We start from the raw sequence: 111,014 nt of genomic DNA, 5'->3' as shown, positions 1-111,014 counted from the left end.
GTGACTGTCGGGCACGTCGACCGGCGAGTAGTCGCCGTTGAGCACCTGGAAGCTCAGGTCGCGGGTGGTGCCCCGGCGGCCGGTCACCACGTATTCGGCGTCCGGGCGCAGGTAGGAGTGGAAGTACAGGGTGTCGGGGTTGTCCAGGCCCATCTTGGTGTACGGGCCCGTGGACTGGACGAAGAACGGGAAGTCCCGCTCGTAGGCCCACGCCATCTGGAGCGAGGCGCGGATGCTGCCCGCCAGGTAGTCGTAGCCCTCCACCAGATCCTGCTCGGTCTGCACGTGGGGGGCCGCGGTGATGAGCTGCTCGGCGGCGGCGATCGCGTCCGCGAACGGTGCGGTCAGCAAAGGCTTCTCCTGCTGGTCCAAATATGTACCGCTCTGGTACATTTCGATACGAGTCAGATTAGAACGTGTTCTAGGAGTTGTCCATGGTCGCGCGCCGATCCGCCCCCACGCAGCGGGTGGTCCAGCTGCTGGATTTCCTCGTCGAGCGCGGGGGCAAGCGCTACGGCCTGTCCGAGCTGGCCCGCGAGCTGGACATGGCCAAGCCCACCTGCCTGGGCATTCTCACCGAGCTCACCGCCGCCGGGTATCTGGTCCGCGACCCGCACACCCACACCTACGGCCTCGGGCCCGCGCTCATCGCCGCGGGCCGGGTGGCCCAGGAGGGGTTCGCCATCTCGGCCATCGCGCGCGGCGAACTGGCCGAACTCAGCGCGAAATACCGCACCACCTGCACCGCGTCGGCCGTGGTCGGCGACCGGATCTCGGTACTGGAGAGCACCGGGCCCGGCATGGTGAAGGTGGGCGCGTCCTACCATTTCGCGCCGCCGGTCGGATTGATGTACGTGCTGTGGGACACCGACGCCGCCCTCGACGCGTGGCTGGCGACCCCGTCGACCGTGCCGCTGCGCCAGGACGAGACGCGCCTGCGCCAGGTCGTCGCGGAATGCCGGGCGCGCGGCTACCTCATCGAGAGTATGACCGGCGCGGGCCGGCGGCTCTACTCGCTGCTGGCCGGCGTCGCCGACCGCGATCTGCCCGACGAGCTGCGCGAACTCGTCGGCGAACTGGTCAGCAGCCTGGGCGAGCGGGTCTACCTCGGCGCGGATCTGCGCCCGCGCAAGGAGCATCCGGTGAGCCTGCTCGCCGCCCCCACCTACGGCGGCGACGGCAGGCAGAACATGATCCTCACCATGTACGTCGGCGCCGCCATCACGGGAGCCGAGATCGCCCGGCGCGGCGCGGCGCTGATGGCGGCGGCCGACGCGGTGACGCGGGCCAGCGGCGGACGGGCACCCGTTGACCGATGATCGAAACGTGTTCTAGTTTTGATCCGTGAGCCAGTACGCAAAGTCGACGGCGAGCACCTACGAGCTACCCCACCTGGACGCGCTCGAGGCCGAGTCGGCACACATATTCCGTGAAGTGGCAGCGACATTCGAGCGTCCGGTGCTGCTGTTCTCCGGCGGCAAGGACTCGGTGGTGATGCTGCACCTGGCGGCCAAGGCCTTCTGGCCCGCGCCGCTGCCGTTCCCCGTGCTGCACATCGACACCGGGCACAACTTCGACGAGGTCGTCGAGTACCGCGACCGCACCGTCGAACGCCTCGGCCTGCGCCTGATCGTCGGGCGGGTGCAGGACGACATCGACGCGGGCCGCGTCGTGGAGGACACCGGGCCGCGCGCCTCGCGCAACCGCCTCCAGACCGCGACGCTGCTGCGCACGATCCGGGAGGGCGGGTTCGACGCGGTGTTCGGCGGCGCGCGCCGCGACGAGGAGAAGGCGCGCGCCAAGGAGCGGGTGTTCAGCTTCCGTGACGAGTACGGGCAGTGGGAGCCGCGCGCGCAGCGGCCCGAACTGTGGAATCTGTACAACGGCAGGCACCGGCCCGGGGAGCACATCCGGGTGTTCCCGCTGTCGAACTGGACCGAGCTCGACATCTGGGGCTACATCGCGGCCGAGGGCATCGAGCTGCCGCCGCTGTACTACGCGCACCGCCGCGAGGTGGTGCAGCGCGACGGAATGCTGTTGGCGCACACCAGGTTCCTGACGCTGCTGCCGGGCGAGCAACCCTACGAGGCCACCGTGCGGTTCCGCACGGTCGGCGACGCGACGTGCACCGGGTGCGTGGAATCCGCGGCGGCCAGCCCCGAGGAGGTGGTGGCCGAGGTCGCGGCGGCCCGCGTCACCGAACGCGGCGCCACCCGCGCCGACGACCGCATCTCCGAGGCGGGCATGGAAGATCGCAAACGAGAAGGGTACTTCTGATGACCACCCTGCTGCGCCTGGCCACCGCGGGCAGCGTCGACGACGGCAAATCGACGCTCATCGGCCGCCTGCTCTACGACTCCAAGACGATCTTCGCCGACCAGCTGGCCGCCGTGGAGCGCGCCAGCCGCGACCGCGGCGACGACTACCCCGACCTGGCGCTGCTCACCGACGGGTTGCGCGCCGAACGCGAACAGGGCATCACCATCGACGTGGCACACCGCTATTTCGCCACACCCAGGCGGAAATTCATCATCGCCGACACCCCAGGCCACATCCAGTACACGCGCAACATGGTGACCGGCGCGTCCACCGCCGACGTGGCGCTGATCCTGGTGGACGCGCGCAAGGGCGTGGTGGAGCAGACCCGCCGCCACGCGTTCCTGGCGAGCCTGCTGGGCATCGCGCACCTGGTGCTGTGCGTGAACAAGATGGATCTGGCGGGCTGGTCGCGGGCGCGGTTCGAGGAGATCCGCGAGGAGTTCGCCGGTTTCGCGACCAAACTGGACGTGTCCGACCTGACGTTCGTGCCGGTGTCGGCGCTGCACGGCGACAATGTGGTGCACCGGGGCGCGAGCATGCCGTGGTACGAGGGCACTCCCCTGCTGCACCACCTGGAGGAGGTGCACATCGCCTCGGACCGAAATCTCATCGACGCGCGGTTCCCGGTGCAGTACGTAACGCGCAGGCACGGCGGCGAATTCCGCGGTTACGCCGGGACGGTCGCGGGCGGGGTGTTCAAGCCCGGGGACGAAGTCGCCGTGCTGCCTTCGGGTTTCACCACCACGGTGTCGGCGATCTGGGGGCCGGGCGGTGCGCCGGTGGCCGAAGCGTTTCCGCCGCAGGCGGTCACGATGCAGCTGGCCGACGAGATCGACATCGCGCGCGGGGATCTGCTGTGCCGCCCCGCGAACCGGCCGCAGGTGGGGCGGGACCTGGACGCGATGGTGTGCTGGTTCGCCGAGGACGCCACGCTGACGCCCGGCAACACCTACACACTGCGCCACACCACCCGGGCCGCCACCGCCGAGGTGCGCAGCCTCGACTACCGGCTCGACGTGAACACCCTGCACCGCGACGAGCACGCGGAGTCGTTGTCGCTCAACCAGATCGGGCGCGTGCAGCTGCGCACCCGCCAGCCGCTGCTGTTCGATCCGTACCGGCGCAACCGCACAACCGGCAGCTTCATCCTGGTGGACGACGTCACCAATAACACGGTCGCGGCGGGCATGATCACCGGGCCGACGCTGCCGTCCTCACGCGTGGTGTGGCACGCGACGGCCGTCGGGCGCGAAGAGCGCGCCACGCGCGGGGCGACGGTGTGGCTGACGGGGCTGTCGGGCTCCGGGAAGTCAACGGTGGCGGTCGAATTGGAGCGCAGGCTGGTGGCATCGGGCCGCCCGGCGTTCCTCCTGGACGGCGACAACCTGCGCCACGGACTCAACGCCGACCTCGGCTTCGCGCCCGAGGACCGCGCCGAGAACATCCGCCGCGTCGCCGAGGTGGCCCGCCTGTTCGCCGAAGCCGGTGTCACGGCGGTGGTTTCGCTCATCAGCCCGTACCGCGCCGACCGCGACCGGGCCCGCGCCGCCCACGAGGCCGCGGGCCTGCCCTTCCTCGAGGTCTTCATCGACACGCCCCTGGAGCTCTGCGAGTCCCGCGACCCCAAGGGCCTGTACGCCAAGGCGCGGGCTGGCGAGATCCGGGACTTCACCGGCATCGACGCCCCCTACGAGGAACCGGCCGCCCCGGACCTGGTCCTGCGCCCGGCCGACGGCGACCCGGCCGCCATGGCCGCGCGCATCCTGCCGCTCCTGGACGACCTCGCCTGATCGGCGGGGCGGCCGGCGCGATCGGCCGCCCCCGGAGGGTGACATTCGCGACACATCGGTAGTAACGTATCAAATTGGCCGCCGGGAGAGCGGCGGCCTTGGCGGATGTGACGTCGCGAGAGGATGGCCGGTGCGCTCGAATCTGATCTCCCGCAGGGACCTCGATTTCCTGCTCTACGAGTGGTTGCGGGTGGAAGGGCTCACCGCGCTCCCCCGCTTCGGCGAACACTCCAAGGAGACCTTCGACGGATTCCTCGACCTGTGCGAGGACATCGCGACCAGGTATTTCGCGCCGCACAACAAGCGCGCGGACGCGCAGGAGCCCACCTTCGACGGCGCGCGCGTGACGCTCATCCCCGAGGTCAAGACCGCCGTCGAGGCGTTCGCCAAGGCCAACCTGGTCGGCGCGGGCATGGACGAGCGCATCGGCGGGCTGCAACTGCCCGCCACCGTCGAGGCGGCCGGGTTCAGCTGGTTCCAGGCCGCCAACGTGGGCACCGCGGGCTACCTGTTCCTCACCGTCGGCAACGCCAACCTGCTCGCCGCGCACGGCACCGAGGAGCAGGTCGACCGGTTCGTACGCCCCATGGTCGAGGGCCGGTTCACCGGCACCATGTGTCTGTCCGAACCGCAGGCCGGGTCGTCGCTGGCCGATATCGTCACCCGCGCCGAACCGCGCGAGGACGGCACCTACCGGGTGTTCGGCTCGAAGATGTGGATCTCGGGCGGCGATCACGAACTCACCGAGAACATCGTGCACCTGGTGCTGGCCAAGATCCCGGGCGGGCCGGCGGGCACCAAGGGCATCTCCCTGTTCGTCGTGCCGAAATACCTTGTCCGCGAAGACGGTTCGCTCGGTGAGCGCAACGACGTGACGCTGGCGGGCCTCAACCACAAGATGGGCTACCGCGGCACCACCAACACGGTGCTGAACTTCGGCGAGGGCACGCACACGCCGGGCGGTGCCGCGGGCGCGGTGGGCTACCTGATCGGCGAACCGCACCGTGGCCTGTCGTACATGTTCCACATGATGAACGAGGCCCGCCTCGGGGTCGGCCTCGGCGCCACGGCGCTCGGCTACACCGGCTACCTCAAGTCGCTCCAGTACGCGCGCGAGCGCACCCAGGGCCGCGCGCTCACCGCGAAAGACCCTGCGACACCGCAGATCCCGATCATCGAGCACGCCGACGTCAAACGCATGCTGCTCGCGCAGAAGGCCTACGTGGAGGGCGCGCTCGGCCTGCTGCTCTACTGCAACCGCCTCGTCGACCTGCGCCGCACGGCCACCGACGAGCAGCAGGCCCGCGACCACACGCTGCTGCTGGAAATCCTCACCGGCGTCGCGAAGAGCTGGCCCTCCCAGTGGTGTCTGGAGGCCAACAGCCTCGCCATCCAGGTGCACGGCGGCTACGGCTACACCCGCGAGTACGACGTCGAACAGCACTACCGGGACAACCGGCTCAACCCGATCCACGAGGGCACGCACGGCATCCAGGGCCTGGATCTGCTGGGGCGCAAGGTGATCCAGCACGACGGCGCGTCGCTTCGACTGCTGACCGACCGCATCGCCGAGACCACGGCGGCCGCGACCGCGCGCGGCGGGGAACTCGCCGAGCACGCCGCGCTGCTCGACGCGTCCTGGCAGCGGCTGCTGACCGTCACCGGCGGGCTGTTCGCCGGGGGCGACCCGGCCGCCGCGATGGCCAACGCGACCGTCTACCTCGAGGCGTTCGGGCACCTGGTGGTCGCGTGGATCTGGCTGGAACAGACCCTCGCCGCCGCCGACGGTGCGGGCGAGTTCTACGAGGGCAAGCGCGCCGCCGCCCGCTACTTCTTCCGCTACGAGCTGCCCAAGACGGGCCCGCAGCTCGACCTGCTCGCCTCGCTCGACCGCACCACCCTGGAGATGCGCGACTCCTGGTTCTGACGGATCCGGCGCGTATTTCGAATCGCCCTGATCGAAATCACGGTCCGCCCCGCAGGGTGGCGCAATAGCCCCCGCCATCCGCGTACCACCAGGTCAGCGCGCTGATCCACCCGGTGTAACCGGCCTGCGTTTCGACGCCCTGCCGACCGTCACCGAGATCGTCGCCGAGTTCGGTCAGCAGCTCGGCTCCGATCAGTACCTCCTCGACGTCGCCCAGTCGCTGGTGCGGATCGTCACCGGGTTCGGGCTGGCGGCCGTGGTGGGCGTGGTCGCCGGGATCGGCCTGGGCCGCTCCCGCCCTGCTGGCCGAGACGTTCGGCCCGCTCACCGAACTGGTGCGCCCGATCCCGGCGATCGCGCTGGTCCCGGTGGCGATCCTGCTGTTCCCCAGCGACGAGTCCGGCATCGTGTCCATCACCATCACCGCCTCGCTGTTCCCGGTGCTGATCAGCACCAGGCACGCGGTGCGGGCGCTGCCGACGATCTGGGAGGACGCGGTGCGCACCCTGGGCGCCTCGCGCCGGGATGTGCTGCTGCGGGTGGTGTTTCCCGGCATCCTGCCCGGCGTGCTCGGCGGCCTGTCGGTCGGTGTCGGGGTGGCGTGGATCTGCCTCATCTCCGCGGAGATGATCTCGGGGCGCCTCGGCGTCGGCTACCGCACCTGGCAGGCCTACACCATCGTGGACTATCCGGCGGTGTTCGTCGGCATGATCACCATCGGCGTACTCGGTTTCGCCACTTCGGGATTGGTCGAACTGGCCGGGCGCCGCGTCACACGCTGGCTGCCGAGAGGAGTCACGCGATGACCGTCACCACCGCGTCCACCGCCACCGGCGGGATGCGCCTCGCGCTGGACGGGATCGGCATCGCCTACGGCGGCACGACCGTGCTGGCGGGCGTGGATCTGGAGATCGCGCCCGGCGAAATCCTCGTCGTGGTGGGCAAATCCGGCTGCGGCAAGTCGACGCCTGCGCCTACGTCGCCAACCCCTTCGGCGGCTACCAGGTCAACGCCGAAGGCAACCGGTTCGTCGACTGCGACTACTGGTCGGGGCAGATGATGGCCGAGGTCAAGCGGGAGATCGAATCCGCCCGCGGCCCCATCTATCTCAAGGTCTCGCACCTGCCCGACGAGACGCTGTCGACGCTGGAGGGCATCCTCCACACCACCGAGCGCCCGACGCGCGGCACCTTCCACGACTACCGGGGCCACGATTACCGCACCCACGACATCGAGATGCACATCTCCGAAATCGGTTTGTGCAGTGGGCATTCCGCCTCGGGTGTCTGGGTGGACGAACACGCCCGCACCACGGTGCCCGGCCTCTACGCGGCCGGCGACCTGGCGTGCGTGCCGCACAACTACATGATCGGCGCGTTCGTCTACGGCGACCTGGCGGGGGCGCACGCCGCCTCGACGCTGTCCGAGCTCGACGCGCCCGCCGAATTGCCCGCCGATCAGCTGACCGCCGCGCACGAGCTGATCTACCGTCCGCTCACCCATCCCGACGGCCCGCCGCAACCGCAGGTCGAGTACAAGTTGCGCCGGTTCGTGAACGACTATGTGGCGCCGCCGAAGACGGCCACGAAGCTGTCGATCGCCGTGGAGACGTTCGAGCGGATGCGCGCGGAGGTCGACGGCATCGGCGCGCGCACCCCGCACGAGCTCATGCGCGCGGTGGAGGTGTCGTTCATCCGCGATTGCGCCGAGATGGCCGCGCGCAGTTCGCTCACCCGCACCGAATCCCGCTGGGGCCTCTACCACGATCGGGCCGATCTGCCGGAGCGCGACGACCACGAGTGGCGCTATCACCTGAACGTGCGCAAGGGCGACGACGGGGAGATGGTGTTCCTCGAGCGGCCGGTCGCGCCGTATCTCGTGCCGGTGCCCGGTTTGGACGACGTGCCGTCCACCGATCCCACGATCATCCCGGTGGAGCAGCCGCAGGTGCGGGCCGGACGTGCGCCGCAGCGCGACGACGCACCGACCGTCGCACCGACGGAGCCTGTTTCGCCGCCTCGCCCCGGCTGGTCACCCTGCTGGCGCTGGATTCGCCTACTGCCGAAGACCTTTCGACCTACCTGACCGACGACGACCCGGCGCCGCGCGCGGACTGGCGGGCGCGGGCCGCGAACTCGCGGTCGGCGTGCTGTCCGAAGCCCTGGCCGACCCCCACCTCGACGTCCGCAAGGCCGCCGTCCTCTCCCTCACCACCTGGCGCGACGACCACGACGCCCGCGCGGCCCTGGCCCGCGCCGTCGCCGACACCGACGCCGACGTCCGCGCCTACGCCAGGCGCGCGGTGCACGCATGAGAGACACCGTGCCGCCCCGTGACCTGTGCGCCTATCGCCGGGTGGTGACGTCGCGCCGCCCACCGGGCGCGCAGGACCGACCGGACCGGTTCGGCTTCCCGCCGCAGCCAGGACAGCAGCCCGGTGCGTGCCGCGACCACCTGGCCGACCCGCCCGCGCGACGGCGTGGCACCGCGCGTCCGTTCCACCGGCCGCGCACTACCTGACGGTTCCGGCCCCGGACGGCTCCCGACGACGATCCGATCACGCGGAGGCCGACCGGCGGGGCGCGGCCGACCCTCGCTCCGTGCGGGAGCCGGCTACCTGAGCAGGGGTGCGACGGGACCGTGGGACCCCGCCGCCCTGACCACCCGCGCCCGCCGGACTCAGGCGACGACCAGGTCCACGTCGATGTTCCCGCGCGTCGCGTTGGAGTACGGGCACACCTGGTGCGCCGCCTCCACCAGCTCGCGCGCCGCGTCGTGCTCGAGGCCCGGCAGGTCGACGGTGAGGGTGACGGCCAGGCCGAATCCCTGTCCGTTCGATCCGATGCCGACGGACCCGGTGACCGAGGAATCCGCGATCGCGACCTTGCGCTGACGCGCGACGAGTTGCAAGGCGCTGTGGAAGCAGGCCGCGTAGCCGGCCGCGAACAGCTGCTCGGGGTTGGTGCCCGCACCGCCCGCGCCGCCGAGCCCCTTCGGCACGCTCAGCGCGAGATCCAGTGCGGCGTCGGAGGATCGGACGTAGCCGCCGCGCCCGGCGCCCGTCGCGGTGGCCTCGGCGGTGTACAGGATGTTCATGGTTGTTCCTTCCCTCGGGATGACTCCATCAAGAACAGTAGCGAGCAACTAAATTGTGCACAACTATTATTGGGTGTGAAAGAGGCCGCACACCGCGGGTGACCCCGTGGTGCGCGGCCTCGGACCGCGCTAGATGACCGCGTTCATGATGGTGCCCGCGCTGGTGGCGACCGCACCGCCCGCCATCGCGCTGGCCACCATCTTCGGGGACTGGAGTCCACCGCCGCTCCACTTCTCCCAGGCGAAACGACCGCCGCCGTAGGTGATCGCGGTGATCCCGGACAACTGGACGAGCCAGGTGAAATACCGGCCCATCTGCATGAGCTTGTCCGCCAATGGCGGCGCTTCCGGTGACGGGTTGCTGACCTGCGCGAGGACGGTGTCGTGTAGCGCGCAGAGAATGGTGCTCACTGTCATGCTCCTTCACGGATGCCGAGGTGATGCTGGGATTCGTCTTCACACAGAGCGCGTTACTGCGAGGAACAAGAGTGCAACCCATCGATTGAATCGCACCGCCGGGAGGGGATGTACCCGACACACCGGATATTTCGGGTCTCGACCCACACTGCCGAGTGCATGTCCGAAGCGGGGCCCGAACCCGGGATTCGCGGCGTCATCGCCGCATTCGGCCCGCTCGCGGGGACGTACCGGGGTCGTCGAGTAGCCGCGGCGCCGCGCGGTGCCCGCCGCTCGTCCCGCGACGCCGGACGGACCGCGCGATGCCCGCCTCTCGGTTCGCGGAATCGCCGCGTGCCGGGTGTTCGCTGGACTAAGCTGAGCGCGCAGATCTCAGCACCGGCGGCCACCCGCGCACCCGGGCGCCGCGAAGGGGAAACGTCATGCCGGACAACGGAGCCCAGCGCGGCCCGGCCGATCAGGGCACGACCGCCCGGATCGACACCAGCGTCGCCCACGAGGCGCGCGTCTACGACTACTGGCTCGGCGGCAAGGACAACTACCCGGCCGACCGCGCGCTCGGCGACGTGATCGCCACGCACGTCCCCGCCATCCGCACCATGGCCCGCGCCAACCGGGCCTTCCTGGGCCGGGCGGTGCGCTACCTGGTCCAGGAGGCGGGCATCGATCAGTTCCTCGATGTCGGCACCGGCATCCCCACCGCGGGCAACACCCACGAGGTCGCCCAGCGGCACGATCCGGCGGCGCGCGTGGTGTACGTGGACAACGACCCGATCGTGCTGGCCCACGCCCGCGCCCTGATGAGCAGCACCGGCCAGGGGCGCACCGCGTTCATCCACGCCGACCTGCACGATCCGGGCGCCCTGCTGGGCGATCCGGCGCTGCCCGCCACCCTCGACACCGAACGGCCCGTCGCGATCATGCTGGTCGCTATCCTGATGTACTTCCGCGACGAGGACGATCCCGCCGCCAAGGTGCGCGCGCTGCTGGACGCGGTGCCCTCGGGCAGCTACCTGGTGATCACGCACCCCACCGCCGATTTCGACGCGCGCGCCATGGCCCGCGTGGTGGAGTCGGCCGAGAGCGCGGGCATTCCGTTCCGGCCGCGCAGCCGCGCCGAGACCGAAAACCTGTTCGCCGGAACCGATCTGGTGGATCCGGGCGTGGTGCCCGTGGTCACCTGGCGGCCCGATCTCGCCGAGCGGGGCGCCGACGCGCCCGCCGAGGCGACCTCGGCCTGGTACTGGGCGGGCGTCGCCCGCAAACCCTGAGCCACCGGGATCCGTAGACTCGGCGGTGGGCCGACATCCACGCGAGCGGAGGTGATCCGAATGGTCGACGATGTCGAGAAGCGCTGGTCCGAGCCCGGGACGTTCCGCCGGGCGGTCCGCTACGACCTCGGCGTGATCACGGTCGCGGCGCTGGTCGCGGCCGTCACGATGGTCTGGGCGGCCCGCCGCGACGTCTGCCTGGACGGGCCGATCCTGTGCGATACGCCCGCGCGGCTCGCCGTCGTGCTGGGACCGGGACTGGTCCTGCTGGCGGGCGGGATCGGCGCGTTCGTGCTCACCGTGCGCACCCTGCGCCGCGGCGGCGCGTGGCCGATCTGGCAGGGCGCTGGCTGGTTCCTGCTCGTGCTCATGGTGTTCTACCTGGCCATCGGCGGCGGCACCGCCGGGTCCTAGGCGCCGGACGGACTCCGAGTCAGGGCTCAGGCCGCCGCGTGCATCTCCCACACCAGCACTTCGGCGGGTTCGATGGCGGTGACCCGGTGCCCGCCGGACGCGGTGAGGCGCACGGCGTCACCCTGTGCCAGCGCGCCGTGACCCTCGAAATCGACCGCGCCCCTGGCGAGGAACACGTGGCCGTAGGGCGCGTCGGGTATCGTGACCGAGCGGCCCGCGTCCAGGCGCGCGACGTGCAGGGCCGCGTGGCGGTTGCCCAGCGTGATCGCGGTGGTGGCGCGGTCACGCGGCAGCCCGGACGCGATGGGCACCAGCGCATCGCCCCGCAGCGCGGTGTCGACGTCGGATTCCTGATATCCGGGGCGCGCACCGTATTCGGTGGGTGGCACCCACATCTGCACGACGCGCAGGTGCTCGCGTTCGGTGTAGGCCGCGCCGTTCTTCTCCGAGTGCCGGATGCCGGTGCCCGCGCTCATCCGCTGCGCCAGGCCCGGGTGGATCACGCCGGAGTTGCCCGCCGAATCCTGGTGCACCACAGAACCTTCCAGCACCCACGTGACGATCTCCATGTCACGGTGCTGGTGCGTGTCGAAACCCTCCCCCGGGCCGACGACGTCCTCGTTGTGGACGAGCAGCAGGCCGTGCGCGTTGGCGGCGAGATCGAAGTTGCCGGTGGCCGGGAACGACTGCCGCGAGTCCAGCCACTCGTTCCACCAGTGCGCGCGCTCGTCGGCGCGCACCACGCGCACCCGCGGTGTCGGCGTCATCGTCCACTCCTCCGGCTCGGCCCTCCCGCCGATAGAAGCGCCGCTACGGGTTCGCTATTCCCCGGTGGTGGGCGTCGCCACTCCAGGGCTCACTCGTCCGGCAACGGGATCAGCTCGAGGTGTTCGGCCTCGTCGGCGTCCGCGAGCGCGGCGCGACCGGTGACGATGTCCACGCCTCCCCCGTGCTGCACCAACCACGTCCCGCAGACACAACGCAGATAACGAACCGATCCATGGGAGGACACCACCATCGGCGAGGACCACGAGCACGCGGGGCACGACATAGGCGCTAAGCCTGGGTAACTATCGGCACCAAGGCAATCTTCGCGACGGCGTGGCGGCGAATTGATTCCATAGTCCCAGCGACCGCCGCGCAATCGCGCACCGGAGCGGACGCCTCGAATCGCGGGGCGGCGGGCGCGGACAGTGCCATACTCGATAGGCATGACCGCAGATGACATCGCCGCCGGAGCCGGAGCACCGGACCTCTCGACGGTCACCGCCGTCGCGCGCGCCGCGGGCCGCGCGCCGTCGCTGCACAATTCCCAGCCCTGGCGCCTGTTCTTCGACGGAACGCGCCTGCACCTGTCCAGCGATCCGGAGCGGTTGCTGCCCATGGCCGACCCGAGCGGGCGCCAGCGCGTGATCAGCTGCGGCGCGCTGCTCCACCACCTGGAAATGGCGTTCGAGGTGCGCGGCTGGCACGCCGACGTCGACCGGCTGCCCGATCCGGACCAGCCCGACCTCCTCGCCACCCTCACCTTCCAGCCGGTGCTCGCCCCGGGTGAGCGGGTGGTGGCGCTGGCGGGTGCGATCGGCGCGCGGCGATCCTTCCGCCCGCCGATGGCCGCGCCACCCGGGTGGGAGCGGGCGCTGCCCGAGCTGACCGAGGCCGCCGCGGGCACCGGCATCGCGGTGGACGAGTTGCCCGAGTCGGCGTCCGACCGGTTGGCCGCGGCCTCCGGCCAGGCCGCGGCGCTGCGCCGCTTCGACCAGCCCTACCAGAGCGAACTCCGGTGGTGGACAGGTAATTTCGATCTGCCGGAGGGCATTCCGCCCACGGCGCTGACCCCGGCCGGGCAGGCCGAGCGCGTGCCGGTCCGCCGCGACTTCCCCACCCCGCCCGGCCCGGCGCGTCCGGCGGGCGCCGAGGTGGATCACGCCCGGTTGATCGCCCTGAGTTCGACCGGCGATTCCCCGGAACAGTGGTTGCGCACCGGCGAGGCGCTCTCGGCGGTCCTGCTCGCCGCCACCGCGGCCGGGTTCGGGACCTGTCCGCTGACCCATATCACCGAGCTACCCGCCGCGCGGCGCATCCTCGCGGGCCTGCTGCCGGACGGCCGCGCGCCGCAGGTCGTGGTGCGGATCGGCGCCGCTCCACCGCCCGAACCCACACCGCCGACGCCGCGCCGCACGGTGACCGACTACCTCGCAACCCGCTGAACCGTTCGCGACCTCCGCTAACGATCGCGCGTCCGGGACCGATGGTCCCGGTGTCGAACACCTGACGACATCGGCACGCAGCTCCAGTCGAAGGGAAGCCCCGTGAGAACAGCGATGAAGCGCGTCACACTCGGCGCGGCCGCCGCAGGCCTGCTCACCCTGGGCCTGGCCCCGGGCGCCTCGGCCTATCCGGTCGGCCCGTGGGGCGTCGAGGGGCCCTGCAAGGGCGTGGCGCAGAACCAGTGTCCGTGGAGCCCGTCCGAGGACGGCCTGACCTGGTCGTACAAGGGTGTCTCGTCCCACTACGACAAGCTCGGCAACCACGTGTGCTCCACCTCCTGGGGTCCCGGCGGCGGCAACCCGCTGTGCGCGCCGATCATGGCCGCGGTGCGCGCGCTGCCGCCGATGCCCGTCGGTCAGTGGCTCAACCCGGGCGGCTGATCCGCCCGTTAGGCTGAAATCGCATGTCACGGCCGCGCCCATGCCCGCGGCCGCCCATCCACCTATCCGTCAGGGAGTTCTCTTGGCCCGGCACCGCAGCACCGTCCGCCCGTCCACGACCCGCCGCGGCGCGGTCGCGACCACCGCCCTCGCGCTGCTGCTCAGCGCGGGCGTCGGCGCGGCCGCCGCGCGCCCCATCGGCGACCACGAGGTCGGCGGCGCGATCGAGGTCGAATACGACCAGGCCGGCGGCGGCGCGGTCTTCGGCAACCCCGTCACCCCCGAACTCGACGCCGCGCGCGGCGGCCGCCACCAGGTGTTCGAGCGCAACGCCGCCATCTACTGGCATCCCGACACCGGCGCGCAGAGCGTGAACGGCTCCATCCGCGACAAGTGGAACGAATTCGGTGCGGAGGGCGGCGTCCTCGGCTATCCGGTGACCCGCGAACAGGGCACCCCCGGCAACACCGGCCGCTTCAACCACTTCCAGGGCGGATCCATCTACTGGTCCGTCGGCACCGGCGCCGCCTACATCGGCGGCCAGATCCGCGACAAGTGGGGCCAGCTCGGCTGGGAGGGCGGTCCCCTCGGCTTCCCCATCAGCAGCGAGGCCGCCAGCAAGAACAACGGCCGCTACAACCTCTTCCCCGGCGGCGCGATCTACTGGTCGCCGTCCACCGGCGCGCACGCCGTCTGGGGTTCGATCCGCGACGACTGGGCCCGCGCGGGCGCCGAGAACGGCCGCTACGGCTACCCCACCAGCGACGAGTACGACTACCAGGGCGGCAAGGCGCAGGACTTCCAGGGCGGCCGCATCACCTGGCAGCCCTGAGCGGTCCGTTCGGTGATCGCCGCCAGGTCGGTGCGCGCGGGCGTGGCGACGGGACGATACTGGGCGTCATGTCGCCCGAATTCGAGAACGGGAGGCCCCGGCCGCGCAACGGCATGGGGCTGACGGCGCTGGTCCTGGGGATCTTCGCCGCCGCGTTCTCGTTCATCCCGTTCGTCAGCGAGATCCTGGCCGCGCCCGCCGCCGTCGGCGCCGTGCTCACCGGCTCGGTCGGATGGCTGCGGGCCGACCGGGGTGAGGCCACCAACGGGAAGGACGCCGTGATCGGCGGGGTGCTCGGCGTGTTCGCGCTGTTCATGGCGCTGCTGGTGTGGACGGCGACGAACGGCGCGTGAGCGCCCGCTGTTAGCGTGACCGGCATGTACGTCAAGCTGTGCGGGTTGCGCACCGGGGAGCAGGTCGAGGTGGCCGTGACGGCGGGCGCCGACGCTGTGGGATTCGTGTTCGCCCAGAGCGTGCGCCGGATCGAACCGGCCGCCGCGCGTGCGCTGGTGCGCGAGGTGCCTTCGTCCGTGCTGACCGTCGGCGTGTTCGCGGGAATGCCTCCCGAGGAGGTGCGCCGCGTCGCGCTCGAGTCGGGCGTCGGCGCCATCCAGCTGCACGGCGCCTACGACAAACAGGCCTTCGCCGACCTGGCCGACACCGGCCTGCGGCTGCTCCGCGCCGTCGCCCTGACGCCCGACACGGACGTGACTGTCGGTGCCTTCGGCGAGGACATGCTCCTGCTCGATTCCCCCGACGCCGGTTCCGGCCGCCGCTGGGACCTCTCGACCCTCACCGCCCGCCCCGAGGGCCACTGGCTCCTCGCCGGCGGCCTCGGCCCCGACAACGTCGCCGAGGCCATCGCCGAAGCCCGCCCGTGGGGCGTCGACGTCTCCAGCGGCATCGAATCCACCCGCGGCGTCAAAGATCTCGGCCGTATGCGCGCCTTCGTAGCGGCGGCCCGCTCCGCCTGATCGGGGTGGCCGGTGCGGCGACGGACGAGCCCGCCGCCGCCCGGTCGTCACACTGCGCGAGCTCGCCGCTTCGGAGAAGATGGCGTTCTCCGCCGACCCGCGCGTGCCGCACCGGCGACTCGATCGGCTCCGTCCCGCCGGAGGTGCGCGCGCCCGGCTTTCAGTACGCCGTGCGCGCCGATAACGCCACCGGTCTCACCTCCGAACCGGTCCGGTGTGCCGACCCGCTGGGGTCCGGGTCCGGTAGCAGCCCGGCTCCGCTCAGCAGCCCAGGTGATCGGCGAGGTCGGCGAAATCGGTGACGGTCAGGTCGAATTCGGGTTCGAGGGTGAGGTCGGCGAGGGAGGGGTCGCCGTGTTCGAGGGGGCGCAGGACGAAGGCGGTGCGGAAACCCAGGGCGCGGGCGGCGTGCAGATCGTACTTGTGGCTGGCGACCATCATGATGTCGGTGGCGGGCAGGCCCAGGTAGTGGTTCGCGAGGTGGTAGGCAGCGGGGTCGGGTTTGAAGACGCCCGCCATCTCGGCGGCGAAGACGGCGTGCCAGGGCAGGTCGCCGTGCCGGGTGATGCTCACGACCGCGTCGACGTCGGCGTTGGAGAGCGTGGCGAGCAGGTAGCGGCGGCGCAGGCGGTGCAGCGCGGGCACCACGTCGGGCCAGGGGTCCAGGTGTTTCCAGGCATCGCTGAGCCGATCGCGCTGGGCCGCAGGGAGATCCACGCCCACGGCGGCCAGCGCCTCGTCCAGGGTGGCGCGATAGATCGAGGCGACGGAGATCCAGGGCGTGCCCGCCGGGCGCCCGGCGGAAGTCTCCCGGAAGTACGCCGCGCGCCAGTCGTTGACGAACGCCGACCAGTCCACGTGGGCGTGGTCGGGGCCGGCGATCTCGGCCGCCGCCGTGCGGACCGTGGTGTGGAAATCCGTGGCGGTGCCCTGCACGTCGAACAGCAACGCCTTCGGCGCGAGTTCGGTCATGTGCGCCCCCTTCTCCCGAGATCGGACGACGGAAACGCTAGCAGGAGTGCCGGTTCAGGCAGTCCTGCGACAGCTTCGGCAGGGGGCCATCCGCCAGACTTCACGCTCGCGACCATCGAGCGCGGGCTTGCGGCGGACCTGGGTCCGCGGGTGTCCGGCCGAGCTCATACGTCGCGCGCGAAACCGACTGCGGCACAACATGACCGGCCGAGCGAGAAACGGCCCCGGCGGGATGCCGGGGCCGTCGTGGCTCAGTGCTGGTGGAGCACGCCGCTGATCTCGTTGGGGCTCTCCGGCAGCGTGCCGGTCGCGGTGACCTCGCCGGTCGCGAGGTCGACGCGCTTGACGGTCTTGCTCGCCGGGTCCGACACGTAGGCGTCACCCTCGCGCACGAACAGCGCGGGCCGCGCCTCCTGCCACTTCAGCGGCTCCTGCCACGGATCGAACAGCGGCACCTTCTTGGTGACCGTGCCGGCGACCGGATCGATGATGTGCAGGGCTCCGTCGGTGCCGAGGACCAACGCCTCGCCCTGCGGGCCGCGCCCGAGGGACCGGAAGGTGTAGCTGGTGCCGAGGCCGACCAGCCGCAGCGTGCCGGTCTCGGTGTCGATGAGCGCGATCTGCTCGGGCCGTTCGAGTTCGGCGTCCTGGTCCTGCTTGTAGTCGCCGAGCACGATCGCCGACGCGTCGCTGCCGGCCTGGTTGCCGATGCGCCCGTACTCGGTGGGGCTGGCGACCTTGGTGATCACGCCGTCGCGGTAGTAGAGCACGCCGTTCTGGCAGCCCACCACGACGGTCTCGCCCTTGGCGGTGGCCTCGCCGTGCACGCCGGGGCAGTCCTCGTTGCGGGCGATCTCCTTGCGGTCCTTGTCGAGCACCACGATGCCGGTGCGGGCCTCCTCGGTGCCGAGGGTGAGCACCAGCGAGCCGTCGGCCAGTTCCACCGCGACGCCGTGGTGCGGTTGCTCCGCCTTGTAGGTGTCGGTGGGCGGCTCGCCCTCGCCGAGCGCGTCGGAGTCGAACGCGATCACTTCACCCGTGCCGTCGGAGAACAGCACGGTGCGGCCGGCGTGGCGCACCACGTGTCCCGGCTTGGGGCCGGGGAATTCGACGTCGGTGAATTCGGCCGCGGTGGCGTCGTAGGCGCGGAAGCCCTCGGTGGTGGAGACGATCAGGTGGTCGTCGTCGCCCGCCGGGTTCAGCCGGTTGAAGCCCTCGAGTTCGGTGGTTCCCTTCAGCTCCAGGGTGTTTCCGTCGAGCACGAAGATGCCGCCGTCGTAGGTGAGGGCGATCGGGTCCGCGATGGGTTCCCGCGCGTCCGGTGACGCGTCGTCCGCGCCGCAGCCCGCCAGCGCGACCGCCGCGGCGAGCAGGCCGGACAGGGCCATCGCCCGGGTCCGAATGTGCATGTGGTGCTCCTCTTTCGTTGTGACACTGCGAGTTTCATGCGAGACCGCGCACGATCGACTCGGTATTGGCGCGCATCATCGCCAGGTAGGTGGGCGCGCCGCCGTCGGGGCCGGTGAGCGATTCGGTGTAGAGCGCGACAACGCGGACGTGCAGGCCCGCCTGTTCGGCCAGCACTCGCGCCAGCCGGTCGGGCTGGGCGGAGTCGGCGAAGATCGTGGGTACCCCGGCCGCGCGCACCGCCCCGGCCAGCTCGGCCAGGTCGGACGGGCTGGGCGAGGCGAGCGCGGTGCCGCCCGGTATCACCGCGCCGATCACCTCGAACCCGAAACGCTGGGCCAGATAACCGAAGACGTGGTGGTTGGTGACGAGTTTGCGGCGCTCAGGGGGCAGCGCCGCGAACTGTTCGGTCATCCACGAGTCCAAGCCGTCGATCTCACCGAGGTACCGGGTCGCGCGGTCGCGCACGGCGTCGGCGTCGATACCGTCGACGTGGGTGAGGATCTCGTCGCGGATCACCTCGACGGCCGTGCGCACGCGGCGCGGATCGGTCCAGAAGTGCGGGTCGGGGCGTCCGCTGCCGACCTCCGGGCGGTAGCGCAGCGGATCGACGTGCTCGCCCACCGCGACGGTGGTGACGCCCGCCTCGGCCGCGGCCTCCACGTGGCGCAGCACGCCCTCCTCGAGCCCGAGCCCGTTGTGCACGATCAAGTCGGCGCGTTCCAGGGTCGCGGCCTGTCGCGCGGAGACCGCGAAGCTGTGCGGGTCGGCGTCCGGCGGCATCAGCACGGTCACCTCGGCGGCGGCGCCCACCACGGCGGCCGTGAGGTCGCCGAGAATGTTGGTGGTGACGACGATTTCGGGACGGTCGCCGCCACCGCCGTCGCATCCGGTCAGCGTCAGCGCGGCCGCCAGGAGCGCGCCGAACAGCGCCGCGGTCCTCATTCGCCCGTCTCCGCCAGGAGGCCGGGACTGATATCCAGGTCGAAGGTGCGGGCTACGCGCAGGTCGGCGTGGTCGATCTCGAAAACCTTTCGTGCGACGGGATCGTTGACATAGACGCGACTCGTGTCGATCGCGATCGTGGCGCTTGCGCCCGGTGTGACGAGCGGTGCGCTCTTCACCTCCGTGCCGTTCTCGACGTCGTAGGCGCGCAGCACTCCGTCGGGTGTGAGGGCCAGCAGCGCGGCCCCCTCCCCCGGCGTGTTCGCCGCGACCACCGCGCCCGTCGGGACGAAACTCCAGGTCTTCTTGCGGATGTCGAGCTCCCACACCCCGCGATCGCCCGCCGCGGCGGCCAGCGTCGCGCTGTTCGGCCGGTGCGTGAACGCCACCGCGCGTTCCGCGGGCGGCACCGGCGCGGGGTAGGCGATCTTCTCGCCCGCGAACGCGCCGCCGTCCGCCGAGACGACGAGAGCGCCGTCCGCGCAACCGAACACGACACCGCGCCGGGTGACGGCGGTCCCGCGCGCCTCGGCACAGGGTGCGTCGAGCGTGGACTCGACCGCGCCTTCCCGCGTGCGGACCGTCACCGCACCGGTCGCCGGATCGGCGACCAGGACGCGCTCGCCGAGAGGGACGGCCGGACCGTCGGCGCGCCAACCGATTTCGCGTACTTCGCCGTTGTCCAAGGCCGCACGATCCAGCAGTGTCGCGCCACCGTCCGGCGAACTCAGCGCCGCCACCGTCGAATCCGATGCGGCGGCGACGACGTCCCCGGACTCGTGCGCGCCCACCGCTCGGATGGGCGCCCGGTAATAGTGGACGTGATCACCGTGATCGACCAGCCAGGAACCGGAATCGACCACCGTCACGCCCCGCTCGCCCGACACGTACACGTGCCGCCGGTCGGTCGCGATCCGGTCGGCCCCCGGCACCGTGTCGAGTTCGGTGACCTCCTGCGAGAGCAGGTCGAGCACGCGGACCGCGCCGGAATCCTTGTCCACCAAGACGAGTCGCGGGTTCGGCTCGGCGGTCTCCTCCGCGCCCGCCACGTACCCGTGCGGCGTCGGCTCGGCGTCATCGTCCACCGGACCCGTCGCACCGCAGCCCGCCACCGACACCGCCGCCACGACGGCCGCCGCACCCACTCGGGTTCCCCTGCCGCCGAACCTGATTCGCGCGCGCAGCGCCGAGGCCGCAGCGGACAGGAAGAAGAATCCGACGGCCGTGGCCGCGATCGTGGCGCCCGCCGCCGTGCCGACGTGCCACGACACCAGCAGGCCCACGAACGTCGCGGCCGACCCCAGCCCCGCCGCCGTCAGCATGATCAGCGGGATGCGGTGCACCCACAGCATCGCCGCGGCGGGCGGCGCGATGAGCAACCCGAACACCAGCAGCGTGCCGACGATGTGGAACGAGGCGACGATGGCGAGGGTGATGAGCCCGACCATGGCCGCGTGCGCGAGCTTCGGCCGCAGGCCCAGCGTGTGCGCGGTGCGCTCGTCGAACGACGCCGCGAGGAAGGCCCGGTGCCCGGCCGCCGCCGTCACCGCGGCCGCGAGCAGCGCGACGACCAGCCAGAACAGGTCACGGTCGCGGATGGCGAGCACGTCGCCGAACAGGAACCCGGTGAGGTCGACCGCGAACGACTGGGCCCGCGACACGATCACCACCCCCACCGACAGCATGCCGACGAACAACAGCCCGATGCCGATATCGGCGGAGAACCGCGTGTCGCGGCTCAGCGCCGTGACGCCCAGCGCCATCGCGCCCGCGCTGAAAGCCGCGCCCACCAACAGGTTTCCGCCCAGCAGCGCGGCCACGGCGATGCCCGGCAGCATCCCGTGCGCCATCGCGTCGGCGAGGAACGCCATGCCGCGCACCACCACCCAGGTACCCGCGATCGCGCACAGGCACGACACGAGCAGCCCGCCCCACAGTGCCCGCGCCACGAAGGACACCTCGAACGGGGCGATCAACCACTCCATGGGGCGACACTCTAAGATGGAAATGGTTTTCATTCCAAAATTGGGTGACGGGAGACACACTGTGACAGCGACGCCGCTGCGCCTGACCGGGCTGTCGGCGGGCTACCGCGGGCGGGCGGCCGTCCACGACGTGACCGCCGAGATTCCGGCGGGCCGGGTGACCGCATTGCTCGGCCACAACGGGTCGGGCAAATCCACGCTGCTGTCGGCGCTGGCGGGCGTCCTGCCGCCGATGACGGGCGCGATCGAGCGACCGGAGGGGCTGCGGATCGCGTTCGTGGTCCAGCACAGCGCGGTGCCGTCCACGCTCCCGACCACGGTGCGCGAGACGGTGACCATGGGCCGCTGGGCCCACCGGGGCGCGTGGCGGCGATTGCGCCGGTCCGACCGCGAGCGCGTCGACGAATGCCTGGCCCGCATGGACATCACCGGCTTGGCCGACCGCAGGCTCGACACCCTGTCCGGCGGGCAGCGCCAGCGCGCCCTCCTCGCGCAAGCCCTCGCCCAGGAGGCCGAGCTGCTCCTCCTCGACGAGCCGACGACCGGGCTGGATATCGAGTCGCGCCACCGTATTTCGGCGTTGATCCGCGATCTCGACGCCACCGTCGTGCACGCGACACACCAGCGCGACGAGGCGCTGACCAGCGATCACTGCCTGCTGCTGGAGAACGGCGGACTGGTGGCCGAGGGCCCGCCCGCCGACCTGGTCGCCACCACCGCGCCGGTCGGCGCGAGCCCGGTCCCGCTACTTGGCGACACGCCGTCGCGATCAGCGTAGCGGCCTGGCAGGGCACGGCTGCCCCAACAAGACGCTCGCCGTTCCGCTCGACGGTCTGGAGCGCCGCCTGGCCAGGCACGGCGAGTGCGATCCTTCCCCCTGATAGTGTCGGGGCGTGGTGGAGGCTCCCGAGCGGTACCGGTCGATCCTGCCCACCGACACCGCATGGACGCCGGTGGCGAGCGGCGAATCCGGGGCCGGGGTCTTCCGGTCGGCGGACGGATCACGCTACGCGAAATGCGTTGTGGACCAGGATGTCCCGGAGCTGGATGGTGAGCGGGAACGCCTGGTCTGGGCCGCCGCGCACGACATCCCGTGTGCGCCGGTGCTGGACTGGCACGCCGGCGCCGGAATCGCCTGTCTCGTCACGGGAACCGTCCCCGGGGTGACCGCCGAGACGCTCTCCGCCGACGAGTTGGGCCGGGCGTGGGCGTCGATAGCCGACGCCGTGCGGCGGTTGCACGAAACGCCCACCGCGGACTGCCCTTTCGACCGCGGCGTGGCGCGTATGTTCGCGCTCGCCCAGGATGTCGTCGCCCGCGACGCCGTCCACCCGGAGTTCCTGCCCGAGGAGCAGGTGGGCACCCCGCCCGCCGTGCTGCTCGCCCGGCTGGCCGCGCGGATAGACGCGCGGCTGGCCCAGGAACGCGCGAATGCGGTGGTCTGCCAAGGGGATCTGTGCCTGCCGAACATCGTCGTGGATCCGGCCACGGACACCGTCACCGGATTCCTCGACCTCGGCCGCCTCGGCACCGCCGACCCTTACGCGGATATCGCCCTCCTGCTGGCCAGCTCACGCGAGACCTGGCCCGACGAGCCGTCCGCCGCGAAGGCCGACCGCGACTTCGCCCACCGCTACGGCCTCACCCTCGACTCCGAACGGCTGCGCTTCTACCTGCACCTGGACCCGCTCACCTGGGGTTAGCGAACCTCAGGCCATGGAGATGCCGGTGATCAGGGTGCGGCCGAGTTCGGTTCGGGTGGTGATGATCTGACCGAAGGTGCGGGCTTCCTCGCCCGGATACTGCTGGGTCAGGCGGACCACCCAGTGGGATTGGCCGTCACCCGCGCCGGTGGCGGTGCGGGTGATCTGCACGCAGTAGCGGGTGCCGACCGGGACCTGATCGATGCCGCGCTGGATCTGGTCGGCGGGGGGCACCGCCGCGTCCGGGGCCACGACGGCGCGCGCCGCCGCACCGGAGCGCGCCTCGTAATAGGCGCGTTCGAACGCGAGGATCGCCGACGGGCCGTCCTGGGTGCCGCCCGCGCCGGTGCCCGAGACCACGTCCCCGCCGCGCCGCTCCTGGCAGCCCGGCGTCGCCAGTGGCGACGGCGGATCGGTGGGCGGCTCCGACGTGGGCTGACCGGCGGGTCCGTCGGTCGGCACGGTGAGCGGCGTGGCCTTGCGCGGCGAGGCGTCCGGCAGCACGGCCCACAGGATGGACCCCACCGCGATGAACAGGCCCACCAGGATCAGCACGGCGAGCACCTTGTTGCCATGCTGTTGCTGCGCGCCTTCCGGACGGGGGCGGCGCAACGCGGGACCCGGATTGCCGCCCGTGCGGTCGACGATGCCTGGCACCGACGGCAGCGGGCGCTGCTCGGGCTGATCGTCGGCGACCGGATCGTCCTCCGGGACCCGCCGCCGCTGGGGTGGTGCTTTCGGCGGCTCGGCGGGGCGGGCGGGCGGGTCGAGCCATTCGGCCCATTCGGCGTCGGGCCTGCGCGACGGCCGCTTCAGGGGTTTCGGCACGGCCGGGTCGACCGGGCCCGCCTGTTCCGGGGTCCGCACTCGCGGCGCGGATCGCCCAGACTTGCGCTTGCGGCGCTTCCCGGCGGGCGGGGCGGGCAGCCGGAGCATCGGCAGGCCCGTGTCGAACGGATTCGGCTGACGCTGCCCTGGATTCGCCCCGTCCGGATCAGGGCGCGTCATCGCCGAAGTCGCCGATGACGGCGGCCGGAACGGTGGCCGTCTCGGGGATCAACGCCGACGCGGGAATGGTCACGCCCAGCTGGCCGTCGCGCGGCCTGCGGTCCTGATCGCCGCCGCCGGGCGGCGGCATCGCGACACCGCCGTGCGCGCCACCCGGCTGCCCGGACGGCGCGGGATCGGGCCGGGGCGCGGGCGCGCTCTCCTGCGGGGCCGGCGCGGGCAGCACCGACGTGGCGGGCGGGGAACTCGGCTTCGGCGGCTCCGGGCGCGCACCGCCCGCGTTCTGACCCGGCGTGGTCCCGCCGCCGCCCGGCGCGGCGCCGCCCCCGAAGTCGATGACCCGCGACGGCGACGACTGCTGACCACCGCCGGGCGTGCCCGCGCCGTTGTTCGTCGTGCTGCCGGGATTGATCAGCTCCGGGATCGCCTTGTCGATCACCTTGTCCGCCGACGCCGCGACCGTGTCCATCGCGTGCGTGCCGACCTCCACGATCTTGTCGATCAAGTGGGTGCCGATGTCCACGCCCGCCGAGATCGCCGAGGTGCCCAGCTCCACACCGGCCGAGATCAGCTCCCGCTGCAACTGCAACTGCGCCAGCTGCGCCGGATCCAGCTGCTGCCCCTGACCGTTCGTCCCGGGAATCGTCCCGTACGTGCCGGGCGAGATCGCGTACGACGGGTCGGTGCCGCCGCGCCCGTCGCCGAACGCGCCGGGCCGGGTGACCGTGAGCGGGCCCATCTCGTCCAATCGCCGCGTGTGGCCGTTCATCTCCGTGCGCGCGCCGTCGACCGTGACCAGCGCGTCGCGCAGCGCCATCGCCGCCAGATCGATCACCGCGTCGGTGTCGGGCGCGGTCGTCGCTTCCGCGAGCACCCGGCGGGCGTCGGCGCGGAAGTCGGCGATGATCTGATCCACCCGCCGGGCCGCGCGCGCACTCGTGGCCTGCGCGTCACCGAGCACGGACAGATACGCCGGGCCCCGATCGGAGATCTCCCCGATCTCGGTCTGCGTCGTGCGCAGGGCGGGCACGGCCGCGTCGGCACCGCGCGAGGTCCACGTCGATTCGAGGGCGTGCAACCCCTCGCGGTGCGGCCCCTCGGAATCGGCCGCGTGCGTGGCCGCGGTCGACAGCGCGGCGGTGATCGCGCGATCGGGCAGCGTGGCGCCGGTGCCCAGCGAGGCCCGCAGCTGCAACATCGGCTGCACCAGGGCCGCGATGAGCGGCGGATCGGCCGTGGGATCGTTGCTCACCACCGGCAGCGACTCGGCGGCCTGTTCGGCCGGACGCCGCCTGCGCAACCCGCTCAGCCGCCTCACGACAACTCCTCCTCGGTCCGCGACAGCGCCCGCGCGGTCGACGCGTCGCCGGCCCGCATCCGCTCGTCGTAGTCGCGCAGCACCCGGTCGTACGCCGAGACCAGCTGACTCGCCGTCGACAGCGCCTGGGTGTGTTCCTGCACCGCGCTGGTGAACCGCGCGACGAACTCGGCGCCGATCAGCCCCAGATCGGTGTCCAGCTTCTGCGGATTCACCGCACCCGACGCCGCCGAGGCCGCCGAGGCCAACTGCTCGGCGACCGTCCTGGCCATCGCGGAGTAGGCGGCCATCGCCGCCGGGTCGAGCTTCAGCGTGTCCACTGTTCCCCCTTCACGGAAAACCTAACCTTCGCTGTCGCAACGCGGCCGGCGCCGGAGAGTCACCCCTGCCCGGCGGCACCGCTAGGTCGTGGCCAATCCCCCGTGTCCCCGGTGACGCGGCGGGCGTGGTCCACGACCTCCGACCATGGTCGCACGGTTCGGGCTGAAATCGGCACGCAGTCGGCGAATCACCGGGCACGACCCCGTGTGAGCTGGGTTTTCCCGCGCACCGGAATCGATTGCTGCCATTCGGGAATAGTCCGCGCGGCCCGGCGTTCGGTGAAGATGGTTAGAGAGACGAACGAAAGGGGCCCGCGTGGCGACCGAGACCGCCCAGCCGACGGTGGGGTTGCGCTCCGAGCGCGGAGCCGTGCTCGGCGCGCTGATGCTGTCGACCGGACTGGTCGCGCTCGACACCACGATCATCGCCACCGCCGTGCTGTCCATCACCGAGAGTCTCGGCGGCTTCACCCAGTTCCCCTGGCTGTTCTCGCTCTATCTGCTGGCCCAGGCCGTGACCGTGCCCATCTACGGCAAACTCGCCGACACGTTCGGCCGCAAACCGGTCCTGATGTTCGGCATCGCGGTGTTCGCCCTGGGTTCGCTGATGTGCGGACTCGCCACCAGCATGACCGCCCTGATCGTGTTCCGCGCCGTGCAGGGCATCGGCGCGGGCGCCATCCTGCCGATGACGATGACGGTCGCGGGCGATATCTACACCCTCGCCGAACGGGCCAAGGCGCAGGGCTACCTGGCGAGCGTGTGGGCGATGTCGGCGGTGGCGGGGCCGCTGCTGGGCGGGTTGTTCGCCGACTACGTCGGCTGGCGGTGGATCTTCCTGATCAACCTGCCGCTGGCGGCGGTGGCGGCGTGGATGCTGCTGCGCGGCTTCCAGGAGCGGGCCCAGCGACGCGGTCAGCGCATCGACTATCTCGGCGCGGCGTTGCTCGCCCTCGGCGCGGGTGCGATCGTGCTGGGGTTGCTCGAGGGCGGGCAGGCGTGGGCGTGGGGTTCGCCGGTGAGCATCGCCATCTTCACCGGCGGCGTCCTCACGCTGCTACTGTTCGCGCTCGTGGAGCGGCGCGCCGCGAATCCCATTCTGCCGCTGTGGATCTTCACCCGGCGCGTGGTGGTGGTGAGCAGTACCGTGTCGCTGCTGATCGGCGCGCTGCTGCTCGGATTGACCACCTATGTCCCGACTTTCACCCAGGGCGTGCTCGGCACCGGTGCGCTGGTCGCCGGACTCACCGTCGGCACACTCACCCTGGGCTGGCCGCTGGCGGCATCGCTGGCCGGAAAGGTGTACTTGCGCATCGGCTTTCGCGGCAGCGCGCTGATCGGCAGCGGGCTCGGCGTACTCGGCGCGGTCTCGACGCTGTTCATCGACGAGCAGTCCTCGCCGTGGCGGATCGCCGCGTCCTGTTTCGTGATCGGCGCGGGGATGGGTCTGGTCGCGACGCCGACGCTCATCGCGGCGCAGACCAGCGCGGCGTGGTCCGAGCGCGGCGTGGTGACCTCGGCCAACATGTTCGCCCGCGCACTCGGCAGTGCGCTGGGCGTCGCGGTGTTCGGCGCGCTGGTCAACGCGCGGGTGGGTGCCTCCGACACGCCCGATCCCGGTCTACTGGCCGACGGGGTGCACCTGGTGTTCGTGAGCGTGACGATCGCCGTGGCGGTCATGTTCGCGGTCGCCACCCTGATGCCGGGGCAGCGTGTGGACGGCACCGCGCGCGGCGCGGAAATAGTCCGGGACGCCCCGGCGTTACCTCTCGAGTGATGCCGAGAGGAGCCGCATGATCGACATCCCCCTGTCCGTGCTCGACCTCGCCCCGGTGCAGACCGGCGCGAGCACGGGCGAGGCACTGGCCGCGACCACCGAATTGGCCAGGCGGACCGAAGCTCTCGGCTATCGGCGATTCTGGGTGGCCGAACACCACAACATGCCGGGCATCGCCAGTTCGGCGCCGAGCGTGGTGATCGCGCACCTGGCCAACGCCACCTCGCGCATCCGCGTCGGCTCCGGCGGGGTGATGCTGCCCAATCACGCGCCGCTGGTGGTGGCCGAGCAGTTCGGCACGCTCGAGGCGCTGCATCCTGGGCGCATCGACCTGGGCATCGGCCGCGCGCCCGGCACCGATCAGGCCACCGCGCTGGCGCTGCGCCGCACCGCCGAAGGGCTGGCCGCCGAATCCTTCCCGACCGAACTCGCCGCGCTGCTGCGCTACTTCCGTGGCACCTCGGCCGACGGCATCAGCGCCACGCCGGGGCGCGGCGAAGAGCCCGAGATCTGGCTGCTCGGGTCGAGCGGCTACAGCGCGCAGGTGGCGGCGGTGCTCGGCGTGCGGTTCGCGTTCGCCCACCACATCAATCCGCTCGGCACCGAGGACGCGCTCGCCCTGTACCGCAACAGCTTCCGACCGACGGCCGATCTGGAAACCCCCTACGCCATGGTGGCCCTGTCGGCGGTCTGCGCCGACACCGACGAGCGCGCCGAAGAACTCTCCGCGCCACGGGATCTCGCGTTCCTCCAGCTGGCCGCCGGGCGGCCCGGCACGCTGCCGTCCACCGAGGAGGCGGCGAAATTCCGCCCCACGGAACGGGAACGGCAGTTCATCGCGCAGCGCAGGCAGGGGCAGGCGACCGGCTCCCCGGACACGGTGCGCGCCCAGCTCACCGATCTCCTGCACCGCACCGGCGCCGACGAACTCATGCTCAACACGCTCGTCTACGACATCGAGGACCGGGCCCGCTCCTTCGAACTCATCGAGAAGATCGCCGCTTCCTGAGGACCTCAGCGCAATTCCTGACGGCCTCGGGCACACCTCCCGACGACCTCAGCGCGGCTCCTGTGACCTCAGCGCGGCACATCATCGACCCGGGGTCCGGGTCCTCCTGACAAGCTCAGCGCAGCGGGAAGCCCAGCGTGGCAAGGGATTCCCGCAGCCGGTCGCGGCCGTTGAGGCTGCGGGGCGAGGCGAGGCGGGCGAGCACGCGCTCGGTCCAAGAGTGCGCGAGGTTCTGCTCGGCGTAGAAGTCGGCGATCCTGGTCTCGTAGTCGGCGACGTGTTCGCGCTGGGCGGGCAGGTCGTAGGTCTCGTGGTGCAGCACCGCGGCCTGCGGCAGGCGAGGCTTCACCTTCGCCTCCTCCGCCGGATCGGGATGCCCGACGACGAGGCCGAACACCGCGAAAACACTGGGCGGCAGGCCGATTTCGGCGGCGACCCGCTCCGGGTGGTTGCGCAGCGCCCCGATGTAGACGGTGCCCAGGCCCAGCGATTCGGCGGCGACCACCGCGTTCTGCGCGGCCAGCGCGGCATCGATGAACCCGACGTAGCTCGACTCCAGGTAGTCCGCGCCCTCCAGGGGCGCCTCGCGGTCGGCGGCGAGCTGGCGCAGCCGCGCGAAATCGGCGGTCCAGACCAGCAGCACCGGCGCCTGCTCGATATGCGCCTGGCCGCCCGCCAGCGCCGCCAGCCGGGCCTTGCGCTCGGGATCGCGCACCGCGACCACGCTCCACACCTGCAGGTTCGAGGAGGTCGCGGCCGACTGGGCGGCCGAGACCAGCAGCCGCAGCACGTCGTCGGAGACCGGGTCGGGCAGGTACCGCCGCACCGAGCGGTGGTCGTGCAGCACCTGCAGCACCGGATTCCACAGGGCGGCGTCGACGGGCACCGGGTCGCGGTAGCGTTGCCGCACGGTGTCGGTCGGGGTGGGCGCGATCTGGGTCATGCGGTCATCTTCGCGGGGCGGGGTCGGCGCGTCTGCGGTAACCCTCACCGTGAACGCAACCGCCGTGCCCGCCGGGCGCGAACGCGAGTACCTTGGTAAGGCATGCCTAATTAATTCGAGCGTCCGGAGGTAATCTTGGCCCGCCCACGCACCACCCTCACCGTGCTCCGCACCGAGTGGCTGACGCCGCACCTGATCCGCGTGCATTTCGGCGGCCCCGGATTCGCGGCCTTCCAGCCGAGCGAGCACTCCGATTCCTACGTGAAGTTCATCTTCCCGCGCGACGGCATCGAGGTGCTGCGCACTTACACCGTCCGTGCGGTGGACCGGGAGGCGGGCACCCTGGCCGCCGATTTCGTGTTCCACGGCACCGAAGGCATCGCCGGGCCGTGGGCCGCGTCGGTGGAGCCCGGCGAGACCATCGACCTGTACGGACCGGGCGGGGCCTACTCGCCGCGCGCCGACGCCGACTGGCACCTGCTCGCCGGTGACGAATCCGCGCTGCCCGCCATCGCCGCCGCGCTCGAGGCGATGCCCGCCGACGCGGTCGGCGACGCGTTCGTCGAGGTGTCGGGCCCCGACGACGAGCTGAAGCTGGACAAGCCCGCCGGCGTGGAACTCACCTGGCTGCACCGGGGCGCGCGCCCCGCGGGCGAACTGCTCGCCGAGACGGTGCGCGCCGCCCCGTGGCGCGACGGTCAGGTGCAGGTGTTCATCCACGGCGAGGCGAGCGCCGTCATGCACGACCTGCGCCGCTACATCCGCCGCGACCGGCAGGTGCCCGCCGCGTGGGCGTCCTCGATCTCCGGGTACTGGCGGCGCGGCCGCACCGAGGAGGGCTTCCGGGAGTGGAAGGCCGACCTGGCCGCGAAGGAATCCGCGCCCGCCTGAACGAGTTCCGCGCCCGCGCTCAGTCGCCCCACTCGCTGCTCGACAGCGGCATCTCCCAGGTCGGCTGCGGGATCTCGGGGTGGTGCTCGGCCATGATCACCGAGGTCAGCGAACCGGGCGGCGCCTTGCGCGGGTCGGCGAGCGCTTGCGCCGCGATGGCGTCGGCGAGTGCCCGGCTGCCGCCTAGGCGTGGGTAGCGGGCGTGCACCAGGTCGGCGTAGCCCGGCGGCAGATCGCCGGGCGCGCCGCCGACGTCGATGCCGATGCCCTCCACCGCGATCCAGGCGGCCGCGGGACGGCGGCGCCGGTACACCGGTGATTCGAACAGGCCGGTGGTGTGGGCGGCGATCGCGTCCCACACGAGGTCGACGCGCTCGTCGATGATGCCGTGCCGCTCCAGGAATTCCGCCGCGTGGTCGGCGCCGTCTAGTTCGAATCTGTTCGCGCCGTTGGCGATAGCGCCGAGGCCGATGTCGTGGAGCGCGCAGATCACAGACAGCAGTTCGTCGTCGTAGTCGGCGATGTGTTCGGTGACGCGGGTGGCGAGCGAAGTCGCGGGGAGGGCCAGCGAGTCGGCCGGTGACCGATCGGCAGCGCGACCTCGGTCCGCACGCTGAACTGCGATTGCCCGCCGGGCCTGCGCAGGAACACCACGAGGGATTTCGCGAGCGACCGCGCCACCTCCGCGCCGAGATCCTCCTCGACGAGCGCGAGCGCCATATCGATTCCGGCCGTCACGCCCGCCGAGGTCACCACCGGCGCGTCCCGCACGAAGATCGCGTAGCCGGGCACGATCAACGTGTCGATCCGCCCCGCGAAATCCGGGATCGCGCCCCCGACCCCCATCGGCACGCCGACGTCGGTCACCACCGCCGCACCATCCGGGGACGCCAGCCGCACCCGGTAGCCCGCCCAGTGGAACACCTGCGCCGACCGGCCACATCCAGCATCATCACCCCCTCCCCCACCGCGATCACGACCTCGCGCTGCTCGTCCACGATCTCAGTCTTCGCGACGCCGTCGATGTCCTCGAGGACATCGGCCCCTTGGATCAGGACATGGTCACGGGAGCGGCAGCGCTTCGGCGGCAGCCCGGATGTCCGGCAGGCGCCCGGCGTCGGCCAGCAGTCCGGTGAGGGCGAACTCCACGATCTCCGCGGGACTCACCGCGATCTCCGGCAGCGCCAGCGCGTCGAACAGCGCCTGCACCAGCCGCGCCCCCGACACCGGATTCATCGGCCGCACCTCGCCTTCCGCCAATCCCTCCGTCACCCAGTCCACGACCACGCGGTCGAAGCGGTGCAGGAGTTCACGTTCCGCGTCGAACCGGTCCTGCTGGAGTTCCGGCGTGGTCAGGATGGAGATCAGCACGTAGGGCGAATCCCGCAGGTGTTCGAGCGAATCACGCAGCCAGCGGTGCAGTTTCACCATCGCGGGCGCGTCGGTCGCGACCAGCGCGCCGGCCAGCTCGAGCGGGCCTTGCAGACCGAGGCGCACCAGCGCGGCCAGGATGTCGTCCTTGGCGGCGAAGTGCTTGTACAGGGCGGGCTGGCGCACCCCGACGGCCGAGGCGATATCACGGGTCGAGGTCGCCGAGTAGCCGCGCGCGGCGATGAGCTCGGCGGCCGTGCGCAGGATCCGCTCGGCCGCCGGGCTCAGGGGTGCGGTCTCGGCGGTCACGCGCTTCAGGCTATAGCGTGCCCGGCCACGGTCCGTCGTCCAGCAGGGCGTGCGCGAGATCGCGGTAGAACGCGAGCACGCCCGGCCTCTCCTTGGGGCTGAGGTGACCGCGCTCGGCGTACCGGGACCCGGCCCCGCGCTGCACCGCCTCCAGCCCGCTCCGGTCCTCGTCGTTGATCATCGCGGTCACGGCTTGCTGGGTGCGCGCCAGATCCGCTGAGCCCACGGCGAGCTCGGGCAGGGTCAGCACACCGCCGAGGACCCGCACGCTGTCGATGGTCGACGGCAGGAACGTCAGCCACACCACCTGATCGGCCAGCGCGATGAACGCGCTCGCGGGGAACGCCAGCCCCACCATGGCGTGCGCCCGCTGGACGTCGTCGAGGGACAGCATCGCCGAGTCCACGGACATCGCGAGCGGGATGCGCAGGTGCAGCATCCACGGAGACGCCACCTCCACGTGGATGTCGCCACCGCCGGGCATGAAGGGCTGCAACGTCTCCCGGTGCAGTCCGAGCACGTGATAGTTCTCGTGCCCGTTCTCCATCACCAGCTTCCAGTTGGCCCGCCACTCCAGCGACCACGAGTCCACCTGCACCATCCGGTCCAGCCGGTATCCGGCGAAGTGCGGCGCGATCAGATCCAGATGTGCGGCGACGGGCTCGGCGCGCGCGTCCAGATTCAGCCACACGAAACCGTTCCACTCCGCGACCGCGAAACCGGGCAGCCGGCACTCGTCGGCGCGGAACTCCTTGTTTTCGGCCATGTACGGCGCGCCGCGCAGCCGCCCGTCCAATCCGTACTTCCACAGGTGGTACCGACAGGTGAACGCGGCGGTGTTTCCCGCGCCGGGTTCCACCAGGGGCATCAGCCGGTGCCGGCAGACCGGCGAATGCCCGCGCAGCACACCGTCGCCGTCGCGCACGACCACGGCCATCTCGCCCGCCACCGAGACCGCGACGTAGTCGCCCGGCGCGGCGAGCTGATCGGTGTGCGCGACCAGGAACCAGGAGCGATGGAAGATCCGCTCGCACTCCAGCTCCCAGAGTTCCGGGGAGGTGTAGGCGGCGGGCGGCAGGCTCAGCGCGGGGGCGTCGTCGCCCAGGTAGGCGCGCAGATCGGTGAGGATGTCGTCGATTCGGGTGAGCACGGGCATGAGTACCTCCCAAGCGATGGCGGTTATCGTTCGATAACCACTCCCAGGTTATCGAACGATAACCGATCGGTCACACCCCACTTTCAGGGGCACCGCGCGCCCTCGGCGGGTACGACACCCTCCCGCAGGTAGTCCTCGACCACCCGGTCCACACAGGGATCGACCCCTCCGTACGCGCCGTGGCCCGGCCCGTCGTAGGTGAGCAGGGTGGCGGGACGCAGGTGCTCGGCGACCTCGGTGACCCACTCGTAGCGCGCCTGCGGATCCCCCGTCGCACCGACGACGAGCACCGTCGGCGCACCGCCGCCGTCCAAGGCGACCCGTCCCACTCCGTGCACGGGCCACCGCGCGCATTCGGCCAGGCGCAGGCCGGTCAGTTCGCCGAAACGCGGTGATACCCGGGCGAATTCGGGCATCAGGTCGCGAATCTGCGCGACGGTGTAGATATCGGGGTAGTCGGCGCAGTTGATCGCCGTGTTCGCGGCGGCGAAGTTCGAGAACGTCCCGTCGGCGCGCCGGCCCGTGAAAAGTGCCGCGTACCCGGCCAATTCGCTTCCGTCACCCGCGAGCGCCCGCCCGAGCGCGAGTTCCAGGTGCGGCCAGGTCTCGGGCGCGGAGAGCGCGATGCCGAGCGCGGCGGTCGCCGTGGCGCGGTCGAGATCGCTCGACTCCGTATCCAGCGCGGACAGGAAGCGATCCGTGCCGTCCAGGGCGGCGTTCTCGTCGCGGCCCAGCGGGCACTGTCCGTCGTCGAGGCAGAACCTTACGAAGTCGCGCAGCGCCGCCTCCATGCCAGCGGCCTGGTCCAGCAGGGTGCGCCGGAATTCGCGCAGCGGCGTGCCGGGCGCGTCGAGCACCATGCGGCCCACGCGCTCCGGGGCCAGCGTGGCGTAGGCCGCGCCGAGCTGCCCGCCGTAGGAGACGCCGAGGAAGTCGAGCCGGGGCTCCCCGAGAGCGGCACGAATGAGGTCGAGGTCCCGTGCCGAGTCGGCGAGCCCGACGTGCGGCAGCAAGCGGCCCGAGCCGTTCACGCAGGAGTCGGCGAAACGCAGGCTCGCGGCGTCCAGTTCCGCCCATTCGGCGTCCGTGCGCGGCACGCGAGCGGGCAGCTCCGGCTGCTCGCAGGTGATCGGCGCGCTGCGCCCCACCCCGCGCGGATCCCAGGACACCAGGTCGTAGCGGTCCAGCAGACCGGCGAAGCGGGCGGCGACAGCGGGCGCGTGCTCGAAGCCGGAGCCACCCGGTCCGCCGGGGTTGTAGACCAGCGAGCCGAGCCGCCGGGCCGGATCGGCGGTGCGCGATCGGAGGACGGCGAGGTCGATCGCGGGGCCGTCCGGACGGGCGTGATCCAACGGGACCGGGAGTGTCGCGCACTCCCATACGCGTCCGTCGTCGGGTGCCGCGAGGTCCGCGCACGGCGACCACGCCAGGGCGGCGGGCGCGTCGGTGGCGGCGGGCGCGTCGTCGGTGGCGGAATTCGCGCACGAGACCGCTACCGCACACGTCGCGACCAGTACGGAGATCCGTTGTATCCAGGGCATATGGATACCTTCGCGCGTCGCAACGCCGCGGGAGTCGGCCGTTCGTACTACTGGGCGACCTTCCTTCGGACGATTCGAGCGGCGTCCGAGGGCATCGACATCTCGGCCTCTCGGACCGCCGCCGTCAGTCGGCCACCGGCACGGGCTCGTCGGCGCGCGCCCGCACCGGATGGAATCCGGGCAGGTACCGGTCGACGAACGGAATCATGAGCTGGATCAGCGGCCCGATGCCGAAGGCGTACGCCAGGGTGCCCACGCCGACCGTGCCGCCGAGCAGCCAGCCGGTGGCCAGCACGGCCACTTCGATGCCGGTGCGGACCACGCGCACCGACCACCCGGTGCGCCGGACCAGTCCAGTCATCAGTCCATCACGCGGTCCCGGCCCCATGCCCGCGCCGATGTACAGCACGGTCGCCGCCGCGTTGAGCACCACCGCCGCCGGCATCGCGCCCACCCGCACGGGCATCGATTCCCACTCGGGCAGCAACCACAGGCCCGCGTCCACCGAGACGCCGATCACCACGATGTTGCTGATCGTGCCCAGACCGGGCCGCTGCCGCAACGGAATCCACAGCAGCAGCACCACGGCGCCCGTGACCGCGGTGACCATGCCGAAGCTCAGCGGGACGTGGCCCGCCACGCCCTGGTGGAACACGTCCCACGGGTCGAGCCCGAGACCGGCGCGCACCATGACCGCCATGGAGAAGCCGTACAACCACAGTCCGCTGTAGAGCGCGACCAACCGACGCACAAGCATGCAGACCAGGATGGGCCACCACTGGACTGCGTGAACAGAGCCAGTCACCAAGGTCTGGCCTGATTGTCTACCGTTCCACCGGCTCCCAGCCGGGCCGGGGCGCCCGCTCCCCGAGCTGCCGGGGATCGCGCGACCGGTAGACGATGCAGGGCCGGAACAGGTACCCCACGGGCGCGCTGAACATGTGCACCAGCCGGGTGAACGGCACCAGCGCGATCAACACCATCCCGATCACCGCGTGGAGCTGATACGACAGCGGCACCCCCGCCATCAGCGACGGGTCGGGGTTCAGCGTCACGATGCCGCGCGCCCACGGCGCGATGGTCTGCCGGTAGTCGTAGCCCTCGTCGATCCGCGACTGGGAGAGTTTGGCCCACATACCCAGGACGATGGCCGACACCAGCACCAGGTACATCTGCTTGTCGTTGCGGGTGGTGGCGCGGAAGACCGCCGCCCTGGTGCGCCGCCGGTACACCAGCACCGCCAGGCCCACCACCGTGAGCACACCCGCCGCCGTCCCGCCGAACAACGACAGCAGGTGATAGGCGTGCTCGTCGAATCCGACGGCGTCGGTGCGGGATTCGGGCCCGCCTGCGCCAGCGCGCGGGCGGCGTCCCGGTCGCGCGGCGACGGCCTCGGCAGCGCCCCGCACAGCGCCGCCACGACCTGTGCGTACGGACCGTCGTTCCCCCCAGCGCGATCCGCAGCAGCTCTACCCCGGGCCGGTGCTCGAGCAGGACGTCCCGGTCCCCCGTGGCGGCCACGTACTCGTGCACCAGCGGCAGGTAGTCCGGCAGTTCCGCGCCCGCCAGCTCGAGCCCGGCCGCGCGATGCCGATGTTTCAGCGCCACCAGGGATTCCCCGCGCCTGCGGGTGTCGCCGTCCAGCCACCAGGTCAGGTGCAGGCAATGCCGGTTGTGGAAATCGACAGTGCGCACATAGGTTTCGGCGAGCGCGCCCAACGGCACCGACGCCGCGTACCCGAGGAATGGACGCAGCTCCGGCGCGCACGCGGCCGGCAGCGGCAGCCGGGACGCGAACCGCTCGTCCGGATAGTCCAGGCAGTCCGCGACCGCCTGGTAGAACGCGGGCCGAGTGCTCATCCCGCCTCCTCGTCGGCGGTCTGCCTGCGGCGCAAGGCGTGGAAGCTCTCGACGGTGGCCAGCGGTAGGAACTTGCGGCCCGACTCGTCCCCGAACGGGCCGGGCCGCCCATCCCCGGACCACCGTCGAAGTCGAGGCTGCACCCCTGCGGCAGCGCCGACTCCTCCAGCTGCCGCGCGTCACCGGCCGCCGCGGTCGGAATGACGTAGCGCTCTTCGTATTTCGCGACGGCGAGCAGGCGGTGCAGGTCGAAGAGCTGTGCGCCGGTCATGCCGACGGCGGTGGCGATCGACTCGTCGGGGCGGCTCCGCCGGATTGATGTCGCGCAGGTAGGAGCGCATCGCCGCCAGCCGCGCCAGCGCGTCGCGCACCGGCACCGGGTCACCGGCGGTGAACAGTTCGGCGAGGTATTCCAGCGGGATGCGCAGCGAGCCGATGGCGCCGAACAGGTTGTGCGCGTCCTCGCCGTCGAATCCGGTCGCCGTCAACGCGTCCACCACCGGCGACAGCGGCGGGATGTACCAGACCATCGGCAGGGTGGGGAATTCCGGATGCAGCGGCAGCGCCACCCGATACTCGCTGATGAGCGCGCGCACCGGTGAGCGGCGGGCGGCGTCGATCCAGTCCGGCGCGATCCCGGCCCGCTCGGCTTCCTGGCGCACCTCGGCATCCTCGGGGTCGAGGAACACGCCCAATTGCGCTTCATACAAATCCTTTTCGTCGGGAGTCGCAGCGGCCTCGGCGACGCGATCGGCGTCGTAGAGCACCACACCCAGGTAACACAGCCGCCCCATGCAGGTCTCCGAGCAGACGGTCGGCAACCCGACCTCCACGCGCGGATAGCAGAACGTGCACTTCTCCGCTTTCCCGGTGCGGTGGTTGAAATACACCTTCTTGTAAGGACATCCGGTCACGCACATGCGCCAGCCCCGGCAGCTGTCCTGATCCACCAGCACGATCCCGTCCTCGACGCGCTTGCTCGAGCAGCACGCCGCGCACGTACGGATACCGCACACGGGTGGGCGAATACGTGTACCAGGAGAAGGCGGCGCCGCGCGGGCAGCCGCGCGGCCCGTGCTCCGGGCGGTCCGCGCCGACGGAGGGATAGTCGGTGGCCTGGGTCTCCCAGGTGATGATGCCGTCCTCGACGTACACCTTCCACCGGCACGACCCCGTGCAGTTCACGCCGCGCGTCGAGTACACGACTTCGTCGTGGCTCCAGCGGTCGCGGAAGAACGTGTCGACGTCGGCGGATTGCCGTTGCTCGGCAGGCTGCTGCTGGTGGTGGCGGTGGGCGCGTGGCTGTTCACCCTCGCCGCGCTCATCTCCGACCGCACCGCGTTCGCCCCGGATCGGGCGCGCTCACCGCAGCCCCGCGCGGACGGGCGGTAGCGTCGGGGAGATGAGCAGCGTGGACGTGGCGATCGTCGGGTACGGGCTGGCCGGTGCGGTGTTCCACGCACCGCTGATCGCGGCGCAACCGAGAATGCGGGTGGCCGCCGTGGTGACCGGGTCACCGGAGCGGGCCGAGCAGGCGCGCCGCGCGCACCCGGGCGTGCGGGTGTTCCCGGACGTGGACGCGTTGTTCGCCGCGATCGGCGATTTCGGGCTCGTCGTGGTCGCGACGCCCAACCGGACGCACGCGCTGATCGCCCGCCGCGCCGTGGACGCCGGTGTCCCGGCGGTGGTCGACAAACCGTTCGCGGTGACGTCTGCCGAGGCCGAGGACGTCCTGCGGCGTGCCGAACACGCGGGCGTTCCGCTCTCGGTCTTCCAGAATCGCCGGTGGGACGGCGACTTCCGCACCGTGCGCGCGCTCGTCGAGGGCGGGGAACTGGGCGAGGTGCGCCGGTTCGAATCGCGCTTCGAGCGGTGGCGGCCGGTGCCCAAGGGCGGCTGGCGCGAGGTCGGCGGCGTGGCCGACGGCGCGGGCACCCTGCTCGATCTCGGCAGCCACTTGGTCGACCAGGCGTTGACGCTGTTCGGTCCGGCGCGGTCGGTGTACGCGGAGCTGGACAACCGGCGCGCGGGCGTCACCACCGACGACGACGCGTTCCTCGCGCTCACCCACACCTCGGGCGTGCGCTCGCACCTGTCGATGGGCGCGGTGACCCCGCAACTGGGGCCGCGGTTCCGGGTGCTCGGGTCGGAGTCGGGGTACGTCACCTACGGCCTCGACCCGCAGGAGGACGCGCTGCGCGCCGGGGGCGATCCCCGCGAAGAGGGTTGGGGCACGGTCGAACCCGACCGGTGGGGGCTGCTCGGCGCCGACCCCGACCTCACGCCCTACCCCACCCTGCCCGGCGACTACCCCGCCTTCTACACGGCGATGGCGGCGGCGATCCTGGACGGCGCGCACGCCCCGGTCGATCCGCACGACGCGGTCGCGGTGCTGCGCGTGCTGGAGGCGGCGCGGCGGTCGGCGGGCAGCGACGCCGTGGTGCACCTGGCCTGAGCGCCGGATCCGTCGGCGCCCCGGTGCGTTTCGCGCGCGCGGCCGGTAGGGTGCGGCGGTGAACACCGCAGAACTCGTCGATCGCGGCGCCTCCATCGCGGATCGGCTGACCACCACGCAGACCCCGCCGCCCTGGCAACTGGTGGTCGTGACCGCCGTCGCGGCCCTGGTGCTGGTGGGGTACGGACCGCTGTGGCGCGTCACCCGCAACGTGGTCACCATCGCCCACGAGGGCGGCCACGCCTTCGTCGCGCTGCTCACCGGCCGCAGGCTCAACAGCATCACCCTGCACTCCGACACCTCCGGTCTGACGGTCTCGAGCGGCAAACCGTACGGGCTCGGCATGATCCTCACCGCCATGGCGGGCTATCCCGCGCCGCCTCTGCTGGGGTTGGGTTTCGCGGCGCTGCTGGCGACCGAGCGGATCACGCTGATGTTGTGGACCACCCTGTTGTTGCTGGCGGCGGTGCTGATCAAGATCCGCAACTTCTACGGGCTGTTCAGCGTGCTCGTGGTGGGCGGCGCGGTGTTCGCGGTGTCGTGGTTCGGCGACGACACCTGGCAGGCGGCGTTCGCGTTCCTGTCCGCGTGGTTCCTGCTGTTCGCGGGACTGCGGCCGGTCATCGAGATGCAGCGCGGCCGCCGCAGGCGCTGGCGCAACCCCGCCGACGTCGACTCCGACGCCGACCAGCTGGCCCGGCTCACCCACCTCCCCGCCATCCTGTGGGTGCTGTTCTTCGCGGCGATCGCCGTGGGCGCGCTGGTCGTCGGCGGCGGGCTGTTGCTCTCCGACGCCACGGGGGCGTGCATTCCGGTGGTGTCGGGGCCGTGCCCGGCTGCTCCTTAGCGCACCGGGCGCGCCGGCACGTTCAGCGGCTACAACCCAACGCCGTCAGCGCCTCCTGCGCCAGTTCCTCCGCCGGGCGCGTGGCGTCGACGACGATCCCGCGCTCGGCCGCGGTCAGCGGTTGCAGGTCGGCGAGCTGGGAGTCCAGCAGGCTCGCGGGCATGAAGTGGCCCGGCCTGGTCCGCATCCGCCGGGACAGTTCCTCGTACGACGCGGTCAGGTGCAGGAAGAACAGGTCGGGCGCGGCGGCGCGCAGGCGGTCGCGGTAGCTCACCTTCAGCGCCGAGCAGCTCACCACCCCGCCCCGCTCGCCGCGCTCCGCCAGCCAGGCGGCGATGCGGTCCAGCCAGGGCGCGCGGTCGGCGTCGTCGAGCGGGCTGCCCGCCGCCATCTTCGCCAGATTGGCCTCGGGGTGGAAGGCGTCGCCCTCGGCGTACTCCACGCCCAGCGCGGCGGCCACCGCCGCGCCCGCCGTGGACTTGCCCGACCCGGACACCCCCATCGCCACCACCAGCGGCTTCGCGGCCTCGTCTGCGCCCACCGATCCTCCTCGTCTCACCCGTACCGCGTGCGCGGCAACCCGACGGTAACGCCCCCGCGCGCCGGACTCGGGCACGATGGAGACCATGAAACTGCGAATCTTCACCGAACCGCAGCAAGGCGCGGACTACGACACCCTGCTCACCGTCGCGAAAACCGCGGAGGACCTGGGCTACGACGCGTTCTTCCGCTCCGACCACTATCTGGCGATGGGCGACTCCGACGGGCTGCCCGGCCCCACCGACGCGTGGATCACCCTGGCCGGGCTCGCGCGCGAGACCAGCACCATCCGCCTCGGCACCCTGGTGACCGCCGCCACCTTCCGGCTACCCGGCCCGCTGGCGATCCAGGTCGCGCAGGTGGACCGGATGTCGGGCGGGCGCGTCGAGTTGGGCATCGGCAGCGGCTGGTTCGCCGAGGAGCACACCGCGTACGGCATCCCGTTCCCCAAGGACAAGTTCTCGCGGCTCGAGGAACAGCTCGCGATCATCACCGGCCTGTGGTCCACCAAGGTCGGCGACACGTTCAGCTTCGACGGCGCCCACTACACGCTCACCGACTCGCCCGCGCTGCCCAAACCGGCGCAGGATCCGGTGCCGATCCTGATCGGCGGCAACGGTCCCACCCGCACACCGCGCCTGGCGGCGCGCTACGCCACCGAGTTCAACCTGCCCTTCGCCTCCCTCGAGGACACGGCGGCGCAGTTCGAGCGGGTGCGCGCGGCGGTCCGCGAGCACGGCAGGCAGCCCGGCGACCTGGTGTACTCCAACGCGCTGGTCGCCTGCGTCGGCGGCACCGACGCCGAGGTGGCGCGGCGGGCGGCCGCGATCGGCCGGGAGGTGGACGAGCTGAAGACCAACGGCCTGGCCGGTTCCCCCGCCGAGGTGGTCGACAAGATCGGCCGCTACGCCGAGGTGGGCACCGAGCGGATCTACCTCCAGATCCTGGACCTGGCCGATCTGGACCATCTCGCCCTCATCGCCGACCAGGTCCGGCCGCAACTCTGAGCGACGGTAGCCTGTCCGGGTGCGACCGCTCGGCTTGGACGATCCCCGCTGGATCGGGGACTACCGGATCCTCGGCGTCCTCGGCGCGGGCGGAATGGGCAAGGTGTACCTCGGGCGCAACACCGGTGGCCGCACCGTCGCGGTGAAGGTGATCCGCCCGGATCTGGTGGGCGACACCGAATTCCGGGCCCGCTTCCGCCGCGAGGTGGCGGCCGCCCAGCGCGTGGGCGGCCGCTTCACCGCCCCGGTGCTCGACGCCGACGTCGACGCCGACCCGCCGTGGCTGGCGACCGGCTATGTGGCCGGGTTCGCGCTGTCGGAGGCCGTCGAGACCTTCGGGCCGTTCGGCGAGGACACGTTGCTCGCGCTGGCGCGCGGGCTGGCGGCGGCCCTGGTCGCGGTGCACGAGGCGGGCGTGGTGCACCGCGACCTCAAACCGTCGAATGTGCTGCTGGCCGTGGACGGGCCGAAGGTGATCGACTTCGGCATCGCGCGCGCCGTGGAGGACACCGCGCTCACCACGACCGGAAAGGTCGTCGGCTCACCGGGTTTCATGTGCCCCGAACAGGTGACCGGCGAGCCGGTCGGGCCGGCGAGCGACGTGTTCGCCCTCGGCGGTGTGCTCACCTTCGCCGCGACCGGGCAGGGACCGTTCGGGACCGGCGAGACCATGCACCTGCTGTGGCGCATCGTCTACGAGGATCCGCGCCTGGACGCGGTGCCGGAGCGATTGCGTCCGATCGTCGCGTCCTGCCTGGCCAAGGATCCGGCCGCCCGGCCGGCACCCGCGCGCCTGCTCGACGTCCTGGGGGCGCTCGGCGCGCCCGAGCGCACGGGCTGGTTGCCGCCCGCGGTCCTGGAGGAGGTGAGCGTCCGGGCGGTCCGGCTGCTCGATCTGGATTCCGGGCCGCTCGACCTGCCGACGCACCCGGCGACGGGGGGCACGCCCGCGCGACCGCATACCAACCCCGGGCCGCAAGGTTTTCCGAACGGCACCCAGCAGAACAGCTATTCGTCCGGCTCCCACCACACTCCACCGCCGACGACCTCCGGGTACGCACCGGGGCCCTACGCGGGTGGACCGGGGCCGCAGGCCGGGTATCAGCAGTCGAGTCACTTTGCTCCGCAGCACAACTCCGTAGATCAGCGGGCGAATCACTTTTCCCCGCAGCACAACTCCGTCGACCAGCCGGGGTATGGGCAGCGGCCGCCAGCAAAGTCGAAGCGTGGCCCCCTGCTGGCCGCGCTCGCGGTGGTCGCCGTGCTGGTGGCTGCGGGCGCGTACGTCATCGGAACGCAGTTGCGGGACAACGACTCCGGGCCGTCGGCGGCGGATACCACCACGCAGGTCACCACATCCGCCGAGAGCACGACCACGACGACCACCACCGCCGCCACCACGACCGCCGCCGCGGCGGCCTCGGCGGTGCCCAGCGCGCTGGTCGGGACGTGGCGGGGCACCGTCGCCGACCCGATCTTCACCTTCGACCTCGAGATCACCATCCGGGAGGGCGCGGTCGGCGACGAGGTCGCCACCTCCGCCAACACCGGCAGGCTCTCCGGCACGCGCTGCGGTCGCGCCGAGCGCCTGACCGCCGCGACGGAGAACTCCATCACCCTGGTCGCGCGGCTCACCGAGAATCCCGGCACCTGCGTCGACGAGGGCTCCACGTCCACGGTGACGCTCCAGCCCGACGGGACCGTCCGCTACACCACCCCGGGCCTGGCGGGCGCGATGGAAGGCACGCTCACCAAGTCCTGATCCGCGCGGCGGGTGTCGCCCGGTCTCGGCACCGGGCATGATCGAAGGGGCCAGACACCGGGCGTGGCGCCGAGCTGCGCGAACGCCGAGCGACAGGGAGCGACGGCCATGGACACCACGCGGAACCGGCGGCGAGCGGCGATCCCGGCGGTGATCCTCGCCGTGGGGCTCATCGGGTGCGGCGCGCCCGACGACACTCCACCACCCGCCGAGACGCCGATCGCCTCGACCACGGCGGCCGGCACGCCCTCGGCGGCACCCGATCTCGGCGCTCCCGAAGTGGTCGCCCAAGGGCTGGACGTGCCGTGGGGGCTGGCGTTCCTGCCCGACGGCGCCGCGCTGGTCGCCGAACGCGACACCAGCCGGATCCTGCGCCTGACGCCGGGCCGCGAGCCCGAACCCGTCTACGAGGTGCCGGGTGTCGTCGCGCGCGGCGAGGGCGGGCTGCTCGGCCTGGCGGTCTCCCCCGGCTACGCGACCGACGGATACGTCTACGCGTACTTCACCGCCGCCGACGACAACCGCATCGTCCGGTTCCGGCTCGACAGCGATCCGGAGGTGGTGTTCGACGGTATCGCCAAGGCGGGCAACCACAATGGCGGACGTATCGCCTTCGGCCCCGACGGCATGCTCTACGCGGGCACCGGTGACGCCGCCGAACCCTCGCTCTCCCAGGATCTTTCGAGTCCCAACGGCAAGATCCTGCGCCTGACTCCCGACGGCGCCCCCGCGCCGGGCAACCCGGTCGCCGATTCGCCGGTCTACAGCTACGGGCACCGCAACGTGCAGGGGCTGGCCTGGGACGCGGCGGGCAGGCTGTTCGCGGCCGAGTTCGGGCAGAACCGGCTCGACGAGGTGAATCTCGTGACGCCGGGCGGCAATTACGGCTGGCCCGAGGTGGAGGGCACCGGCGGCGCGGACCGCGGGTACGTCGATCCGCTGGTCACCTGGTCGACCGACGAGGCGTCACCGTCGGGTATCGCGATCGCGGGCGACACGCTCTACGTGGCGGCGCTGCGGGGGCAGCGGTTGTGGACGGCGCCGGTCACGGACGGCGGACTCGGCACGCCGAGCGCGCTGTTCGACGGCGAGTACGGACGCCTGCGCACCGTGGAGGTCGCCTCCGACGGCGCGCTGTGGGTCACCACGTCCAACACCGACGGGCGCGGCCGGGTGCGCGCCGGCGACGACCGCGTGCTGCGGTTCCCCGCGCGCTGAGAGGTTCAGCTCCGACGGGTCGACAGCGCTGTCGGCGCCACGACCGCGAACAGGACCAGCACACCGCGCACGAATCCGATCCTGGTGTGGCCCAGCGTGCGCAGCGCCGGACCGTGGTCGAGCGCGACGACGACGCTCGCGCCCGAGACGAGCACCCACCACCCCGCGAGCACGGCCAGCCGCACCGGGCGCGGGGTGCGCGCGAATCCGAGCCGCAGTCGCAGGCAGTGGAACGGGATGTGGCGCAACTCGTCGTCGAGGATCAACGCCGCCACCCGAGCGGTCAGCGGATCGCCCACCCCGTCGCGCAGCGCCCGGTAGTACTGCACCGCAACGACTTCCGCGACCATCAGGACCAGCACCTCGAGCCGCAGCCCGAGCGCGCGCCGCAACCACACGAACACCGTGTCGCTCCAGTGCCCCGGCACCGTCGGCGCTCCGGCCGCGCGCAACAGCAGTTCCAGCAGCCGGGCGTGATTGCTCTCCTCGGCGACGAACAACCGCACGGCCCGCGCGTACTCGGGATCACCCGCCCGCTCGGCCTTCCCGATCAACTGCGCACCGTCCCCGCTCTCCCCCACCTGGAATCGCTGGAGGCTGCGCACCACCGCAGGATCGAGCCGCGCCCCCGCACCCCAGTCCGGGTCCCCCGCGACCACCCGCGCCCGCACCTTCGCCTCGAATTCCGTGGTCCACCGCCCGAATTCGCTCACCCCACCGAGTGTCCTCACCATGGCCGCAACCCTAGAAACCCGCTGTGCGGATTCCGGGGCCACCTCGTGGAGATTTCGTGAAGATCGCCGCGGTCAGGGTTTGCGGCCGACGCCGCCCCACGCCGAGGTGGGGGTTTCGCCGGGGTCGCCGAGCCAATGGTTGATCGGGACCACGCCGGGCTCGACGAGTTCGAGACCGTCGAAGACGCCGCGGATCTCGTCGGAGGTGCGCGGGTTGTACGGCACGCCACCGGTTCTCGTGTAGTTGCGGCACATGCGGACGTAGGCGGCGTCGTCGGTGGACCCGTCGTAGAGCGCGAGGTAGCTGCCCGGCGGTACGCCGTCCATCATGGTGTCCACGACCCGGCGCACCTCGGCGTAGGTCTGCGCGTGGCCGAGCACGCCGATGAACATGACCGCGATCGGCTGCCGGAAGTTCAGCACGTTGCGGGCGTCGGCGAGAATCCGCTCCGGCTCGTGGAAGTCGGCTTCCAGGTAGGTGGTGACACCCTCGTCGGTGGTGTTCACCAGCAGCGCCCTGGCGTGCGCGAGCACCAGCGGATCGTTGTCCACGTAGACGATCCTGGCGTCCGGCGCGGCGGCCTGGGCCACCTCGTGGGTGTTCTGCATGGTGGGCAGTCCGGTGCCGATGTCGAGGAACTGGCGGATCCCGGCCTCGGCCGCCAGATAGCGCACCGCCCGGATCAGGAACTGCCGCGACTGTTTGGCCATCGCCTCGATCTGCGGATACGCCGCGACGCCCGCCTCCCCCGCCAGCCGGTCCACCTCGTAGAAGTCGCTGCCGCCCAGCCAGTAGTTCCAGATTCTCGCCGAATGCGGGATGTCCGTGCGGATCGGGCTGGGGCGCTTGTCTGCCATGCTGGCTCCTGAAAAAGACGACGCGGTGACTCTACAACCGATCCCGCCCGCGCACCCGGCTCTTGGCTCAGGTTTCCAGCACGGCCCGCGCCGCGTTGTGGCCGGGGATGCCGCTCACGCCGCCGCCGCGCACCGCCCCTGCGCCGCAGAGGAACACGTTGCGCACCGACGTCTCCACACCCCAGCGCGCGGCCGGGGTGGACGCCTCCCCCTCCAGGAACGGGAAGGCCAGATCGCGATGGAAGATGTGCCCGCCGGGCATCCCGATCTCACGCTCCAGATCGAGCGGCGTCTTCACCTCGAGGCACGGTTCGCCGTTCGCGTCCTCGGCCAGGCACGCCGAAACCGGTTCGGCCAGTACCGCATCCAGCTGGTCCAGCGCCGACCGGGTGGCCGCGGCCTTGGCGGCGGCCGGATCGTCTTCGAAAAGCCTTGCCGGGGTGTGCAATCCGAACAGGGTGAGCGTGTGCATGCCGTCGGCGGCCGCCGCCTCGGACAGGATGGAAGGGTCGGTCAGCGTGTGACAGTAGATCTCCGACGGAGTCGCCGAGGGGATGCGGCCCGCCACCGCCTCGCGATACGCGGCCTCCAATTGCGTGTAGGACTCCGCGATGTGGAATGTACCCGCGAACGCGTCGGCGGGATCGACGGCGGCATCCCGCAATCGGGGCAGCCGTCGCAGCACCATGTTCACTTTCAGCTGCGCGCCTTCGGGTTTGGCGGCGGGCTCGCGGCCGAGCAGCCGGTCCAGCACGTAGGGCGCGGCGTTCACCAGCACGTGCCGCGCGCCGACGCGGCCGCCGTCGTAGCGCACCTCGGCGGCGGTGCCGTCGCTGTCGATCGCGGTCACCGCCCGGCCGGTGACCAGTTCCGCGCCGGCCGCGCGGGCGGCCTCGGCCAGCGCGTGTGTGAGCGCGCCCATCCCGCCGATCGGGACGTCCCAGTCGCCGGTGCCGCCGCCGATGACGTGGTAGAGAAAGCACCGGTTCTGGCGCAGCGCGCGATCGTGGGCATGGGTGAGGGTGCCGATGAGCGCGTCGGTGAGGACGACGCCGCGCACGGTGTCGTCGGCGAACGTCGTCTCGATCGTCTCGCCGAGCGGGCGCTCGAACAGGGCGTCCCAGGTGGGCTCGTCGTCCACGCGGCGGCGGAGTTCGGCGCGGGTGGGCAGCGGTTCGGTGAGGGTGGGAAATACGCGCTCGGCGAGGCGCCCTGTGGTGCCGTAGAAGCGCCGCCATGCCTCGTACTCGCGATCCGATCCGGTGAGCCGGACGAAGGACTCCCGCGTCGCGGACTCCGAGCCCGTATCGACGAGGAGTCCGCCCGCGCCGACCGGCGTGTAGGACGAGACGCGCCTGCGGCGTGTACGGAAGAGCAGGCCGAGATCATCGACTATGCGCCGCGGCAGCAGGCTCACCAGATACGAATAGCGGGAGAGCCGAGCCTCGACGCCGGCGAAAGGTTGCTCGGAGACGGCGGCGCCCCCGGTGTGCGCTTGCCGTTCCAGGACCAGGACGGACCGGCCCGCGCGAGCCAGGTACGCCGCGGCGACCAAACCGTTGTGGCCGCCGCCGACCACCACTACGTCATAGGAGGAGTGCCTCGGCGTCATCCGTTCTCGATACCACGTCCGTGCGGGTCCGCCCTCGATCGCCGCGCCGGACCGGGTGGTCGAACGGATGCCGTGGCGTGCTTGCTTCGGTCGGCGCGGAGCCGCCCGGCGGGAGCGTAACAGCGCCGACCGACAGGATCGGCGCAACCGAATCCGACTGCTCCACAGGTGATTTCGTTGTTCACAAGATCATCCGTTGAGCACCGGAACTTGTCGGTGGGGTCGCGTAAGTTATCGGTCATGAGAACGAACGGGAGGGACCGCGATGGACGCGGATGATCGTGAGTGGGAGCGGGCGGCGGTGGTGCGGGTGCTGCCCGTCGTGGCCCCGCGCAAACTGGCCAAGGTGCCCTTCGTCGAGATGGCCGACGGGCGGCTGCAAGGTGTCGTGTCCAGCGGATCGGATATCGCCCGGGTCTACGTGTCGTCGGTATCGGCGACCACGCACGGGCTGAGTTGCAGCACCAATAACAACCGCCCCTGCGGCGGTCTGCGCGGCGCGTATCCGTGCAAGCACATCGGCGCCCTGCTGGACGAGGCGGTCACGCAGTACGGCCTCGCGCGGGTGGCGCGGTATCTGCGCGTCGAGGTGCCCGAGGGGTCCGGGCTGCTCTCCGCGCTGCGCTGCACGCACGAACCCGCGCCCGCCGCGGTCGTGTTCAGCCGCTTCCTGCGTCACCTCGCCTATCTGGAACTGCCCGGCGGCGCGGAGCCGCTGCCCGAGATGCAGTGGTTCCCGGCCACGGGGGTGGCGCGCTGATGCTCGCTGTGCAGATGTCCGCGCTGGCGGATTCGCCCTCGGGTGTGCCGGAGGCGCTCGAGGTGGTATCGGGATTCGACGGCGCGCTGGTGCACGGGCTCGCGCGCGTGACCGACGACCACGCGGCCGCGCTCGCGGCGCTGGCCGCCGCGGTGGCCGGTTCCCCGCTCGGCACGCCGGTCGCCGAGGCCGTGGCGAAGGTGACGGCCGGATCGATCGGCCCGGAAGAACTCGCCGCACTGGCCGCCGCGCGCGCCGCCCTGCTCGGCGCGGTGCACGACGCGCTGCTGGCCCAGTGCGACAACGCCTTCGGCCGCGAACGCGCCGACGCGCCGGACGACGCCGCTCCTCCGTCCGCACCGCACCCGCTCGCGGTGGGCGCGCGGGCGTGGTTGCAGGAGGTCGCGATCAGCGGGTGGCGCGGCGTGGACCACGACTTGGTCGCGGCGGCCGATCAGACCGTGGAGGCGCTGCTCGCCGAACCGGGTCTGCGCCGGCTCGCGGTGCTGCTCGACGGATTCACCGCCGAACTCGGCGCGTCCTGTCCGGTCGCCACGCTGGACCGCGTGCCCGCGCGGCGCTGGGCCGATCTGTGGACAAGGGCGGTGCTGCTGACTTGGCGAAGCGGCGCGACGAGTTCGGCCACCGCGGTGTCCGGCCGCCTGCTGCCGCTGGGGGTCGATCTGCACGAGCACGGCACCGCCGTGCAGGCGCAGGTCCATGCCGTGCTCGAAGCGGCGGGCGCGCCCGCCCGGCGCGTGCGCGTCAGCGTCTCGGCCGCGAAAGTGGACACGATCGTCGGACCGGCCGCCTGGCAGGTCCTCGGCGAGCATCCGCGCCTGCTGAAGGCGCTGGCCGACCATCTCGCGCTGGAGATCGACGGGATGGCGCTCACCGCGAGCGGCGACCTGATCTGGCGCGACGAGCACGCCGAATTCGGCGGGGCGGCCGACCCGTTCGCCACCGCCCGCGTCGCGCTGCCCACCGCCGTCGCGGCCGCGACACCGGCGCTGGACCGCGATCCCGTGCACCTGGCCGAGCCGGTGCTGCTGGAGGGGTACCGGGTGCGCGAGGGCGCGCTCGAACTCGACGGTCAGCGCGTGGCGCTCGATCTGGACCATCTGCCGAGCGCGGGTCCGCTCACCCGCGCGGCTGTCACGGCGTCCACCACCTGCCTCGGCCTGTTGCGCTGGGACTCCGGCGGCTGGTCGCTGCGGCCGCTGGCGGTGCGCAAGAAGGTCAAGGGCGCCGACGTCGACCTGCACGGCGGTGACTGGGCCTGCGGCCCCACCGACCCCAAAGTCGTGAAGGCGCAGGCGAAGACGGGCGACGCCGTCGCGGTGCTGCGCGAGCGGGCGGGACGGTTGCTGCGGAAATGAGCGAGAACCACGAGACCCGCCGCCAGATCCTCTACTGGCGCCTGTTGGCCGGCATCTTCGACGCCGACGCCCAGCCCACCCTCGAGACCGGCAGCCTGGCCGTCATCGAGGACCTGGGCCTGCCCGCCGCCCTGTTGGAGCCCGGCGTCGCCATCGACACCGTCATCCAGCGCTTCCCCGACCTCGAGCACGAATTCGACGCGGTCGGCGCGCGGGCGGGGGTGAACGAGGACGCCGTGCCCGGGGTGAGCGAGGCGCTGCGACCGCTCGAGGCGGTCGAAGCCCAGAAGGTTCCGGTCGATGATGTAGCGGACGACACCGATTCGACGGCAGGCACTTCGGATACCGGCCTCGCCGCGCCGGGCACCCGAGCACCGGGCGACGACACCGGGGCCGAGTCCGTCGCAGGGCCGGGTGATAGCGCGCGGCGCGGCGTCGGCACCGGCGGGCCGGTCGGTGCCGAAGTGGACGAAACCGATTCCGGCACAGTGGATATCGCGATCGGGGCCGACGAGGTCCGCAACGCCGCGCTGCTGTCCAAGCTCCTGCTCAACGTCTTCGCGACCGGGTCGGGCGCCGTCACGGCCACGCAGCTGGCGTGCTGGCAGCGCGACGCCGGGTGGTTGAAACGCATGCTCGGCACCGAAGGTGGCGGGTCGATCACCGGGGTGCTGGCCGATCTCGAGGCGGATCTCGTCTCGCGGATGCGGCTGCGCGAGGTGCTGGCCGATCCGGCGCTGGCCGCGCAGCTCACCCCCAGCATGTCGCTGGTGGAGCAGTTGCTGCGCGACAAGTCGAACCTCTCCGGCGTCGCGCTGGCCAACGCGAAGGCGCTCATCCGGCGCTACGTCGAGGAGGTGGCCCAGGTGCTGCGCACGCAGGTGCAGCAGACCAGCGCGGGCACCCTCGACCGGTCGGTGCCGCCCAAGCGGATTCTGCGCAATCTCGATGTGGACCGCACCATCTGGAAGAACCTCACCAACTGGAACCCCGAGGACGAACGGCTCTACGTCGACCGGCTCTTCTACCGCCAGACCGCGAAACGGGTCGTGCCCGCGACGATGATCGTGGTGGTGGACCAGTCCGGCTCGATGGTGGACGCGATGGTCAACTGCACCATCCTCGCCTCCATCTTCGCCGGCCTGCCCAAAGTGGACGTCCACCTCATCGCCTACGACACCCGCGCCATCGACCTCACACCGTGGGTGCACGACCCGTTCGAGGTGCTGCTGCGCACCCAGCTCGGCGGCGGCACGCACGGCCCCGTGGCGATGACCATGGCGCGCCCGAAGATCACCGATCCCGCCAACACCGTGCTGGTGTGGATCTCGGACTTCTACGACGCGCACGAACTGCTCGAGAGCATGCAGGCCGTGCACCGCAGCGGCGTGAAGCTCATTCCCGTCGGCTCGGTGAACAGCTCGGGCCACCAGAGCGTGAATCCCTGGTTCCGCGAACGCTTGAAGGCGATGGGCACGCCGGTCCTGTCCGGCCGCATCCAGAAACTCGTCACCGAACTCAAGACTTTCCTCGATTAGGAGCACCACACCCATGACCGACACCCTGCGCGCCCCCGCCGAGATCAAGTACGCCGAGGAACTCGACTGGCTGGAGTCCATCGACGACGGCCCCAAACCGTTCGCGTGGCGGCTGAGCCCGAAGATGGTGCGGCTGTTCATCCTCGGCTCCGAGCGCGCCGACGGGCTGGACCGCCGGATCGACCAGAAGTGGTTCGGCGACCGCAGTTTCGTGGAACGCAGCATCGTCACACTGGCCTCCGACCGCGGCCTGCTGCTCATCGGCGACCCCGGCACCGGCAAGAGCTGGCTGGCCGAACTGCTCGCCGCCGCCATCAGCCGCAACTCCACGCTGGTGGTGCAGGGCACCGCGGGCACCACCGAGGACCACATCAAGTACTCGTGGAACATCTCGATGGTCATCGCCAAGGGGCAGTCGCGCGAGTCGATGATCCCCTCGCCCATCATGACCGCGATGGAGAACGGCGTCATCGGGCGCTTCGAGGAGCTGACCCGCTCCACGAGCGACGTGCAGGACGCGCTCATCTCGATCCTGTCCGAGAAGTACGTCTCGATCCCCGAACTCGACGACGACAATATCGTGTTCGCCAAGCCCGGCTTCTCCATCATCGCGACGGCCAACAGCCGCGACCGCGGCGTGAACGACCTGTCCTCGGCGCTCAAGCGGCGCTTCAACTTCGTGCGCATCCCGGTCGTGACGAACAAGCGCAGCGAGGCCGAGATCGTGCGCTTCCGCACGGCGGAACTGTTGCGCAGGCACAGCATCGAACTCGACGTGCCGCCCACGCTGCTGGACATCCTGCTCGACAGCTTCGCCGATCTGCGCGCCGCCGCGGCCGCGGCCACCTCCGACGAGGAGAAGCTGGAGTCGGCGCTGTCCACCGCCGAGCAGATCGGCGTGCTCGAGGACGCCATCCTGCACAGCCAGTTCTTCGGTGAGCGCGCCCTGGGCGCCCACACCCTGGCCGGATCGCTGGTCGGGTCGCTGGCCCGACGCACGCCGGAGGATCTGGCGATCCTCAACAAGTTCTGGCACGGCGTGGTGGAGCCGCGCAGCAAGGACCGCGGCGGTGCGTGGACCGAATTCCTCGACGGCGGCAAGGACGCGATCGCGAGGCTCTCGTGACGGCCGCGACCTTCGGCGCGCTGCGCGATCAACTCGCCTCCGCCGCAACCCGTTTCGCCGACCAGCCGGGCGCGGTGGCCGACATCCTGGCCGGCATCGCCGACGACGTGGACCGCGCGATGGCGGCGGAACTGGAGATCTTTCCGGTCTGCCACCATTCGCCGTCCTCCGGGCTGGCGATGGTGCGCAGGCTGCGGGAGAAGCAGCCCAAGGTGGTGTACCTGGAGCTGTGCGAGGATATGCGCCCGATCCTGGACGAGCTGCGCAATTGCCGCTTGCCGGTGGCGGTGCAGGCGTGGGCCGGTGAATTGGACGGTTTCCCCGCCGGGTGGGCGCCGCTCTCCGTAGTCGCGCCGATCACCGAGGCGTCGGCCGAATACCAGGCCATCTCCTACGCATTGGACACCCCGGGCGTGGAGCTGGTGCTGGTGGATCGCTCCACCGATCACGTCTTCCAGTGGGCGCCCAGGGAATCCGAGGCCGCACCGGATACCGAGAAGGAACCCGAGGGCGCGCTGCACGGCGACGCCGTCGGCCTCGAGATCGGCGATCTGCGCCCGCGTTTCGCCGAACTGGAGGAGCACCTGCTCCACCACGGCAAGGTGCGGCACTGGTCGGAGTGGTGGGACCAGTACGTCGAGCAGCCGCTGGCCGGCGCGGACTACGACACCTACCGGCAGGTCATGGTGATGATCGGCAGCCTGTTCCGCAGGCTGCGCCGGGGTGGGGTGGCCGAGGACGAGAACCGCGAGCGGTACATGTGGACGCGCATCCGCGAACACCTGGCCGGCTCCGGCACCGATCCGGGCGACTGCCTCTACGTGTGCGGCGCGTTCCACGCCGTGAGCCATGTCGAACAGTTCGGGCTGGCCGACGCCGAACCGTTCGAGATCACGCCGCCCACGGCCACCACGTGGCAGTACGGGTTGATCCCGTCCAGCCATTCCGCGATCGAGGCGCAGTTCGGGCTGGCGGGCGGGTCGGTCTCGATCGCGGCGGCCACCTGGGCGAAGGAGCTGAAGCGCGGACGCGTGGACCCGTTCCGTCTCGCCGGCCAGAAGTCCGGCCGCAAGACGCGCGCGAAGAAGCTGCCCGCGCCGAGCGCATCCGCCGCCGTCACCGACCGCTTGACCGGATTCCTGTCCACCCCACCGGTATTGGACACGCTCGACGAAGCGGAGCTGCTGGAGTGGTCGGTCGACATCGTGCGGCTGGCCCGGCGCAACGGTTACCTGGCCAGCACCGCCGACGCCATCGCGGTGTTCGAGACCTCGATCCTGTTGGCGGGCATGCGCAACCGCGCGCGGCCCACGCCGTACGACTTCCAGGACGCGGCGGTCACGTGTATCGAGAAGGACCACGTCCCCGGCAAACGGGACGTGCGGCGGCTGTGCGAGATCCTGCTCGGCGGCGACCGCATCGGTCAGGTCGGGTATGAGGCGCTGCCGCCGTTGGCCCGCGACGTGCTCGACCGGTTGGCGCCGCTGCGGCTGGACATGACCAAACGCACCGTGCAGCGGACGCTGCTGGATCTGCGGGCGCAGCCGGAGTTGCGGCCGTGTTCGGACCTGCTGTGGATGCTGCGCAAGCTGCTGCCCGCCGACGCGGCGCGCCCGATCATGGGGCAGCGGGCCCTGGGTGAGAAGTCGGTGCAGGAGAGCTGGGACCTCGCGCTGGGCAAACACCAGCGCGCGCTGGTGGAGCTCGGCTACGAGGGCGTGACCATCGAGCAGGTGCTCGAACAGCGGTTGCGCCGCGCGGTGAGCGCGCCCGACGCCACGGCCGCGGGCGCGCTGGCGGCGGTCGAGGACGCGCTGCTGTTCCTCGGTTCGACGCGGCTGGCCGACGAGCTGGGCACGCGGGCCGTCGAACTGCTCGCGGCGGAACGCTCGGTGGACGACGCCCCCGAGGTGTTGCGGCGGATCAGGTTGCTGCTCAACTACTTCCGCTCCACCGAGGACGGATTGCCCGGGTGGGTGGGCCGGTTCGTCACCGAGGGGTACGCGCACTACTGCACGTTGCTGCCGACGGCGTTCACCGACGAGAACACCGGGGTGCGCCCGGTGGGGGCCATGCTCGGCTTCCTGTTCGGGATGGAGAATCTGGCACTCTCGCTCGGCTGCGACCACTCGCAGCTGGAACTGGCGGTGCTGCAATCCCATCCGGAGGCTCCGGCGAAGGTGGCGCTGCTGTGGGCGACGCGCCTGCAACTGGGCATGCTCACCCTCGCCGAGCTGCGCGAGCGCTGCGACGCGATGCTGTCCAATCCGCTGGTCGTGCCGTCCTTCCCGCACTACCTCAGCGGTTTCATCCAGGCCATGGACCCGGTGCCGTCGCTGAAACCGTTTGTGGTGGAACTGCTCTCGAAGGCGTTCGGCCGCCTCCCCGACAGCATCCTGCTGCCCTGGCTGCCGAAACTGGTCACCACCCTGCGCGGACAGGCGGCCGAGCTCATCCCGGTCCTCACCCGCGAGGCCGCGCGCACCTTCCCGCCGACCCTCCCCGCCATCGACGCGTGGACCCCACCGTGGGAGGCCTCCGCCCACCCCGCTCCCCCGCCTACGACCACGGCGGCGGGCGGGCCGGTCCCGGATCTCCTGGCCGCCCACCCGTCCACGTGCGACGCCCTGGCCACCCTCTTCGGCCATGAAATCGCCTGGACACCAACGGTATCCACCGCCCCCAACCCGGCGGGTCTGCTGCTCGACCGCCACCCTGAACCGGCGGCAGCCCTGGCAGCCCTACTCGCTACCACCGGCTGACAACCGGTGTACACGGCCGGGCCGGGCTCGCCCACTTCCTGCTCGGGCCCGCCCGCCGGCGGTGCGAGCCCTGTTGCCGGAGGCGGCATCCGGCCGAACGGCTGAATCGTGGAGTGCGAACAAGTGCGTGCAAGCGCGACACGGTGGCCTGCCCCGGCGACGATCGGGCGCGGGCGCCGTCGGTCCGGGTGCGGCGGCGCGTGAGCCGTTGCCCGAGGCGCTCGACGCCCCGCACCGGCAACCACGCCGGACAGCCGGTACGCATCGGTGGCAGGCCGGGGCGGGGCCGACCGGCGTTCCGCACGGTCGGCTCACTGAGGCTCGCTCAGCCGCCGAACACCAAGCACCCGTGCCCAACGTGGACGCCATTGCCCACGGGGACGGTGACGGAGGCGACTCGGGTGGTGTCGGGCACCTGGACGACGCTGATGGTGTGGTGCCCCGGAGTGGGCGGAACCCACTTCAACAGCGCGACACCACCCGTCGGGCGAACAGTCGCGAGGGGCACGCCGTTGTCGTAGAAGTACACCGGCTGCACGGCGTCGGTGACGAAGGCCTGAATGGTGTAACTACAGCTCGTGCCGTAGTTCGTCGCCATCCCGTACGCCAGATCGGGGAGAACACCGACCCTGGTCGCGCCGGCGGCGGCCTGCGGTGCGCCCGCAAGGCTGACAGCCAGCGCCCCCGCGCACGCGCCGGCGAACACGGCGGCACCCAACCGCCTGCGGCGACTCTGCCCCACAGCGACCATCGTGCACCCCTTCCGGGACGGTGATCCCCCGATGGTAATCCCGCCCGGTCCGAATCCGGGCCGATCCGCGCCGACTCGGAACGAAGTCCCGCCGCGGTGCACCACGCAGCCAGGCGCGGCGGGCGCCCGAACGATGCCCGCCGCGACAGGTTCACTCCACCAGGACCGACAGCGCCTCGGCGACGCAGGCGGGCTTCTCGCCACCTTCGATCTCGATGGTCACCCGGGCCGTGACCCTGGTGCCGGCCGAGCTGGGCGCGAGGGCGACCAGTTCGACCCCGGCCCGCACGCGGCTGCCCACCGGCACGACGGACGGGAAGCGCACCTTGTCGGTGCCGTAGTTGATGCCCATGCGCAGCCCGTCCACCCGGTACACCTCGCCGACCAGCATCGGCAGCAGCGAGAGGGTGAGGTAGCCGTGCGCGATGGGCGCGCCGAAGGGCCCGGCGGCGGCACGCTCCGGATCGACGTGAATCCACTGGTGGTCACCGGTGGCGTCGGCGAAGAGGTTCACCTGTTCCTGGGTGATGGTGTGCCAGTCGCTGTAGCCGAGGTGGGTGCCGAGGGCCGCCTCGAGCTCGGCGATGCCTTGGAAGATCCGCATGCTCGCGCTCCGTTCAGTCGGTCGGGCCGCCGGCCACGTAGATGACCTGGCCGGAGACGAAGCCCGCGCCCTCGCCGACGAAGAACGACACGGTGTTGGCGATGTCCTCGGGCCTGCCGGTGCGCTGCACCGGGATCTGCGCGGCCGCGGCGGCCCGGAACTGCTCGAACGGCACGCCGAGCCGGTCGGCGGTGGCGGCGGTCATGTCGGTCTCGATGAACCCGGGCGCGATCGCGTTGACGGTGACGCCGAACTTGCCGAGCTCGATGGCCAGCGTCTTGGTGAAGCCCTGCAGGCCGGCCTTGGCCGCCGAGTAGTTGGCCTGGCCGCGGTTGCCCAGCGCCGAGGTGCTGGACAGGTTGACGATCCGTCCCCACTTCGCCTCGGTCATGTACTTCTGAGCCGCCCTGCTCATCAGGAAGGAGCCGCGCAGGTGCACGTTCATCACCGCGTCCCAGTCGGCGACGCTCATCTTGAACAGCAGGTTGTCGCGGGTGATGCCCGCGTTGTTCACCAGCACGGTGGGCGCGCCCAGCTCCTCGGCCACCCGGGTGACCGCGGCCTCGACCGACGCCTCGTCGGACACGTCGACGCCGACGGCCAGCGCCCGTCCGCCCGCGGCCTCGATCTCGGCGACGACCGGCTTACCGGCCGACTCGTCCAGGTCCAGCACCGCGACCGCGAGTCCGTCGGCGGCGAGCCTGCGGGCGGTCTCCGCGCCGATGCCGCGGGCGGATCCGGTGACGATGGCCGTGCGAGTGGTGGTGGCGCTCATGGTTCTCCTGACTGTCGGGACAAACTCCGGCTGCGAACACACATAAGTTACATCTTGGCCGCCACGTCTCAAAGGGTCGCGGGCGGACGGCGGCGAAAACCCCAGGTCGTTAGATACACACTCGCACGGCTGTACGATTCTCCCGGTGACCACCGCACCTCGCCCCGCCGCCACCCGTTCCCCAGGACGTCCGGCTTCGGCCACCCGCGAGGAGGTCATCGCCCTCACCCGCCGCGCGTTCCTGGCCGGTGAGCGCGTGGACGTGCAGGCGATCGCCGCGGAACTCGGTCTCAGCCGCGCGTCCATCTACCGCTGGTTCGGCTCCCGCGACGGCCTGCTGGGCGCGATGCTGGTGCAGGAGTACAAGCAGATGATCGCGCGCGCCGACGCCAAGTGCCGCACCCGCGGCGCGCGGCGCATCCTCGAAGTGCTCGACCGGGTGGCGCGCTGGGAGGCGGTGAACGAGCCGTTCCGGCGGTACTTCGAGAACGAACCCATGTCGGGCCTGCGCATCCTCACCGCGAGCGACGGACCGGTGCAGCCGCACGCCGTGGCCGCGGTCGCCGAACTCATCGCGAAGGTGGAGGACGAGGACGGCTACGACCCCGTGCTCGAGCGCGACCTGCTGGCCTACACCCTGGTCCGCCTCGGCGAGGCTTTCCTCTACACCGACACCGCCGCGGGCATCCGCAACGACGTCGACCGGCTGCACGAGGTGCAGCGCGTGCTGCTCGGCCTCCCGTCGAGCGATTAGTCCTTCCCCGGAGACCGCACTCAGGCCCGCGCCCGTTCCCGGGCGAGCGCGCGGTCGCGCTGCTCCTCGAAACGCGGGATGCGCACCCGGGCCAGATCGTCCAGGAACGCGGCCAGCCGCTCCCGCACCACCTCGCCGCGCGGCCCGAAGTCGTTGCGCTCGAACACCTTCCACTGCCGCAGCACCGGTTCGAGCACTTCCTCGAGGTGCTGGCGCAGGTCGTAGACCCCGTGCTTGGCCATCAGCACGCCGTTGCGGCGGAAGTCGGGCATGCCCGCGCCCGGCATCCGGAAGTTCTCCACGATGGTGTCGATCGCCTCGATCGCCTGGTCGGGCACCAGGTCCAGCGCCGCCCCGCACACGGTGCGGTAGAAGATCATGTGCAGGTTCTCGTCGGCGGCGATGCGCTGCAACAAGCGGTCGGCCACCGGGTCCCGGCACACCTTGCCGGTGTTGCGGTGGGTCACCCGGGTCGCGAGTTCCTGGAAGCTGACGTAGGCGACCGAATGCAGGAATCCCGCGCCGCTGTCGACGTCGGCCTGTCCGATGCCGGAGTCGAATCCGGCCGTCATATGCGCCATGCGGGCCTGTTCGAGCGCGACCGGGTCCACGCCCCTGGTCACCACCAGGTAGTCGCGAATCACGGTGCTGTGGCGCATCTCCTCGGCCGTCCAGCGACCCACCCAGGTGCCCCACGCGCCGTCGCGGGAGAAGTTCTCGGAGATCTCGCGGTGGTAGGAGGGCAGGTTGTCCTCGGTGAGCAAGTTGGTGATCATCGCCGCCCGCGCGACATCGCTGAGCGCGGATTGTTCCGGCTCCCAATCGGTTCCGCCGAGCATGGCGAAGTTGCGTCCCTCGTCCCACGGGACGTAGTCGTGCGGATGCCAGTCGCGGGCCATGGCCAGGTGCCGGTTCACGCACGATTCGGCGACCGGTTCCAGTTCGGTGAGGATTTCGCGCTGCGTCAGATCGCGTGCCACTGTTCGCCTTTCGGAGTGTCGGCCGGGGACACGACGGCCAGATCACCGTCGTGGCGCCGGTAGAGGAGCTGCCCGCGGCCGGTGCGCGGGTCGGTGTGGAAGAGGAACGGCAAACCGTAGCGGCAGAGGTGGGCGGCGGCCTCCCGCTCGTCGAATCGACGAGTGTGCCGGGCGTCGACGGTGAGCGCCAACCGCCCGGTGCGGCAGGGCAAACCACCGCAGCACTGCCGCGCCAGCCGGACCCCGAACGGGCCTCCCCGGTAGACGACGGCGTCGCTGCCGGTGGTCGCGTCGGTGAACAGGTGCGCCTCGTAGTCCATGGCGTCGAGCACCGCTACCGCCTCGAGCACGGAACAGACCGCGAGCCGGAACCTCTTGTGCCGCACCACCGGCCGAGGAGCGGTGCCATACCCGATGGGTACGCGGTCGGGATCGGGCCACGGCCGCGTGCCCCGGACCGCGAGCACGGTCAGATGCCGATCCACCCGCCGCACCAGGCGATCCACCACGTCGGCCGGGGCATCGGCGACCTGGACGCGCGCCGGCCGCCCACGGAGTTCGAACCCGGCCTGGGCGACCGCCCCACCGGGCACACGGCGCGTTCGCAGCCGGAATCCCGAGCTGATCCCGTGCGCCCGAAGCACTTCCGACACCGCCGTCGCGGCAGCCTCGGCATGCTCCGGAGCGAATCCGGTCTCGGGCACCCACAGTTCGGAAATCTCGGCGACCACCGCACACACCCCGCTCTCCTCCGTCACGACATCGGCCGTCCCATGCCACCACCGGCCCGGCGCACCGCCACAGGGCCGAAGGTCCCGCCGCGCCGGGACCGACGGCCCCGGAAAACCCCGCGACCCCGCGGCAAGAACGTGACAGAGTGCCGACCATGACGGCACCGCAGTCGCCCGCCGGATCGGAACCACCCCCGCCGGCCGACGTCACCCCTGAGTCGCGAGCGGCAGCGGGCGCGCCGCCGGGTCCGTTCGGCGCGCTTCCCTCGGCCGCGATCGCGCTCGTGGAACTCACCGAAGCGAACCTTCCCGACCTGCTCGAGGCGGCCGTGGCCGGAGCCGACCCGCTCGAAGTCATGCCCCCGGTCAGCGACCCACCCGGCTGGACCGCCGAACGCCGTGCCGCCTTCCTCGCCTTCCACCGCGGCCGCGCCCTGCACCGGGAGCACCCGGTCGAGCGCACGTTCGTGATCACCGTCGACGGCGTCGCGGTCGGCGCGGCGCGCCTGGAACCGCACGGCGAGGACGTCGAAGCCGGAATGTGGATCGGCCGCGCGCATCGCGGGCTCGGGATCGGCCGGATCGTCGCCGCCCGACTGCGCGAACTCGCCGCCGAGAGCACCGCCCGCCGCCTGACCGCCGTCACCACGACCGACAACATCCCCGCCCGCCGTCTCCTCGAAGCCGGCACGCGCACCCGGATCGACCGCGGCGAGGTCAGCGGGTCGGCCGACCTCACCTAGCCGCGGATGTCAAGGGCCTACAGTCACCAGAGCGAGGCCGAAGTCCGGACGCCGGCGCACCCCGGGATGCCTACGCTCGAAGGTGCCACCGGTGGCACGGAAGAGAGGCGGCGCATGATCACGGTGTTCCTGGTCGACGACCATCAGATCGTGCGGCGCGGCGTCGCCGACCTCATCGGCTGCGAAGACGATCTCGAGGTCGTCGGCGAGGCGGGCTCGGTGTCGGAGGCGCTGGCGCGGGTACCAGCGGCGAACCCCGACGTGGTGGTGCTCGACGTGCGCCTGCCCGACGGCAACGGCATCGAGCTGTGCCGCGAACTGCTCTCCCGCCACCCGGAGTTGCGCTGCCTCATCCTCACCTCGTTCACCGACGAACAGGCCATGCTCGACGCCATCCTGGCGGGCGCGGGCGGCTACGTCGTCAAGGACATCGGCACCACCGAACTGGTGGACGCCCTCCGCGCGATCGGCGCGGGCAGATCGCTGCTCGACAACCGCGCCGCCGCCGCGCTCATGGCGAAGCTGCGCGCCGAGGCCGAGGCCCGCACCGGCCCGCTGGCCGCGCTCACCGAACGCGAGCGCACCCTGCTCGCGCTGCTGGGTGAGGGGCTGACCAACCGGCAGATCGCGGCGCGCATGTTCCTGGCGGAGAAGACGGTGAAGAACTACGTCTCGCGGCTACTCACGAAACTGGGCGTGGAGCGCCGCACCCAAGCGGCGGTGCTGGCCTCCAAACTCGGCGCCACCCGCGAATGAGCGGGCCCTCCGGATCGGGGCAGGTGCTCGACCCGTCCGCCCAGTTGCGCCTGCGCGAACTGCTGGGCCAGGTGCAGGACCGCATCGCCGAGATCGTCGGCGTGCGCGACCGCATGGACCGGCTGATCGAGGCGATGCTCGTCGTCACCGCCGGTCTCGACCTGGACGACACGCTGCGCTCCATCGTGCACACCGCCATCGAATTGGTCGACGCCCGCTACGGCGCGCTCGGCGTGCGCGCGCCCGACCGCGCGGGCAAACAGCTCTCGGAATTCGTCTACGAGGGCATCGACGATCGCACCCGGGTGATGATCGGCGACCTGCCGCACGGGCGCGGCGTGCTCGGCCTGCTCATCGACGAACCGAAACCCATTCGCCTGTCGGATCTTTCGACGCATCCCGCGTCGGTGGGCTTTCCGGAGCACCACCCGCCGATGCGGAGCTTTCTCGGCGTGCCGGTGCAGGTGCGCGAGGAGGTATACGGAAACCTCTATCTCACCGAGAAATCCGGCGGTCAGGAGTTCACCGAGGACGACGAGGTGGTGGTGCGCGCGCTGGCCGCTGCGGCCGGTATCGCCATCGCCAACGCCCGCCTCTACGAACAGTCGCGCCGGCGCCAGCAGTGGCTGGAGGCGACCCGCGACGTCGCGACGGAACTGCTGGCGGGCGGTGCTCCCGACGACGTGCTCGCGCTCGTCGCCGAACGCGCGCTCACCCTCACCGAGTCGACACTCGGATTCCTCGCGCTCCCGGGCGATCCCGACGCACCGCCCGGCGAAGTCGAGGAACTGGTGGTGGTAGCCGCCGCCGGGAAGGAGGCCGACACCGTTGCGGGACAGATCATTCCGGTGCCCGATCCGCCCTTCGGCGCCGCCTTCCGCTCCGGCCTCGCGGGTGAGATCGAACAGTTCGAACAGATCGGCGCACCGCTGCTGCCCGCGGAGCACGGGCCGGTGCTGATCCTGCCGCTGCGCGCCGGCGGCACGGTGACCGGTGTGCTGGTCACCGTGCGCGAGGCGGGCACGCCCCCGCTGGACGAGGCGGGCCGGACCATGATGGCGGCGTTCTCCGATCAGGCCGCGCTCGCCCTGCGACTGGCTCACCAGCAGCGCCGGATGCGCGAACTGGACGTGCTCTCCGAACGCGACCGCATCGCCCGCGATCTGCACGATCACGTCATCCAGCGCCTCTACGCGGTGGGACTCTCCTTGCAGGGCACCGCGAAACGCGCCGAGGGCGACCGGACCCGCGCCCGGCTGGGCGATGCCATCGACGACATCCAGTCCATCGTGCAGGACATCCGCCATTCCATCTTCGACCTGCACAGCAGCACCGGCGCCGACACCCCCAAGCTGCGCAAACGGCTGCACGAGGTGGCGACCAGCATGACCGCCGACACCGGCTTGCGCACCACGGTACGGCTGACGGGACCGATGTCGGTGCTGCCGCCGCACCTGGTCGAACACGTGGAAGCCGTGCTGCGCGAAGCGCTCAGCAACGTGGTGCGCCACGCGGACGCGAGCAGCGTCGCGGTGACGCTCACCGTCCGCGACGACGTCACGGTCGAGGTCACCGACGACGGCATCGGCATCCCGGCCGAGCTCACCCGCCACTCCGGCCTGGCGAACCTCGCCGCCCGCGCCGGGCAGGAGGGCGGCACGTTCGCCGTCACCGGCGCGCCGGGTCGCGGCTCGACGCTCACCTGGTCGGTCCCGCTGACCTGAGCGCGGTGAGCCCGCAGGTTCCGGCACGGGGGCGGCCCACGAGCCCCGCCGCCACCTGCTCGGCGGAATGCCTGCCCAGCCCGCACTCGGTGGAGAGGCCGAACTCCCCCGGCGCGGCGCGCAGGTCACGCTCGGCCGGCCGCCCCGGCTCGTCGGCGACTTCCGTTGGGCGGCAGACTAATTCGGTGGTCACGTCGATCCCGATGCTCGTCATGCTCCGCTGCTCGTCGGTGAGGCCGCCGTAGGGAGCCGCGCGGCCCGGTGGTCGGCCGATCAAGCGTTGGTGTAGGGGCGTGCAGAAGAGGTGAAGACGGACTCCGCACCGCTCCAGCGCGAGCCCATGCTGCGGACGAGACCGACGAACAGGCCCAGCACGCTCCCGTCAGCCGGGGGCCGCGCCCACCTCGCCGCGCCGCAGCAGCGACGCCGTCGTCCGGATCTGCGCTCACGAGTTCCAGTGCGACCGAAGGGTTCGCGGTGCGGAACCGCACCAGCGGGCCGGGTAGCAGGGTCGCCGCGACGCTCGGCGAACGTCGCCACGCGCAGCACCTCGCCCGACGCGTGCAGCCGGGTGAGTTCCGCCTCGGCGTCCGACACGGCCGAGAGAATGCGCGCGCTGTGCTCGAGCAGCACGGTGCCGGCCTGGGTGGGCTGCACGCCGAACGGCCCGCGCACCAGCAGCGGTTGCCCCAGTTCCCGTTCGAGTGCCGAGATCTGCTGGGACGCCGCCGAAGTCGTTGTAGTTCAGCACCGCCGCCGCGGCGGTCAGCGAACCGCACTGCACCCCCTGACGGAGGACGAGCAGCCTGCGGACGTCGAACATCACCTCACGCTAGGTCGCGCGCGGTCGCGCCCTCCAGCTTTGCGATCAGGGTGAACGAATGCCCTCAGTACGCCGAGGCGGCGCCGGAGGGCGCGATGCCGTGGTGACGCAACGCGACATCGGGATGCGCCCGGGTGCGCGACTTCCACGCGTTCTCGCCGTAGGTGTCGAAGATCGGGTTGTCCGGGTCGGCTTCGACGCCCCGAGACAGCGCGGCCAGTTCCGAGGGCAGCGTGATCAGCGGAATCCGCGCGTCCAGCGCCGGGTTCAGGAAGTACGGCACCGAGATCCGGTCCGTGCCGGGCGCGGGCGCGAGCACCCGGTGCCGGGTGGCGCGCAGATACCCGCCGGTCGCGACTTCGAGCAGTTCCCCGATATTGACGATGAACGCTCCGGGCAGCGGATCGGCGTCGATCCACTCCCCTGAGCGCGATTCCACTTGCAGCCCGGTCGATCCCGGCTCCACCAGCAACAGCGTGAGCACGCCGGAGTCCTTGTGCGCGCCCACGCCCTGCGTGGTATCGGCGCTGCCCGGATAGCGCACCACTTTGATCAGCGTGGCGGGCGCCTCGGCGAACGCGGCGTCGAAATGGTCCTCGGCCGCGCCCAGGGACGCCGACCAGTGCCGCAGCAGCCGCAAGCCCACCTGGGAGAGCGTCGCGTCCCACGCCTCGAACGCGGGCCGCAGTTCCGGCAGCGCCGACGGCCACAGATTCGGGCCCTGCAACCGCCAGTAACCCTCGGCGCCGGGAATCACCTCGCGCTCGGGGCCGATGTCGATCTGCTCGCGCCAGTCGACCAACCCGTTGGTCAACTCGCCGCCCAAGCGCGAATAGCCGCGGAACTGCGGGCTCTCCAACTGGCTGATCTCCTGTTTCGCGGCGTCGGGCAGTGCGAAGAAGGCCCGCGCGAGCGCCAGGATCTCGTCCATCCGCGCCCGCTCGACGCCGTGGCCGACGAGGTAGAAGAAGCCGGCGTCGTGCGCCGCCTCGCGCACCGCCGTGCGGAACGCGGCGAGGTCAGGATCGGAGAGATCGAGCACAGGAAGCATGGCTCCACCGTGCCAACGAGCCGCGTCCCGCGCCAGTCGCGGCCGCGGCGTTTCAGTAATCCTTCACGCCTCCCGCACGTGCTCGAGCAGCACCGCGACGTGACTGTGCGCCGGGTCCTTCGACGCGGTGAGCAGCGTGACCGGCGCATCGCCCGCGAGCGCGCGCAAGTGCCGCAGACCCTCGCGCTGCCGCGGCCCGGTCAGTTCGGCCTCGTAGCGGCGGGTGAACTCGGCGAAGTCCGCGGCCGGGTCGTGGTGGAACCAGGTGCGCAGTTCGTCGGACGGCGTGACCTCCTTGTCCCACACGTCGACGCGCGTGCTCTTTGCTCAGGCCGCGCGGCCACAGCCGGTCGACCAGCACGCGGGTGCCGTCGTCGGCGGCGGGCGCCTCGTACACCCGCTTGGCGCGGAATTCACCCATGGCACTGCCCTTTCCGCTATTCCACCAGCAGGACGACCAATCGGCGCGCGGTTTCCTCGCCCGCGCCGGGACCGCCGAACCAGACGATCGGGCGGCGCGGATCGAGCCCGTCCATCACCTCGGGCAACGTGGGACCCACCTGATCGGCGCGCACCACGCACACGTGACACGCGGAGCCGAGCGTCGGCGCGCGGCGGCCTTGACCGCACCGCCGTCCAGCACGATCGCCCCGGAGTCGGCGGCCGCGGCCACGCACGACGTGACCACCGCGTCGACGTCCTCTACCGTGCTCCGCTCGACGAGCGGGCTGTCGGGCACCACCGTGTGCGCGGCGTCGCCCGACCACACCGAGAGCCACTCCTCCGGCAGCCCGTCGGGCGCCAGCACCGACCGCGCCTCGTATTCGCGCAACGCCGTGTCCACCAGCCACGGGATCTGGGCGACCGCGACGCGGTGCACCGGCACGCCGATGTCCTCCAACCGGTCGGCGAACGCGTCGGCCAGCGCCGCCTGCTCGTGGGCCGCCTTCACCGGCGCGCGCCCGCGCTCCCCGCGCGGCACCCGCACCACCCGTTCGTCGTCGGGCAGGTCGATCAGCGCATCGCGCACGCGGCGCAGCATCTCCTCGCGGGAGTTCACGTCTCCCGCCTGTTCACCCAGCATCCCACTCCCCCGGCGGCCGCCACCGCCTCCCGGCTTCCGTGCACGGCGGTGGGACGCACGCGCCCCACCCCATCTCGCAGGATACCGACTCCCCGCGCGGGCCCCGGCCCGGCGGCGCCCACCCGGGGCCGCCCGCCGGCCGGGCCGCACCCATGCCCGCTCAGACCGTCGCTTCCACGGTCTTGTCGCCGCGATGCTCCACGGCGGCCAGCACCAAACCGTGGTCGTCGGCGTCGGCGCGCACGGTGTCGCCGGGTTCCAGGCCGCCGTCGAGCAGCAGGCGCGACAGCTTGTTGTCCAGTTCCTTCTGCACCGTGCGGCGCAGCGGCCGCGCGCCGTACTCGGGTTGGTAGCCGTGGTCGGCCAGCCAGTCCACCGCCGACTCGGTGATGTCGAGATCGATGTCCTGAGCGTGCAGCAACCTGCGGGTGCCGTCGAGCACCAGCTCCACGATGTCGCGCAGTTCGCGCCGGTCGAGGCGGTGGAAGACGATCGTCTCGTCGATGCGGTTGAGGAACTCGGGGCGGAAGTGCTGCCCGAGGCGCTCCATCAGCTTCGGCGTGATCGAGTCCACGTCGCCGTCGGGGGCGGACAGGATCAGGTCGGAGCCGATATTGCTGGTCATGATGACGATGGTGTTCTTGAAATCGACGGTGCGGCCCTTGCTGTCGGTGACCCGGCCGTCGTCGAGGAGTTGCAACAGCACGTTGAACACGTCGGGGTGCGCCTTCTCCACCTCGTCGAACAGGATCACCGAGTACGGCTGCCTGCGCACCTTGTCGGTGAGCTGGGCCGCGTCGTCGTAGCCGACGTATCCGGGCGGCGCGCCGACCAGCCGCGACACCGTGTGCTTCTCCTGGAACTCGCTCATATCGAAGCGGATGAGCCGGTCCTCATCGCCGAACACGGCCTCCGCCAACGCTTTCGCCAGCTCGGTCTTGCCGACGCCGGTGGGTCCGAGGAACAGGAACGAGCCGATCGGGCGGTTCGGATCCTTGAGACCGGCGCGCGCCCGGCGCACCGCCTCGGCCACCGCCACGATCGCCTCCTCCTGGCCGATGACGCGCTTGTGCAGCACATCCTCGAGCTTCAGCAGGCGTTCGCGCTCCTCGGTGGTGAGGTCGGCGACCGGGATGCCGGTCTGGCGCGACACCACCTCGGCGATATCGGTGACGGTGACCTCCGGCTCGTCCGCGGACTCCGCCGCCGACACCGAGCGCTCGGCCTCGGCGATCGCGGCCTTGAGTTCGTTGGCCTTCTCGTAGTCCTCGGCAGCCACCGCGGCGTCCTTCTCGCGGCGCAGCCGGGCCAGTTCCTCTTCCTTGGACCGCAGGTCCGGGCCGGGCGTCCGGGTGCGCAGGCGGACCCGCGCACCCGCCTGGTCGACCAGGTCGATCGCCTTGTCCGGCATGAACCGGTCGGTCAGGTAGCGATCGGACAGTTCCGCCGCCGCGATCAGCGCCTCGTCCTGATACCGCACCCCGTGGTGCTCCTCGTACACGTCGGCCAGGCCGCGCAGGATCTCGATGGTGTCCTCGACCGAGGGCTCCGACACCATGACCGGCTGGAACCGCCGCTCCAGCGCCGCGTCCTTCTCGATGTGGCGGCGGTACTCGTCGATGGTGGTGGCGCCGATGACGTGCAGATCACCGCGGGCGAGCGCGGGTTTGAGCAGATTGCCCGCGTCCATCGACCCCTCGGAGCCGCCGCCCGCGCCGACGATCGTGTGCAGTTCGTCGATGAACAGGACGAGTTCGTCGCTGTGCGCGCGCACCTCGTCCAGGAGTTTGGTGAGCCGCTCCTCGAACTCGCCCCGGTACTTGCTGCCCGCCACCAGCGCGCCCAGGTCGAGGGCGATGACGCGCCGGTCGGCGAGCGTGCTCGGCACGTCGCCGTTGACGATGCGCTGCGCCAAACCCTCCACGATGGCGGTCTTCCCGACGCCGGGATCACCGATCAGCACGGGGTTGTTCTTGCGGCGGCGCGACAGGATCTCGACGGTCTGCTCGATCTCCTCGGCGCGCCCGACCACCGGGTCCACCTTGCCCGCCCGCGCTTCGGCGGTGAGATCGCGGCCGTATTCGTCCAGGGTCGGGGTCTGGCTCGGTTCCTGTTTGCCGGGGGCGATGTTCTTCGCGCCGGTGAGCAACGTCCGCGCGGCCGGGCCGTCACCGAGTTCGGCGATGCCGAGCAGGATGTGTTCCGGGCCGATGTAGCTGCTGCCCGCCTCGGCGGCGCTCCGCTGCGCCGCGCGCAACGCCGATTTCGCGGCGGGACTGAGGATCAGCGTCTCGTCGGCGGGTTCGGACGGTTCGCCGGTGTCCTCGGCGGTCCGCATCTGCTCGGCAACCTTGTCCGGATCGTGGCCGAGTTCGGCGAGGATGCTGCGGCCGGGTTCGGCCTCGGTGGCCGCGTAGAGCAGATGCTCGGGGGTGACTTCGGTGTTGCCCCAGTCGCGGGCGGCCTCCCGCGCGGAGTTGACGAGCAACTTGGCGTTATCGGTCATCAAGCGCCCCAGATCGATGCGCTGGACCGGTGGTCGCGCAGCCATCCCGGGACCGAAGAATCGCTGGAAGATATCGTCGAAGGAATTCATCGAGTGCGGCCAACCCTCGGTCATGTCCACCTCACTGCGTCGGCGGCGCGTGGGCGCCGGCACGAATCACGGACGGTGCCGGACGCGTCGGCACCGGGACTTGCTCACGGTTCACGCTCGTTCACCTCGCGTCCCCCTGACGCCGGGGCGACCGAGCGGGAGTCGCCTCCCGCTCCCTGGCAACGTACCGCCGCCGCGCGGGGGGTGGCAACCGGTTCGTGCGTGTTCCACGCGGGAGTGGTTAACGGGTGGTTATCGGCAGTGCAGGCCGGTGGGTGAGCGGTGGATCGCCTGAGGGCGGGCGAGCACCGCGCTCGCAGGTAGGCGGACGCGGGCGCGGTTGGTCCTTCTGGATGCGCCTATCCTTCGACCATGGATACGGCTCGCTCGCGAAGCCCGGCTCCGGTGGCGTACCGCACGCTCGACGCTCTCGACGACGCGGTCTCTCACTGCCGCGCCTGCCCGAGGCTGGTGGCGTGGCGCGAGCAGGTGGCCCGCGAGAAGCGCGCCGCCTACCGCGACGAAACCTATTGGGGCCGACCGGTCCCCGGCTTCGGCTCCGCCGACGCCCGCCTCCTCATCGTCGGCCTGGCCCCCGCCGCCCACGGCGGCAACCGCACCGGCCGCATGTTCACCGGCGACCGCAGCGGCGACGTCCTCTACGCCGCCCTGCACGCCGTCGGCCTCGCCAACCAACCCACCTCCGTCCACCCCGGCGACGGACTCCGCCTGCTCGGCACCCGCGTCACCGCCCCCGTCCACTGCGCCCCACCCGACAACAAACCCACCCCCGACGAACGCGACCGCTGCCGCCACTGGCTCACCACCGAACTCGACCTCCTCGCCCCCACCCTCCGCGCCATCGTCGTGCTGGGCGGATTCGGTTGGCAGGCACTACTTCCCGTCCTCTCCGACGCCGGGTGGTCAGTACCCCGCCCCCGCCCCAAGTTCGGCCACGGCGTGCGCATCAACCTCTCCCCCGGCCCCTCCCGCCCCCACCCCCTGGCGTTGTTCGGCTGCTACCACGTGAGCCAGCAGAACACGTTCACCGGGAGATTGACTCCGGAGATGATCGAGAAAGTTCTCGCCGAGGCCGGGGCGGCCGCCGGGCTGAAAGTCAGCGGGCCGTGAATGTCTCCCCACCGCACGGACCCTCGGAGATCATGAGCCGTGCGCCGGCAATGACTGCATGAACGCCTCCGCGACCCGGATTTCGTCAACCCCCTCCAGACCCACGTTGTCGATATTCAGCACCACAGAACTGATCATTCGGCACGCTCGCCTTCATTGAACTCAGCCATCGCATCGATGCATCGCCCGAAGATCACACGCAACCGTTCACCCACGGCCGCTTGGTCCCTGATCGTCCCACTGACCGGCGCGTAAGCGGGCGTCGCCACTATGAGCGGAGGTAGCCCATCCGCGCGCCGATTCACCAGAACCTGTGCGCGGTCGCGCTCGGGAACGCCCCCGTACCTGTCGTGTGCCATGAAGCCTGGAAGAATCGTGGTATCGCAGCCCGGTGAAATTTCCTTCGGAATGCCTCGTCCACCCCAGCGAACCGCACCATTTCACTCAACTCAGCCCCACTTGCCAACTCAGGTGTGATCGGGTCGTAGTAGGTCCGAATTTTCATCGCGATTACGCCGTAGAATTTGACAACCAGCACATCCGGGCTACCGGGTCTCTCGATGCTCCGAATTTCGAGCTCAGAATGGGTTACGCTGTATCGCCACGGTTTGCACTTCCTGTCGAACGCAACCGGAAGTTCGAACTCCGCTTGGGCTTCGCCATCGTCATGTGAAGGGGTTGCCATATCGACTGCCGTTTCGATAGAAGTTTACATTGTTCCATGACGCACGATTATCCTGAATGAATCCCAGCTCCCACGGTGTCGCATGTCCATCGAACCGAGGATCGAAATTCCGAGCCGACCGTGCAGCCGACATCCATTCAGAGTCGGACAAACCATCCAGGTTGAAATGAATGGGGGTGCTTCCATCAAGGACGATGTCGCGCACCGTCATCCGCACCGCCGCCACGATGCTGCCGGCCATCGAAATCGCCTGCGACGCCGCCGAAGCCGCCTCCACCGCGGCCGAGAGCGCATCCGCGGTCTCCGCCGCCCGCGTCTTGTACGCGGAGGCCGCGGCGCCCTGCCACTCCTCCGTGTCCGACCCCACGGCACTCTTGTGCGACGCCGCCGTCTCGGCGATCTTCGCCGACACGTTCTCCCAGGTCTTCGCGTAGGCGGTGATCTGATCCGGGTCCCCCGCAACCCAATCCAGAGCGTCCTGCAACGGCTGCACGTGCTCGATCAGGAACCCGACCCCGAAGCCCGCCAGGGTGCCCAGCGGGTCGACAACCATCGCGGCGACCTCGATGCCGGTGGCCACCAGCCCCACCTCGGCCTCGATCCACGACCCCGACGATATCGCCGAATTGAGATCGGCTACGGTCTCGAAAAGCGTGACGCCGGAATACCATTCGGTGGAATCCTCCACCGAGGCGATCAGCGGATTCGACCTGCTCCCCCCGGCAGATCACTCTGCGCCGATTTCACCTTGTTCGCATTCGACGCGTCGGTGGTGGTGAAACCGTCCGCCACCTGGCGCAGCTTTCCCGCATCGACGCCGACCGCGTCGATCGCGGCCTGGATCGCCGCGATCCCGTCTTCCTGCACCGAATCCACGAACAACGGCGGCAAGAACGCGCACAACTTGCCGAACGCGTCCGAGGGCGCCGATACCGCCCGCGCCGCCTCCAACGCCTGCGCCAACGGCGCCGCCAGCTTCTCCACATTCCCCGCGTGCGTCCGGATACGCTCCGGATCGACGTTCAACGAGTCGCTCAACGACACCACCCCCATGAAAGCCGTCCGGCATCCTCTCGGCCGAGCGCTGAGGAACAGGATGGCGGGGCGGGCGGCCCCGACGGTCCGGACGACTTCGCCCCGTGAGGAGTCGCACACCTGGGCAGGGCTTTTCGGGCACTTCGACCCGCGTCGGATGCCTATCGAGCGACCCGTACCGACGGAGAAGTGATCACCTCCGGGCAGGGCCGACGCGAGGGCACGCTGCCGGAAGTCCAGACCGCGAACACAGCGTGCGAAGGCGATCATGACTGACGGGCATCTCGTGCCGGCGCAGGGCCGCTCCACTGTCGCGGCGGCGTCTCACGTCCACGCCAGTCGGCCCTCTCGCGCGCGGAGCACCGTCGGATTGGACGTAACGATCCTTGGACACCCGAATAACAGTTCGAGAACGACAGCCGGAGCGCGGCTCCGGCGGGACCGCTCGCGCAGTCGTTCGAGGCCTGCGGCAGCTCTAGAAATACGGACAATCCGAGCGAAACGGCATCTGCTCGACCATTCAGCTAATCTGTGGACACTCGAATCTATTCCGGACTGATTCGCAGACCACAGTCCCAGTTCCGGCATGTTCCCTCCCACTTCCGTCTTGCTCGGTCCGGAATTCGGTGAATGATCGACAGCGGCGCCAGCGGAGGTATCCGATTCAGCACACATCTAGCAATGCCGCTTCCTGCGTGCGGGTCATTAGTTTCGGCAGGGAATGACATGATGAACTCTCGTATACGACTGCGGCGGGCGGCGACCCTGGCCACCGCAGCTCTCAGCACGACCGCACTCGTCGCGGTCGCCGCACCCGTGGGCCATGCCGACGGTCTGGAGATCGGCACCGGCTCGGCGGGCCTCAGCTTGGGGTCCTCCGGAATCGACGCCCGATCGACCACGACCGGCAGTGCCGGCATTCCGCTCGCCCTGGAGCCGGGGAGCGCCGGAGGCGCACTCGGCGCGGGGTCCGGGAGTGCGACCGGAATCGAAAGCGGTAGTGCCGGAACAGCACTCGGCCTCGGCACGGAAGCGCTCGGTAGCGGAAGCGGTGTACTCGAAAGCGGTAGTGCCGGAACAGCACTCGCTCTGGGGACCGGGAGCACGGACGCGCTGGGTTCCGGCAGCGCGAGCGCGTCAGGGTCCGGCAGCGCGAGCGCGTTGGGATTGGGCAGCGCCGAAGCGCTCGGCGCAGGGAGCGCGGGTTCCGCACTCGGGCTCGGAGCCGGTGCGCTGGATGCCGGATCGTCGGCGCTCGCCACGGGCAGCGCGGTGGCGGTCGGCCCGTTGCTGACCACATTGCTGGGAGTGGGTGCGGGTAGCGCCGGCTCACTCGGAACAGGAAGCGCCGCAGGGGCTCTGACCACGCTGGGCACCGGCAGCGCCGGACTGCTCGGCACCGGAAGCGCGACAGCGGCACCGCTACTGACCACTCTGCTCGGCGTCGGCACGGGCAGCGCTCTGGGCGGGGCGGCGCTGTTCGGCACCGGAAGCGCGGCAGCGGCTCCGCTACTCGCCGTCCTCGGGACAGGCAGCGCATTCGGCGGGATCGGCACGCTGGGGCTGCTGCTCAGCACCGGAAGCGCGGCCGTGGGTAGCGCAGCCCTCGGCAGCGCGGCGGTGGGTAGTGCGGCGGTGGGCAGCGCGGCGGTCGGCGCCGGCGCCGGGGCGGCCGCGCTCGGCGGGTTGGCGCTCGGCCCGACCTCCCCCGCACCGAAGGGGCAGCAGCCAGGCGCGCCCTCGGGCGGCAATCCCGGCGCGCCCAGTGGGGCAGCTCCGGGCAGCAGCGCCGCGGGCACGTCCGCACCCGATGGCCGAACCTCGACCGCCGGTGGCCCTTCCACCGATTCGGCCGTCACATCCGCTCCCGGGTATCCCATCCCCACGGGGCACCCGGAAACCGGCCTGGGCGGTGCCCTGCACTCCGCGCGCGCTGTGCTGGCCGGCCTCGGGCTGGTGGCGCTGGTGGCGGCGGTCTACCTCATCCGTCGACCGAACAGAATACGCGCGACCGGCCGCTGAACGCCGAACCCCACCGTGGTCTGGACCGGCCCGGTCGATCCGGTCACCGATGTGACCGGATCGCCGGGCGGAACCTCATTCGGATCCACGACGAGAATCTCTCGCCGCGACCACAACCCATCCAGCGGCATAGGCAGTGAACCGAATCGCCGACAACCCCCTGAAATCACACCCGGGACCACGAATGAAAACCCCTCGCCGCGAACACAACCCGCCCCCTGTCGAAGCGAACCAACACACCCGGCCCCCTATCGCATCGACGCCGGAACCCGCCACTGACCCGAAACACCGCTTCCGCGTACGGGCATCGCTCACGCTCCTCACCATTGCGGCAACCCTGTTCACGGCCTCCGCCCTCACCACCGCACACCAGGTGTCCACGCCGCCCAATGACGGCACGGGCGCTCTCAGCGCCCCGACACCCCCCGCGGGCGCGCTCCCCCGCTCCACCCCCACCGCGCTCTCCATCCCCGCCCTCGACCTCAGCATTCCACTCGACCGGGTCGCCCTACGCCCGGACGGAACTGTCGCCGACCCGGCGCGTTTCGATCGCCCGTCCTGGTACGAATCAGGCGCCACGCCAGGCGAACTCGGCTCGGCGGTGATCCTCGGCCATGTCGACTCCTATCGCGGCCGCGCCGTCTTCTTCCGCCTCGGCGAGCTACGCCCCGGCGACACCGTGCGCGTCGACAGAGCCGACAACACTACTGCCGAATTCCTCGTCACCCGCACTGAAACCGTCCCCAAGAACGCCTTCCCGAACCAGGCCGTCTACGGCTTCCACGGCACCGCCGACCTCCAATTGGTCACCTGCGGAGGAAGTTTCGACCCGGTCCGTCGCACCTACCGCGACAACGTGATCATCTACACCACGTTCACCGGCACCGAATCCTCCGCCCTGGCCCACTGAGCAGTTCGCCGGCCGACTGCCGCGCCACCGCCCGCATCGCCCGGACCTGCGCGGCGACGTACCGCGAGCGCGCGGGCTCGAACGGCAGCGTGCCGAGCAACCGGTCGGCGTCATCCACCAATCGACCGGCGGGCGGCGGTTCCTCGGCGTCCACCTGCCGGTTCCATTCGGGCGGCCCCTGGTAGATGAGCGCAGTCCCGCTCACCTGCCGATCGAGCCGCAGGGCCAGCAGCGGTAGTCGCGGATCCACTCCTGTCGCGTCGTCATCGTCGCCTCCACACTTCGACAGTCATCACCGCGAAGCTAGCTGTACGATTTTTCGTACAGCGCGCGTTCGAGGAGGAGCTATGCCTCGCACCGTCTGGCTGCGCGATCAGGGTCCGCCGCGCAAACCCCGGCTCTCCCGGGAGCGGATCGTCTCGGCCGCAATGGATCTGCTGGACGCGGAAGGCGTCGACGGATTCTCCATGCGACGGTTGGCCGCCCGCCTGGACGCGGGCACGATGTCGCTCTACGCCTACGTCGAAACCCGAGAGGACGTGCTGGACCTGGCCCTCGACGCCGCGTTCGCCGAGATCGACCGCACACCGGACGACGCGAACGCCCCGTGGCGGGAACTCCTGACCCGCCAGCTCACGCGCAGCCGGGAGGTGATGCGCCGCCACCCGTGGATCCCGGTCCTCACCGCGACCCGCCCGCTGCTCGGCCCGAACGCCCTCGCCCGTTCCGAACTGTTCTACGCCGCGCTCGCTCGCGCGGGACTGTCCGGTCCGCCCCTGCTCGCGGCGGTCGGCGCGCTGAGCTACTACGTCAGCGGATTCGTCGCGTCGGAGAACGTGTGGCGGGCCACGATGCGCGATTCCGACGACGAGAAGCACCTACGGCGCGACGCCCAGGCCCACATCGATGAGCGCGCCGACCGGTATCCCGCGCTGTCCGCGCACGCCCACCTCGAGTTCTCCGATTTCGACGAGTCGTTCGCGCTCGGCCTGAACATCGTCCTGGACGGCATCGAGGCGCAACTGCCGCGATGAGGACGGGGCGACGCCCCGCGTCAGGACACCGACACGGCGTCGGATTCCGGGGCCGCGCCGCGTGAGTCCGGCGCGGCGAGACGCACGGCGTCCGCCGCCATGTCGTCCACCTGCTCATTGGAGCGGATCTCCGCCTCCACACGCGCCCGGTAGTTCTCGATCTCGCGCGCGACGGCGGACTCGTCCCAACCCAAGTGCGGCGCGACCAGTTTCGCCACCTCGCCCGCCAGAAGGACGCCGCGGTCGACGGTTTCGACCGAGAGCCGCGTGCGGCGGGTGAGGATGTCGTCCAGGTGCAGGGCGCCCTCGTGGGTGACAGCGTAGACGATCTCGGCGCGCAGGTACCGCGAATTTCCCAGCGGGGCAGCCAGTTCCGGGTCGGCGAAGATCAGGTCGCGCAATTCGGCGACGGCGCTGCCGTAGCGGCCCAGGAGGTGGTCGACGGTGCGGGCGTCGACGCCGAACTCGGCGGCCAGGCGGGAACGCGACAGCGACAGTTCGCGGTAGCCGTGGGCGCCGACCAGCGGAACCTTCGCGGTGCGCGAGGCGCCGACGCGGCCGGGCAGGTCACGGACCGCCAGATCCACGGCGTCGGCGGCCATCACGCGGTAGGTGGTGTACTTGCCGCCCGCCACGATCACCAGGCCGGGCACCGGGTTCACCACCGTGTGCTCGCGCGAGAGCGCGCTCGTCTGCGCCACGTCACCCGCCGCCAGCAGAGGCCGCAACCCCGCGTACACGCCGACGATGTCCTCATGGCCGATGGGCTGCTCGAGCAGACGATTCACCTGCGCGAGAATGTAATCGATGTCGGCGCGGGTGGCGGCGGGGTGGGCGAGATCGTGGTCCCAGTCGGTGTCGGTGGTGCCGATGACCCAGTGATCGTCGCTCCACGGGCACGGGATGACGAACAGCAGGCTCTTCTCGGTCTCGGTGATGAGCCCGACCTCGGAGTCGATCCGGTCGCGCGGCACCACGATGTGCACGCCCTTGGAGGTGCGGATGCCGAATTCCCGGTCGCCGCCCAGCATTTCCTGGATCTCGTCGGTCCACGGCCCGGCCGCGTTGATCACGCGCTTCGCGCGCACGTCGATCCGCCGCCCGGTCTCCAGATCCCGCACCACCGCGCCGACCACCTGGTCGCCCGAGCGCAGGAAGTCCACCACGCGCGCACTCGAGGCGACGTGCGCGCCGTGGCTCGCGGCCGTGCGCGCCAGCATCATGGTGTGGCGCGCGTCGTCGAGCTGCCCCTCGTAGAAGCTGACGCCGCCGTGCACCCCGCCGCGCTTGGCTCCGGGGAAGCGCGCCAACGTCTTCCGCTTCCCGAGGTGCCGATGGTGCGCGGGCACACCGCGCCCCGCGCCGAGCACGTCGTACACGCCGACGCCGGCGCCGACCCAGGCCCGGTCCAGACCGGGCTTCTCGAGCGGGTACACGAACTCCACCGGCTTGGCCAGGTGCGGCGCGAGGGTGTCCAGGATCAGCGACCGTTCCCGCAGCGCCTCGAACACCAGCGCGAAGTTGAGCTGCTTGAGGTAGCGCAGCCCGCCGTGGATCAGCTTGGAGGAACGGCTGGAGGTGCCGGAGGCGTAGTCGCGGGCCTCCACCAGTCCCACGGTGAGCCCGCGTGTCACGGCGTCGAGCGCCGCGCCCGCGCCCACCACGCCCGCACCGACGACGAGCACGTCGAGTTCGGTGTTCGCCATGGTGTCGAGGGCGCGGGCGCGTCGCGCCGGGCTCATCGCGACCGGGGCGGTGAGGGATCGGTCGGCCATTGTCGGTGTCCTTTTCGGTAGTGGTTGCGCGCGTGCGCTGTTCAGTGCGTGGGGACCCAGTCGAGCGTCCGGTCGACGGCCTTGCGCCAGCCCTCGTATCCGGCGGCGCGCTGCGCGGGGGTCCATTCCGGCTGCCAGCGCGCCGATTCGCGCCAGTTGCGGCGCAATTCGTCGGTCCCGCCCCAGAATCCGACGGCCAGTCCGGCCGCGTAGGCCGCGCCGAGGGCGGTGGTCTCGGCGACGACGGGCCTGCTCACCGGCACACCCAGCACGTCGGCCTGGATGCGCATGCACAGGTTGTTCGCGGTGACTCCCCCGTCCACCTTCAGCACCTCCAGCGCCACACCGGAGTCCTTGACCATGGCGTCGGCCACGTCGCGGGTCTGGTAGCAGATCGCCTCCAGGGTGGCGCGGGCGATGTGGGCGTTGGTGGCGTAGCGGGTGAGGCCGACGATCGCGCCGCGGGCGTCGGAACGCCAGTGCGGCGCGTACAGGCCGGAGAACGCGGGCACGAAGTAGACGCCGCCGTTGTCGGCGACCTCGCCCGCCAATGTCTCGCTCTGCGAGGCGCCTTGGATGATGCCGAGCTGATCGCGCAGCCACTGCACGGCCGAGCCGGTCACCGCGATGGACCCTTCCAGCGCGTAGACCGGTGCGGCGGAACCCAATTGGTAGCAGACGGTGGTGAGCAGGCCGTTCGACGAGCGCATCGGTGTGGTTCCGGTATTGAGCAGCAGGAAGTTTCCGGTGCCGTAGGTGTTCTTCGCCTCGCCCGGTGCGAAGCACACCTGCCCGATCATGGCTGCCTGCTGATCGCCCACGGCGGCGGCCAGCGCCACCTCGCCGCCGAGCGGGCCGTGGGCGGCGGTGTGCCCATAGAGATCCGGGTCCGAGGAGGGGCGGATGGAGGGCAGCATGGCGCGCGGGATGCCGAACAGCGCGAGCAATTCGTCGTCCCAGTCCAGGGTTTCGAGATCCATGAGCATGGTGCGGCTGGCGTTGGTCACATCGGTGACGTGCACACCGCCGCGCGGACCGCCGGTGAGGTTCCACAGCAGCCAGGAGTCGATGGTGCCGAACAGCGCGTCGCCGCGGTCGGCCGCCGCGCGCAGGCCCTCGACGGTGTCGAGCAGCCAGCGCAGTTTGCCGCCGGAGAAATACGGGGCGGGCGGCAGGCCGGTCCGGTGCCGGATCAGCGCGCCGGCGCGGTCCTCGAGGTCGGCGGCGATGCGGTCGGTGCGCGTGTCCTGCCAGACGATCGCGTTGTGATATGGCCTGCCGGTGCGGCGGTCCCACACGACGGTGGTCTCGCGCTGATTCGTCACGCCGAGCGCGGCGAGATCGCCCGCGCGCAGGCCGTGGGCGTTGAGCGCGGTCTGGATCACCGCCGAGGTGCGCTCCCAGATCTCCACCGGGTTGTGCTCGACCCAGCCGGGACGCGGCAGGATCTGCTCGTGCTCGAGCTGGTGGCCGGCCACCACCGCGCCCGCGCGGTCGAAGACCAGGAAGCGCGTGCTGGTGGTGCCTTGGTCGACCGCACCGATGAGGTCTGGCATGTCTCGTTCTCCATGCTGTCCGTTGCCCGGCGCGCGTGGCCGGGGCGTCGTTGCCGACAGTAGGGAGCCGCCACCGGCCCGGCAACGGGGTCCGTACGACAATGTCGAACGTTTCGGCGCTAGGGTGGTGGGGTGCCGGGTCCGATCCAGTCGATCGAGCGCGCCGCCGCGATCCTGCGCGTGGTGGCGGACGCGCCGTTCGGCGTGGGCGTGGGCGAGCTGGCGAGCGCGCTCGGCCTGCCCAAGACCACGGCGCACGGTCTGTTGCGCACCCTGCTGCGCGTCGGCTACCTCGACCAGGACCCGCGCACGGGCCGCTACCTCGTCGGCACCGCCGCCCTCGGGCTCACCGCGCCGCCGCTGGACACCAACGTGCTGCGCTCCTACGCCATGAACTGGGCCGACACCCTCGCCGCCCGCACCGGCGAGTCGGTGCGCATCGGCGCGCTGCACGGCGAGCGGGTGCGGATCGCGCACCACGTCTTCCGCCCCGGCGGCGGTCCCCAGACGTTGCGCGTCGGCGTCGACCTGCCGTTGCACGCGACCGCGCTCGGCAAGGTGCTGCTCGCCTACACTCCCGGACTCACCGAGCGCGCCGGGACCGGCGCGCTCGCCGCCTTCACGCGCCGCACGATCACCGCCCCGCGCACCTTGGCGAGCGAGATCGCCCGGGTCCGCGCGCAGGGCTACGCCGAAGACGTGGGCGAGTACTCCTTCGAACGCGCGTCGCTCGCCGCGCCCCTGCGTGACGCGGGAGGGCGCGTGGTCGGCGCGATCGGCATCGTGGGCGACCTGGACCGGCTCACCGACCCATCGCACCGAGCCGCCCACCTCGACACCGTTCGCGCTGTCGCCCAGTCGATTTCGCGCGATCTCGCCGCCGAGCACCCCCGCCGATGAGCGCCGACACCCGCGCCCGCTACGTCCTGGCCGTCGACCAGGGCACCACTTCGAGCCGCGCGATCCTCTACGACGCGGCGGGACAACTGGTTTCGGTCGCGCAGCGCGAGCACCGGCAGCTGTATCCGGCGGCGGGGCGGGTGGAGCACGACGCCGCCGAGATCCATCGGCACGTGCGGGCGCTGATCGATCGGGTGATCGCCAAGGCCGGGATCCGCGCCGAGCAGGTCGTGGCGATCGGGATCGCGAATCAGCGGGAGACGACGGTCCTGTGGGACCGCGACACGGGCGTGCCCGTCGCCAACGCGATCGTCTGGCAGGACACCCGCACCGACGAACTCGTCGCCCGCCTGGCCGAGCGCGCCGATGCCGCCGAGGTGGTCGAGCGCTGCGGCCTGCCGCTGCTCGGCTACTTCGCCGCGCCCCGGGTGCGGTGGTTGCTGGATCGCGACGATCGCCTGCGCGCCAAGGCCGCACGCGGCGAGGTGCTGTTCGGCACCATGGACAGCTGGCTCATCTGGCACCTGACGGGCGGCCCGGACGGTGGCGTGCACGTCACCGACGTCACCAACGCCGGGCGCACCATGCTCATGAACCTGCGCACCCTGGACTGGGATGACCGGCTGCTCTCGTTCTTCGGCGTCCCCCGCGCGATGCTCCCCGAGATCCGTTCCAACGCCGAGGTATACGGCCACACCGCGGCGGGCATCCCCATCGCCGCCGCGCTCGGCGATCAGCAGGCCGCGCTGTTCGGGCAGACGTGTTTCGAGGCGGGCGAGGCGAAATGCACCTACGGCACCGGCAGTTTCCTGCTCGCCAACACCGGCACCGAACCCGTGCGCTCCACCCACGGGCTGCTCACCACCGTCGCCTTCCGGATCGGTACCGCGCCCGCGCACTACGCGCTGGAGGGATCGATGGCCGCCACCGGAACTCTGGTGCAGTGGTTGCGCGACCGCCTCGGCTTGATCGACGCCGCTCCCGAGATCGAGACTCTCGCGGGCACCGTCGACGACAACGGCGGCTGCTACGTCGTGCCGGCGTTCTCCGGGCTGTTCGCGCCCCGCTGGCGCTCCGAGGCGCGCGGCGTGATCGCCGGCCTCACGTCGTATATCACCAAGGGGCACTTGGCACGCGCCGTGCTCGAGGCCACGGCCTGGCAGACCCGCGAGGTGGTCGACGCATTGAACGCCGACACCCCGTACCCGCTCGCCGAACTGCGCGTCGACGGCGGTATGACCTCCAATAATCTGCTCATGCAACAGGTTTCGGACGCGCTCGGTGTGCCCGTCGAACGCCCGCTCTACTCGGAGACGGTCTCGCTGGGCGCGGCCTACGCGGCGGGACTGGCGGTCGGCCTCTGGCCCGATATGCCCGGCCTGCGCCGCAACCGCCACACCGCGAGCCGCTGGCTGCCCACCGTGCCCGAGTCCCGGCGCGACCGCGAATACCGCCGCTGGTCCCGAGCCGCCGAACTCACCTACAACTGGAACGAGCCTGACGAACCGTGAAGGCGCCCCGCCGACGCGGCGCCCCCGAACAGGCCGAGCCGTTGGCGAGCCCGGCGCGGCACCCGGCGCGTCGCGTTCGTCCCGGCTACCGTGCTGACCAGACCCGCCCGCACCGCCGGGCACCCCCGCGCGAGGAGGCGCCGTGCTCACCGTCGTCCAGATCCTGGCCGTGCTGGCCGCACTCCTGCACGGCTACATCTTCCTGCTCGAGTCCGTGCGGTTCGCCGACCCGAAGGTCTCACGCGGGCTGTTCGGCGTCGCCGAAGCCGATCTGCCCGCCGTGCGTCCCTGGGCCTTCAACCAGGGCTGGTACAACCTGTTCCTCGGCGTCGGGGCGCTCGTCGGTGCGATCCTGTTGCGCCCCAACCCGGATGCGGGATGGGCGCTGGTGATTCTGTCCTGCGGGTCGATGCTGGCCGCGGCGCTGGTCCTGGTCGCCACCGATCGCCGTATGATCAAGGCCGCCGCCAGTCAGGGTACCCTCCCCGGCCTGACCCTGCTGGCGAGCCTCACCCAACTCTGACGCCTCCGCCACGTCACCGAATGCCGACAGCGCCCCCGAAGATGCTCCGGGGGCGCTGTTCTCGGATCAAGCCTGGCGAAACCCTACGGGTTCAGCAACACCGGCAGGTGGCGGTGCCCGTTGGAGATGAAGCTCGGCACCGAGCCCAGATCGGCGTTCTCGTCGGCCAGCCGCATGTTCGGGAACCGGTCGAAGATCGCGGGCAGCGAGACCGCCGCCTCCAGCCGCGCCAGCGGCGCGCCGAGGCAGTGGTGCGCACCGTGCCCGAAGGCCAAGTGCTCCTTGGAGATCCGGTGCACGTCGAACTCGTCGGCGGTGTCGCCGTGCAGCTTCGGGTCCCGGTTGGCGGCCGCGTAGGAGGCGAGGATGGGGTCGCCCTTGGCGATGCGCACGCCCGAGACCTCGATGTCGTCCACGGCGAACCGCAGCGGCAGGTGCGCGACCGGCGCCTCGAAGCGCAGCGACTCCTCGATGAGGTCGGTCCAGGCGACCTGGCCCGACACCACGGCGGCCCGCTGCTCGGGGCGCGTCAGCAGTGCGTGGATCGCCTGATCCAGCAGGTTGACAGTGGTCTCGTGCCCGGCGCTGATCACCAGCAGCAGCGTGTCGATCAGTTCCTGCTCGGTGAGCTGGGTGCCGTCCTCCTCGTCGCGGTGCGAGACGAGCAGGCTGGTCATGTCGTCCCCCGGGTGCTCGCGCCGGAAGGCCACGAGTTCGCCCAGGATGCGGTACATCTCCATGTAGTTGGCCTGTGACTGCTCCGGCGTGAGGGAGGTGTCGAAGATGCCGTCGACACAGGTGCGCAGCCCGGCGTTCAGCGACTCCGGCACGCCCATCAGCTCCGAAATCACCTGGATGGGAAGCGGATACGCGAAACCCTCGCGCAGGTCGACCGGTTGGCCCTCGGGGGCGGCGGCGAGTTCGTCGAGCAGCGCGGCGGTGATCGCCTGCACCCGTTCGCGCATCGCCTCCGTGCGGCGGTGCGTGAACGCGGGGGCGACGAGCTTGCGCAGGCGGCGGTGATCGGCACCGTAGGCGGTGAACATGTTGTTCACCGCCACCCATAGGAACAGCGGCCAGTCCTGCGGGATCTCGCCGTTGATGAAGGCGGGCCAGTGCTGGCGCGCGTCCTTGGACACGCGCGAATCCACCAGCAGGCTCTTCAGCAGTTCGGCATCGCTCACCGACCAGGCACGCACTCCGCCGGGCAACTCCACCAGGGTCACCGGGCCGCGTTCACGCAGGCGCGCCGATTCACCCTGGATGTCGGCGCCGGTGGGATCGAGGACAAGGGGCTGGCTGTCCATCGGGTACTCCTTAATACACGTTCAGCGGAGGGGATTTCGGGAAGGTGACCGGAAGGGACACCAAGGCTCGATGGAAAGGTCCCGGCCGCCAGGTCAACTGGTCGACCGGGACCGCGAGACGCATCTCGGGCAGCGCGTCGAGCAGCTGGTCGATCGCGTCCTGCGCGATCAGATAGGCCGCCGACTTCGCCGGGCAGGAGTGCGGGCCCGCGCTCCACGCCAGATGCGAACGGTTGTCGGTGTATTCGCCCGCGTCGATGGCGGGATCGTTATTGCAGGCGGACATGCTGATGACCACCGGCTGGTGCGCGGGCAGCCACACGCCGTCGATGAGGATCGGCTGGCGCGGGTAGCTCACGCAGTAGTTGGCCATGGGCGGGTCGGTGAACAGCACCTCGTCCAGCGCGTCGCGGGTGGACAGGCTGCCGCCCAACAGGTTTCCGGCGAACCGGTCGTCGGTGAGCATGAGCAGCAGGGTGTTCACGATCAGGTTCTGCTGGGGTTCGATGCCCGCGCCGTAGAGGGTGACGAGCTGGTGGATCATCTCCACGTCGTCGAGCCCGACCGCGTGCTGGATCAGCCGCGAGGTGATGTCGTCGCCGGGCTGAGTGCGCTTGCGGGTGGTGAGGTCGAGCAGCGCGTCGGTGAGCATCGCGTTGCCCTTGTCGGCGTTGACGCCCTCGAAGATCGCGGCCATGCCGGTGGCCACCTGCTGGCCGATATCGCCTGGGCAGCCCAGCATTTCGTTGAGCACGGCGAAGGTGAGCGGGAAGGCGTACTGGCTGATCAGATCGGCCGCGCCGTCGGTGCAGAACGCGTTGATGAGCGGGACGGCGACGCGCTCGATGGTGGCGTGCATGGCGTGCAGATCCACCTCGCCGATGGCCGACACGTTCGCCTGCCGGTACCGGGTGTGGTCCAGGCCCGCGCTGCGCAGCGCGTTGGGCCGCCATTCCAGCATCGGCAGGATGGGGCACTCGCCCGGCACGTTCTTCTGCCAGTTGCGCGGATCGGCGGGAAAGTGCTCGGGGTCGTTGAGGATTCGCACGGCCGTGTGGTAGCCGATCACCAGGGTCGCGGGGATTCCCGGCGAGAGATCGACCGGCACCAGCGGGCCGTACCGGCGGCGCATCTGCCGGTAGGCGCGATGCGGGTCGGCGGCGAATTCCTCGGTGTAGAGCGGCACCCGGGGGCCGTCGGTGTCGATCGGCGAACTGTGCGGAACGGGGCAGACACCGGCGGAGGCCGTATGCGAGGGCGTGGTCAAAGTCGTGACTCCAGACGGTGGAACAGGAATTCGACGAGCGTGATGAGCGAGTGCAGGCAGGTGCCGCGGTTGCGGGCGTCCAGCGAGGTGAGCGGGGTGTCGGCGGTCAGGTCGAGCGCGTCGCGCACTTCCTCGAGCGGATACCGCTTGGCGCCGTCGAATTCGTTGACCGCCACCGAGTACGGCACGCCGCGCTCCTCGAGCACCGAGAGGACTTCGTCGGCCTTCTCGATGCGCCGGGTGTCGACCAGCACCAGCGCGCCCAGCGCGCCGCGAGCCAGTTCCTCCCACAGCGGCACGAACCGCTGTTGTCCCGGTGTACCGAAAAGATACAGTGCCAGTTGAGGATTCAGCGTGATACGCCCGAAATCCATGGCCACGGTGGTCTGCGTCTTCTCCGGCAGGCCCGCCATATCGTCCACGCCGATGCTGGCCTCGGTGATGGTCTCCTCGGTGCGCAGCGGCTTGATCTCGGAGACGCTGCTGACGAACGTGGTCTTGCCGACGCCGAAGTTGCCCGCCACCAACAGTTTCACCGACCGGGTGACGGTCTCCGGCACATAGTCGACGACGCGCTCAGGCCGAGAGAGCACGGAGCCCATTGAGTACCTCCTCCAACAGGGCGATCTCCGGCACGGTCTCGGCCGGTGTCGGCGTGCTCAGGTGCCCGCCGTCCATGAGATCGGAGACGACGATCTTCACCACCGAGGGCGGCAGATCCAGGTAGGCCGCGATCTCGGCGATCGAGAGCACGCCGCGCCCGCCGCACAGACCCAGTACCCGGCGCGCGTCCGGCCCGAGACCGGGTGCGGGGGGCAGCGCCGCGGCCACCAGCGTGACCAGATCCAGGTCGCGGGTCGCGCGGGAGCGCCCGCCGGTGCGCACATAGGCCCGAACCAGGTCGGGGTCGCGCCGGGACCTGGTCATGACCGGTCGCTGTCCGACCTCTGCCCCGACAGGCTGCCTAGCTCGTGCCCGACCCGGCCGGCCAGTTCGTTCATCCGGTGCGCGATGAGGGCCACGTCGATATCGGCCGTCGTCGAAACACCCAGCAGCGCACCCTCGCCCGCGGCGGTGATGAAGATCATCCCGTCGTCGTACTCGGTCACGTTCTGGCGCAGCCCGGTGCCGGGGCCGCCGCAGAACTCGCCCAGCGCCTTGCCGAGCGAGCGCAGCCCCGAGGCGGCGGCGGAGAACCGCTCGGCGTCGTCGCGGGCGATGCCCTTGGAGTGGGCGATGCGCAGTCCGTCGTCGGACAGCAGCACCGCGAAACGGACGCCGGGGATGTTCAGGTCTTCGAGAAGCCAGCCGAGCTTGTTGCTGCTGTCGGCCACGGCCGTGTTCGGGGTGCCCATCAACGTGTTCCTTCCGTGTTGTCGGCGGCGGCGCGGCCGCTCTTGGAACCGGTGTGCCATGCGGCGGCGATGTCGGGTCGTGCGAGCGCGGGCTGGGAACCGGTGTCGGTGCGCGCGACGACCGGGGGCGCCACTTCGCGGCGACGGCGTTTGGGCAACCCACCCTCGGTGATCTCGTGGGCGACGGGCTCGCTCTCGGCCTGCGCCACGGCCACCGCGACGGATTCGCGGACCGGCGCGGGTTCCGGGGCGGGCGCGCTCTCGCGGATCGGCGCGGCCTCGCGGGCCGGTGCCTCCGCCGGGGTGGCGGGCGTGCCCGCGGTCGAGTCCACCGGGGCCAGCAGGGCCTCCGGGATGTACACCATGGCGCGCATGCCTCCGTAGGCGTTGGGCCCGTCGATGAAGACGGTGAACCCGTAGCGTCGCGCCAGCGCCGCGGCGCCCGGGAAACCCACCTTCGGGGACGGGCCGAGCTGGTGGATGTCGATGGGGCGCTCGCCCGCGAGGATCTGCCTGGCCTCCTCCATCTGCTCGGGGCTCATCCGCACGCCGGCGTCGTCGATGATGACGGTGACGCCGTGGTGCCCCTCCTGGAAACTGATGTCCACGAAGGAGGTCGGCGGCGAGTAGCGCAGGGCGTTGTCCAGCAGGGTCGCCAGCGTGTGCACGAGCGGCTCCACGGCGCGCGAGACCACCACCCGCTCCGACTGGTTGGTGCGCACCCGCAGGTAGTCGCGCACGCGGCCGGTCGCGCCGCCCACCACGTCGGTGAGCGTCTGGGCGGGCCAGCGGCGGCCGGGCAGGCCGCCGCAGACGATCACGTACGACTGGGCCTGGCGGATCATCTGCTGGACGGTGTGGTCGATGCGGGTGAGCGTGGCGTACACCTCGTCGTCGCGGTGGGCGCGCAGCGCGCCGCTGACCACCTGGCTGACGTCGGCGCCGAGGCTCACCACGGAGGTGCCGAAGGAGCGCACCGCGCCGCTGGTGGCGTCGCGGGCGGCGGCGGCGATCTCCTCGCGGACCGCGTCCTCGGCGGCCCGGACCGCCTGGCGCGTCCGGTTCTCGGCGTCCAGCGCGACCTGCTCCGCGGTCTCGTTGCGCAGCAGGCGCAGGTCCTCGGCGTGCCGCTCGGCGATCCACTGCAGGAAGCCCGCCAGCCGCGAATTCTCCAGTCCGGCGGGCACTTCCACGGCGACGGTGGTCGTCTCGTGGCGCCGCGCGGCCTCGGTGATCGCGGGCAGCGTGTGGGTGGCGAAGTGGTCGAGCGCCTCCTCACGCCGGTCGCGATCGGCCGCGAGTGCATCGGCCCGCGCGCGCTCCCGGCGCATGGCGTTCATCGCGAACAGCACCACCGCCAGCACGAGCGCGGCGGCGAGGATCCAGGAAAGAAGTACGGCGATATCCAGATTCATCAGTTCTCTCGTGGTCGACGGGATCGAGTCCTCCCCCGATATCCCGCCCCCCTACGGCCCCCGCCTGAACCAGCACCCTGCCACCACAGATCTCCGTCTCGCCTGCCACGATGTCCGATCGTGTGAAGCCTGATCGGAATCAGTACCACGCCGACGGACCCGTGCCGCATCCTCTCGAGGCTCACCCGCACGCCTCACGATGCAGCGGGACGGTGATCGATGTATCGATCACCGGACCGATCGTCACCCACCCGACCGGCCGGGAACCCGGCGACTCGCCAACCCTAGCAGCATCACAGCGAAGTCTCATCGTATCCCGCTGAACCGCTGCGCTTTTCGCTGTGACCTGCACGAACGCCACAGCCCGGCAAGGGGGCTGGCCACCGGGGGCGGCCGTCGCGGCGAACCCGCGCGGAACGGCCGGGGCGCACCGCGACGCGCCGGGGCGGCTGGCAGGATCGAGGGGATGAGCACCGAGAATCTGACCCGTGCCGAGGCGGCCGCGCGATCGGCCGCCGTGACCGTCCGCGGCTATCGCGTGGAGCTCGACGTCTCCGATGCGCCGGACCCGGACCGCCCCGGTTTCGCGACCACCACGACCGTCGAGTTCGACGCCACCACCGACCGGACGTGGCTGGACTTTCTCGGCCCGGCGGTGGAAGCGGTGACGGTCAACGGCCGCGAGGTGCCGGTCGAGTACGACGGGGCCAGGATCGCGCTCGGCAGTCTGGCCGCGTCGAACGTGGTGACGGTCCGGGCCACCGGCGCCTACAGCCGCTCGGGCGAGGGCCTGCACCGCTTCCTGGACCCGGCCGACGGGCAGACCTACCTCTACACCCAATACGAGCCCGCCGACGCGCGCCGCGTGTTCGCGTGCTTCGAACAGCCGGACCTGAAGGCGCCGTTCACGTTCGTGGTGACGGCGCCGCGCGGCTGGGAGGTGCTGTCGAACCGGCCCGCCGAGGCGGTGGCGGCCGAGGGCGAGCGGCAGACGGTGACGTTCTCCCCCACGCTGCCCCTCTCCACCTACATCACGGCGGTGGCCGCCGGGCCGTATCACCGCGTCGAATCCTCTTGGCGGCGGGACGATCTGGTGGTGCCGCTGGGTGTGCTGTGCCGCGCCTCGCTGGCGAAGTACCTGGACGCGGACACGATCCTCGAGGTCACGACCCAGGGGCTCGACTTCTTCGCCGAGCACTTCGACTACCCCTACCCGTGGGGGAAGTACGACCAGGTGTTCGTGCCCGAATACAACCTGGGCGCGATGGAGAATCCCGGCCTGGTGACCTTCACCGAGGAGTACGTCTTCCGCGGCGCGGCTACCGCCGCGCAGTACGAGGGCCGGGCCAACACGATCCTGCACGAGATGGCGCACATGTGGTTCGGCGACCTCGTCACGATGACGTGGTGGGACGACCTGTGGCTCAAGGAGTCCTTCGCCGACTACATGGGCGCCCTGGCCAACGCCGAGGCCACCCGGTGGCGCGACGCGTGGGTCGCGTTCGCGAATCGCCGTAAGGCGTGGGCGTATTCGCAGGATCAGCTGCCCACGACCCACCCCATCGTGGCCGACATCCCCGATCTGGAGGCCGCGAAGCTGAACTTCGACGGCATCACCTACGCCAAGGGCGCGAGCGTGCTCAAGCAGCTGGTCGCGTGGGTCGGGCGCGACGAGTTCTTCGCGGGCTCCCGGCGATACTTCCGCAAGCACGCGTTCGGGAACACAACGCTGGCCGATCTGCTGACCGAGCTGTCGGCGGAGTCGGGACGCGACTTGGAGCAGTGGGCGCGGGCCTGGTTGCAGATGTCCGGGATGTCGACGATCTCGCTCGAGGACGGCGCGATCATGCAGACCGACCCGCGCCCGCACCGGTTGGCCGTAGGGCTCTACGACTTCGACACGGCGGGCGATCTGGTGCGCCGCGACCGCGTGGAGCTGGACCTGGTCGGCGAGCGCACGCCGGTCGCCCTCGCGCCCGCGCCCCTGATCCTGCTCAACGACGGCGATCTCACCTACGCGAAGATCCGCCTGGACGCCAATTCCCTTGCCACGGTGGAGGGTTCCCTCGACCGGGTGACCGATCCGCTGGCGCGCGGGCTGCTCTGGTCGGCGCTGTGGAACGCGGTGCGCGACGGGGTGCTCGACCCGTCCCGGTATCTGGCGATGGCCCGGCGCTTCGCCCCCGCCGAATCGAATATGGCGCTGCTGACCGCGGTGCTGGCGAACGCGTCGTTCACCATCGCGCACTATCTGCCCGGCGCGGCCCGCGACCGGTGGCGCGGCGACTGGCTCGAATCCTGCTGGGCCGCCCTGCATTCGGCCGCACCCGGCTCGGGCGCGCAGCTGGCCTGGGCGCGTGCGACGGCGACCGCCGCGACCGTCGACGGGCGGCACGCCACCGAGATCCGCGACATCCTGCTCGAGCGCGCACCGGCGCCCGACGGGCTCGCGCTCGATCCCGACCTGCGCTGGTCGCTGTGGCGGGCGCTGGCCGCGACCGGGGCCGCCGACGCCGCGGATCTCGACGCCGAACTCGCCCGCGACGACACGTCGTCGGGCCGCACCGCCCGGCTCGAAGCGCTGGCGGCGCGACCGGACGCCCGGGTGAAAGCCGAAGCGTGGTCGTCGGCACTCGAGGACACCGCACTGTCCAACGACCACCTCGACGCGGTGATCGACGGCTTCCGGGCCGGCGCGCGCCGCGACCTGCTCGCGCCCTACGACGGCGAGTACTTCGCGAACCTGCGCACGGTGTGGGCGCGGCGCAGTATCGAGATCGCGCGGCGCATCGTGCTCGGCCTGTTCCCCACGACGGAGTCGCTCGCGCCCGTCGACGACTGGCTCGCGGCGAACGAGGACGCGCCGGGAGCGCTGCGGCGCTTGGTGATCGAACAGCGCGACCACCTCGCGCGGGATCTGCGCGTGCGCCGCATCGAGTGGCCGGAGACCGAATAGCGGCGTCGGCGGTTCACTCGCGGGATACTCGGCGCGGCCGCCCATCTCGTGTCAGGTCAGGATGCGTCCGGCCCGGGACGAAACGCCGCCCACGGCGACACCCGACAAACGCGCGAAACGCCGCAGCGCCGGATCGTGTTCCGGCGCACGGCATCTCGGCGTTGCGGGTCAGTCCTGGCGGACGACCTCGATCTCGAGGCTCAGGGTGATCTTGTCGCCGATCACCGTGCCGCCGTCGGGCAGCGGCATGTCGATGTCGAGCCCGAACTCCTTGCGGCTCACCACGGTCTTGGCCTCGAAACCCGCGACGGTGCCCTGGCCCATGCCCGGGTTCACGCCCAGGAACTCGACCTCGAGCGACACCGGCTTGGTGTTGCCGCGCACCGTGAAATCGCCGTCCACCACGAAGTCGTCGCCGGAGACGCGGAAGCCGGTGGACTTGAACGTCATCACCGGGAACTGCTCGGCGTGGAAGAAGTCGGCGGTGCGCAGGTGGGCGTCGCGCTGGTCGTTGTCGGTGGTCAGCGAGTTCACCCGGATCTCGGCCTCGGCCGAGGCGGTGCCGTCCTCGTCGATGACGAGCTTGCCGTCGAAATCGGTGAAGCGGCCGCGGACCTTGCTCACCATGAGGTGGCGTACCGCGAAGCCGACGCTCGAGTGGGCGGGGTCGATGACCCAGGTACCGGCGGTGAGTCCGTTGGCGATTCCGGTCGTCATGGTCGATTCTCCTTTGTTGGTAGAACTTTCAATCATCGGGTGATACGTGGGCGACATCGTCGGCGCCCGGGGGGTCAGTCCAGGCCGCGGCCGCTGAGCAGTTGCTCGAACGGCACCGGCTCGCCGTAGGGGTCGGGCGGGCGCACCGCGGAGCGGGCGGCGAGCATCTCGGTGAATTCCTCCCCGGCCCTGGCGATCCGCTGGTCCAGCGCGTCGGCCGCGCCACCGGCGCCCCAGTCCTCCGAGGCAGCGAACACGGCCGTCGGCGCGACCACGGTGCGCAGGTAGACGAACATCGGCCGCAGCGCGTGTTCCAGGGCCAGCGAATGCCGTTCGGTGCCACCGGTCGCGCCGAGCAGCACCGGCATGCCGACCAGCGAATCCGGTTCCAGCACATCGAAGAACGACTTGAACAGGCCGCTGTAGGAGGCGTTGAAGATCGGCGTCACCGCGATCAGCCCGTCGGCGCCGACCACCCGGTCGAGGGTCTTGCGCAGCGCGGGCGACGGGAACCCGGTCACCAGGTTATTGGCCAGATCGTGGGCGTGGTCGCGCAATTCGACCACGTCGAAGCGCACCCGCCGGTCCCGCTGGGTGAGGAAACGTTCGGTGGCGGCGGCGAGCCGGTCGGCCAGCAGCCGGGTGGACGAGGGCTGCGAGAGCCCGCCCGACACCACCGCGATCCGCGTCTCGGTCATCACACCACCTCCGCTTCCCGCGCCGCCAGCAGCGAGGCATGGGTGGGCGCGTCGGGCACACCGGGTGCGCGCCGCGCCTCGAATTCCTTGCGCAGCACCGGAATCACCTCCGAACCGAGCAGATCCAGCTGCTCCAGCACGGTTTTCAGCGGCAGGCCCGCGTGATCGACCAGGAACAGCTGGCGCTGGTAGTCGCCGAAGTGCTCGCGGAAGGTGAGGGTCTTGTCGATGGCCTCCTGCGGGCTGCCGACGGTGAGCGGCGTCTGCTCGGTGAACTCCTCCAGCGAGGGGCCGTGCCCGTAGACGGGCGCGTTGTCGAAGTAGGGGCGGAACTCGCGCACCGCGTCCTGGGAGTTCTTGCGCAGGAAGACCTGCCCGCCGAGGCCGACGATCGCCTGATCGGCCGAACCGTGGCCGTAGTGCTCGTAGCGCCGCCGGTACAGCTCGATGAGCCGCTGGAAGTGCTCCTTGGGCCAGAAGATGTTGTTGGCGAAGAAACCGTCACCGTAGTAGGCGGCCTGTTCGGCGATCTCGGGGCTGCGGATGGAACCGTGCCACACGAACGGGGGCACGCCGTCGAGCGGGCGCGGGGTGGCGGTGAACGACTGGAGCGGGGTGCGGAACTTGCCCTCCCAGTCCACCACGTCCTCGCGCCAGAGCCGGTGCAGCAGGTGGTAGTTCTCGATGGCGAGCGGGATGCCGTCGCGGATGTCCCGGCCGAACCAGGGGTAGACCGGACCGGTGTTGCCGCGGCCGAGCATCAGGTCCACCCGGCCGTCGGCCAGGTGCTGGAGCATCGCGAAATCCTCGGCGATCTTCACCGGATCGTTGGTGGTGATCAGCGTGGTCGCGGTGGACAGCAGGATACGGTCGGTGCGCCCGGCGATGTAGCCGAGCATGGTCGTGGGCGAGGACGGGACGAACGGCGGGTTGTGGTGCTCGCCGGTGGCGAAGACGTCGAGCCCGACTTCCTCGGCCTTCTGCGCGATCGCCACCATCGCCTTGATCCGCTCGGCCTCGCTGGGCGTGCGGCCGTTCGTGGGGTCGGTGGTGACATCACCGACGGAGAAGATTCCGAACTGCACGAGGCCTCCTCGGCTAATTGGTTGACTTGGCAACCATAACAACCGGGGCGCCCCCGTGGGTATTCCACGGTGACGCGGCTCACATAGTGGGACGCGATGCGGAGCGAGGCGGGACTGGCGGTACCGGATACCATCCGCGCATGGCAAAGGTAAAGGTCTCCGTCGACGTTCCGATCCCCCCGGCGGAGGCGTGGTCGCACACCGCGAATCTGGCCGAGCTCGATCGGTGGCTCACCATGCACGAGGCGTGGCGCGGCGAGGTGCCCGCGACGCTCACGCCGGGCACCGAGCTGGTCGGCGTGGCCACGGTGAAGGGCATGCGCAACCGGGTCACCTGGAAGGTGCAGACGGCCGACGCGCCGAGCAAGCTGGTGCTGAAGGGCTCCGGCAAGGGCGGCACCAAGTTCACGCTCGGCCTGCTGGTCGCGCCGAAGGGTGCGGGCTCGGAGGTGACGGTCGACCTCGAACTCGGCGGCGCGCCGCTGTTCGGCCCGATCGGCTCGGGCGTCGCGCGGGCGGTGAAGGGTGATATCGAGAAGTCGCTGGAGAAGTTCGTCGCGCTCTACGGCTGAGCGCCGGTGACGAGTCGGGGGCCGTGGCGATCTCGCCACGGCCCCCATTCGGTCCCTCCGTCAGTGCACCAGCACCTTCGTGTCGGCGCCCTCCGGGATCGGCGGCTTGGTGCGCGGCAGGAAGAACGCCGGGATCAAGGTCAGCACGATGAGCACGACCGCCACCACGTACGTGTCGGCGAACGCGTCGGCCGCCTGGGCGAGACCGATCGCCACCGCCTCCGGTCCGAGCTGCTGCGCGATGGCCGGATCGATGTTCGACGCGATCGCGGGACCGGCCAGCATCTGGTCCTTGAGCAGGTTGGCCAGCACCACCGAGATGGTCGCGGTGCCGATGGAACCGGCGGTCTGGTTGACGATGTTCATCAGCGTCGACCCGCGCGCCACCTGCTCGTGGGTCAGCGTCTGGATGGCGGCGGTCATGATCGGCATCATGGTGCAGCCCATGCCCAGACCGGTGACGAACAGCGCCGCGCACATCACCCAGTAGGAGCTGTCCGAGGTCAGCTGCGTGAAGTACAGCATGCCCACCGAGAGCAGGGCGACGCCGAACAACACGATCTTGCCCGGTCCGATCTTGTCGACCAGGCGACCCGCGATCGGCATGGTGAGCATCGCGCCCAGACCCTGCGGCGCGATGAGCAGACCCGCCGCGAGCGCGGTCTCCCCGCGCACCTGCTGGAGGTAGGACGGCAGCAGCAGGCCGGAGCCGAAGAACGCGATGGCGAACAGCATCATGGTGAGCACCGAGAACGTCATCGCGCGGTTGCGGAACAGCCGCAGGTCGATCAGCGGGTGCTTGGTGTTGAGCGCGTGGAAGACGAACCCGATGAGCAACAGCGCGCCCACGACGATCGGGATGATCACCTTCTTGGTGGCGGCCGTGCCCTCCTCCGGGATGATCGAGACGCCGTAGAGCAGCAGCGCCAGGCCCGGCGAGGCGAGCAGCATGCCGACGAAGTCGAACGATTCCGAGGGGTGCGGATCGTCGGCGGGCAGGATGATCCAGGCCGCGGCGATCGCGATCACGCCGATGGGCAGGTTGATGAGGAAGACCCAGTGCCAGCTGAACGCGTCGATCAGCCAGCCGCCCAGGATCGGGCCGCTGATCGGGCCCAGCAGCATCGGCACGCCGAGCACGGCCATCACGCGCCCGACCCGGTGCGGGCCCGCCGCGTGGGTCATGATCGTCATGCCCAGCGGCATGAGCATGCCGCCGCCGATGCCCTGCACGACGCGGAACGCGATGAGCGACTCGATGTTCCAGGCCGCGCTGCACAGCACCGAGCCGATCACGAACAGCAGCAGCGCGGTGACGTAGAGGCGTTTGGTGCCGAACCGGTCGGCCGCCCACCCGGTGAGCGGGATGACCGTGGCGAGGGCGAGGGTGTAGCCGGTGACCGTCCACGCGGCCATCGCGGGACTGGTGCCGAACTCGTTCTGGAAGGTCGGCAGGGCGACGATGACGACCGTGATGTCCAGGATCGACATGATCGCGCCCAGCACGACCACGCCCGCCACCTTGAACACACCCGCGTCCAGCTTGTCGGAGGCCGGGTCCGGGCCCGCCTTGATATCCGGAGGTTGGTTCACCGGATAAGACTGGCACTAGTTGTCCCGGATGACCAACCGATACTTTTCGGGGAGCGACGCAACGGTGCTCGCGGACCGGATTTCCGCGCGTTCGGCCGCTCGGCCCGGCGGGTCTGGTGCCGGGTCGAGCGGCCGCGTTCGCTACGCCAGGTGGCGCTTGCCCCGCCCCTGGGCGAGGTCCAGCTCCAAGGTGACCGGGATGGCGGTCACCTCGAGGGCTTCGCGCAGGCGGGCGACCGCGTGGCCGAGGATCCGCTTGCGCAGTTCCGCGATATCGGCGAAGGTCTCGGCGGTGACGGTCAGGTGCAGTTCCGGCGCGTCGCCGGGGCCGGAGAGCCACGCGGCGGCCGAACGGACGCCGGGGTAGCTCTCGATGTCGTCGGCGACGGCGTCGGCGGCCGTCCCGGATTCCAGGGTCGTTGTACCGGTTCCCGTATCGGTGCCGACGCGCCACACCTCCGTTTTCGGCATCCGGAACAACTGCGCGAAAAGCCAGCGCAGGCACAGCAATCCGAGCACCACCGCGCCGGCGATGGTCACCCACAGCACCCACGTGGGCGGCCCGCCGGTGCCCGGCACCAGGGGTGCGTCGGAGTCGACCCAGCCGAGTCGCCCGTAGTGCGCGACCAGTGCCAGCACACCCGCCGCGATCAGCGCGGCGCCCACGAGTCCGATCAGGCCGCGGTTCAGCTTGGCCGGACGATTGATCGCGCTCATTGCACACCTCGCTTACGGCTCGCGTGCACGCTGGCGCGCACCCGCCGCACGGGTTGCGGCCCGATCTCCTGCACCCGCCGGGTGAGCAGATCGCACACGGCATCCGCCATGCCTTCGGACTGCGCCCGGTCGGTGTGGGCCGAAACCTTCACGCCCTTGCGCTTCACCTTGATCCGCGCCTTGCGCACGCCGTCCATCCCGGTCGCGGTCTCCTGCAACGCGGTGCGCAGGCCGCTGCGCGTGACGCCACCGCGCAGCCCTTGCTCCTCCGCGAGCGGCAGCAACAGCGCGCGTCCGGGCAGCACGGCCACCGCCAGCAGCAGCAGACCGACCACCACGGCCGCGATGCCCGCGATCAGTACGGGCACCTCGTTCCAGGTGATGCCGTGCAGTTCGGTGGCGATCCGATCGTAGGAGACGTACTCGCGCGTCCCCGCCAAGCGCTGGCCCGCCCACACCCCCACCGCGACGCACCCGGCCAGCAGGAGCAGCGCGAGCAGGGCGGCGGGCACCGCTCGGCGGGGCCTGCGGATCACCGCACCCTCCGTTCGACGACGGCGGATTCGCTGACCAGCGCGCCGATCACGATGTCCACCCCGGTCACCGCCAACCCGGTGAGTTCGGTGGTGCGGCGCAGCACGTGCGCGCGGCACGCGTCGGCCACCCGCCCCACCGGGGCGGGGTAGACGACCGGGATCCGCAGATCCAGCGCCGTGCGATCGCCGGTGACCCGCGCCTCGGCGTCGACGTCACGCCCGACACCGGCCACCTCGCGGGCCGCCTGCGCCGCGATGCGACGCACGGCACGGCCCGCGACGGTGGTGAGGCCGGGCAGCTCCGCTGCGGCGGCCGCGGTGGTCATCGCCTGCTCCGGCGCTGCGTGGAGCGCACCAGACCGGACAGGTCGAGCTCACCGTCGAACCAGCGCCCGACGAGCAGTCCCAGCGCCCCGAACACCAGGACGATGGCGAAGGCGCCGAATCCGCCGAACGCCGCGGCGAAGCCGAGCGCGAGGCCGACGGCCAGACAGATCGTTGTCGCGTTCACAACGGACTCCTCTCCCAGCGGATGGGTGGGTGGTTACTGCACCCGGCCGGTCGGGGCGGCGGTGGTGGCGTCGTCATCGTCGTCGCCCGGGATGTAGACGTCGTTGACGTTGATATTGACCTCGACCACCTCGAGCCCGGTCATCTGCTCGATCGCGGTGATCACGTTGCGGCGCACCGTGCGCGCCAGTTCGGCGATGGCGACGCCGTACTCGACGACGATCTCCAGGTCGACGGCGGCCTGCGTCTCGCCGACCTCCACCGAGACGCCCTGGCCGATGCTGGCCGACGCGCCGGGGATGCGGTCGCGGATCGCGCCGAACGCGCGCGCCGCGCCGCCGCCGAGGTCGTGCACGCCCCGCACTTCCCGGGCGGCGAGGCCGGCGACCTTCTGGACCACCACGTCGGCGATGGTGGTGGTGCCCTGGTCGGTAACCAGGTCATTGCGCTTCTTGGCGGGGGCGTTCGGCGCCGCCGCGGCCGCCGTGTTCTTCGAGGTGTCCTTCTCGGTGGTCGCCGTGGTCATGGTTTCCTCCTGATTTCCGTTGTGGTGCAGTGGATATCGGACCTACATCTCTGTCGACACCGGCCGTGCCGCTTTCGTCACGCATCGGTTGTGTGAACTGAGTTACCCACTATTCGCCGTCGAACGCGGCCGCGTCGAGTTCGGTGACCACCAAGCGCAGCGGGGCCGCGGCCAGCGCGGTGCCCGCCAGCGCGTCGCGGACCGCCTTCTCGGCCAGGACCAGCAGCGGCGGCAACGGCAACACCGCCGCGATCACCCGGACCTCCACCGCGTCGGCCGCGAGATCCACGGCGTAGCGGCGGGTGTCCCACGGCCACCAGGCCGGGTCCTCGGCGCCCAGCGGCGTGGCGGGCCGCAGCCCCGCCACGTCGTCGAGTGCGGCCAGGACCGCGTCCGCGAGCACGGACGTCTCGTCCCGCCGCATCACGCCTCCGGCTCGATATCGAGGATCGTCACCGTCACCGCGTCGATCTCCTGTCCCGTCTGCTCGGCGACCACCCTGGTCACCTCCCGCTGCACCGCCGCGCCCACCTCGGCGGCGTGGGTGTCGGCCGCCAGCACCACGTCCACCTCCACCAGTATCGCGCCGGCTGCGGTGCGTCGGGCCCGGACGCCTTCCGCCGCAGCGGGTTCCGTGCCCGCGAGGCGTTGCCGTCCGGCCCGGACGAAGGTGCCGACCAGTCCGCGCACACCGGGCTCGAGCCGCACCACGCCCGGCGCCGCCGCGGCCGCGCGCGCCGCGACGGCCGCGATCACCGCGGGTTCGACCACCGTGACGGTGACCGGCGCCGTCATCGGCGGTCCTCCTTCGGCTTCCGGTACACATCGGTGACGGTGACGTCCAGGCGCGCGGCCACCAAGCCGATGCGCGCGGCCAGCGCGGCGCGCACCCGCTCCCGCACCAGCGGCACCACCTCGTCGACCTGCGTTCCCGGAAAGCCCACGGCCACCGCGATTTCCACATCGGCCAGCAGCTCGCCGTCCGGTCCTTCGCCGACCGTGCGCACGGCGCAGTGCCGGGCGTGGACGCCGGGCACGGTGTCGGCGGCGTAGCGCAGCACGGCCGCGACCGCCTGTTCGCTCACCTCGACCCCACCGGGCTCGTCGGTGGGCAGGGCCAGGGTGCGTCCGCGCCGCGCCTCCGCGCGGACCGCCGACATGATGCGCGTGACGAGGTCCGGTGGTGGCTCCTCCGGTTCCTGGATCAACTCCCTGGTCGCGGACCGCAGGGCGCGCAGGCTCTCGCGCGCGGCCCGGCAGTGCGGGCACGCGCGCTCGTGCTCGTCGCCCAGGCCCGCCTCGGCCGCGTCCAGCCGCCGCCACACCCGCTCCAGGTCGCGGCCGCACGGCAGCAGGTACTCCCGCTCGGTCGTGTCGTTCACCGCCATGGCTGCATCACCTCGAACAATTGGGCGCGTGCGCGGGCGATGCGCCCGCGCACGGCGGTCGTGTTGGTCTCGACGATCTCGGCGATCTCCTCGTAGGACAGGCCGTGCACTTCGCGCAGCAACCAGCAGGCGCGCTGTTCGGGCGTGAGCCGCGTCAGCGCCTCGGTGAGCGCTTCCAGCTGCGAACTGATCTGCACGGCGTGGTCGGGCCGGGTGTCGGCGCGCGGCGATTCGGCCGTGTCCAGGTCCACGTCGACCTGGGGCCTGCGCGCCCGGATGACGTTCAGGCAGCGATTGGTGGTCATGCGGTACAGCCAGCCGACGAACGCCTCCGCATCGTGCAGTTGGTCCAGCCGCCGCCACGCGTTCAGGAACACCTCCTGCACCACGTCCTCGGCGTCGGCGCGATCGGCGAGCATCCGCACCGCCAACCGGTACATGGGCGCCTGATAACGCACCACGAGTCGCTCGTAGGAGCGCATGTCGCCGTCGCGGGCCCGCTCCACCAGCGTGACCTCGTCGGGCGTCACGGACGCCTCCGCATCGATCGCCGTCACAGCACCTCCTCCACCGCTCGTAGTACCGACACCGTGGCGCACCGAACGTCACGCGGAATTATCCGTGACCGGTGTCTCATCGTTTGCCACGTGAGCTTTCCGCGCGTCGCGGTGTCTGTATCGGTTGTACGCCCGGAAACGCCGGGTGTGCCGATACGAGGAGGAGGACGCGATGTCGTTCAGCGACAAGGTCGGCAACAAGGTGGACGATCTCGGCGGCAAGGCCAAGGAAGCCGCGGGCAACGCGACCGGCGACGAGGATCTGCGCAACGAGGGCAAGGCCGATCAGGCGACCTCGGCGATCAAGGGCGCGGTCGAGGACGTCAAGGACGCGGTCGGCGACGCCGTCGACAAGGTGAAGAAGACTTTCGATCGGTGATAGCCGGGCGGTAGCGCCGTAGCGGCGCACCCCGGCACCGCTCCGCGGAGCGGCACGAAAAGACCACGCCTGGCTGCCGCGAGCCAGGCGGGCGGGGCGGGACCATCCTCAGGGATGGTCCCGCCTTTGTGCGTTCGGGGGCATCCCTTCAGCTACCAACCAGCAACGCGAATGTCCGCGCGACACACCGGAATACGACGCGCCGGGTTGTGATCACGAATGCGGGAAACCCTCCCCGCGACGGCGAGTGGAAGCGAGAATGATAGCGGCCGACTACCGGCCTCCTGGGGACGCATCGGCTGTCTTGCCCGAACGAAACACGTAGGGAAACACGATGAGAGTCAAGAAATTCACCGCCACCGCCGTGCTCGCGATCGGGGCCACCGGACTCGCGGCCGGCGCCGTCCACGCCCAGCCCTCCTCCCCCGCCGACGCGCCCGTGAGCGTGCACGGCGTGGACCGGGGCGTCACCTACACCGCCGCACCCACCGCGAACGGGACGGGCATCGTCACCACCGTCACGGGTGGCGCGTTCTCCGTGAGTGGTGACGCCAAGGCCGTCACCCTCACCGACGCCGCGGGGCAGGTCGTGGCCACGCTGCCGCTCGGATTCCACGCGCACGGCCAGACCTTCGGCCTGTCGCCGGCGATCACCGACGCGGGCCGCACGCTCACGCTCACGCCGGTGAACGCGCCCGCCGCGACCACCCAGCACCTGGCGCAGATCGCCGAACCCGACGACACCGTCGCCCGCAAGCAGTACAACGCGGGCATCGGGGCGCTCATCGGCGCGGGGATCGGGGCCGTGATCGGCTTCTTCCTCGGCGGCGTCGGCGCCCTGGTGACCGTGCCGATCGGCGCGGGGATCGGAGCGCTCATCGGTTTCGCCACGCCGTGATCGACGGAAAGCGCACCGCCGCAGCCGTTCCGATGCGGCGGTGCGTGTCGTTCCTGGATAGGGTCGGCCGCCGACCCGAACGACGACGGGGCGCGACCAGCCGTGCGCACCTGCGATGCGCGGAATCGATCGCACCCCCACAGCCACCGAAGTAAGGTTAGGCTCCCCTCCATGGCGACGGCGAACGTGGACGACGTACATCCGATGATCCGGCGGGCGCGGGAGATCGCCGATAACGTGCTGTTCCCGGCCGCGGGCGAGGTGGATCGCCGCGGCGAGGTGCCGGGTGAGCACTGGGAACTGCTGGCCCGCGAGGGTTTCTACGGACTGGCGGCGTCGGCGGGCACCGGGGAGCTCGGCGTCCCGGAGATCGTCGAGATCCTGGAGACCCTGTCCGGCGGCTGTCTGTCCACCACTTTCGTGTGGATGCAGCACAACGGCGCGGTGCTGGGGCTCGCCGGAACGGAGAACACCGCGCTGCGCGACCGGTACTTCGACGGGCTGGTGCGCGGTGCGATCCGCGCGGGCGTCGCGTTCGCGGGTGCGGTCTCGAATCCGGCGAAGCTGTTCGCCCGCGAGGTCGACGGCGGGTACCTGCTCGACGGCGACGCGCCGTTCGTCAGCGGCTGGGGTGTGGTCGACCTGCTGCAAGTGTCGGCGCGCGACGACAGTTCGGGCACCGATCTCGTGGTGAACGGCTTGGTCGACGCCGCGACCGGGGACGGATTGTCCGCGCACACCCTTGAATTGGTGGCCGGGCAGGCCACGAGCACCGTGCGCCTGAAGTTCGAGGACTACCTGCTGCCCGCCGACCGCGTCACCGGCACCGCCCCCTACAGCGATTTCCTGTCCTACCAGGCGTTCGGCTCCCGGCTCAACGGCTGCGTCGCCTGCGGTGTCGCGGGGCGCGCGATCCGGCTGCTGCGCGAAGCCGGACAGGAGACGGCCGCGGCCGCGCTCGGCAAGCGCCTCGACGCCGCCCGCTCGGCCCTCGACGCCGCACTCGCCGCCCCCGACACCATGCCCGCCGCGCGGGCGGCCGCCGCCGACGTGGCATTGCAGGCGGCGGGCGCGCTGGTAGCCGCGGTCGGCGCGCCCGCCCTGCTCGCCGGCCACACCGCCCAGCGCCTCGTGCGCGAGGCCACCTTCACCCTCGTCGCGGCCAGCAGACCGGACATGCGCGAGCACCTCCTGACCCTGCTCGCGGACTAGATCGTCTACACGGCGCGCATCAGGCGGCGCTGGTGAGCTCGGCGCCATCGGAACGCAGGGGCGTCGTGACCGATCCACACGGCGATGCCGAGCAGTTCGATCGTCTATCACGCGCCGACCTGTCGAAGGGCAAGCCGATGGACGGGTCCGCACCGGCCCGCTCGTGGGGACGGTGAGCGCGAGCGTGCTCTCCTACGGCAGGCGCAGCCGGAGGCCCAGGGTCCCCGGGTTTCGCCAGACTCACTCGCGGTACTCCGCGCGGGGCCGAGAAACCGCGCTACCCGGTCGCGACGCCGACCGCGTCCTCGAGTTCGCTCAGTCCCTCCTCCAGGTGGAGCAGGAGGCGCTGGAGGTGGGGGACGGAGCGGCGGCAGCCGACGATGCCGAAGTCGAGGTTGCCCGCGTTGTCGGCGAGGGTGATGTTGAGGGCTTGGCCGTCCAGGGCGATGGACAGCGGGTAGTTGCCGTCGAGGCGGGCGCCCTGCCAGTACATGGGTTCGCGTGGGCCGGGGACGTTGGAGATCACCAGGTTGAACGGCGGTTTGGTCGCGTTCACGAAGCCGGGCACGGCGGCCAGCGCCAGCGGGGACATCGTCACCGCCGACAGGGCGAGCGCCTGGGCGCGCGGCAGCTGGGCGAAGATCTCCTTGCCCGAGCGCATGGACGAGTTGATCAGGGCGAGCCGGTGGATGGGGTCGGCGACGTCGGTGGCCAGGTTGCACAGGATCGCGCCGACCATGTTGCCGCCCGCGTCGGCCTCGTGCTCGGAACGCAGCGAGACCGGCACCATCGCGATCAACGGATCGTCGGGCAGGGCGTCGCGCTCGAGCAGGTAGGCGCGCAGGGCGGCCGAGCACATGGCGAGCACCACGTCGTTGATCGTCACGCCGGTCGCCTGTTTGACCGCCCGGATCCGTTCGCGGGGCCAGGATTGCGCGGCGCACCGCCGTGCGCCGCCGATCGGCACGTTGAACATGCTGCGCGGCGCCGCCGAGCGCAGCACGCCCTGGCTCTCGTCCAGTGCGGCGCGCGCCAGGGCCAGTGTGCCGGGCGCCATCCCGGCGACACCGCGCACGGCGCGCCCGATCGCGCCGAAAGGCCAAGCGCCGCCGTTGGATTCGACCGCGTCGCGCGGCGGGCGGCGCAGCGTCCACGGCACCTTGATCTCGCCGCCCGGTTCCGTGGACAGCGATCGGATCAGCAGGCGCTGCGCGGAGATGCCGTCGATCAGCGCGTGGTGCAGTTTGGTGTAGATCGCGAACCGGCCGTCGGCCAGCCCCTCGACGATGTGCTGTTCCCAGAGCGGGCGGTGCCGGTCCAGCAGGCCGCTGTGCAGCAGCGAGGTGAGTTCCAGCAGTTCCCGGATACGGCACGGCTGCGGTAGCGCGGACCTGCGCACGTGGTAGTCCATATCGATGTCGCGGTCGTAGCTCCACGAGAGGCTCGAGATGCCGCCGAACAGCCGGCCCGGCCGTTTCCGGAACGTGGGTTGCGGATCGTCTGCCGCCGCCAGCGTCTCGTACAGGGTGTGCACGAAATCCGGGCCGGCGCCCGCGGGCGGGTCGAACAGCTGGAGCGCGCCGACATGCATCGGATGCTCCCGCGACTCCCCCAGCAGGAACACGGCGTCGGCCGGTGCGATCAACTCCATACCCAGGGCCTCCTCGCCGAGCGCGCACCGCCCTGCCCGGACCAGGTCCTGGCACCGCCACGGCGCGATTCCTACCGGGAGTATTTCAGAAATGCGCGGGCGGGTGGGCGGTTGCCGAATATCAGCTGAGGTGGGTGGTCCGGCGGTGTCACCGGCGTGCCAGTGTCCGGTGCGCGGGCCCGGCATGATCGGTGCCGTGTCGTCCGATGCCGCTCCCCCGCAACCGTTTCCGCCCGTCGACCCGTACGAGGAGGGCCTGTTGGACGTCGGCGACGGTCAACGGGTGTATTGGTCGGTGAGCGGGAATCCGGAAGGTGTGCCCGCACTCCTCGTGCACGGCGGGCCCGGGAGCGGGTCGAGCCCGGGCAGCCGGCGGGGGTTCGATCCGCGGGTGTACCGGATCGTGCAGTTCGATCAGCGGGGGTGCGGACGGAGCGAGCCGCACGCGTCCGATGTGCGAGTGAGCTTGGCGCACAACACGACCGAGCACCTGATCGCCGACATGGAGGCGCTGCGTACGCATCTCGGGATCGAGCGCTGGTTGCTGTACGGCGGATCGTGGGGTTCGACCTTGATCCTCGCCTACGCCGAGCGATTCCCGGAGCGGGTGAGCCGGATCGTGCTCGTGGGGGTTACCACCACGACGCCCGCCGAGATCGAGTGGCTCTATCGCGGGGCGGGCCTGCTGCTGCCCGACGCGTGGGAGCGCTTCCGCGATCACCTGCCGCCCGGCGAGCGCGACGGCAACCTGGTCGCCGCCTACGCGCGCCTGGTCAACCACCCGGACCCGGCCGTGCACGAGGCCGCCGCCCGCGCCTGGTGCGCGTGGGAGGACGCGGTGATCGCGCACGAATCACAGGGCACGCCAGGGCAATACAGCGCCAAGCCCGAGGCCGCGCGGCTCGCGATGGTCCGCATCTGCACGCACTACTTCGCCCACCACGCCTGGCTCGAGGACGGCCGGCTCCTGCGCGACGCGCACCGTCTCGCCGGCATCCCCGCCACCCTCATCCACGGCCGCCTCGACCTCTCCGCCCCGCTGCGCACCGCCTGGGACCTCGCCCGCGCCTGGCCCACCGCCGACCTGAACATCATCGAGGACTCCGGCCACACCGGCAGCCCCACCCTCCGCGACACCGTCCTCACCGCCCTCCAAGCGCACAGCACCGAGTGACTGCTCACAATTAGGTCGACCGACCTACTTTTGCCGCTACCCTCGCGAAGGTCGCTGACGTAGCACCCGAGGGCCGTCATGGACGGATCGCAGTTCGCCCGCACCAAGCGGGTCATGTTGTGGACAGATCTCGGTTTCCTCGCGTACTGGCTCGCGACGGCGTTCGGCATCGTGAGCGATCTCGCATACCGTAGGGTTCGCTTTCACTTTCCGCCGTCGGCAAACCCCCGCGAATCCCGGCGTGCGGGCTCCGATTCGGGTCGTGCGCAGCCACACCGGACGGGGCGGTGTTTTGTGCGATCTCCCGAAACGGTGCGGCGGCGACCTGGGAATCAATAGTGAGGTGACAGGTTCTTCGGGAGTGGGATTGTGAATGCGACCAATGTTGGTTTCGCGCTGTGCTGATCTTGATCCGGCCCGCGATATGTTTCGCGCGGATGGTGCCGTCGACCACGGCCACCGGGCAGCCCAACGAGACGGACGAAAGGATTCCGGCCTGCCGCCGTCTCGCTGCGCTCCCCGTCCCCGCTCCATCAGTCGGTGCGCCGACGCCGTCGCGGTCCCTCATCCCGCGGGTGACCGTCGGCGCTACCCCCTGCCCGAAAGAAGATCGTGTCCAGAGTCCCTCCGCGCTTCCTCCTTCTCGTCACAATCCTGTGTCTCGGGTTGATCGGCGCGCCCGCGAGCGCCGAACCCCTGTACCCGCACCAAGATCCCGACCCGTTCTTCGCCCCGCCCGCCGACCTCGGCTCCTACGCCGCCGGTGACGTGGTGCGCGCCCGCCAGATCGACACCGGCCCGTACGTGGGCACGACGGGCTGGCAGGTGGCGTTCCGCTCCACCAACTCCGGCGGCAAGCCGATCATGGCGATGACGACCGTGCTGATGCCGATCGGCGTCGACAAGCCGCCGCTGGTGTCGTACCAGGCGCTGATCAATTCGCTGGGCACCAGCTGCAATCCGTCGCGGTCACTGTTCAACGGCGAGTTGCAGGACGCGCCCGGCGCGATGCTGCCGATCGGTCGCGGCTGGGCCGTGTCGCTCCCGGACTACCTGGGCCCCAACGTCGCCTACGGCGCGGCGAAGCTGAGCGGCATGGTGACCCTCGACAGCGTGCGCGCGGTGCGGAAGGTCGCCGAGCTCGGCCTGGCCGACTCGCCCGTCGCCCTCGCGGGCTACTCCGGCGGTGGTATGGCGACGGCGTGGGCGGCGGCGCTGCAACCCACCTACGCTCCCGAACTGAAGATCACCGCCGCCGTCGCGGGCGGCATCCCGGCCGATCTCGAGCAGATGGCACTGGGTCTCGGCTTCGACCCGCATCCCGGTTTCGGCCTGGCCTTCGCCGCCGCCATGGGACTGGAGCGCGAATACCCGGAGCGCCTGCCGATCTCGGATCAGCTCAACGAGAACGGCCTGTGGTTCCGCGAATTCACCCACGACGCCTGCCGTCGCTTCCTGCTCTTCCACGGCGCGTTCCGCAGCGCCGAGCAGATGGCCGCTTCCAAGAGCCTGATGGACAGCCCGGCCGCGCGAGAAGTCCTGCGCGAGAACAGCTTGCGCCGCTACTCCGGCACGCCCACCGCCCCCACCTACCTCTGGCAGGGCCGCTACGACACCCTGACCCCGTTCGACTCCGTGGAGGAAGTGGTCCAGAAGTACTGCGCGGCAGGCGCTCCCGTGAAACTGGCCACCTACGACATCGCCGAGCACATGACCGCCGCCGTCGCCGGTTTCGCCGACGCCTGGAACTACGTCGAGTCGCGATTCAAGGGTGAGCCCGTCCCGACCAGCTGCTGAGCCGACGCCGCAGTGCCCCGTAGGTCCACCGACCTTACGGGGCATTGTCGTTCGACACGCCCCCGTCGTGCGGATCAACCCCCAGCTCGGCGCTGCGATATGCCGGTCGTAAAGTCGGCCGCCGCGCGCCGCGAAGTGGATGCGGTTGCGGACCGGTGACAACTTCGCGTGCCACTCACAGCTGATGGCGGACCCGGCGAAATCGACAGTACGCTGACGCGTGGCCTTCGCGTTTTTGTGCGTATTCGGGCTCTCGGGCGAGCAGACCACGCCTGCTTCGATCTGCATGCGTCTCTGACGCTGATCCGGACGTGATTCCTCGGCCCAGACCCGTACCGCGTGGTCGTCGAGACCGGCCAGGTCCGCGATCGCCTGACGTCGCACTTCGAGTGCGGCACCATTGAACCGCGCGATCTGTCGCCAGATGTTCTCGGCGAAAGTCGTATTCGGAAAGGGAAGGTGTTGGTGCTCAGCCTTCCTTGGCCGGTTCCAGTTGATCGAGGGTGTAGTCGGCCAGCACCACCGACCAGCTCTCGAACAGCGCCCGATTGATCGGCGACAGGCGTTCGGAGCCGTGCGGCCATTTCCGGAATGCGTGGGCACCGAACACATCCGTGGCGTTGCGCATCGCCCGGACGAACTCTTCGAACCATCTGTCGATCTGCGCGGACGGTACCTGGCCTTCGGAATCGATCAACTCCGCGGTCTTGTCGAGCAGACTCTCCAGCGTGCCGTACTCGTCATAGGCTTTGATGTCGTTCAACCGGCGGAACGCGAGGAAGCGCAGCACCGCCTCGCGGTCATGCATGCGCACGTGGTTGCGAAGCACACCGCCCGTCGCCTCGGTGAACTCGTCCTGCGAGGCACACAATTTCAGCAGATCACAGCTGCGGTTCCGGCTCATGCAATGCCGGATCTCCATCGAATTGAGTGGCTCACCACCGGTGTTGATTCGTTTGAAGATGTTGTACTCGACATCGCTCGGAATCGACGGGTCGATCACGTGGACAACGATCTGAACGTTGAGGAGCCGGCGACGCAACGGTGGAGTCAGGTCCTCGAACCACAAGCCGTCCACGCCGTCCAGGTACTCCAGGTCGCTCAACGCGAAATCGCTTCTCCGAGCGAAGTTGTGGATCGTCGACAGCCGCTGGAGCCCGTCGACCACTCTCAATATCCCTTCACCATCTTCGGCGAAATAGACAGCGGGAAGAGGAATCTGAAGCAGCAGGCTCTCGATCAACCGGGACTTCTGCCATGACCGCCACACACGGTTCCGCTGAAATCCGGTGCCAGCTCCAGATCGTCGTCATCGATCATGTCGAGCACGTCGCGCAACGCGAACTGCCTGGTGGTCACCCGGATCTTCTCCGGATCCCACGGCTCGAGCTCCACCTCGGGCCGAGCGCCGAGATCCGGCTCCACCTCCACGCCGGTGGCAGCACCCTCGAAAACCTCTTCCACCGCCCGCCCCGGTTCGAACGAAGCGCCGAATGCTCCAGTTGCCGACATGGGGCGGAGCCCAGCCGAGCGGCCACCCGGATCGGCATTTCCGAGGTGCGCCGCCACCATCACGCGCACTCTCCTGCACCCAGTGGCCGCCGCGGAACGGCAAGGTAGCGACGGACCTGCGACGGCAACGGGTCCGAGCGTGCCATCACGGTCGCACCGACCGGCGCCCGCTCACCGCCGCGTGGCGCGGTACCAGGTGACGCGACCGAAGCGGCGGAAGGCGCGGGAAGAGGTTTCGGCGCAGGCGAAGCCGTTGTCGCTCAGGAGGTTCGGGATAGCGTCGCCGAGGTTCTCGGCGAGGTGGGGGTTGCGGTGCATGCGCCGGGCGACGCGGCCGTCGGTGGGGGTGGGGTGGCCGGCCACGTCCACGAGGTGCAGGCGGGCGCCGGGGCGCAGCACGCGGTGGAGTTCGGCGGCGGTGGCGCGTTTGACGTCGGAGTCCAGGTGGTGCCACATGAAGGCCGAGAGAACGCGGTCGAACGAGGCGTCCGGGAACGGGAGTTCCTGGGAGTAGGCGCGGTCGAAGCGCACGTTCTCGCGGTGCTTGCGCTTGCGTTCGGCGCGGGCGAGGGCGCGTGGGTCGGGGTCGGTGCCGACGAGGCTCGCGCCGGGTGCGGCGTCGGCCGCCAGGAGGGTGAGATTTCCAGTGCCGCAGCCGATTTCGAGTACCTCGGCGCCGGGCGCGAGTTCGGCCTGGTCGACCAGCGTGCGGTGGATGCCGCGCACACCGAGCAGCCGGGTGAAGAGGTCGTAGACCGGCAGGAAGGCGTCGTGCCCCGCAGCGGGCAGATAGTCGTGCTTGTTGCCCATGGTGCGCGAGTGCGGAGAATTCTTCGTCATGGAAACCATGGTGATAGCCAGATCAGAGCCATAGTTGGTCGATTCTCGACAGTAGTAGGACTATCTTTGGTTCCATGTCCAGCTTCGCGCAGCCGGTCCGGTTCGAGGCGGGCGTACCGGTGTACAAGTACCCGGTCGAGCCGGACGCGCCGCCGTTGCGGCTGGTGCGCTTCACGCCGCACACCCGGCCGGCGGACGGGCGCCCGCATATCCACGACTTCCCGCTGTTGCTGTACGTGTGGCGCGACGGCGGGGAGCTGCGGCATCGCGCGGGCGAGCGACCGATGCGCGCCGGCGACGTGCACGTCATCGCGCCCGGCGCGGTGGTGGACGGCACCGGCGTCGCCACCTACGAGGGCGTGTACGGACTGTTCTTCGATCCAGGCGTGTTCGGCGGACCGGCGCAGGCGCTGTGGCCGGCGTGGCGAACCCATCCCCTGCTGTTCCCGTTCATCCACGGCACGCCGGGCGGCATCCTCTCCCTCCGCGTGCCGGAGAGTCGGCAACCGATGTGGCGCAACACCTTCGAGTCCATCGAGGACGAGTTGTCCGCGCGCCGGACGGGGTACCGGGAGGCGGCCGTCGCCCTGCTCACGCTGCTCCTCGTCGACGTGGGCCGCCTCACCGCCGATGTGGTCGAGGAGCTGCGCCGCCACAACGAACCGCTGCTGGCGGCGGTCTTCGACGTGATCGAAACCCGCTTCCCCCAGCAGCTCTCGCTGCGCGACGTGGCCGACGCGGTCGGCCTCACCCCCGCCTACCTCACCACCGTCGTCCGCAAACGCACCGGCCGCACCGTTCAGTCCTGGATCGTCGAACGCCGCATGACCGAAGCGCGACACCTGCTCACCGACACCGACCTACCCGTCAACGACATCGCCCGCCGCGTCGGCCTCCCCGACCCGGCATACTTCACCCGCGTCTTCCGCCGCGAACACGGTCGCACACCGCGAGCCTGGCGGGAACGCTCGGCACTCGACCTCGGCGACGAATAGCCGCATCGCGTCACGTATTCCGAGCGAGCTCCCCCGCACGGCCGCAACTGTGCGCGAACCACCGGTTCGACACCGAGCCGACTTCGCGTGAGTTCCGGCGTCGCTACACCGGGTGCGCCCGCAGACAGTCCGGGCACCGTACATTCCCGTCCGGAATCGCATCGGCCCAGGAGCGCCCGTGTGGAAGGATGCGATCCGCGTTGCCGCACACCGCCTTTCCGGTACCCGCGGCGACGGCATGCGCGATGGGCGGACCGTCGATGGTGAACCGGTATTGCGAATACGGACGGTCCGCGTCCGGAGGGATATCCGGGTCGTGTTCGACCCGGACGTTCCCGAAGAACCACATCTCATACTCCATGCACTCCCCCTCAGGACTCGGCGGCGAACGCCAGACCGCGTTCAGCGAGCGCTTCACCCAGAATCCGCACGGCTTTCGGCCCGACGCCGTGCAGAGCGAGCAGATCGGCTTCCGAGCGCGCGGACACCGCCGCGAGGGTGGAGAGTTCGGCGGTGCGGAGCGCGCGGGTGGCGGCCTTGCCGATGGATGGCGGGAGGTCGCCGGAAGTCGCGGCACCCGAGGTGATCGAATCCAGTTCGGCAGCCAGGCTTTTCGGCGCGCGATACTTCCATGCGGCCATCACCAGCGCCCACAGGTGCTGGCCATCGGCGTCGCGCAGCGGAATCTCCGCGCCGATCGTGCGGCCCGCGTGAGTCAGGGGGCGGGCATCGGCGTATCGCTCCACCGCCGGGCCCACGTCGCCCGCGGGCAGCCGCAGCCGGACGGTGCCGTCGGCGGTGAGCGATACGAACTCCTTGTTCCGCACCGAGAACACCACCGCACCGGCACGGCTGCTCTCCTCGACCTCCGGAAAGGTGGAGGCCGCCTTGCGCAGGACCGCTCGCGTCGTCATACCCCGATGCTAGGACCCGCTACCGACATCGCCACCCCCTGAGGCGAGCGGAACCACCCTGAGACCGTGTCCTCCCCAGGGATGACACCCGGTGGACGGATTTCCCCCGCGCGGGCGACGCGCGGGCGCCCGCTCGCGGACCATGCTTGACCATGCTCTTCCACCGCCTCACCCGCCGCGGACTGCCGCTCGGCGCCGCGATCACCACCGCCGCGGCACTCGGCACCGGGCACCCGCGTCCGGCTCCCGCACCGCAGCCCGCGCCACCACTCCGACGCGCGGACGCCCGCGCACCGCACCGCACCGGACCGCAACGCTGACCGTTCAGCGCAGCGGTGCGGTGGTGGTGTTCGAGCGCCCGACGTATTCGTCGTTGATCAGGTGATACGCGTGCCCCAGATCGGTGAGCGCCCGCCGCCAGTACGAATCCGCTTCGCCGCCCGCGGGATTGCCGGTGAGGGTGAGCAGCACCTCGGTGGCGCCGGCGGACCGGGCGGCGGCGTCGAGCAGCACCGGCGCGGGATCCACCGTGGCATCCTCGGCCAGCGCGTCGATGCGGTCGTGCAACCAGCGCGCGTCGGTGCGCGCCTGATCGGTCGACCGGCCCGGTACGGCGGCGCGCTGTAGCTCGCCGGTCACCACGCGGTGCACCATGTCCAGCAGCCGGGCGTGTTCGGCCGCCGGGTCCAGGGGCCTTGCCGGATCGGGCCACGGCTCGGGCTGGATGTGCAGGATGGCGAGGACGGCCCGCAATTGCGCGATGGTCACCACGGTCTCGTCCCCTCACCAGTGAACGTGCTCGTCACCGTCCACCCCCTCCTCGCGACCGGACACGTGCGCGTGCGTACCGAGCGCGAATAGTGTTTGCCAGGACTTCACTGAACGAGGCCAAACTATACAAACTTCGGCCCCGCGTCTCGGGAATCAACCCGATCAGCACCCGGCGGAACACGGCGGGGTCCCCTGCGGGCGGGCATCGCTCAGGCCGCCGCGCGCATCTCCCGGCCGAGGGCCTGCTCCCGCAGGGTCGCCAGCGTCTTGGACAGGATGCGCGACACCTGCATCTGGGACACGCCGAGCCGGTCGGCGATCTGGCTCTGCGTCTTCGTCTCGAAGAAGCGCATGACGAGCACGCGGCGTTCGCGTTCGGGCAGCCGCGCGATCAGCGGGCGCACCGCCATCGCG

General features: G+C 70.9%; 112 protein-coding genes and 6 pseudogenes (2 of these 118 running past the window's edge). 50 read left to right on the top strand and 68 right to left on the bottom strand.

The genetic code is table 11. The features are described from left to right. Positions 1 to 351, bottom strand: partial view of a hypothetical protein gene (locus tag OHB21_RS27545; RefSeq protein ID WP_067502620.1) — the beginning only. The gene continues 813 nt to the left of window position 1, outside the view; the window shows 351 of its 1,164 coding nt (coding positions 1–351); the start codon lies at positions 349 to 351; its stop codon lies off the left edge, out of view. 83 nt (positions 352 to 434) lie between these two features. On the opposite strand from OHB21_RS27545, the gene OHB21_RS27540 reads away from it, so the two are divergent. The 7 genes and pseudogenes from OHB21_RS27540 to OHB21_RS27510 all read left to right on the top strand — a co-directional run. After that, positions 435 to 1,319, top strand: coding sequence for a helix-turn-helix domain-containing protein (locus OHB21_RS27540; RefSeq protein WP_067502623.1), 885 nt, complete (start codon positions 435 to 437; stop codon positions 1,317 to 1,319). A 25-nt stretch (positions 1,320 to 1,344) separates the two neighbouring features. After that, complete coding sequence (gene cysD / locus OHB21_RS27535; RefSeq protein ID WP_067502539.1) at positions 1,345 to 2,277, top strand: sulfate adenylyltransferase subunit CysD; 933 nt, start codon at positions 1,345 to 1,347, stop codon at positions 2,275 to 2,277. Then, entirely contained in the window at positions 2,277 to 4,109 is a 1,833-nt protein-coding gene (gene cysC / locus OHB21_RS27530; RefSeq protein WP_195124136.1) for an adenylyl-sulfate kinase, read from the top strand. The genes cysD and cysC overlap by 1 nt, the downstream gene beginning before the upstream one ends. Positions 4,110 to 4,239: 130 nt before the next feature. Continuing rightward, complete coding sequence (locus OHB21_RS27525; RefSeq protein WP_195124135.1) at positions 4,240 to 6,036, top strand: acyl-CoA dehydrogenase; 1,797 nt, start codon at positions 4,240 to 4,242, stop codon at positions 6,034 to 6,036. Between the two features lie 121 nt (positions 6,037 to 6,157). Then, positions 6,158 to 6,842: pseudogene (locus tag OHB21_RS27520) on the top strand (ABC transporter permease); the annotation flags it as partial. After that, entirely contained in the window at positions 6,839 to 7,096 is a 258-nt protein-coding gene (locus OHB21_RS27515) for an ATP-binding cassette domain-containing protein (RefSeq protein WP_195124134.1), read from the top strand. The pseudogene OHB21_RS27520 and the gene OHB21_RS27515, both read left to right, overlap by 4 nt. Then, positions 7,003 to 8,341: pseudogene (locus OHB21_RS27510) on the top strand (FAD-binding protein); the annotation flags it as partial. The gene OHB21_RS27515 and the pseudogene OHB21_RS27510, both read left to right, overlap by 94 nt. 374 nt (positions 8,342 to 8,715) lie before the next feature. Here the strand turns inward: OHB21_RS27510 and OHB21_RS27505 are convergent. Together OHB21_RS27505 and OHB21_RS27500 are read right to left on the bottom strand one after the other, a co-directional pair. Then, positions 8,716 to 9,132 (bottom strand): organic hydroperoxide resistance protein, encoded by a 417-nt coding sequence (locus OHB21_RS27505; RefSeq protein ID WP_067502547.1) that lies wholly within the window; start codon positions 9,130 to 9,132, stop codon positions 8,716 to 8,718. 129 nt (positions 9,133 to 9,261) lie between these two features. Continuing rightward, positions 9,262 to 9,543, bottom strand: coding sequence for a hypothetical protein (locus OHB21_RS27500; RefSeq protein WP_067502626.1), 282 nt, complete (start codon positions 9,541 to 9,543; stop codon positions 9,262 to 9,264). Between the two features lie 428 nt (positions 9,544 to 9,971). Between OHB21_RS27500 and OHB21_RS27495 the strand changes: the two genes are divergently transcribed. Together OHB21_RS27495 and OHB21_RS27490 are read left to right on the top strand one after the other, a co-directional pair. Continuing rightward, complete coding sequence (locus tag OHB21_RS27495) at positions 9,972 to 10,820, top strand: SAM-dependent methyltransferase (RefSeq protein WP_067502550.1); 849 nt, start codon at positions 9,972 to 9,974, stop codon at positions 10,818 to 10,820. 60 nt (positions 10,821 to 10,880) lie between these two features. Beyond that, positions 10,881 to 11,234, top strand: coding sequence for a hypothetical protein (locus OHB21_RS27490; protein WP_195124133.1), 354 nt, complete (start codon positions 10,881 to 10,883; stop codon positions 11,232 to 11,234). A 26-nt stretch (positions 11,235 to 11,260) separates the two neighbouring features. On the opposite strand, the gene OHB21_RS27485 is transcribed toward OHB21_RS27490, so the two are convergent. Next, complete coding sequence (locus OHB21_RS27485; protein ID WP_195124132.1) at positions 11,261 to 12,001, bottom strand: pirin family protein; 741 nt, start codon at positions 11,999 to 12,001, stop codon at positions 11,261 to 11,263. A gap of 444 nt (positions 12,002 to 12,445) precedes the next feature. On the opposite strand from OHB21_RS27485, the gene OHB21_RS27480 reads away from it, so the two are divergent. From OHB21_RS27480 to OHB21_RS27460, 5 genes are all read left to right on the top strand, one after another. Next, positions 12,446 to 13,444, top strand: a complete 999-nt coding sequence (locus OHB21_RS27480; RefSeq protein WP_067502561.1) for an Acg family FMN-binding oxidoreductase — start codon at positions 12,446 to 12,448, stop codon at positions 13,442 to 13,444. Positions 13,445 to 13,546: 102 nt separating this feature from the next. Beyond that, on the top strand, positions 13,547 to 13,885 hold the full coding sequence (locus tag OHB21_RS27475; protein WP_067502563.1) for a hypothetical protein: 339 nt from the start codon (positions 13,547 to 13,549) through the stop codon (positions 13,883 to 13,885). Between the two features lie 82 nt (positions 13,886 to 13,967). Then, entirely contained in the window at positions 13,968 to 14,717 is a 750-nt protein-coding gene (locus OHB21_RS27470; protein ID WP_228788432.1) for an LGFP repeat-containing protein, read from the top strand. A gap of 68 nt (positions 14,718 to 14,785) precedes the next feature. Further along, on the top strand, positions 14,786 to 15,070 hold the full coding sequence (locus OHB21_RS27465; RefSeq protein WP_067502569.1) for a hypothetical protein: 285 nt from the start codon (positions 14,786 to 14,788) through the stop codon (positions 15,068 to 15,070). Between the two features lie 24 nt (positions 15,071 to 15,094). After that, on the top strand, positions 15,095 to 15,691 hold the full coding sequence (locus OHB21_RS27460; protein WP_067502572.1) for a phosphoribosylanthranilate isomerase: 597 nt from the start codon (positions 15,095 to 15,097) through the stop codon (positions 15,689 to 15,691). 261 nt (positions 15,692 to 15,952) lie between these two features. Here the strand turns inward: OHB21_RS27460 and OHB21_RS27455 are convergent, their stop codons facing one another. From OHB21_RS27455 to aztB, 4 genes are all read right to left on the bottom strand, one after another. Further along, on the bottom strand, positions 15,953 to 16,663 hold the full coding sequence (locus OHB21_RS27455; protein WP_067502575.1) for a haloacid dehalogenase type II: 711 nt from the start codon (positions 16,661 to 16,663) through the stop codon (positions 15,953 to 15,955). A 251-nt stretch (positions 16,664 to 16,914) separates the two neighbouring features. After that, complete coding sequence (aztD, locus tag OHB21_RS27450; RefSeq protein WP_195124130.1) at positions 16,915 to 18,072, bottom strand: zinc metallochaperone AztD; 1,158 nt, start codon at positions 18,070 to 18,072, stop codon at positions 16,915 to 16,917. Positions 18,073 to 18,106: 34 nt separating this feature from the next. Continuing rightward, on the bottom strand, positions 18,107 to 19,015 hold the full coding sequence (aztC, locus tag OHB21_RS27445) for a zinc ABC transporter substrate-binding protein AztC (RefSeq protein WP_195124129.1): 909 nt from the start codon (positions 19,013 to 19,015) through the stop codon (positions 18,107 to 18,109). Continuing rightward, complete coding sequence (aztB, locus tag OHB21_RS27440; RefSeq protein ID WP_195124128.1) at positions 19,012 to 21,000, bottom strand: zinc ABC transporter permease AztB; 1,989 nt, start codon at positions 20,998 to 21,000, stop codon at positions 19,012 to 19,014. The genes aztC and aztB overlap by 4 nt, the downstream gene beginning before the upstream one ends. 22 nt (positions 21,001 to 21,022) lie before the next feature. Here aztB and aztA point away from each other — a divergent pair, with 22 nt between their 5' ends. Together aztA and OHB21_RS27430 are read left to right on the top strand one after the other, a co-directional pair. Continuing rightward, the gene (gene aztA, locus OHB21_RS27435) at positions 21,023 to 21,778 is read left to right on the top strand and encodes a zinc ABC transporter ATP-binding protein AztA (RefSeq protein ID WP_067502629.1); all 756 of its coding nucleotides are present in this window, start codon (positions 21,023 to 21,025) and stop codon (positions 21,776 to 21,778) included. Between the two features lie 115 nt (positions 21,779 to 21,893). Next, a complete protein-coding gene (locus tag OHB21_RS27430; protein WP_195124127.1) occupies positions 21,894 to 22,703 on the top strand; it encodes an APH(3'') family aminoglycoside O-phosphotransferase in 810 nt (269 codons plus the stop codon). A 6-nt stretch (positions 22,704 to 22,709) separates the two neighbouring features. Here the strand turns inward: OHB21_RS27430 and OHB21_RS27425 are convergent, their stop codons facing one another. The 3 genes from OHB21_RS27425 to OHB21_RS27415 are packed head-to-tail and all read right to left on the bottom strand — an operon-like array spanning position 22,710 to position 25,349. Beyond that, a complete protein-coding gene (locus tag OHB21_RS27425) occupies positions 22,710 to 23,711 on the bottom strand; it encodes a hypothetical protein (RefSeq protein WP_195124126.1) in 1,002 nt (333 codons plus the stop codon). Then, on the bottom strand, positions 23,698 to 25,029 hold the full coding sequence (locus OHB21_RS27420) for a hypothetical protein (RefSeq protein ID WP_113974986.1): 1,332 nt from the start codon (positions 25,027 to 25,029) through the stop codon (positions 23,698 to 23,700). The genes OHB21_RS27425 and OHB21_RS27420 overlap by 14 nt, the downstream gene beginning before the upstream one ends. After that, on the bottom strand, positions 25,026 to 25,349 hold the full coding sequence (locus tag OHB21_RS27415) for a type VII secretion target (RefSeq protein WP_067512052.1): 324 nt from the start codon (positions 25,347 to 25,349) through the stop codon (positions 25,026 to 25,028). The genes OHB21_RS27420 and OHB21_RS27415 overlap by 4 nt, the downstream gene beginning before the upstream one ends. Before the next feature lie 316 nt (positions 25,350 to 25,665). Between OHB21_RS27415 and OHB21_RS27410 the strand changes: the two genes are divergently transcribed. After that, positions 25,666 to 27,126, top strand: a complete 1,461-nt coding sequence (locus tag OHB21_RS27410) for an MFS transporter (RefSeq protein WP_195124125.1) — start codon at positions 25,666 to 25,668, stop codon at positions 27,124 to 27,126. A gap of 16 nt (positions 27,127 to 27,142) precedes the next feature. Next, positions 27,143 to 28,135: an LLM class flavin-dependent oxidoreductase gene (locus OHB21_RS27405; protein WP_195124124.1), complete on the top strand. Its 993-nt coding sequence runs from the start codon at positions 27,143 to 27,145 to the stop codon at positions 28,133 to 28,135. 115 nt (positions 28,136 to 28,250) lie between these two features. Here the strand turns inward: OHB21_RS27405 and OHB21_RS27400 are convergent, their stop codons facing one another. Next, positions 28,251 to 29,078, bottom strand: coding sequence for an NADPH-dependent oxidoreductase (locus OHB21_RS27400; protein WP_067512058.1), 828 nt, complete (start codon positions 29,076 to 29,078; stop codon positions 28,251 to 28,253). Between the two features lie 135 nt (positions 29,079 to 29,213). On the opposite strand from OHB21_RS27400, the gene OHB21_RS27395 reads away from it, so the two are divergent. Then, positions 29,214 to 29,969: a siderophore-interacting protein gene (locus OHB21_RS27395; protein ID WP_195124123.1), complete on the top strand. Its 756-nt coding sequence runs from the start codon at positions 29,214 to 29,216 to the stop codon at positions 29,967 to 29,969. A 19-nt stretch (positions 29,970 to 29,988) separates the two neighbouring features. On the opposite strand, the gene OHB21_RS27390 is transcribed toward OHB21_RS27395, so the two are convergent. From OHB21_RS27390 to OHB21_RS27350, 10 genes and pseudogenes are all read right to left on the bottom strand, one after another. Further along, positions 29,989 to 30,462 (bottom strand): HD domain-containing protein, encoded by a 474-nt coding sequence (locus tag OHB21_RS27390; protein ID WP_113974985.1) that lies wholly within the window; start codon positions 30,460 to 30,462, stop codon positions 29,989 to 29,991. Beyond that, positions 30,459 to 30,839: a helix-turn-helix domain-containing protein gene (locus OHB21_RS37635; protein ID WP_407675030.1), complete on the bottom strand. Its 381-nt coding sequence runs from the start codon at positions 30,837 to 30,839 to the stop codon at positions 30,459 to 30,461. Before OHB21_RS37635 ends, OHB21_RS27390 begins: the two co-directional genes overlap by 4 nt. A gap of 192 nt (positions 30,840 to 31,031) precedes the next feature. Next, positions 31,032 to 31,649, bottom strand: a complete 618-nt coding sequence (locus tag OHB21_RS27380) for a TetR/AcrR family transcriptional regulator (RefSeq protein ID WP_067512062.1) — start codon at positions 31,647 to 31,649, stop codon at positions 31,032 to 31,034. Between the two features lie 10 nt (positions 31,650 to 31,659). Then, complete coding sequence (locus OHB21_RS27375) at positions 31,660 to 32,805, bottom strand: aromatic ring-hydroxylating oxygenase subunit alpha (RefSeq protein WP_067512064.1); 1,146 nt, start codon at positions 32,803 to 32,805, stop codon at positions 31,660 to 31,662. Between the two features lie 83 nt (positions 32,806 to 32,888). Further along, the gene (locus OHB21_RS27370; RefSeq protein ID WP_195124122.1) at positions 32,889 to 34,346 is read right to left on the bottom strand and encodes an alpha/beta hydrolase; all 1,458 of its coding nucleotides are present in this window, start codon (positions 34,344 to 34,346) and stop codon (positions 32,889 to 32,891) included. Positions 34,347 to 34,470: 124 nt separating this feature from the next. Next, the gene (yczE, locus tag OHB21_RS27365) at positions 34,471 to 35,103 is read right to left on the bottom strand and encodes a membrane protein YczE (RefSeq protein WP_067512150.1); all 633 of its coding nucleotides are present in this window, start codon (positions 35,101 to 35,103) and stop codon (positions 34,471 to 34,473) included. A 67-nt stretch (positions 35,104 to 35,170) separates the two neighbouring features. Further along, complete coding sequence (narI, locus tag OHB21_RS27360) at positions 35,171 to 35,755, bottom strand: respiratory nitrate reductase subunit gamma (protein ID WP_195124121.1); 585 nt, start codon at positions 35,753 to 35,755, stop codon at positions 35,171 to 35,173. 52 nt (positions 35,756 to 35,807) lie between these two features. Next, positions 35,808 to 36,206 (bottom strand): annotated as a pseudogene (gene narJ / locus OHB21_RS37630) (nitrate reductase molybdenum cofactor assembly chaperone); the annotation flags it as partial. Continuing rightward, positions 36,203 to 37,207, bottom strand: a pseudogene (locus OHB21_RS27355) (4Fe-4S dicluster domain-containing protein); the annotation flags it as partial. The pseudogenes narJ and OHB21_RS27355, both read right to left, overlap by 4 nt. Then, a pseudogene (locus tag OHB21_RS27350) lies at positions 37,155 to 37,454 on the bottom strand (hypothetical protein); the annotation flags it as partial. The pseudogenes OHB21_RS27350 and OHB21_RS27355, both read right to left, overlap by 53 nt. Between OHB21_RS27350 and OHB21_RS27345 the strand changes: the two are divergent. The 3 genes from OHB21_RS27345 to OHB21_RS27335 are packed head-to-tail and all read left to right on the top strand — an operon-like array spanning position 37,419 to position 39,508. Next, entirely contained in the window at positions 37,419 to 37,598 is a 180-nt protein-coding gene (locus OHB21_RS27345) for a hypothetical protein (protein WP_067512068.1), read from the top strand. The pseudogene OHB21_RS27350 and the gene OHB21_RS27345 overlap by 36 nt on opposite strands. A 10-nt stretch (positions 37,599 to 37,608) precedes the next feature. Continuing rightward, positions 37,609 to 38,661 (top strand): Gfo/Idh/MocA family oxidoreductase, encoded by a 1,053-nt coding sequence (locus tag OHB21_RS27340; protein ID WP_067512070.1) that lies wholly within the window; start codon positions 37,609 to 37,611, stop codon positions 38,659 to 38,661. A gap of 58 nt (positions 38,662 to 38,719) precedes the next feature. Then, a complete protein-coding gene (locus OHB21_RS27335) occupies positions 38,720 to 39,508 on the top strand; it encodes a M50 family metallopeptidase (protein ID WP_067512072.1) in 789 nt (262 codons plus the stop codon). A gap of 22 nt (positions 39,509 to 39,530) precedes the next feature. Here the strand turns inward: OHB21_RS27335 and OHB21_RS27330 are convergent, their stop codons facing one another. Then, positions 39,531 to 40,010: a gluconokinase gene (locus OHB21_RS27330; protein WP_067512152.1), complete on the bottom strand. Its 480-nt coding sequence runs from the start codon at positions 40,008 to 40,010 to the stop codon at positions 39,531 to 39,533. 124 nt (positions 40,011 to 40,134) lie between these two features. Here OHB21_RS27330 and OHB21_RS27325 point away from each other — a divergent pair, with 124 nt between their 5' ends. From OHB21_RS27325 to OHB21_RS27315, 3 genes are all read left to right on the top strand, one after another. After that, positions 40,135 to 41,055 carry an LLM class F420-dependent oxidoreductase gene (locus OHB21_RS27325; protein WP_067512154.1) on the top strand — a complete coding sequence of 307 codons (921 nt, stop codon included), beginning with the start codon at positions 40,135 to 40,137 and terminating at the stop codon, positions 41,053 to 41,055. Positions 41,056 to 41,074: 19 nt separating this feature from the next. Beyond that, positions 41,075 to 42,817, top strand: a complete 1,743-nt coding sequence (locus OHB21_RS27320) for a serine/threonine-protein kinase (protein WP_195124120.1) — start codon at positions 41,075 to 41,077, stop codon at positions 42,815 to 42,817. A gap of 108 nt (positions 42,818 to 42,925) precedes the next feature. Further along, a complete protein-coding gene (locus OHB21_RS27315; RefSeq protein WP_067512156.1) occupies positions 42,926 to 44,035 on the top strand; it encodes a PQQ-dependent sugar dehydrogenase in 1,110 nt (369 codons plus the stop codon). 5 nt (positions 44,036 to 44,040) lie between these two features. On the opposite strand, the gene OHB21_RS27310 is transcribed toward OHB21_RS27315, so the two are convergent. The 3 genes from OHB21_RS27310 to OHB21_RS27300 form a co-directional block, all read right to left on the bottom strand. Then, entirely contained in the window at positions 44,041 to 44,769 is a 729-nt protein-coding gene (locus OHB21_RS27310; protein WP_067512076.1) for a ferritin-like domain-containing protein, read from the bottom strand. Between the two features lie 72 nt (positions 44,770 to 44,841). Continuing rightward, on the bottom strand, positions 44,842 to 45,627 hold the full coding sequence (locus tag OHB21_RS27305; RefSeq protein ID WP_067512078.1) for an SAM-dependent methyltransferase: 786 nt from the start codon (positions 45,625 to 45,627) through the stop codon (positions 44,842 to 44,844). A 67-nt stretch (positions 45,628 to 45,694) separates the two neighbouring features. Further along, positions 45,695 to 47,239, bottom strand: coding sequence for a phytoene desaturase family protein (locus OHB21_RS27300; RefSeq protein ID WP_067512080.1), 1,545 nt, complete (start codon positions 47,237 to 47,239; stop codon positions 45,695 to 45,697). Between the two features lie 265 nt (positions 47,240 to 47,504). Between OHB21_RS27300 and OHB21_RS27295 the strand changes: the two genes are divergently transcribed. From OHB21_RS27295 to OHB21_RS27275, 5 genes are read left to right on the top strand one after another with little or no spacing between them, the layout of a single operon-like run. Further along, a complete protein-coding gene (locus OHB21_RS27295) occupies positions 47,505 to 47,999 on the top strand; it encodes a hypothetical protein (RefSeq protein WP_067512082.1) in 495 nt (164 codons plus the stop codon). Further along, entirely contained in the window at positions 47,999 to 49,378 is a 1,380-nt protein-coding gene (locus OHB21_RS27290; protein ID WP_067512158.1) for a hypothetical protein, read from the top strand. Before OHB21_RS27295 ends, OHB21_RS27290 begins: the two co-directional genes overlap by 1 nt. After that, complete coding sequence (locus OHB21_RS27285; RefSeq protein WP_195124119.1) at positions 49,375 to 50,916, top strand: VWA domain-containing protein; 1,542 nt, start codon at positions 49,375 to 49,377, stop codon at positions 50,914 to 50,916. Before OHB21_RS27290 ends, OHB21_RS27285 begins: the two co-directional genes overlap by 4 nt. A 13-nt stretch (positions 50,917 to 50,929) precedes the next feature. Further along, positions 50,930 to 52,042: an ATP-binding protein gene (locus OHB21_RS27280; protein WP_067512086.1), complete on the top strand. Its 1,113-nt coding sequence runs from the start codon at positions 50,930 to 50,932 to the stop codon at positions 52,040 to 52,042. After that, positions 52,039 to 54,804: a DUF5682 family protein gene (locus OHB21_RS27275; protein WP_195124118.1), complete on the top strand. Its 2,766-nt coding sequence runs from the start codon at positions 52,039 to 52,041 to the stop codon at positions 54,802 to 54,804. The genes OHB21_RS27280 and OHB21_RS27275 overlap by 4 nt, the downstream gene beginning before the upstream one ends. A 325-nt stretch (positions 54,805 to 55,129) precedes the next feature. On the opposite strand, the gene OHB21_RS27270 is transcribed toward OHB21_RS27275, so the two are convergent. The 3 genes from OHB21_RS27270 to fabG form a co-directional block, all read right to left on the bottom strand. After that, a complete protein-coding gene (locus tag OHB21_RS27270) occupies positions 55,130 to 55,555 on the bottom strand; it encodes a hypothetical protein (RefSeq protein ID WP_195124117.1) in 426 nt (141 codons plus the stop codon). 151 nt (positions 55,556 to 55,706) lie between these two features. After that, on the bottom strand, positions 55,707 to 56,159 hold the full coding sequence (locus tag OHB21_RS27265; protein WP_067512092.1) for a MaoC family dehydratase: 453 nt from the start codon (positions 56,157 to 56,159) through the stop codon (positions 55,707 to 55,709). Positions 56,160 to 56,172: 13 nt separating this feature from the next. Further along, positions 56,173 to 56,934: a 3-oxoacyl-ACP reductase FabG gene (gene fabG, locus OHB21_RS27260; protein ID WP_195124116.1), complete on the bottom strand. Its 762-nt coding sequence runs from the start codon at positions 56,932 to 56,934 to the stop codon at positions 56,173 to 56,175. 145 nt (positions 56,935 to 57,079) lie between these two features. Between fabG and OHB21_RS27255 the strand changes: the two genes are divergently transcribed. Beyond that, positions 57,080 to 57,688, top strand: coding sequence for a QsdR family transcriptional regulator (locus OHB21_RS27255; protein ID WP_067512097.1), 609 nt, complete (start codon positions 57,080 to 57,082; stop codon positions 57,686 to 57,688). Between the two features lie 20 nt (positions 57,689 to 57,708). On the opposite strand, the gene OHB21_RS27250 is transcribed toward OHB21_RS27255, so the two are convergent. Further along, on the bottom strand, positions 57,709 to 58,668 hold the full coding sequence (locus OHB21_RS27250; RefSeq protein ID WP_067512099.1) for an acyl-ACP desaturase: 960 nt from the start codon (positions 58,666 to 58,668) through the stop codon (positions 57,709 to 57,711). Next, a complete protein-coding gene (locus tag OHB21_RS27245; RefSeq protein ID WP_113974984.1) occupies positions 58,653 to 59,426 on the bottom strand; it encodes a sigma 54 modulation/S30EA ribosomal C-terminal domain-containing protein in 774 nt (257 codons plus the stop codon). Before OHB21_RS27245 ends, OHB21_RS27250 begins: the two co-directional genes overlap by 16 nt. A 128-nt stretch (positions 59,427 to 59,554) precedes the next feature. On the opposite strand from OHB21_RS27245, the gene OHB21_RS27240 reads away from it, so the two are divergent. The 3 genes from OHB21_RS27240 to OHB21_RS27230 all read left to right on the top strand — a co-directional run bounded on the left by OHB21_RS27240 (position 59,555) and on the right by OHB21_RS27230 (position 62,622). After that, positions 59,555 to 60,142, top strand: coding sequence for a GNAT family N-acetyltransferase (locus OHB21_RS27240; RefSeq protein ID WP_195124115.1), 588 nt, complete (start codon positions 59,555 to 59,557; stop codon positions 60,140 to 60,142). A 114-nt stretch (positions 60,143 to 60,256) separates the two neighbouring features. Further along, positions 60,257 to 60,898 carry a response regulator gene (locus OHB21_RS27235; RefSeq protein ID WP_067512103.1) on the top strand — a complete coding sequence of 214 codons (642 nt, stop codon included), beginning with the start codon at positions 60,257 to 60,259 and terminating at the stop codon, positions 60,896 to 60,898. Then, entirely contained in the window at positions 60,895 to 62,622 is a 1,728-nt protein-coding gene (locus OHB21_RS27230) for a sensor histidine kinase (RefSeq protein WP_195124114.1), read from the top strand. The genes OHB21_RS27235 and OHB21_RS27230 overlap by 4 nt, the downstream gene beginning before the upstream one ends. On the opposite strand, the gene OHB21_RS27225 is transcribed toward OHB21_RS27230, so the two are convergent. The 6 genes and pseudogenes from OHB21_RS27225 to OHB21_RS27200 all read right to left on the bottom strand — a co-directional run bounded on the left by OHB21_RS27225 (position 62,597) and on the right by OHB21_RS27200 (position 68,200). Continuing rightward, entirely contained in the window at positions 62,597 to 62,836 is a 240-nt protein-coding gene (locus OHB21_RS27225) for a hypothetical protein (protein ID WP_067512107.1), read from the bottom strand. The genes OHB21_RS27230 and OHB21_RS27225 overlap by 26 nt on opposite strands. A gap of 59 nt (positions 62,837 to 62,895) precedes the next feature. After that, positions 62,896 to 63,297 (bottom strand): LysR family transcriptional regulator, encoded by a 402-nt coding sequence (locus tag OHB21_RS27220; protein ID WP_067512109.1) that lies wholly within the window; start codon positions 63,295 to 63,297, stop codon positions 62,896 to 62,898. A 212-nt stretch (positions 63,298 to 63,509) separates the two neighbouring features. Next, the gene (locus OHB21_RS27215; protein ID WP_195124113.1) at positions 63,510 to 64,496 is read right to left on the bottom strand and encodes an isopenicillin N synthase family dioxygenase; all 987 of its coding nucleotides are present in this window, start codon (positions 64,494 to 64,496) and stop codon (positions 63,510 to 63,512) included. 63 nt (positions 64,497 to 64,559) lie between these two features. Then, a pseudogene (locus tag OHB21_RS27210) lies at positions 64,560 to 64,917 on the bottom strand (DUF488 domain-containing protein). A 114-nt stretch (positions 64,918 to 65,031) separates the two neighbouring features. Continuing rightward, the gene (locus tag OHB21_RS27205) at positions 65,032 to 65,580 is read right to left on the bottom strand and encodes a hypothetical protein (protein WP_195141954.1); all 549 of its coding nucleotides are present in this window, start codon (positions 65,578 to 65,580) and stop codon (positions 65,032 to 65,034) included. A 160-nt stretch (positions 65,581 to 65,740) separates the two neighbouring features. Further along, complete coding sequence (locus OHB21_RS27200) at positions 65,741 to 68,200, bottom strand: ATP-dependent Clp protease ATP-binding subunit (protein ID WP_067512162.1); 2,460 nt, start codon at positions 68,198 to 68,200, stop codon at positions 65,741 to 65,743. Between the two features lie 348 nt (positions 68,201 to 68,548). Between OHB21_RS27200 and OHB21_RS27195 the strand changes: the two genes are divergently transcribed. Then, the gene (locus OHB21_RS27195) at positions 68,549 to 69,307 is read left to right on the top strand and encodes a uracil-DNA glycosylase (protein ID WP_195124112.1); all 759 of its coding nucleotides are present in this window, start codon (positions 68,549 to 68,551) and stop codon (positions 69,305 to 69,307) included. A gap of 665 nt (positions 69,308 to 69,972) precedes the next feature. On the opposite strand, the gene OHB21_RS27190 is transcribed toward OHB21_RS27195, so the two are convergent. After that, positions 69,973 to 70,680: a WXG100 family type VII secretion target gene (locus OHB21_RS27190; protein ID WP_195124111.1), complete on the bottom strand. Its 708-nt coding sequence runs from the start codon at positions 70,678 to 70,680 to the stop codon at positions 69,973 to 69,975. Between the two features lie 8 nt (positions 70,681 to 70,688). After that, positions 70,689 to 71,030, bottom strand: a complete 342-nt coding sequence (locus tag OHB21_RS27185) for a type VII secretion target (protein WP_195124110.1) — start codon at positions 71,028 to 71,030, stop codon at positions 70,689 to 70,691. Between the two features lie 723 nt (positions 71,031 to 71,753). Between OHB21_RS27185 and OHB21_RS27180 the strand changes: the two genes are divergently transcribed. Both OHB21_RS27180 and OHB21_RS27175 read left to right on the top strand, forming a co-directional pair. Then, positions 71,754 to 73,049, top strand: a complete 1,296-nt coding sequence (locus tag OHB21_RS27180) for a hypothetical protein (RefSeq protein ID WP_328436191.1) — start codon at positions 71,754 to 71,756, stop codon at positions 73,047 to 73,049. Positions 73,050 to 73,422: 373 nt separating this feature from the next. Next, a complete protein-coding gene (locus OHB21_RS27175; RefSeq protein ID WP_195124108.1) occupies positions 73,423 to 73,959 on the top strand; it encodes a class F sortase in 537 nt (178 codons plus the stop codon). On the opposite strand, the gene OHB21_RS27170 is transcribed toward OHB21_RS27175, so the two are convergent. After that, complete coding sequence (locus tag OHB21_RS27170; RefSeq protein WP_195124107.1) at positions 73,925 to 74,209, bottom strand: hypothetical protein; 285 nt, start codon at positions 74,207 to 74,209, stop codon at positions 73,925 to 73,927. The two genes, OHB21_RS27175 and OHB21_RS27170, sit on opposite strands and share 35 nt — an antisense overlap. A 97-nt stretch (positions 74,210 to 74,306) precedes the next feature. Here OHB21_RS27170 and OHB21_RS27165 point away from each other — a divergent pair, with 97 nt between their 5' ends. Further along, a complete protein-coding gene (locus tag OHB21_RS27165; RefSeq protein WP_195124106.1) occupies positions 74,307 to 74,993 on the top strand; it encodes a TetR/AcrR family transcriptional regulator in 687 nt (228 codons plus the stop codon). Positions 74,994 to 75,013: 20 nt separating this feature from the next. Here the strand turns inward: OHB21_RS27165 and OHB21_RS27160 are convergent, their stop codons facing one another. Together OHB21_RS27160 and glpK (OHB21_RS27155) are read right to left on the bottom strand one after the other, a co-directional pair. Further along, positions 75,014 to 76,768: a glycerol-3-phosphate dehydrogenase/oxidase gene (locus OHB21_RS27160; RefSeq protein ID WP_067512125.1), complete on the bottom strand. Its 1,755-nt coding sequence runs from the start codon at positions 76,766 to 76,768 to the stop codon at positions 75,014 to 75,016. A gap of 41 nt (positions 76,769 to 76,809) precedes the next feature. Continuing rightward, a complete protein-coding gene (gene glpK / locus OHB21_RS27155) occupies positions 76,810 to 78,324 on the bottom strand; it encodes a glycerol kinase GlpK (protein ID WP_195124105.1) in 1,515 nt (504 codons plus the stop codon). A gap of 132 nt (positions 78,325 to 78,456) precedes the next feature. Here glpK (OHB21_RS27155) and OHB21_RS27150 point away from each other — a divergent pair, with 132 nt between their 5' ends. From OHB21_RS27150 to OHB21_RS27140, 3 genes are all read left to right on the top strand, one after another. Next, entirely contained in the window at positions 78,457 to 79,224 is a 768-nt protein-coding gene (locus OHB21_RS27150) for an IclR family transcriptional regulator (protein ID WP_067512129.1), read from the top strand. Beyond that, on the top strand, positions 79,221 to 80,735 hold the full coding sequence (gene glpK, locus OHB21_RS27145; RefSeq protein WP_067512131.1) for a glycerol kinase GlpK: 1,515 nt from the start codon (positions 79,221 to 79,223) through the stop codon (positions 80,733 to 80,735). The genes OHB21_RS27150 and glpK (OHB21_RS27145) overlap by 4 nt, the downstream gene beginning before the upstream one ends. A gap of 142 nt (positions 80,736 to 80,877) precedes the next feature. After that, positions 80,878 to 81,258, top strand: a complete 381-nt coding sequence (locus tag OHB21_RS27140; RefSeq protein WP_067512133.1) for a DUF1304 domain-containing protein — start codon at positions 80,878 to 80,880, stop codon at positions 81,256 to 81,258. Between the two features lie 83 nt (positions 81,259 to 81,341). Here the strand turns inward: OHB21_RS27140 and OHB21_RS27135 are convergent, their stop codons facing one another. Genes OHB21_RS27135 through OHB21_RS27110 form a run of 6 tightly spaced genes read right to left on the bottom strand, consistent with a single transcriptional unit; the run spans position 81,342 to position 86,602 of the window. Beyond that, positions 81,342 to 82,565 (bottom strand): cytochrome P450 family protein, encoded by a 1,224-nt coding sequence (locus OHB21_RS27135; RefSeq protein ID WP_067512135.1) that lies wholly within the window; start codon positions 82,563 to 82,565, stop codon positions 81,342 to 81,344. A 10-nt stretch (positions 82,566 to 82,575) separates the two neighbouring features. After that, positions 82,576 to 83,832 carry a cytochrome P450 gene (locus OHB21_RS27130; protein WP_195124104.1) on the bottom strand — a complete coding sequence of 419 codons (1,257 nt, stop codon included), beginning with the start codon at positions 83,830 to 83,832 and terminating at the stop codon, positions 82,576 to 82,578. Next, positions 83,829 to 84,434, bottom strand: coding sequence for a GTP-binding protein (locus tag OHB21_RS27125; RefSeq protein ID WP_067512138.1), 606 nt, complete (start codon positions 84,432 to 84,434; stop codon positions 83,829 to 83,831). The genes OHB21_RS27130 and OHB21_RS27125 overlap by 4 nt, the downstream gene beginning before the upstream one ends. Further along, positions 84,409 to 84,759, bottom strand: a complete 351-nt coding sequence (locus OHB21_RS27120; protein ID WP_067512140.1) for a DUF742 domain-containing protein — start codon at positions 84,757 to 84,759, stop codon at positions 84,409 to 84,411. Before OHB21_RS27120 ends, OHB21_RS27125 begins: the two co-directional genes overlap by 26 nt. Then, positions 84,756 to 85,187 carry a roadblock/LC7 domain-containing protein gene (locus OHB21_RS27115; protein ID WP_067512142.1) on the bottom strand — a complete coding sequence of 144 codons (432 nt, stop codon included), beginning with the start codon at positions 85,185 to 85,187 and terminating at the stop codon, positions 84,756 to 84,758. Before OHB21_RS27115 ends, OHB21_RS27120 begins: the two co-directional genes overlap by 4 nt. After that, complete coding sequence (locus tag OHB21_RS27110) at positions 85,187 to 86,602, bottom strand: ATP-binding protein (RefSeq protein ID WP_195124103.1); 1,416 nt, start codon at positions 86,600 to 86,602, stop codon at positions 85,187 to 85,189. Before OHB21_RS27110 ends, OHB21_RS27115 begins: the two co-directional genes overlap by 1 nt. Positions 86,603 to 87,068: 466 nt before the next feature. Between OHB21_RS27110 and pepN the strand changes: the two genes are divergently transcribed. Then, on the top strand, positions 87,069 to 89,558 hold the full coding sequence (gene pepN / locus OHB21_RS27105; protein ID WP_113974983.1) for an aminopeptidase N: 2,490 nt from the start codon (positions 87,069 to 87,071) through the stop codon (positions 89,556 to 89,558). 168 nt (positions 89,559 to 89,726) lie between these two features. On the opposite strand, the gene OHB21_RS27100 is transcribed toward pepN, so the two are convergent. The 3 genes from OHB21_RS27100 to OHB21_RS27090 form a co-directional block, all read right to left on the bottom strand. Beyond that, the gene (locus OHB21_RS27100) at positions 89,727 to 90,275 is read right to left on the bottom strand and encodes a YceI family protein (RefSeq protein ID WP_067514631.1); all 549 of its coding nucleotides are present in this window, start codon (positions 90,273 to 90,275) and stop codon (positions 89,727 to 89,729) included. A gap of 74 nt (positions 90,276 to 90,349) precedes the next feature. Continuing rightward, complete coding sequence (locus OHB21_RS27095) at positions 90,350 to 90,973, bottom strand: FMN reductase (protein ID WP_195124102.1); 624 nt, start codon at positions 90,971 to 90,973, stop codon at positions 90,350 to 90,352. Then, positions 90,973 to 92,058 (bottom strand): LLM class flavin-dependent oxidoreductase, encoded by a 1,086-nt coding sequence (locus OHB21_RS27090; RefSeq protein WP_067514627.1) that lies wholly within the window; start codon positions 92,056 to 92,058, stop codon positions 90,973 to 90,975. Before OHB21_RS27090 ends, OHB21_RS27095 begins: the two co-directional genes overlap by 1 nt. A 140-nt stretch (positions 92,059 to 92,198) precedes the next feature. Between OHB21_RS27090 and OHB21_RS27085 the strand changes: the two genes are divergently transcribed. Then, positions 92,199 to 92,630 carry a type II toxin-antitoxin system Rv0910 family toxin gene (locus OHB21_RS27085; protein ID WP_067514625.1) on the top strand — a complete coding sequence of 144 codons (432 nt, stop codon included), beginning with the start codon at positions 92,199 to 92,201 and terminating at the stop codon, positions 92,628 to 92,630. Between the two features lie 60 nt (positions 92,631 to 92,690). Here the strand turns inward: OHB21_RS27085 and OHB21_RS27080 are convergent, their stop codons facing one another. The 10 genes from OHB21_RS27080 to OHB21_RS27035 all read right to left on the bottom strand — a co-directional run bounded on the left by OHB21_RS27080 (position 92,691) and on the right by OHB21_RS27035 (position 98,457). Then, entirely contained in the window at positions 92,691 to 94,223 is a 1,533-nt protein-coding gene (locus tag OHB21_RS27080) for a DHA2 family efflux MFS transporter permease subunit (RefSeq protein ID WP_195124101.1), read from the bottom strand. A 141-nt stretch (positions 94,224 to 94,364) separates the two neighbouring features. After that, complete coding sequence (locus OHB21_RS27075; RefSeq protein ID WP_067514623.1) at positions 94,365 to 94,940, bottom strand: Asp23/Gls24 family envelope stress response protein; 576 nt, start codon at positions 94,938 to 94,940, stop codon at positions 94,365 to 94,367. Beyond that, positions 94,937 to 95,476, bottom strand: coding sequence for a DUF6286 domain-containing protein (locus OHB21_RS27070; RefSeq protein ID WP_067514621.1), 540 nt, complete (start codon positions 95,474 to 95,476; stop codon positions 94,937 to 94,939). The genes OHB21_RS27075 and OHB21_RS27070 overlap by 4 nt, the downstream gene beginning before the upstream one ends. After that, entirely contained in the window at positions 95,473 to 95,802 is a 330-nt protein-coding gene (locus OHB21_RS27065; RefSeq protein WP_067514620.1) for an Asp23/Gls24 family envelope stress response protein, read from the bottom strand. The genes OHB21_RS27070 and OHB21_RS27065 overlap by 4 nt, the downstream gene beginning before the upstream one ends. Beyond that, positions 95,799 to 95,987 (bottom strand): hypothetical protein, encoded by a 189-nt coding sequence (locus OHB21_RS27060; protein WP_067514618.1) that lies wholly within the window; start codon positions 95,985 to 95,987, stop codon positions 95,799 to 95,801. Before OHB21_RS27060 ends, OHB21_RS27065 begins: the two co-directional genes overlap by 4 nt. A 33-nt stretch (positions 95,988 to 96,020) precedes the next feature. Further along, the gene (locus OHB21_RS27055; protein WP_067514616.1) at positions 96,021 to 96,512 is read right to left on the bottom strand and encodes an Asp23/Gls24 family envelope stress response protein; all 492 of its coding nucleotides are present in this window, start codon (positions 96,510 to 96,512) and stop codon (positions 96,021 to 96,023) included. Between the two features lie 109 nt (positions 96,513 to 96,621). Beyond that, positions 96,622 to 96,936: a hypothetical protein gene (locus OHB21_RS27050; protein WP_067514614.1), complete on the bottom strand. Its 315-nt coding sequence runs from the start codon at positions 96,934 to 96,936 to the stop codon at positions 96,622 to 96,624. Beyond that, positions 96,936 to 97,307: an Asp23/Gls24 family envelope stress response protein gene (locus OHB21_RS27045; protein WP_067514612.1), complete on the bottom strand. Its 372-nt coding sequence runs from the start codon at positions 97,305 to 97,307 to the stop codon at positions 96,936 to 96,938. Before OHB21_RS27045 ends, OHB21_RS27050 begins: the two co-directional genes overlap by 1 nt. Further along, on the bottom strand, positions 97,304 to 97,900 hold the full coding sequence (locus OHB21_RS27040; protein WP_195124100.1) for an Asp23/Gls24 family envelope stress response protein: 597 nt from the start codon (positions 97,898 to 97,900) through the stop codon (positions 97,304 to 97,306). The genes OHB21_RS27045 and OHB21_RS27040 overlap by 4 nt, the downstream gene beginning before the upstream one ends. Next, on the bottom strand, positions 97,891 to 98,457 hold the full coding sequence (locus tag OHB21_RS27035; RefSeq protein WP_084538249.1) for an RNA polymerase sigma factor: 567 nt from the start codon (positions 98,455 to 98,457) through the stop codon (positions 97,891 to 97,893). The genes OHB21_RS27040 and OHB21_RS27035 overlap by 10 nt, the downstream gene beginning before the upstream one ends. Positions 98,458 to 98,629: 172 nt before the next feature. On the opposite strand from OHB21_RS27035, the gene OHB21_RS27030 reads away from it, so the two are divergent. The 3 genes from OHB21_RS27030 to OHB21_RS27020 all read left to right on the top strand — a co-directional run bounded on the left by OHB21_RS27030 (position 98,630) and on the right by OHB21_RS27020 (position 100,946). Next, complete coding sequence (locus OHB21_RS27030) at positions 98,630 to 98,836, top strand: CsbD family protein (RefSeq protein ID WP_067514633.1); 207 nt, start codon at positions 98,630 to 98,632, stop codon at positions 98,834 to 98,836. Positions 98,837 to 99,170: 334 nt separating this feature from the next. Continuing rightward, entirely contained in the window at positions 99,171 to 99,734 is a 564-nt protein-coding gene (locus OHB21_RS27025; RefSeq protein ID WP_195124099.1) for a hypothetical protein, read from the top strand. A gap of 171 nt (positions 99,735 to 99,905) precedes the next feature. After that, positions 99,906 to 100,946 carry an acyl-CoA dehydrogenase family protein gene (locus OHB21_RS27020; RefSeq protein WP_228788428.1) on the top strand — a complete coding sequence of 347 codons (1,041 nt, stop codon included), beginning with the start codon at positions 99,906 to 99,908 and terminating at the stop codon, positions 100,944 to 100,946. Positions 100,947 to 101,223: 277 nt separating this feature from the next. Here OHB21_RS27020 and OHB21_RS27015 read toward each other — a convergent pair whose 3' ends face one another. Further along, positions 101,224 to 102,597, bottom strand: a complete 1,374-nt coding sequence (locus tag OHB21_RS27015) for a WS/DGAT/MGAT family O-acyltransferase (protein ID WP_195124098.1) — start codon at positions 102,595 to 102,597, stop codon at positions 101,224 to 101,226. Between the two features lie 196 nt (positions 102,598 to 102,793). Here OHB21_RS27015 and pip point away from each other — a divergent pair, with 196 nt between their 5' ends. Beyond that, positions 102,794 to 103,771, top strand: coding sequence for a prolyl aminopeptidase (gene pip / locus OHB21_RS27010; protein WP_324191938.1), 978 nt, complete (start codon positions 102,794 to 102,796; stop codon positions 103,769 to 103,771). 609 nt (positions 103,772 to 104,380) lie between these two features. Next, positions 104,381 to 105,568 (top strand): lipase family protein, encoded by a 1,188-nt coding sequence (locus OHB21_RS27005; protein ID WP_407675261.1) that lies wholly within the window; start codon positions 104,381 to 104,383, stop codon positions 105,566 to 105,568. A 469-nt stretch (positions 105,569 to 106,037) separates the two neighbouring features. On the opposite strand, the gene OHB21_RS27000 is transcribed toward OHB21_RS27005, so the two are convergent. The 3 genes from OHB21_RS27000 to OHB21_RS26990 all read right to left on the bottom strand — a co-directional run bounded on the left by OHB21_RS27000 (position 106,038) and on the right by OHB21_RS26990 (position 107,920). Further along, on the bottom strand, positions 106,038 to 106,811 hold the full coding sequence (locus tag OHB21_RS27000) for a DUF262 domain-containing protein (RefSeq protein ID WP_228788427.1): 774 nt from the start codon (positions 106,809 to 106,811) through the stop codon (positions 106,038 to 106,040). After that, complete coding sequence (locus OHB21_RS26995) at positions 106,808 to 107,080, bottom strand: hypothetical protein (RefSeq protein ID WP_147265744.1); 273 nt, start codon at positions 107,078 to 107,080, stop codon at positions 106,808 to 106,810. Before OHB21_RS26995 ends, OHB21_RS27000 begins: the two co-directional genes overlap by 4 nt. 171 nt (positions 107,081 to 107,251) lie before the next feature. Beyond that, a complete protein-coding gene (locus OHB21_RS26990) occupies positions 107,252 to 107,920 on the bottom strand; it encodes a class I SAM-dependent methyltransferase (RefSeq protein ID WP_195124095.1) in 669 nt (222 codons plus the stop codon). Between the two features lie 74 nt (positions 107,921 to 107,994). Here OHB21_RS26990 and OHB21_RS26985 point away from each other — a divergent pair, with 74 nt between their 5' ends. After that, the gene (locus OHB21_RS26985) at positions 107,995 to 108,915 is read left to right on the top strand and encodes a helix-turn-helix transcriptional regulator (protein ID WP_195124094.1); all 921 of its coding nucleotides are present in this window, start codon (positions 107,995 to 107,997) and stop codon (positions 108,913 to 108,915) included. A gap of 371 nt (positions 108,916 to 109,286) precedes the next feature. On the opposite strand, the gene OHB21_RS26980 is transcribed toward OHB21_RS26985, so the two are convergent. Next, positions 109,287 to 109,829 carry a helix-hairpin-helix domain-containing protein gene (locus tag OHB21_RS26980; RefSeq protein ID WP_067514438.1) on the bottom strand — a complete coding sequence of 181 codons (543 nt, stop codon included), beginning with the start codon at positions 109,827 to 109,829 and terminating at the stop codon, positions 109,287 to 109,289. Between the two features lie 146 nt (positions 109,830 to 109,975). Here OHB21_RS26980 and OHB21_RS26975 point away from each other — a divergent pair, with 146 nt between their 5' ends. Beyond that, complete coding sequence (locus OHB21_RS26975; protein ID WP_157115911.1) at positions 109,976 to 110,149, top strand: hypothetical protein; 174 nt, start codon at positions 109,976 to 109,978, stop codon at positions 110,147 to 110,149. Positions 110,150 to 110,153: 4 nt separating this feature from the next. On the opposite strand, the gene OHB21_RS26970 is transcribed toward OHB21_RS26975, so the two are convergent. Both OHB21_RS26970 and OHB21_RS26965 read right to left on the bottom strand, forming a co-directional pair. Next, positions 110,154 to 110,597 carry a hypothetical protein gene (locus OHB21_RS26970; RefSeq protein ID WP_067514436.1) on the bottom strand — a complete coding sequence of 148 codons (444 nt, stop codon included), beginning with the start codon at positions 110,595 to 110,597 and terminating at the stop codon, positions 110,154 to 110,156. A 212-nt stretch (positions 110,598 to 110,809) separates the two neighbouring features. Beyond that, positions 110,810 to 111,014, bottom strand: the final stretch of a protein-coding gene (locus tag OHB21_RS26965) for an RNA polymerase sigma factor SigF (RefSeq protein ID WP_067514434.1). It continues 608 nt past the right edge of the window; the window shows 205 of its 813 coding nt (coding positions 609–813); the start codon falls outside the window, past its right edge; its stop codon occupies positions 110,810 to 110,812.

Origin of the sequence: Nocardia puris (assembly GCF_036051655.1) — a bacterium.
Classification (GTDB): domain Bacteria; phylum Actinomycetota; class Actinomycetes; order Mycobacteriales; family Mycobacteriaceae; genus Nocardia; species Nocardia puris.
The sequence above is the reverse complement of the archived record's forward strand: the minus strand, read 5'-3'. Positions and strand labels throughout refer to the sequence as shown.

What these genes read in the sequence shown, in the direction of transcription:
- OHB21_RS27040 (WP_195124100.1), bottom strand. Translation starts at nt 97,900, where the DNA reads ATGGCGGTGAACGACACGACCGAGCGGGAGTACCTGCTGCCGTGCGGC.
- OHB21_RS27455 (WP_067502575.1), bottom strand. Translation starts at nt 16,663, where the DNA reads ATGACCGAACTCGCGCCGAAGGCGTTGCTGTTCGACGTGCAGGGCACC.
- OHB21_RS27280 (WP_067512086.1), top strand. Translation starts at nt 50,930, where the DNA reads ATGACCGACACCCTGCGCGCCCCCGCCGAGATCAAGTACGCCGAGGAA.
- OHB21_RS27075 (WP_067514623.1), bottom strand. Translation starts at nt 94,940, where the DNA reads ATGAGCGCGATCAATCGTCCGGCCAAGCTGAACCGCGGCCTGATCGGA.
- OHB21_RS27015 (WP_195124098.1), bottom strand. Translation starts at nt 102,597, where the DNA reads ATGGAGTTGATCGCACCGGCCGACGCCGTGTTCCTGCTGGGGGAGTCG.
- OHB21_RS27315 (WP_067512156.1), top strand. Translation starts at nt 42,926, where the DNA reads ATGGACACCACGCGGAACCGGCGGCGAGCGGCGATCCCGGCGGTGATC.
- OHB21_RS27065 (WP_067514620.1), bottom strand. Translation starts at nt 95,802, where the DNA reads ATGACCACCGCGGCCGCCGCAGCGGAGCTGCCCGGCCTCACCACCGTC.
- OHB21_RS27495 (WP_067502550.1), top strand. Translation starts at nt 9,972, where the DNA reads ATGCCGGACAACGGAGCCCAGCGCGGCCCGGCCGATCAGGGCACGACC.
- OHB21_RS26995 (WP_147265744.1), bottom strand. Translation starts at nt 107,080, where the DNA reads ATGTCGGCAACTGGAGCATTCGGCGCTTCGTTCGAACCGGGGCGGGCG.
- aztB (WP_195124128.1), bottom strand. Translation starts at nt 21,000, where the DNA reads ATGGAGTGGTTGATCGCCCCGTTCGAGGTGTCCTTCGTGGCGCGGGCA.
- OHB21_RS27480 (WP_067502561.1), top strand. Translation starts at nt 12,446, where the DNA reads ATGACCGCAGATGACATCGCCGCCGGAGCCGGAGCACCGGACCTCTCG.
- OHB21_RS27160 (WP_067512125.1), bottom strand. Translation starts at nt 76,768, where the DNA reads ATGGCCGACCGATCCCTCACCGCCCCGGTCGCGATGAGCCCGGCGCGA.
- OHB21_RS27515 (WP_195124134.1), top strand. Translation starts at nt 6,839, where the DNA reads ATGACCGTCACCACCGCGTCCACCGCCACCGGCGGGATGCGCCTCGCG.
- OHB21_RS26985 (WP_195124094.1), top strand. Translation starts at nt 107,995, where the DNA reads ATGTCCAGCTTCGCGCAGCCGGTCCGGTTCGAGGCGGGCGTACCGGTG.
- OHB21_RS27215 (WP_195124113.1), bottom strand. Translation starts at nt 64,496, where the DNA reads ATGCTTCCTGTGCTCGATCTCTCCGATCCTGACCTCGCCGCGTTCCGC.
- OHB21_RS27240 (WP_195124115.1), top strand. Translation starts at nt 59,555, where the DNA reads ATGACGGCACCGCAGTCGCCCGCCGGATCGGAACCACCCCCGCCGGCC.
- OHB21_RS27270 (WP_195124117.1), bottom strand. Translation starts at nt 55,555, where the DNA reads ATGGTCGCTGTGGGGCAGAGTCGCCGCAGGCGGTTGGGTGCCGCCGTG.
- glpK (WP_195124105.1), bottom strand. Translation starts at nt 78,324, where the DNA reads ATGCCAGACCTCATCGGTGCGGTCGACCAAGGCACCACCAGCACGCGC.
- yczE (WP_067512150.1), bottom strand. Translation starts at nt 35,103, where the DNA reads ATGCTTGTGCGTCGGTTGGTCGCGCTCTACAGCGGACTGTGGTTGTAC.
- OHB21_RS27375 (WP_067512064.1), bottom strand. Translation starts at nt 32,805, where the DNA reads ATGCCCGTGCTCACCCGAATCGACGACATCCTCACCGATCTGCGCGCC.
- OHB21_RS27300 (WP_067512080.1), bottom strand. Translation starts at nt 47,239, where the DNA reads ATGACGCCGAGGCACTCCTCCTATGACGTAGTGGTGGTCGGCGGCGGC.
- OHB21_RS27490 (WP_195124133.1), top strand. Translation starts at nt 10,881, where the DNA reads ATGGTCGACGATGTCGAGAAGCGCTGGTCCGAGCCCGGGACGTTCCGC.
- OHB21_RS27055 (WP_067514616.1), bottom strand. Translation starts at nt 96,512, where the DNA reads ATGACCACGGCGACCACCGAGAAGGACACCTCGAAGAACACGGCGGCC.
- OHB21_RS27045 (WP_067514612.1), bottom strand. Translation starts at nt 97,307, where the DNA reads ATGACGGCGCCGGTCACCGTCACGGTGGTCGAACCCGCGGTGATCGCG.
- OHB21_RS27370 (WP_195124122.1), bottom strand. Translation starts at nt 34,346, where the DNA reads ATGCCCTGGATACAACGGATCTCCGTACTGGTCGCGACGTGTGCGGTA.
- pepN (WP_113974983.1), top strand. Translation starts at nt 87,069, where the DNA reads ATGAGCACCGAGAATCTGACCCGTGCCGAGGCGGCCGCGCGATCGGCC.
- OHB21_RS27405 (WP_195124124.1), top strand. Translation starts at nt 27,143, where the DNA reads ATGATCGACATCCCCCTGTCCGTGCTCGACCTCGCCCCGGTGCAGACC.
- OHB21_RS27540 (WP_067502623.1), top strand. Translation starts at nt 435, where the DNA reads ATGGTCGCGCGCCGATCCGCCCCCACGCAGCGGGTGGTCCAGCTGCTG.
- OHB21_RS27025 (WP_195124099.1), top strand. Translation starts at nt 99,171, where the DNA reads ATGAGAGTCAAGAAATTCACCGCCACCGCCGTGCTCGCGATCGGGGCC.
- OHB21_RS27050 (WP_067514614.1), bottom strand. Translation starts at nt 96,936, where the DNA reads ATGCGGCGGGACGAGACGTCCGTGCTCGCGGACGCGGTCCTGGCCGCA.
- OHB21_RS27135 (WP_067512135.1), bottom strand. Translation starts at nt 82,565, where the DNA reads ATGGACAGCCAGCCCCTTGTCCTCGATCCCACCGGCGCCGACATCCAG.
- OHB21_RS27020 (WP_228788428.1), top strand. Translation starts at nt 99,906, where the DNA reads ATGGCGACGGCGAACGTGGACGACGTACATCCGATGATCCGGCGGGCG.
- OHB21_RS27290 (WP_067512158.1), top strand. Translation starts at nt 47,999, where the DNA reads ATGCTCGCTGTGCAGATGTCCGCGCTGGCGGATTCGCCCTCGGGTGTG.
- OHB21_RS27165 (WP_195124106.1), top strand. Translation starts at nt 74,307, where the DNA reads ATGCCTCGCACCGTCTGGCTGCGCGATCAGGGTCCGCCGCGCAAACCC.
- OHB21_RS27485 (WP_195124132.1), bottom strand. Translation starts at nt 12,001, where the DNA reads ATGACGCCGACACCGCGGGTGCGCGTGGTGCGCGCCGACGAGCGCGCG.
- aztD (WP_195124130.1), bottom strand. Translation starts at nt 18,072, where the DNA reads ATGCACATTCGGACCCGGGCGATGGCCCTGTCCGGCCTGCTCGCCGCG.
- glpK (WP_067512131.1), top strand. Translation starts at nt 79,221, where the DNA reads ATGAGCGCCGACACCCGCGCCCGCTACGTCCTGGCCGTCGACCAGGGC.
- OHB21_RS26980 (WP_067514438.1), bottom strand. Translation starts at nt 109,829, where the DNA reads ATGACGACGCGAGCGGTCCTGCGCAAGGCGGCCTCCACCTTTCCGGAG.
- OHB21_RS27180 (WP_328436191.1), top strand. Translation starts at nt 71,754, where the DNA reads ATGATGAACTCTCGTATACGACTGCGGCGGGCGGCGACCCTGGCCACC.
- cysC (WP_195124136.1), top strand. Translation starts at nt 2,277, where the DNA reads ATGACCACCCTGCTGCGCCTGGCCACCGCGGGCAGCGTCGACGACGGC.
- OHB21_RS27085 (WP_067514625.1), top strand. Translation starts at nt 92,199, where the DNA reads ATGGCAAAGGTAAAGGTCTCCGTCGACGTTCCGATCCCCCCGGCGGAG.
- OHB21_RS27195 (WP_195124112.1), top strand. Translation starts at nt 68,549, where the DNA reads ATGGATACGGCTCGCTCGCGAAGCCCGGCTCCGGTGGCGTACCGCACG.
- aztC (WP_195124129.1), bottom strand. Translation starts at nt 19,015, where the DNA reads ATGAGGACCGCGGCGCTGTTCGGCGCGCTCCTGGCGGCCGCGCTGACG.
- OHB21_RS27310 (WP_067512076.1), bottom strand. Translation starts at nt 44,769, where the DNA reads ATGGTGAGGACACTCGGTGGGGTGAGCGAATTCGGGCGGTGGACCACG.
- OHB21_RS27295 (WP_067512082.1), top strand. Translation starts at nt 47,505, where the DNA reads ATGGACGCGGATGATCGTGAGTGGGAGCGGGCGGCGGTGGTGCGGGTG.
- OHB21_RS27400 (WP_067512058.1), bottom strand. Translation starts at nt 29,078, where the DNA reads ATGACCCAGATCGCGCCCACCCCGACCGACACCGTGCGGCAACGCTAC.
- OHB21_RS27095 (WP_195124102.1), bottom strand. Translation starts at nt 90,973, where the DNA reads ATGACCGAGACGCGGATCGCGGTGGTGTCGGGCGGGCTCTCGCAGCCC.
- OHB21_RS27235 (WP_067512103.1), top strand. Translation starts at nt 60,257, where the DNA reads ATGATCACGGTGTTCCTGGTCGACGACCATCAGATCGTGCGGCGCGGC.
- OHB21_RS27200 (WP_067512162.1), bottom strand. Translation starts at nt 68,200, where the DNA reads ATGACCGAGGGTTGGCCGCACTCGATGAATTCCTTCGACGATATCTTC.
- OHB21_RS27325 (WP_067512154.1), top strand. Translation starts at nt 40,135, where the DNA reads ATGAAACTGCGAATCTTCACCGAACCGCAGCAAGGCGCGGACTACGAC.
- aztA (WP_067502629.1), top strand. Translation starts at nt 21,023, where the DNA reads ATGGTTTTCATTCCAAAATTGGGTGACGGGAGACACACTGTGACAGCG.
- OHB21_RS27125 (WP_067512138.1), bottom strand. Translation starts at nt 84,434, where the DNA reads ATGGGCTCCGTGCTCTCTCGGCCTGAGCGCGTCGTCGACTATGTGCCG.
- OHB21_RS27030 (WP_067514633.1), top strand. Translation starts at nt 98,630, where the DNA reads ATGTCGTTCAGCGACAAGGTCGGCAACAAGGTGGACGATCTCGGCGGC.
- OHB21_RS27305 (WP_067512078.1), bottom strand. Translation starts at nt 45,627, where the DNA reads ATGGCAGACAAGCGCCCCAGCCCGATCCGCACGGACATCCCGCATTCG.
- fabG (WP_195124116.1), bottom strand. Translation starts at nt 56,934, where the DNA reads ATGAGCGCCACCACCACTCGCACGGCCATCGTCACCGGATCCGCCCGC.
- OHB21_RS27465 (WP_067502569.1), top strand. Translation starts at nt 14,786, where the DNA reads ATGTCGCCCGAATTCGAGAACGGGAGGCCCCGGCCGCGCAACGGCATG.
- OHB21_RS26990 (WP_195124095.1), bottom strand. Translation starts at nt 107,920, where the DNA reads ATGACGAAGAATTCTCCGCACTCGCGCACCATGGGCAACAAGCACGAC.
- OHB21_RS27205 (WP_195141954.1), bottom strand. Translation starts at nt 65,580, where the DNA reads ATGCTGGGTGAACAGGCGGGAGACGTGAACTCCCGCGAGGAGATGCTG.
- OHB21_RS27340 (WP_067512070.1), top strand. Translation starts at nt 37,609, where the DNA reads ATGAGCAGCGTGGACGTGGCGATCGTCGGGTACGGGCTGGCCGGTGCG.
- OHB21_RS27115 (WP_067512142.1), bottom strand. Translation starts at nt 85,187, where the DNA reads ATGGGCACCCCGAACACGGCCGTGGCCGACAGCAGCAACAAGCTCGGC.
- OHB21_RS27120 (WP_067512140.1), bottom strand. Translation starts at nt 84,759, where the DNA reads ATGACCAGGTCCCGGCGCGACCCCGACCTGGTTCGGGCCTATGTGCGC.
- OHB21_RS27110 (WP_195124103.1), bottom strand. Translation starts at nt 86,602, where the DNA reads ATGAATCTGGATATCGCCGTACTTCTTTCCTGGATCCTCGCCGCCGCG.
- OHB21_RS27460 (WP_067502572.1), top strand. Translation starts at nt 15,095, where the DNA reads ATGTACGTCAAGCTGTGCGGGTTGCGCACCGGGGAGCAGGTCGAGGTG.
- OHB21_RS27285 (WP_195124119.1), top strand. Translation starts at nt 49,375, where the DNA reads ATGAGCGAGAACCACGAGACCCGCCGCCAGATCCTCTACTGGCGCCTG.
- OHB21_RS27100 (WP_067514631.1), bottom strand. Translation starts at nt 90,275, where the DNA reads ATGACGACCGGAATCGCCAACGGACTCACCGCCGGTACCTGGGTCATC.
- OHB21_RS27425 (WP_195124126.1), bottom strand. Translation starts at nt 23,711, where the DNA reads ATGACGCGCCCTGATCCGGACGGGGCGAATCCAGGGCAGCGTCAGCCG.
- OHB21_RS27225 (WP_067512107.1), bottom strand. Translation starts at nt 62,836, where the DNA reads ATGACGAGCATCGGGATCGACGTGACCACCGAATTAGTCTGCCGCCCA.
- OHB21_RS27505 (WP_067502547.1), bottom strand. Translation starts at nt 9,132, where the DNA reads ATGAACATCCTGTACACCGCCGAGGCCACCGCGACGGGCGCCGGGCGC.
- OHB21_RS27265 (WP_067512092.1), bottom strand. Translation starts at nt 56,159, where the DNA reads ATGCGGATCTTCCAAGGCATCGCCGAGCTCGAGGCGGCCCTCGGCACC.
- OHB21_RS27330 (WP_067512152.1), bottom strand. Translation starts at nt 40,010, where the DNA reads ATGGGGGTGTCCGGGTCGGGCAAGTCCACGGCGGGCGCGGCGGTGGCC.
- OHB21_RS27230 (WP_195124114.1), top strand. Translation starts at nt 60,895, where the DNA reads ATGAGCGGGCCCTCCGGATCGGGGCAGGTGCTCGACCCGTCCGCCCAG.